This window comes from Bacillus nitratireducens (genome assembly GCF_036320425.1).
Taxonomy (GTDB): Bacteria; Bacillota; Bacilli; order Bacillales; family Bacillaceae_G; genus Bacillus_A; species Bacillus_A nitratireducens.
Map to the genome: position 1 here is coordinate 57672 of NZ_JAUMJO010000003.1, position 113057 is coordinate 170728.

General features: G+C 36.4%; 131 protein-coding genes, 4 pseudogenes, 2 riboswitches and 1 other annotated feature (1 of these 138 only partly in view). Of the genes and pseudogenes, 78 read left to right on the forward strand and 57 right to left on the reverse strand.

From position 1 onward, the window contains the following. Together Q3V31_RS12090 and Q3V31_RS12095 are read right to left on the reverse strand one after the other, a co-directional pair. Positions 1–39, reverse strand: partial view of a hypothetical protein gene (locus Q3V31_RS12090; RefSeq protein WP_088009709.1) — the start only. It extends 345 nt beyond the left edge of the window; only the first 39 of its 384 coding nucleotides appear in the window; its start codon is at positions 37–39; its stop codon lies beyond the left edge, outside the window. A gap of 73 nt (positions 40–112) precedes the next feature. Beyond that, entirely contained in the window at positions 113–571 is a 459-nt protein-coding gene (locus Q3V31_RS12095; RefSeq protein WP_329765210.1) for a helix-turn-helix transcriptional regulator, read from the reverse strand. 216 nt (positions 572–787) lie between these two features. Here Q3V31_RS12095 and Q3V31_RS12100 point away from each other — a divergent pair, with 216 nt between their 5' ends. From Q3V31_RS12100 to Q3V31_RS12125, 6 genes are all read left to right on the forward strand, one after another. After that, positions 788–1135, forward strand: a complete 348-nt coding sequence (locus Q3V31_RS12100) for a YxeA family protein (RefSeq protein WP_000819381.1) — start codon at positions 788–790, stop codon at positions 1133–1135. 75 nt (positions 1136–1210) lie between these two features. Then, on the forward strand, positions 1211–1390 hold the full coding sequence (locus Q3V31_RS12105; protein ID WP_329765211.1) for a hypothetical protein: 180 nt from the start codon (positions 1211–1213) through the stop codon (positions 1388–1390). A gap of 154 nt (positions 1391–1544) precedes the next feature. After that, entirely contained in the window at positions 1545–2315 is a 771-nt protein-coding gene (locus tag Q3V31_RS12110) for an ABC transporter ATP-binding protein (RefSeq protein ID WP_097881568.1), read from the forward strand. Continuing rightward, positions 2302–4224, forward strand: a complete 1923-nt coding sequence (locus Q3V31_RS12115; protein WP_329765212.1) for an ABC transporter permease — start codon at positions 2302–2304, stop codon at positions 4222–4224. The genes Q3V31_RS12110 and Q3V31_RS12115 overlap by 14 nt, the downstream gene beginning before the upstream one ends. A 95-nt stretch (positions 4225–4319) precedes the next feature. Then, a complete protein-coding gene (locus Q3V31_RS12120) occupies positions 4320–4574 on the forward strand; it encodes a hypothetical protein (protein ID WP_033656795.1) in 255 nt (84 codons plus the stop codon). Between the two features lie 52 nt (positions 4575–4626). Beyond that, entirely contained in the window at positions 4627–5391 is a 765-nt protein-coding gene (locus Q3V31_RS12125) for a hypothetical protein (protein WP_016130408.1), read from the forward strand. A gap of 39 nt (positions 5392–5430) precedes the next feature. On the opposite strand, the pseudogene Q3V31_RS12130 reads toward Q3V31_RS12125, so the two are convergent. Further along, a pseudogene (locus Q3V31_RS12130) lies at positions 5431–5787 on the reverse strand (Rpn family recombination-promoting nuclease/putative transposase); the annotation flags it as partial. A gap of 154 nt (positions 5788–5941) precedes the next feature. Between Q3V31_RS12130 and Q3V31_RS12135 the strand changes: the two are divergent. After that, entirely contained in the window at positions 5942–6637 is a 696-nt protein-coding gene (locus Q3V31_RS12135; protein ID WP_329765213.1) for a DUF7003 family protein, read from the forward strand. 34 nt (positions 6638–6671) lie between these two features. After that, positions 6672–7181 carry a DUF2199 domain-containing protein gene (locus Q3V31_RS12140; RefSeq protein ID WP_329765214.1) on the forward strand — a complete coding sequence of 170 codons (510 nt, stop codon included), beginning with the start codon at positions 6672–6674 and terminating at the stop codon, positions 7179–7181. 40 nt (positions 7182–7221) lie between these two features. On the opposite strand, the gene Q3V31_RS12145 is transcribed toward Q3V31_RS12140, so the two are convergent. Both Q3V31_RS12145 and hpt read right to left on the reverse strand, forming a co-directional pair. Next, positions 7222–8124: a diacylglycerol/lipid kinase family protein gene (locus tag Q3V31_RS12145; RefSeq protein WP_044737474.1), complete on the reverse strand. Its 903-nt coding sequence runs from the start codon at positions 8122–8124 to the stop codon at positions 7222–7224. Positions 8125–8360: 236 nt separating this feature from the next. Continuing rightward, positions 8361–8888: a hypoxanthine phosphoribosyltransferase gene (hpt, locus tag Q3V31_RS12150; RefSeq protein ID WP_000687586.1), complete on the reverse strand. Its 528-nt coding sequence runs from the start codon at positions 8886–8888 to the stop codon at positions 8361–8363. Positions 8889–9049: 161 nt separating this feature from the next. On the opposite strand from hpt, the gene Q3V31_RS12155 reads away from it, so the two are divergent. The 6 genes from Q3V31_RS12155 (at position 9050) to Q3V31_RS12180 (ending at position 13743) form a co-directional block, all read left to right on the forward strand. Next, on the forward strand, positions 9050–9265 hold the full coding sequence (locus tag Q3V31_RS12155; RefSeq protein WP_002129607.1) for a hypothetical protein: 216 nt from the start codon (positions 9050–9052) through the stop codon (positions 9263–9265). Positions 9266–9450: 185 nt separating this feature from the next. Continuing rightward, the gene (locus Q3V31_RS12160) at positions 9451–9783 is read left to right on the forward strand and encodes a hypothetical protein (RefSeq protein ID WP_090814128.1); all 333 of its coding nucleotides are present in this window, start codon (positions 9451–9453) and stop codon (positions 9781–9783) included. A 183-nt stretch (positions 9784–9966) separates the two neighbouring features. Continuing rightward, positions 9967–10455, forward strand: a complete 489-nt coding sequence (locus Q3V31_RS12165; protein ID WP_016130403.1) for an LPXTG cell wall anchor domain-containing protein — start codon at positions 9967–9969, stop codon at positions 10453–10455. Positions 10456–10544: 89 nt separating this feature from the next. Further along, a complete protein-coding gene (locus Q3V31_RS12170) occupies positions 10545–11165 on the forward strand; it encodes a class D sortase (RefSeq protein WP_090814129.1) in 621 nt (206 codons plus the stop codon). Positions 11166–11203: 38 nt separating this feature from the next. Further along, positions 11204–11893, forward strand: coding sequence for a response regulator transcription factor (locus tag Q3V31_RS12175; RefSeq protein ID WP_000041863.1), 690 nt, complete (start codon positions 11204–11206; stop codon positions 11891–11893). Next, the gene (locus tag Q3V31_RS12180) at positions 11890–13743 is read left to right on the forward strand and encodes a sensor histidine kinase (RefSeq protein WP_329765215.1); all 1854 of its coding nucleotides are present in this window, start codon (positions 11890–11892) and stop codon (positions 13741–13743) included. Before Q3V31_RS12175 ends, Q3V31_RS12180 begins: the two co-directional genes overlap by 4 nt. Before the next feature lie 209 nt (positions 13744–13952). Here Q3V31_RS12180 and thiT read toward each other — a convergent pair whose 3' ends face one another. Then, a complete protein-coding gene (thiT, locus tag Q3V31_RS12185) occupies positions 13953–14612 on the reverse strand; it encodes an energy-coupled thiamine transporter ThiT (RefSeq protein ID WP_001246564.1) in 660 nt (219 codons plus the stop codon). 86 nt (positions 14613–14698) lie between these two features. Continuing rightward, positions 14699–14800, reverse strand: a riboswitch (TPP riboswitch). 194 nt (positions 14801–14994) lie between these two features. Here thiT and Q3V31_RS12190 point away from each other — a divergent pair. The 3 genes from Q3V31_RS12190 to Q3V31_RS12200 are packed head-to-tail and all read left to right on the forward strand — an operon-like array spanning position 14995 to position 17391. Further along, entirely contained in the window at positions 14995–15222 is a 228-nt protein-coding gene (locus tag Q3V31_RS12190; protein WP_000060512.1) for a FeoA family protein, read from the forward strand. Further along, positions 15219–17207, forward strand: coding sequence for a ferrous iron transport protein B (gene feoB / locus Q3V31_RS12195; protein WP_090814131.1), 1989 nt, complete (start codon positions 15219–15221; stop codon positions 17205–17207). The genes Q3V31_RS12190 and feoB overlap by 4 nt, the downstream gene beginning before the upstream one ends. A 16-nt stretch (positions 17208–17223) precedes the next feature. Continuing rightward, positions 17224–17391 (forward strand): FeoB-associated Cys-rich membrane protein, encoded by a 168-nt coding sequence (locus tag Q3V31_RS12200; RefSeq protein WP_000989601.1) that lies wholly within the window; start codon positions 17224–17226, stop codon positions 17389–17391. 49 nt (positions 17392–17440) lie between these two features. Here the strand turns inward: Q3V31_RS12200 and Q3V31_RS12205 are convergent. From Q3V31_RS12205 to Q3V31_RS12225, 5 genes and pseudogenes are all read right to left on the reverse strand, one after another. Further along, positions 17441–17554, reverse strand: a pseudogene (locus Q3V31_RS12205) (IS3 family transposase); the annotation flags it as partial. A gap of 118 nt (positions 17555–17672) precedes the next feature. Further along, complete coding sequence (locus Q3V31_RS12210; protein WP_001109640.1) at positions 17673–18017, reverse strand: hypothetical protein; 345 nt, start codon at positions 18015–18017, stop codon at positions 17673–17675. 13 nt (positions 18018–18030) lie between these two features. Then, positions 18031–19443, reverse strand: coding sequence for a WXG100 family type VII secretion target (locus tag Q3V31_RS12215; protein WP_329765308.1), 1413 nt, complete (start codon positions 19441–19443; stop codon positions 18031–18033). Positions 19444–19613: 170 nt separating this feature from the next. Next, a pseudogene (locus tag Q3V31_RS12220) lies at positions 19614–19745 on the reverse strand (YolD-like family protein); the annotation flags it as partial. 136 nt (positions 19746–19881) lie between these two features. Then, on the reverse strand, positions 19882–20460 hold the full coding sequence (locus tag Q3V31_RS12225) for a lipoprotein BA_5634 family protein (protein ID WP_329765309.1): 579 nt from the start codon (positions 20458–20460) through the stop codon (positions 19882–19884). A gap of 404 nt (positions 20461–20864) precedes the next feature. Here Q3V31_RS12225 and Q3V31_RS12230 point away from each other — a divergent pair, with 404 nt between their 5' ends. The 5 genes from Q3V31_RS12230 (at position 20865) to Q3V31_RS12250 (ending at position 23691) form a co-directional block, all read left to right on the forward strand. Continuing rightward, positions 20865–21530, forward strand: coding sequence for a PspA/IM30 family protein (locus Q3V31_RS12230; RefSeq protein ID WP_088098127.1), 666 nt, complete (start codon positions 20865–20867; stop codon positions 21528–21530). Between the two features lie 79 nt (positions 21531–21609). Beyond that, the gene (locus tag Q3V31_RS12235) at positions 21610–22014 is read left to right on the forward strand and encodes a DUF350 domain-containing protein (protein WP_000220084.1); all 405 of its coding nucleotides are present in this window, start codon (positions 21610–21612) and stop codon (positions 22012–22014) included. A gap of 21 nt (positions 22015–22035) precedes the next feature. Then, the gene (locus Q3V31_RS12240; RefSeq protein WP_000051748.1) at positions 22036–22542 is read left to right on the forward strand and encodes a DUF4178 domain-containing protein; all 507 of its coding nucleotides are present in this window, start codon (positions 22036–22038) and stop codon (positions 22540–22542) included. Positions 22543–22555: 13 nt separating this feature from the next. Beyond that, positions 22556–23374: a DUF4247 domain-containing protein gene (locus Q3V31_RS12245; protein ID WP_329765310.1), complete on the forward strand. Its 819-nt coding sequence runs from the start codon at positions 22556–22558 to the stop codon at positions 23372–23374. A gap of 98 nt (positions 23375–23472) precedes the next feature. Continuing rightward, entirely contained in the window at positions 23473–23691 is a 219-nt protein-coding gene (locus Q3V31_RS12250) for a hypothetical protein (RefSeq protein ID WP_044737483.1), read from the forward strand. A 119-nt stretch (positions 23692–23810) separates the two neighbouring features. Here Q3V31_RS12250 and Q3V31_RS12255 read toward each other — a convergent pair whose 3' ends face one another. After that, the gene (locus Q3V31_RS12255) at positions 23811–24683 is read right to left on the reverse strand and encodes a YitT family protein (RefSeq protein ID WP_215574039.1); all 873 of its coding nucleotides are present in this window, start codon (positions 24681–24683) and stop codon (positions 23811–23813) included. A 256-nt stretch (positions 24684–24939) separates the two neighbouring features. On the opposite strand from Q3V31_RS12255, the gene Q3V31_RS12260 reads away from it, so the two are divergent. After that, the gene (locus Q3V31_RS12260) at positions 24940–25269 is read left to right on the forward strand and encodes a zinc-ribbon domain-containing protein (RefSeq protein WP_016130392.1); all 330 of its coding nucleotides are present in this window, start codon (positions 24940–24942) and stop codon (positions 25267–25269) included. 43 nt (positions 25270–25312) lie between these two features. On the opposite strand, the gene Q3V31_RS12265 is transcribed toward Q3V31_RS12260, so the two are convergent. After that, positions 25313–26347, reverse strand: a complete 1035-nt coding sequence (locus Q3V31_RS12265; protein WP_000273519.1) for a YdcF family protein — start codon at positions 26345–26347, stop codon at positions 25313–25315. Between the two features lie 730 nt (positions 26348–27077). On the opposite strand from Q3V31_RS12265, the gene Q3V31_RS12270 reads away from it, so the two are divergent. Then, a complete protein-coding gene (locus tag Q3V31_RS12270; RefSeq protein WP_001110987.1) occupies positions 27078–27293 on the forward strand; it encodes a spore germination protein in 216 nt (71 codons plus the stop codon). 169 nt (positions 27294–27462) lie between these two features. On the opposite strand, the gene cydB is transcribed toward Q3V31_RS12270, so the two are convergent. Then, a complete protein-coding gene (gene cydB / locus Q3V31_RS12275) occupies positions 27463–28491 on the reverse strand; it encodes a cytochrome d ubiquinol oxidase subunit II (RefSeq protein ID WP_000017644.1) in 1029 nt (342 codons plus the stop codon). Next, positions 28481–29830, reverse strand: coding sequence for a cytochrome ubiquinol oxidase subunit I (gene cydA, locus Q3V31_RS12280; RefSeq protein WP_001286170.1), 1350 nt, complete (start codon positions 29828–29830; stop codon positions 28481–28483). Before cydA ends, cydB begins: the two co-directional genes overlap by 11 nt. A 223-nt stretch (positions 29831–30053) precedes the next feature. Here cydA and Q3V31_RS12285 point away from each other — a divergent pair, with 223 nt between their 5' ends. Continuing rightward, a complete protein-coding gene (locus Q3V31_RS12285; protein WP_000838167.1) occupies positions 30054–30617 on the forward strand; it encodes a beta-class carbonic anhydrase in 564 nt (187 codons plus the stop codon). On the opposite strand, the gene yidD is transcribed toward Q3V31_RS12285, so the two are convergent. After that, on the reverse strand, positions 30614–30850 hold the full coding sequence (gene yidD / locus Q3V31_RS12290) for a membrane protein insertion efficiency factor YidD (RefSeq protein WP_000809328.1): 237 nt from the start codon (positions 30848–30850) through the stop codon (positions 30614–30616). The genes Q3V31_RS12285 and yidD overlap by 4 nt on opposite strands. A gap of 128 nt (positions 30851–30978) precedes the next feature. On the opposite strand from yidD, the gene luxS reads away from it, so the two are divergent. Then, positions 30979–31452, forward strand: coding sequence for an S-ribosylhomocysteine lyase LuxS (luxS, locus tag Q3V31_RS12295; RefSeq protein WP_001141371.1), 474 nt, complete (start codon positions 30979–30981; stop codon positions 31450–31452). A gap of 118 nt (positions 31453–31570) precedes the next feature. Here the strand turns inward: luxS and Q3V31_RS12300 are convergent, their stop codons facing one another. The 6 genes from Q3V31_RS12300 to ytzI form a co-directional block, all read right to left on the reverse strand. Continuing rightward, positions 31571–31801 (reverse strand): YczI family protein, encoded by a 231-nt coding sequence (locus Q3V31_RS12300; RefSeq protein WP_016130391.1) that lies wholly within the window; start codon positions 31799–31801, stop codon positions 31571–31573. 11 nt (positions 31802–31812) lie between these two features. Next, positions 31813–32052 (reverse strand): hypothetical protein, encoded by a 240-nt coding sequence (locus Q3V31_RS12305; protein ID WP_000548109.1) that lies wholly within the window; start codon positions 32050–32052, stop codon positions 31813–31815. A 28-nt stretch (positions 32053–32080) separates the two neighbouring features. Beyond that, entirely contained in the window at positions 32081–32314 is a 234-nt protein-coding gene (locus Q3V31_RS12310) for a DUF3953 domain-containing protein (protein WP_000920677.1), read from the reverse strand. Between the two features lie 376 nt (positions 32315–32690). Continuing rightward, positions 32691–32921 carry a YczI family protein gene (locus Q3V31_RS12315; protein ID WP_090814137.1) on the reverse strand — a complete coding sequence of 77 codons (231 nt, stop codon included), beginning with the start codon at positions 32919–32921 and terminating at the stop codon, positions 32691–32693. Positions 32922–32935: 14 nt separating this feature from the next. Then, positions 32936–33166, reverse strand: coding sequence for a DUF3953 domain-containing protein (locus Q3V31_RS12320; RefSeq protein WP_329765311.1), 231 nt, complete (start codon positions 33164–33166; stop codon positions 32936–32938). A gap of 1 nt (position 33167) precedes the next feature. After that, a complete protein-coding gene (ytzI, locus tag Q3V31_RS12325) occupies positions 33168–33317 on the reverse strand; it encodes a YtzI protein (protein ID WP_000912964.1) in 150 nt (49 codons plus the stop codon). A gap of 83 nt (positions 33318–33400) precedes the next feature. On the opposite strand from ytzI, the gene Q3V31_RS12330 reads away from it, so the two are divergent. The 3 genes from Q3V31_RS12330 to Q3V31_RS12340 all read left to right on the forward strand — a co-directional run bounded on the left by Q3V31_RS12330 (position 33401) and on the right by Q3V31_RS12340 (position 34931). Continuing rightward, the gene (locus tag Q3V31_RS12330) at positions 33401–33718 is read left to right on the forward strand and encodes a hypothetical protein (protein WP_000428379.1); all 318 of its coding nucleotides are present in this window, start codon (positions 33401–33403) and stop codon (positions 33716–33718) included. A gap of 84 nt (positions 33719–33802) precedes the next feature. Continuing rightward, a complete protein-coding gene (gene mutTA, locus Q3V31_RS12335; protein WP_000276383.1) occupies positions 33803–34282 on the forward strand; it encodes an antimutator 8-oxo-(dGTP/GTP)ase in 480 nt (159 codons plus the stop codon). Between the two features lie 112 nt (positions 34283–34394). Further along, positions 34395–34931 (forward strand): DUF3267 domain-containing protein, encoded by a 537-nt coding sequence (locus Q3V31_RS12340; protein WP_000357375.1) that lies wholly within the window; start codon positions 34395–34397, stop codon positions 34929–34931. Positions 34932–35175: 244 nt separating this feature from the next. Here Q3V31_RS12340 and Q3V31_RS12345 read toward each other — a convergent pair whose 3' ends face one another. Further along, complete coding sequence (locus Q3V31_RS12345; protein ID WP_071733377.1) at positions 35176–35841, reverse strand: HAD family hydrolase; 666 nt, start codon at positions 35839–35841, stop codon at positions 35176–35178. A 93-nt stretch (positions 35842–35934) separates the two neighbouring features. On the opposite strand from Q3V31_RS12345, the gene Q3V31_RS12350 reads away from it, so the two are divergent. Both Q3V31_RS12350 and Q3V31_RS12355 read left to right on the forward strand, forming a co-directional pair. Then, positions 35935–37062 (forward strand): recombinase family protein, encoded by a 1128-nt coding sequence (locus tag Q3V31_RS12350; RefSeq protein ID WP_000661684.1) that lies wholly within the window; start codon positions 35935–35937, stop codon positions 37060–37062. Positions 37063–37278: 216 nt separating this feature from the next. Next, complete coding sequence (locus Q3V31_RS12355) at positions 37279–37506, forward strand: hypothetical protein (protein ID WP_000849114.1); 228 nt, start codon at positions 37279–37281, stop codon at positions 37504–37506. Between the two features lie 34 nt (positions 37507–37540). On the opposite strand, the gene Q3V31_RS12360 is transcribed toward Q3V31_RS12355, so the two are convergent. The 3 genes from Q3V31_RS12360 to Q3V31_RS12370 are packed head-to-tail and all read right to left on the reverse strand — an operon-like array spanning position 37541 to position 40123. Beyond that, positions 37541–38347 carry an ABC transporter permease gene (locus Q3V31_RS12360; RefSeq protein WP_000368791.1) on the reverse strand — a complete coding sequence of 269 codons (807 nt, stop codon included), beginning with the start codon at positions 38345–38347 and terminating at the stop codon, positions 37541–37543. Next, on the reverse strand, positions 38340–39104 hold the full coding sequence (locus Q3V31_RS12365) for an ABC transporter ATP-binding protein (protein WP_000009040.1): 765 nt from the start codon (positions 39102–39104) through the stop codon (positions 38340–38342). Before Q3V31_RS12365 ends, Q3V31_RS12360 begins: the two co-directional genes overlap by 8 nt. 11 nt (positions 39105–39115) lie before the next feature. After that, positions 39116–40123, reverse strand: a complete 1008-nt coding sequence (locus tag Q3V31_RS12370; protein WP_097808237.1) for an ABC transporter substrate-binding protein — start codon at positions 40121–40123, stop codon at positions 39116–39118. Between the two features lie 120 nt (positions 40124–40243). Here Q3V31_RS12370 and Q3V31_RS12375 point away from each other — a divergent pair, with 120 nt between their 5' ends. Both Q3V31_RS12375 and Q3V31_RS12380 read left to right on the forward strand, forming a co-directional pair. After that, positions 40244–40540: a DUF3986 family protein gene (locus Q3V31_RS12375; protein ID WP_000455565.1), complete on the forward strand. Its 297-nt coding sequence runs from the start codon at positions 40244–40246 to the stop codon at positions 40538–40540. A gap of 10 nt (positions 40541–40550) precedes the next feature. Next, on the forward strand, positions 40551–40781 hold the full coding sequence (locus tag Q3V31_RS12380) for a hypothetical protein (RefSeq protein WP_000229116.1): 231 nt from the start codon (positions 40551–40553) through the stop codon (positions 40779–40781). Between the two features lie 65 nt (positions 40782–40846). On the opposite strand, the gene Q3V31_RS12385 is transcribed toward Q3V31_RS12380, so the two are convergent. Continuing rightward, on the reverse strand, positions 40847–41101 hold the full coding sequence (locus tag Q3V31_RS12385) for a hypothetical protein (RefSeq protein WP_001091719.1): 255 nt from the start codon (positions 41099–41101) through the stop codon (positions 40847–40849). Positions 41102–41245: 144 nt separating this feature from the next. Here Q3V31_RS12385 and Q3V31_RS12390 point away from each other — a divergent pair, with 144 nt between their 5' ends. The 4 genes from Q3V31_RS12390 to Q3V31_RS12405 all read left to right on the forward strand — a co-directional run bounded on the left by Q3V31_RS12390 (position 41246) and on the right by Q3V31_RS12405 (position 46387). Continuing rightward, positions 41246–41959: a YwbE family protein gene (locus Q3V31_RS12390; RefSeq protein ID WP_090814141.1), complete on the forward strand. Its 714-nt coding sequence runs from the start codon at positions 41246–41248 to the stop codon at positions 41957–41959. 184 nt (positions 41960–42143) lie between these two features. Beyond that, a complete protein-coding gene (locus Q3V31_RS12395) occupies positions 42144–44210 on the forward strand; it encodes an LTA synthase family protein (RefSeq protein WP_139265989.1) in 2067 nt (688 codons plus the stop codon). A gap of 301 nt (positions 44211–44511) precedes the next feature. Then, entirely contained in the window at positions 44512–45372 is an 861-nt protein-coding gene (locus tag Q3V31_RS12400; RefSeq protein WP_090814142.1) for an ABC transporter permease subunit, read from the forward strand. Beyond that, complete coding sequence (locus tag Q3V31_RS12405) at positions 45362–46387, forward strand: ABC transporter permease subunit (RefSeq protein ID WP_329765312.1); 1026 nt, start codon at positions 45362–45364, stop codon at positions 46385–46387. The genes Q3V31_RS12400 and Q3V31_RS12405 overlap by 11 nt, the downstream gene beginning before the upstream one ends. Before the next feature lie 49 nt (positions 46388–46436). Here the strand turns inward: Q3V31_RS12405 and Q3V31_RS12410 are convergent, their stop codons facing one another. Further along, on the reverse strand, positions 46437–47246 hold the full coding sequence (locus Q3V31_RS12410) for an alpha/beta fold hydrolase (RefSeq protein WP_090814144.1): 810 nt from the start codon (positions 47244–47246) through the stop codon (positions 46437–46439). Positions 47247–47267: 21 nt separating this feature from the next. Then, positions 47268–49295, reverse strand: a complete 2028-nt coding sequence (locus Q3V31_RS12415) for a catalase (protein WP_097872077.1) — start codon at positions 49293–49295, stop codon at positions 47268–47270. Between the two features lie 172 nt (positions 49296–49467). Between Q3V31_RS12415 and Q3V31_RS12420 the strand changes: the two genes are divergently transcribed. Then, positions 49468–50697 (forward strand): ATP-binding protein, encoded by a 1230-nt coding sequence (locus Q3V31_RS12420; RefSeq protein ID WP_090814146.1) that lies wholly within the window; start codon positions 49468–49470, stop codon positions 50695–50697. A 25-nt stretch (positions 50698–50722) separates the two neighbouring features. Then, positions 50723–51940, forward strand: coding sequence for an ATP-binding protein (locus Q3V31_RS12425; protein ID WP_090814147.1), 1218 nt, complete (start codon positions 50723–50725; stop codon positions 51938–51940). A 258-nt stretch (positions 51941–52198) separates the two neighbouring features. Here Q3V31_RS12425 and Q3V31_RS12430 read toward each other — a convergent pair whose 3' ends face one another. Both Q3V31_RS12430 and Q3V31_RS12435 read right to left on the reverse strand, forming a co-directional pair. Beyond that, complete coding sequence (locus Q3V31_RS12430; protein ID WP_329765313.1) at positions 52199–53341, reverse strand: collagen-like protein; 1143 nt, start codon at positions 53339–53341, stop codon at positions 52199–52201. A gap of 151 nt (positions 53342–53492) precedes the next feature. Further along, complete coding sequence (locus tag Q3V31_RS12435; protein WP_016130381.1) at positions 53493–54413, reverse strand: Nif3-like dinuclear metal center hexameric protein; 921 nt, start codon at positions 54411–54413, stop codon at positions 53493–53495. 332 nt (positions 54414–54745) lie between these two features. On the opposite strand from Q3V31_RS12435, the gene Q3V31_RS12440 reads away from it, so the two are divergent. Both Q3V31_RS12440 and Q3V31_RS12445 read left to right on the forward strand, forming a co-directional pair. Beyond that, on the forward strand, positions 54746–55069 hold the full coding sequence (locus Q3V31_RS12440) for an iron-sulfur cluster biosynthesis family protein (protein ID WP_000289574.1): 324 nt from the start codon (positions 54746–54748) through the stop codon (positions 55067–55069). Between the two features lie 208 nt (positions 55070–55277). Further along, positions 55278–56183, forward strand: a complete 906-nt coding sequence (locus tag Q3V31_RS12445; protein WP_001255395.1) for a DMT family transporter — start codon at positions 55278–55280, stop codon at positions 56181–56183. Between the two features lie 28 nt (positions 56184–56211). Here Q3V31_RS12445 and Q3V31_RS12450 read toward each other — a convergent pair whose 3' ends face one another. Then, on the reverse strand, positions 56212–56433 hold the full coding sequence (locus Q3V31_RS12450; protein ID WP_000639046.1) for a hypothetical protein: 222 nt from the start codon (positions 56431–56433) through the stop codon (positions 56212–56214). Positions 56434–56722: 289 nt separating this feature from the next. On the opposite strand from Q3V31_RS12450, the gene Q3V31_RS12455 reads away from it, so the two are divergent. Beyond that, positions 56723–57106 carry an ATP synthase subunit I gene (locus Q3V31_RS12455; protein WP_329765314.1) on the forward strand — a complete coding sequence of 128 codons (384 nt, stop codon included), beginning with the start codon at positions 56723–56725 and terminating at the stop codon, positions 57104–57106. Positions 57107–57588: 482 nt separating this feature from the next. Here the strand turns inward: Q3V31_RS12455 and pckA are convergent, their stop codons facing one another. Then, the gene (gene pckA, locus Q3V31_RS12460; RefSeq protein WP_000108818.1) at positions 57589–59175 is read right to left on the reverse strand and encodes a phosphoenolpyruvate carboxykinase (ATP); all 1587 of its coding nucleotides are present in this window, start codon (positions 59173–59175) and stop codon (positions 57589–57591) included. Between the two features lie 228 nt (positions 59176–59403). Beyond that, positions 59404–59525: riboswitch (SAM riboswitch) on the forward strand. A 169-nt stretch (positions 59526–59694) separates the two neighbouring features. On the opposite strand from pckA, the gene metK reads away from it, so the two are divergent. After that, complete coding sequence (gene metK / locus Q3V31_RS12465; RefSeq protein ID WP_000163119.1) at positions 59695–60894, forward strand: methionine adenosyltransferase; 1200 nt, start codon at positions 59695–59697, stop codon at positions 60892–60894. Between the two features lie 41 nt (positions 60895–60935). On the opposite strand, the gene Q3V31_RS12470 is transcribed toward metK, so the two are convergent. Together Q3V31_RS12470 and Q3V31_RS12475 are read right to left on the reverse strand one after the other, a co-directional pair. Next, positions 60936–61115 carry a hypothetical protein gene (locus Q3V31_RS12470; protein ID WP_000488703.1) on the reverse strand — a complete coding sequence of 60 codons (180 nt, stop codon included), beginning with the start codon at positions 61113–61115 and terminating at the stop codon, positions 60936–60938. Positions 61116–61121: 6 nt separating this feature from the next. Continuing rightward, on the reverse strand, positions 61122–61301 hold the full coding sequence (locus Q3V31_RS12475; RefSeq protein WP_000424802.1) for a hypothetical protein: 180 nt from the start codon (positions 61299–61301) through the stop codon (positions 61122–61124). Positions 61302–61568: 267 nt separating this feature from the next. Here Q3V31_RS12475 and Q3V31_RS12480 point away from each other — a divergent pair, with 267 nt between their 5' ends. Together Q3V31_RS12480 and Q3V31_RS12485 are read left to right on the forward strand one after the other, a co-directional pair. Further along, the gene (locus Q3V31_RS12480; RefSeq protein WP_090814149.1) at positions 61569–62078 is read left to right on the forward strand and encodes a MogA/MoaB family molybdenum cofactor biosynthesis protein; all 510 of its coding nucleotides are present in this window, start codon (positions 61569–61571) and stop codon (positions 62076–62078) included. Continuing rightward, positions 62075–62674, forward strand: coding sequence for a molybdenum cofactor guanylyltransferase (locus tag Q3V31_RS12485; protein ID WP_016130378.1), 600 nt, complete (start codon positions 62075–62077; stop codon positions 62672–62674). Before Q3V31_RS12480 ends, Q3V31_RS12485 begins: the two co-directional genes overlap by 4 nt. 286 nt (positions 62675–62960) lie before the next feature. Here the strand turns inward: Q3V31_RS12485 and Q3V31_RS12490 are convergent, their stop codons facing one another. The 3 genes from Q3V31_RS12490 to Q3V31_RS12500 all read right to left on the reverse strand — a co-directional run bounded on the left by Q3V31_RS12490 (position 62961) and on the right by Q3V31_RS12500 (position 65303). Continuing rightward, positions 62961–64103: a glycosyltransferase family 4 protein gene (locus Q3V31_RS12490; RefSeq protein WP_090814150.1), complete on the reverse strand. Its 1143-nt coding sequence runs from the start codon at positions 64101–64103 to the stop codon at positions 62961–62963. Between the two features lie 12 nt (positions 64104–64115). After that, the gene (locus tag Q3V31_RS12495) at positions 64116–64646 is read right to left on the reverse strand and encodes a phosphatase PAP2 family protein (RefSeq protein WP_000868588.1); all 531 of its coding nucleotides are present in this window, start codon (positions 64644–64646) and stop codon (positions 64116–64118) included. A 144-nt stretch (positions 64647–64790) separates the two neighbouring features. Then, positions 64791–65303, reverse strand: a complete 513-nt coding sequence (locus Q3V31_RS12500; RefSeq protein ID WP_329765315.1) for a gamma carbonic anhydrase — start codon at positions 65301–65303, stop codon at positions 64791–64793. 74 nt (positions 65304–65377) lie between these two features. Here Q3V31_RS12500 and Q3V31_RS12505 point away from each other — a divergent pair, with 74 nt between their 5' ends. Both Q3V31_RS12505 and Q3V31_RS12510 read left to right on the forward strand, forming a co-directional pair. Further along, positions 65378–66181, forward strand: a complete 804-nt coding sequence (locus tag Q3V31_RS12505; protein WP_000267407.1) for an alpha/beta hydrolase — start codon at positions 65378–65380, stop codon at positions 66179–66181. Between the two features lie 40 nt (positions 66182–66221). Next, the gene (locus tag Q3V31_RS12510) at positions 66222–67286 is read left to right on the forward strand and encodes a tetraprenyl-beta-curcumene synthase family protein (protein WP_001102478.1); all 1065 of its coding nucleotides are present in this window, start codon (positions 66222–66224) and stop codon (positions 67284–67286) included. Between the two features lie 131 nt (positions 67287–67417). On the opposite strand, the gene Q3V31_RS12515 is transcribed toward Q3V31_RS12510, so the two are convergent. The 6 genes from Q3V31_RS12515 to mnmL form a co-directional block, all read right to left on the reverse strand. Continuing rightward, the gene (locus Q3V31_RS12515; protein WP_329765316.1) at positions 67418–68719 is read right to left on the reverse strand and encodes a PepSY-associated TM helix domain-containing protein; all 1302 of its coding nucleotides are present in this window, start codon (positions 68717–68719) and stop codon (positions 67418–67420) included. A gap of 155 nt (positions 68720–68874) precedes the next feature. Next, positions 68875–69549 carry an aspartate/glutamate racemase family protein gene (locus Q3V31_RS12520; RefSeq protein WP_000579327.1) on the reverse strand — a complete coding sequence of 225 codons (675 nt, stop codon included), beginning with the start codon at positions 69547–69549 and terminating at the stop codon, positions 68875–68877. Between the two features lie 24 nt (positions 69550–69573). Beyond that, on the reverse strand, positions 69574–70254 hold the full coding sequence (locus Q3V31_RS12525; RefSeq protein ID WP_016130373.1) for a hypothetical protein: 681 nt from the start codon (positions 70252–70254) through the stop codon (positions 69574–69576). An 18-nt stretch (positions 70255–70272) separates the two neighbouring features. Beyond that, a complete protein-coding gene (locus Q3V31_RS12530) occupies positions 70273–71106 on the reverse strand; it encodes an ABC transporter ATP-binding protein (RefSeq protein ID WP_016130372.1) in 834 nt (277 codons plus the stop codon). A 137-nt stretch (positions 71107–71243) separates the two neighbouring features. Further along, on the reverse strand, positions 71244–71816 hold the full coding sequence (gene mnmM / locus Q3V31_RS12535) for a tRNA 5-(aminomethyl)-2-thiouridylate-methyltransferase MnmM (RefSeq protein ID WP_000764482.1): 573 nt from the start codon (positions 71814–71816) through the stop codon (positions 71244–71246). After that, on the reverse strand, positions 71813–72772 hold the full coding sequence (gene mnmL / locus Q3V31_RS12540; RefSeq protein ID WP_000868033.1) for a tRNA modification radical SAM protein MnmL/YtqA: 960 nt from the start codon (positions 72770–72772) through the stop codon (positions 71813–71815). The genes mnmM and mnmL overlap by 4 nt, the downstream gene beginning before the upstream one ends. A gap of 261 nt (positions 72773–73033) precedes the next feature. On the opposite strand from mnmL, the gene Q3V31_RS12545 reads away from it, so the two are divergent. The 10 genes from Q3V31_RS12545 to leuS all read left to right on the forward strand — a co-directional run bounded on the left by Q3V31_RS12545 (position 73034) and on the right by leuS (position 84542). After that, the gene (locus tag Q3V31_RS12545) at positions 73034–73297 is read left to right on the forward strand and encodes a YtzC family protein (protein ID WP_000840865.1); all 264 of its coding nucleotides are present in this window, start codon (positions 73034–73036) and stop codon (positions 73295–73297) included. 15 nt (positions 73298–73312) lie between these two features. Then, entirely contained in the window at positions 73313–73462 is a 150-nt protein-coding gene (locus Q3V31_RS12550) for a hypothetical protein (protein WP_001129345.1), read from the forward strand. Positions 73463–73660: 198 nt separating this feature from the next. Beyond that, on the forward strand, positions 73661–74683 hold the full coding sequence (locus Q3V31_RS12555) for a DUF418 domain-containing protein (protein ID WP_000527738.1): 1023 nt from the start codon (positions 73661–73663) through the stop codon (positions 74681–74683). Between the two features lie 286 nt (positions 74684–74969). After that, positions 74970–75731 carry an ABC transporter ATP-binding protein gene (locus Q3V31_RS12560; protein WP_000165842.1) on the forward strand — a complete coding sequence of 254 codons (762 nt, stop codon included), beginning with the start codon at positions 74970–74972 and terminating at the stop codon, positions 75729–75731. A gap of 17 nt (positions 75732–75748) precedes the next feature. Further along, complete coding sequence (locus Q3V31_RS12565; RefSeq protein ID WP_329765317.1) at positions 75749–77608, forward strand: ABC transporter permease; 1860 nt, start codon at positions 75749–75751, stop codon at positions 77606–77608. A 340-nt stretch (positions 77609–77948) separates the two neighbouring features. Then, complete coding sequence (locus Q3V31_RS12570; protein WP_000454227.1) at positions 77949–78515, forward strand: tyrosine-type recombinase/integrase; 567 nt, start codon at positions 77949–77951, stop codon at positions 78513–78515. Positions 78516–78556: 41 nt separating this feature from the next. Then, positions 78557–79054 carry a cation:proton antiporter regulatory subunit gene (locus tag Q3V31_RS12575; RefSeq protein WP_001026047.1) on the forward strand — a complete coding sequence of 166 codons (498 nt, stop codon included), beginning with the start codon at positions 78557–78559 and terminating at the stop codon, positions 79052–79054. A 3-nt stretch (positions 79055–79057) separates the two neighbouring features. Further along, entirely contained in the window at positions 79058–80281 is a 1224-nt protein-coding gene (locus Q3V31_RS12580) for a cation:proton antiporter (protein ID WP_000380169.1), read from the forward strand. 186 nt (positions 80282–80467) lie between these two features. Beyond that, the gene (locus tag Q3V31_RS12585; RefSeq protein WP_001137540.1) at positions 80468–81661 is read left to right on the forward strand and encodes an MDR family MFS transporter; all 1194 of its coding nucleotides are present in this window, start codon (positions 80468–80470) and stop codon (positions 81659–81661) included. Positions 81662–81849: 188 nt separating this feature from the next. Next, positions 81850–82068, forward strand: a binding site (T-box leader). A gap of 65 nt (positions 82069–82133) precedes the next feature. Then, positions 82134–84542, forward strand: a complete 2409-nt coding sequence (leuS, locus tag Q3V31_RS12590; RefSeq protein ID WP_016130370.1) for a leucine--tRNA ligase — start codon at positions 82134–82136, stop codon at positions 84540–84542. 27 nt (positions 84543–84569) lie between these two features. Here the strand turns inward: leuS and Q3V31_RS12595 are convergent. After that, positions 84570–84650: pseudogene (locus Q3V31_RS12595) on the reverse strand (GNAT family N-acetyltransferase); the annotation flags it as partial. A gap of 95 nt (positions 84651–84745) precedes the next feature. Here Q3V31_RS12595 and Q3V31_RS12600 point away from each other — a divergent pair. Next, positions 84746–85753: a VrrB protein gene (locus Q3V31_RS12600; protein WP_329765318.1), complete on the forward strand. Its 1008-nt coding sequence runs from the start codon at positions 84746–84748 to the stop codon at positions 85751–85753. 44 nt (positions 85754–85797) lie between these two features. On the opposite strand, the gene Q3V31_RS12605 is transcribed toward Q3V31_RS12600, so the two are convergent. The 5 genes from Q3V31_RS12605 to Q3V31_RS12625 form a co-directional block, all read right to left on the reverse strand. After that, positions 85798–86220, reverse strand: coding sequence for a pyrophosphohydrolase domain-containing protein (locus Q3V31_RS12605; protein WP_000180548.1), 423 nt, complete (start codon positions 86218–86220; stop codon positions 85798–85800). A gap of 97 nt (positions 86221–86317) precedes the next feature. After that, positions 86318–86503: a hypothetical protein gene (locus tag Q3V31_RS12610; protein WP_000038778.1), complete on the reverse strand. Its 186-nt coding sequence runs from the start codon at positions 86501–86503 to the stop codon at positions 86318–86320. Positions 86504–86595: 92 nt separating this feature from the next. Then, positions 86596–87675, reverse strand: a complete 1080-nt coding sequence (locus Q3V31_RS12615) for a Ger(x)C family spore germination protein (protein ID WP_000411383.1) — start codon at positions 87673–87675, stop codon at positions 86596–86598. Beyond that, the gene (locus Q3V31_RS12620; RefSeq protein WP_000034803.1) at positions 87651–88745 is read right to left on the reverse strand and encodes a spore germination protein; all 1095 of its coding nucleotides are present in this window, start codon (positions 88743–88745) and stop codon (positions 87651–87653) included. Before Q3V31_RS12620 ends, Q3V31_RS12615 begins: the two co-directional genes overlap by 25 nt. A gap of 16 nt (positions 88746–88761) precedes the next feature. After that, positions 88762–90888, reverse strand: coding sequence for a spore germination protein (locus Q3V31_RS12625; RefSeq protein WP_329765319.1), 2127 nt, complete (start codon positions 90886–90888; stop codon positions 88762–88764). A gap of 152 nt (positions 90889–91040) precedes the next feature. On the opposite strand from Q3V31_RS12625, the gene Q3V31_RS12630 reads away from it, so the two are divergent. Continuing rightward, the gene (locus Q3V31_RS12630) at positions 91041–92165 is read left to right on the forward strand and encodes a homoserine O-acetyltransferase family protein (RefSeq protein WP_071734243.1); all 1125 of its coding nucleotides are present in this window, start codon (positions 91041–91043) and stop codon (positions 92163–92165) included. A 48-nt stretch (positions 92166–92213) separates the two neighbouring features. Here the strand turns inward: Q3V31_RS12630 and Q3V31_RS12635 are convergent, their stop codons facing one another. Continuing rightward, positions 92214–92396, reverse strand: a complete 183-nt coding sequence (locus tag Q3V31_RS12635; protein ID WP_000171884.1) for a hypothetical protein — start codon at positions 92394–92396, stop codon at positions 92214–92216. 199 nt (positions 92397–92595) lie between these two features. Between Q3V31_RS12635 and Q3V31_RS12640 the strand changes: the two genes are divergently transcribed. From Q3V31_RS12640 to Q3V31_RS12665, 6 genes are all read left to right on the forward strand, one after another. After that, on the forward strand, positions 92596–92901 hold the full coding sequence (locus Q3V31_RS12640; protein WP_000141201.1) for a rhodanese-like domain-containing protein: 306 nt from the start codon (positions 92596–92598) through the stop codon (positions 92899–92901). A 204-nt stretch (positions 92902–93105) separates the two neighbouring features. Beyond that, the gene (locus Q3V31_RS12645; RefSeq protein WP_000512595.1) at positions 93106–93330 is read left to right on the forward strand and encodes a spore germination protein; all 225 of its coding nucleotides are present in this window, start codon (positions 93106–93108) and stop codon (positions 93328–93330) included. A gap of 20 nt (positions 93331–93350) precedes the next feature. Further along, a complete protein-coding gene (locus tag Q3V31_RS12650) occupies positions 93351–93674 on the forward strand; it encodes a hypothetical protein (protein ID WP_001111501.1) in 324 nt (107 codons plus the stop codon). Positions 93675–93794: 120 nt separating this feature from the next. Continuing rightward, on the forward strand, positions 93795–96650 hold the full coding sequence (locus tag Q3V31_RS12655; RefSeq protein WP_329765320.1) for a BclA-related collagen-like exosporium protein: 2856 nt from the start codon (positions 93795–93797) through the stop codon (positions 96648–96650). A 201-nt stretch (positions 96651–96851) separates the two neighbouring features. Beyond that, on the forward strand, positions 96852–97865 hold the full coding sequence (gene moaA, locus Q3V31_RS12660) for a GTP 3',8-cyclase MoaA (RefSeq protein ID WP_001156505.1): 1014 nt from the start codon (positions 96852–96854) through the stop codon (positions 97863–97865). Positions 97866–97881: 16 nt separating this feature from the next. After that, complete coding sequence (locus tag Q3V31_RS12665; RefSeq protein ID WP_001158114.1) at positions 97882–98895, forward strand: molybdopterin-synthase adenylyltransferase MoeB; 1014 nt, start codon at positions 97882–97884, stop codon at positions 98893–98895. A gap of 41 nt (positions 98896–98936) precedes the next feature. Here the strand turns inward: Q3V31_RS12665 and moaC are convergent, their stop codons facing one another. Further along, on the reverse strand, positions 98937–99422 hold the full coding sequence (gene moaC, locus Q3V31_RS12670; RefSeq protein WP_000094156.1) for a cyclic pyranopterin monophosphate synthase MoaC: 486 nt from the start codon (positions 99420–99422) through the stop codon (positions 98937–98939). Between the two features lie 83 nt (positions 99423–99505). On the opposite strand from moaC, the gene Q3V31_RS12675 reads away from it, so the two are divergent. The 7 genes from Q3V31_RS12675 (at position 99506) to Q3V31_RS12705 (ending at position 104182) form a co-directional block, all read left to right on the forward strand. Continuing rightward, complete coding sequence (locus Q3V31_RS12675; protein ID WP_000229708.1) at positions 99506–100795, forward strand: molybdopterin molybdotransferase MoeA; 1290 nt, start codon at positions 99506–99508, stop codon at positions 100793–100795. Continuing rightward, a complete protein-coding gene (gene mobB / locus Q3V31_RS12680) occupies positions 100759–101280 on the forward strand; it encodes a molybdopterin-guanine dinucleotide biosynthesis protein B (RefSeq protein ID WP_002094381.1) in 522 nt (173 codons plus the stop codon). The genes Q3V31_RS12675 and mobB overlap by 37 nt, the downstream gene beginning before the upstream one ends. Further along, positions 101277–101741 (forward strand): molybdopterin synthase catalytic subunit MoaE, encoded by a 465-nt coding sequence (gene moaE, locus Q3V31_RS12685; protein ID WP_000611219.1) that lies wholly within the window; start codon positions 101277–101279, stop codon positions 101739–101741. The genes mobB and moaE overlap by 4 nt, the downstream gene beginning before the upstream one ends. A 2-nt stretch (positions 101742–101743) precedes the next feature. Beyond that, a complete protein-coding gene (gene moaD, locus Q3V31_RS12690) occupies positions 101744–101977 on the forward strand; it encodes a molybdopterin converting factor subunit 1 (protein WP_000621795.1) in 234 nt (77 codons plus the stop codon). Positions 101978–102070: 93 nt separating this feature from the next. Next, the gene (locus Q3V31_RS12695; RefSeq protein ID WP_000717659.1) at positions 102071–102493 is read left to right on the forward strand and encodes a DUF3888 domain-containing protein; all 423 of its coding nucleotides are present in this window, start codon (positions 102071–102073) and stop codon (positions 102491–102493) included. A 33-nt stretch (positions 102494–102526) separates the two neighbouring features. Then, positions 102527–103384 carry a glucose uptake protein GlcU gene (gene glcU, locus Q3V31_RS12700; RefSeq protein ID WP_000353529.1) on the forward strand — a complete coding sequence of 286 codons (858 nt, stop codon included), beginning with the start codon at positions 102527–102529 and terminating at the stop codon, positions 103382–103384. Between the two features lie 12 nt (positions 103385–103396). Further along, complete coding sequence (locus Q3V31_RS12705; RefSeq protein WP_000286696.1) at positions 103397–104182, forward strand: glucose 1-dehydrogenase; 786 nt, start codon at positions 103397–103399, stop codon at positions 104180–104182. A 76-nt stretch (positions 104183–104258) separates the two neighbouring features. Here Q3V31_RS12705 and Q3V31_RS12710 read toward each other — a convergent pair whose 3' ends face one another. Then, a complete protein-coding gene (locus Q3V31_RS12710; RefSeq protein ID WP_002077588.1) occupies positions 104259–104753 on the reverse strand; it encodes a CarD family transcriptional regulator in 495 nt (164 codons plus the stop codon). A 266-nt stretch (positions 104754–105019) separates the two neighbouring features. On the opposite strand from Q3V31_RS12710, the gene Q3V31_RS12715 reads away from it, so the two are divergent. After that, the gene (locus Q3V31_RS12715) at positions 105020–105256 is read left to right on the forward strand and encodes a DUF2553 family protein (RefSeq protein ID WP_000533805.1); all 237 of its coding nucleotides are present in this window, start codon (positions 105020–105022) and stop codon (positions 105254–105256) included. A gap of 1 nt (position 105257) precedes the next feature. Further along, positions 105258–105440 (forward strand): sporulation protein Cse60, encoded by a 183-nt coding sequence (locus tag Q3V31_RS12720; RefSeq protein WP_000621746.1) that lies wholly within the window; start codon positions 105258–105260, stop codon positions 105438–105440. Between the two features lie 33 nt (positions 105441–105473). Here Q3V31_RS12720 and Q3V31_RS12725 read toward each other — a convergent pair whose 3' ends face one another. Then, positions 105474–105701, reverse strand: coding sequence for a DUF3973 domain-containing protein (locus Q3V31_RS12725; RefSeq protein WP_000498999.1), 228 nt, complete (start codon positions 105699–105701; stop codon positions 105474–105476). Positions 105702–106122: 421 nt separating this feature from the next. On the opposite strand from Q3V31_RS12725, the gene Q3V31_RS12730 reads away from it, so the two are divergent. Beyond that, on the forward strand, positions 106123–106554 hold the full coding sequence (locus Q3V31_RS12730; RefSeq protein WP_000437772.1) for an SRPBCC family protein: 432 nt from the start codon (positions 106123–106125) through the stop codon (positions 106552–106554). Next, the gene (locus tag Q3V31_RS12735; RefSeq protein WP_000098837.1) at positions 106555–106878 is read left to right on the forward strand and encodes an ArsR/SmtB family transcription factor; all 324 of its coding nucleotides are present in this window, start codon (positions 106555–106557) and stop codon (positions 106876–106878) included. It abuts the gene before it with no gap. Positions 106879–106909: 31 nt separating this feature from the next. Here Q3V31_RS12735 and Q3V31_RS12740 read toward each other — a convergent pair whose 3' ends face one another. Both Q3V31_RS12740 and Q3V31_RS12745 read right to left on the reverse strand, forming a co-directional pair. Next, positions 106910–108352 carry an MDR family MFS transporter gene (locus Q3V31_RS12740; protein ID WP_001228000.1) on the reverse strand — a complete coding sequence of 481 codons (1443 nt, stop codon included), beginning with the start codon at positions 108350–108352 and terminating at the stop codon, positions 106910–106912. 201 nt (positions 108353–108553) lie between these two features. Further along, entirely contained in the window at positions 108554–109825 is a 1272-nt protein-coding gene (locus Q3V31_RS12745; protein ID WP_000558877.1) for a BaiN/RdsA family NAD(P)/FAD-dependent oxidoreductase, read from the reverse strand. Positions 109826–110260: 435 nt separating this feature from the next. Here Q3V31_RS12745 and Q3V31_RS12750 point away from each other — a divergent pair, with 435 nt between their 5' ends. Together Q3V31_RS12750 and Q3V31_RS12755 are read left to right on the forward strand one after the other, a co-directional pair. Continuing rightward, on the forward strand, positions 110261–111913 hold the full coding sequence (locus tag Q3V31_RS12750; protein ID WP_001284035.1) for a putative polysaccharide biosynthesis protein: 1653 nt from the start codon (positions 110261–110263) through the stop codon (positions 111911–111913). A 42-nt stretch (positions 111914–111955) separates the two neighbouring features. Continuing rightward, complete coding sequence (locus Q3V31_RS12755) at positions 111956–112684, forward strand: pseudouridine synthase (protein WP_001234930.1); 729 nt, start codon at positions 111956–111958, stop codon at positions 112682–112684. Positions 112685–112767: 83 nt separating this feature from the next. Here Q3V31_RS12755 and Q3V31_RS12760 read toward each other — a convergent pair whose 3' ends face one another. Beyond that, positions 112768–112989, reverse strand: a complete 222-nt coding sequence (locus Q3V31_RS12760; RefSeq protein ID WP_000805512.1) for a DeoR family transcriptional regulator — start codon at positions 112987–112989, stop codon at positions 112768–112770. Positions 112990–113057: the final 68 nt, after the last annotated feature.

Below are 113057 nucleotides of genomic sequence, written 5' to 3' on the forward strand. Positions count from 1 at the left end.
TAGCGTATTTAAAATCGTGATATTTGTCTGTTTTTTCATTTGAATTATACTCCGAAATTTATTTTATCTCGTATTAAAGGGCAGTAAAGCCCCAACTGATTAAAGGTTTACTTTATTGAGATGCTTTTGCCATTTCCATAAAGCGCTTTTCAATTTCATCCAATTCGAATGAGTGGCATATTCTGCGGTCTTCTGTATCTAAAATTCTATAATGTTGAGATAAAATGTTTTGTTGTATTTGATAACCGTTTAATTCTTTTATTTGCCGCCACCACAATTTTCCTCCTAACGTCTTCGGGAATTTCGTGTTGTAATGTGTGAAAGCGATTGTTTTTATAATTTCATTCACATCATCCCCAAATGTCATTTGGACTGTATCGCTCTGTTCGAAGAGTGTTACGACACAAACTGCACCTGACCATGTTAGCCTACGTCTTCCTTTTTCAATTTCCACTAATGTTTTCTTCGATAAACCAATAATTTCTGACATTTTATCTTGTGATAAATCATTTTCAACACGGATGAGTTTTAATTTTGAATTAACGAGTTCAATAAATTCTTGTTTATCCATAATACGGCTCCTTTTTCGTTATAGTGTAAAATTACACTAAATGTGTAATTTTGTCAATGGTAGTGTAAAGGGTTACTTTTGTTTATTTTGGTATTGCTAATTAATATTTCACTTTTAGTTTAAGAAAATGTTAAGAAACCGTACAAGTTTTTATTAAGAAATACACTCTATACTTAGAAACATCTTAAAGAAAACATAATGAAAGGCGGAATATAGATGAAAAGATTTATCCTTGCATCATTACTTGTCATCATAGCAGGAGCGGTATATTTATTAAATGGGAGCGCTAAGTTAGATCAAATGAATCCCTTCCTTGATATAGAGCACCATTATGCAATAATTGATAACGCTGGTAAAGAGTTAGGTGGAAATAAAGGTCGTGAATATAAGGTGAAAGCTTATGATGAAAATGGTAAGGAAAAAGAAGTTACAATTGATGAAGTAGATGAATTACCAAAAGGCTCATACTGGCATGTGCTTACGAGAGGTAAGTTCTTACATGATAAAGTGCAAGTAACAACAGATAAAATTCCTGATGGAGCGAAGGCGAAATTAGGATTGTAAGTATAAAACCGATTCTCAATGTGGGAATCGGTTTTGTTATTTTATGGTAAAATGTAGTGAGAGGGGGCGAGAGTTGTGCTACTCATTGTTAGTCTTATTTTAATTGGATTTATGTGTAGTATGAGAATAGTATCCTTACAAATGATAGAACGAGAAAAGATAGAAGAGAGATATGTATATTGTCCAAAATGTAATGCGAAAATTAGAAGAGGAAATTCTGATCCTTTTTGCTCGAAATGTAATTTAATATTTTAACTATAGGAAATCCGTAATCATCTTGTATGGTTTTGGATTTTTCTTTTTAAGAAAATATTAAGAAACCCCGTGACTATTTGTTAAGAAAATCTATTTATACTGAACTCTGTTGCTTAAAGGGAACATCAAGAATCATAACAGGAGGTATAGATAGATGAAAACAATGCTAGAAGCGAAAGGGATTTCGAAAATATATAATACAGGTATTAATACATTTGAAGCGCTGAAAGATATTCATTTACAGGTGAAAGAAGGAGAATTTGTCGGTATTATGGGGCCATCTGGTTCTGGGAAAACGACGCTTTTAAATGTTCTTTCTACTATTGATACAACATCAAAAGGCGAGATTTTAATTGATGGAAAAGATATTGTGAAGATGAATGATGATGAATTGGCGTTATTCCGCCGTAATCATTTAGGATTCATTTTTCAAGATTATAACTTATTAGATACGTTAACAGTACGAGAAAATATTGCATTGCCCCTAGCTTTATCAAAAGTGAAGGCGAAAGAGGTAGAATCTCGCGTTGAGATGATTGCAAAGAAATTTGGAATAGATCATATTTTAAATCAATATCCATACGAAATATCAGGGGGACAAAAGCAGCGCTGCGCAGCGTCAAGAGCGATTGTAACAAATCCAAGTATGATTTTTGGGGATGAGCCAACTGGTGCGCTTGATTCTAAGTCAGCGACAGATTTATTAGAAAGTATGAAATCATTAAATGAAAAAGATCGTGCAACAATTTTAATGGTAACGCACGATGCATTCGCTGCGAGTTATTGCAAGCGAGTTGTATTCATTAAAGATGGAGAATTATATAAAGAGTTATATCGCGGGGAGCTTACACGTAAACAGTTCTTTCAAAAAATTGTAGATGTTATGTCTTCTATTTCTGGAGGTGCTATAAGTGAGCTTGTATAGCATTGCACTTCGTAATATAAAACGAAATTTTAAAGATTATTTTATTTACTTTGCTTCAATGATTTTTAGTATCGTTATTTATTTTACATTTAAATCATTGCAGTACAATTCACAAGTAGGAGAAGCTGGAGAGCGAGTGAACAATGGGTTTCAACTTGCGAGTGTCATGCTTATTATTTTTGTCGCGATATTTATTATATATTCAAATGGATTTTTTACACGGAAGCGTAAGAAAGAAATAGGTCTGTATTCTTTACTAGGTATTAGAAAAAAAGAAATTGGTAAAATGCTATTTTATGAAAATATGTTGATGGGCTTCCTGTCATTAGTAATTGGAATTGTAATTGGTAGTTTACTTTCAAAATCGTTCCTTCAGTTACTAGTAAGTATGATGGAATTGGGCGTAAATGTTCATTTTGAAGTACCAATTGGGGCGGTTATAGATACAGCAGTTATTTATTGTTTTATTATTTTATACACATCTTTTAAAGGATATCGTGTTATTTATCAATTTAAGTTAATCGAGTTATTCCGTGCAGATAATGAAGGCGAAGGAATGCCAAAGGGTTCTAAAATTATGGCTATCGTTTCTGTATTATTAATTGGTTCAGGGTATTTCTTATCAGTAACAGCTATTAAAAATGCTAACGATGATAACTTTATGCCACTTGCTCTTTACATTTTATTAGCAACAGTACTTGGAACGTATTTATTATTTATGTTCTTTACCATTTTTGCATTAAAAAGAGTGCGAAACAAAAAATCTTCATTCTATAACGGAATGCAAATTGTTACAACATCTCAATTACTATACCGCATTAAAGGAAATGCAAAATCGTTAGCAACAATTGCAGTATTAAGCGCAGTAACGTTAACAGCAGTTGGAACTTCAGTAACAATGTACTACAACGCATATATGCAGGCGAAAAAATATAAGCCAGTTAGTTATTCATATGAAAAGAAAGATGATCATGTAGATCATAAAGTGAAGGAGATTTTAAAAGAGGAAACAGAAAAGAATGAAGTTATTCATCAATATGAGTTAGAAACAGTAAAAGTAGTCGGTGAATTTGGTGACGATGTTTCAAATAAGGATGCCTTAAAATCAAGAACGACTGATCTTATGGCGCAATCATCATTTAATAAAATTGCAAAATATTTAAATGAAGAAACAGTGGATTTGAAAAAGACAGAAGCGTATGCATTTGATGTTATGCACGGTGAGGGAAGTAGAGATACAGGCGTTTATAAAAATAGAAAGGCTATATTCCCAATTGGAGAAGTAGCACCAGTACAAATAAAAGAAGTAAAAGGACGCAACATTACGAACTTATATGAACTAGTAATCGTCGTTCCAGATGAAGTGTACGAGCAGGCGAAGAAGACAGTCGGTTCTCACACTGTACAAAACATTGATGTAAAAGATGAAAGAAATAGTAAAGTGCTAACAGAGAAATTAAAACAAGTAATTTCAGAAGAAGATGCAGAAGGAAATAATCAATTTAGCGATTTTTACACTATTTTCCGAGATGGTATTGAAATGTCAGGATTAATTATGTTTAGTGGTATGTTCTTAGGACTTGTATTTTTACTTGCAACGGGTTCTATCATTTACTTCAAACAATTAACAGAAGCACATGCAGATCGTGAACGTTACATCGTTCTTCGAAAGCTTGGGGTAACGAAAAAGGAAATGAAAAAAGCAATCGCAAAACAAATGAGATTTATCTTCTTCATTCCGTTAGTAGTTGGAATTTCACACAGTTTATTTGCGATAAAAGGTTTATCGACAGTAATTCCGTATGAAATCGCAGTGCCATTATTAATAAGTATTGGTGTGTATAGTGTTATTTATATTGGATATTATTTCTTAACGGTTCGTTCTTATTTTCGGATTGTGAGTAAATAAAAAAGGCGAAAGAGAACATAGTGAAAATGATGTTCTCTTTCGCTTTTTTAGTTAAAATAGGGTATACATATCAAGGATTCAATGGAGTGTTATATTTGGGAATTCTTATCATAGTAGGGTGTCTATTAATAGGCATCATTTTTATTGGTTTAAGTATGTATAGGTTTGTAAAAGAAATAAAAGAAAAAAATTCAAAAAAAGATAAATGGACAGTAGTGGCACAAAACATTCTAGAGCTATTTTGTGATCCGCTGCACGGAGCACCGTTCTATTTTTTAGTTGGTGGGCTTTTTTTAGTAGTGGGAGTTTTATTTCTCTATATGGGAATGGGATGGGTTGAAATTGATTAGTTGGCGCTAGAGAATCAATTATATAGTCGTAGAATTAAGAAGGAGAGAGTAAATGCCAATTATAAGAGATATCCGATTAAGTTTTCTAAAAAGAAAAGAGAATATAAGTAGTCTAGAGGTATTACAATTAACATCCTCAAGTAACTACGAGGAAGAGATATCTTTTTTTAAAGAAACGAGCTGTATTACTTCTTTATACGAGCGACATATGCCAAAGTTAAGAACAGACTATGAAAAAGGTATCTGGGTTCACTGTGTGGATGATATTTCATTATTAAATCAGTGGGAGGAGAAATATCGGATTTTTCCTGAATATATGAATGTGTTTGTAGAGTACGGGAGTGTAAAGGATTTTCCATATTTATCAGATAGAGAGAAAAAAGAATTAGCCCTTCAAATCGTTCATACTGAAATGAAGAGTTTAGCTGTGAAATGTGATTGGGATATAGAGATGTTAGAAAAAGCATACAATAAGGTACTGGATTTGGATTATAAAAATGAACTTGTATATATAAAGAAGAGTAGTCCGAATAAAAAATATGTATGTAGTATAATTTGGCAGCATGAAGTGGCTTATGCTGATATGTACTTAGAAATAAGGGAGTATAGAACGAGACGATTAATCAAAAAGGAAAAGCTTATGAGAGAAGAAGATATGTATAAAATGTCTAATTATGTTAGTGACGTGGCTTGGAAGTTAAACCATAAAGTGATGTTGATGAACGACAAAGGAAAAACTATGTGGATGTTAACCTTTTTAGAGAAAAACAATCCAGATAATTTAGTTTGGAAGATGGAAAGAATTGAGGAAAGTTGATAGAAAAGAGCTTGAAACCATTCAAGCTCTTTTTTATTACTATTTATGTCCTAAAATATGCTCAACCTCATGCACACTTAATTTACTTGCCTTAGCAATCGTTTCAAGTGGTATACCAAGATCATACATATTTTTAATTATTTGAATTTTCCCCTGCTGAACCCCTTCTTTTCGACCCTTTTCAATGCCTTTTTCAATCCCTTTTTTTATTCCTTGTTCCATTCCTCTTTTTATTCCTTCTGTCTCTGCGTGGGCGAATTTTGCTGCTTCATCCATTAAAACTTTCTCCCTTGCGTCATAGGCTTGTCGGAAAGAAGAATCTTGACTCATACGTTCCCACTTGTTTATTGCTTTTTGTAAAATAGGATCTCGGTTCATAGCAATATCCTCCAATGTGTCAGGTTGCTTCTTTCCTTCATTGTATCTAAAAAGAACTAGGGCATGCAAACAGGCCAATTTGCTATTTTTTGAGCAATATTATTAGAATGTCGCAAACAAATATGTCTATGTTATACTCTAGTGAAATTGAAAAATTTATATAGAGGTGAAGATGATACAGATGCAAAAAGATATTTTAAAACTATTAGATAAAAAACAAAGTAACTATGAATTTCCTACCCTAGATAATGCGGAAATGAATATGTCACAAGTGAAATTCTCTCTTTTCTTTAAAAATAATGAGGATTGGTTAATGGTATTTCAATTTGTTGGAGTAGGATCATTAGGTGTATGTAATGATATTCAAGTATATGGTGATAGAGTGAATCATTTAATTGGTGATGATGCTATTTTGCAATTAAATGATGGAGATTATGAATTATTTGATGATGAAGGTGAATTTATACTTGATATTCATAACGGTAGTTTGAAAATCCGCGAGCATCATTTTGAATATGAATTTACAGAAGAAGATTATGTGAATCATGGAATAGAAGTACAAACGACAGAGTCTTATCCCACATATTTCATGCGTATGCTTGCTACTAATGACGAAGCTCGGAATTTAGTATGGTGGGATAAAGAAGAAATTTTAGAAGAGTGCGGTTTAGAAGGCGACTGGGAAGTAGTGTATGAAACGGAAGAATGGCAACATGTTGAAGATGAAAAAGTAAGTGAAAATGAATTCTTCCAATCAGTAGCGGCTGCTATAGAGAAGAAAGATCCAACCATTATTGTGAATGAGGAGTCTAATACGCACTGGAAAAATTGGGTGGAGTTTGATTTTGAAAATATTGATGAATACTGAGTGTGAATGAAAAGACTAGGAGAAAGAATAACAGATGAAAAGAAGAAGAAAATCTGGAGAAAAAGTACAAATGAATCGTTTTACACTTCCTTTATGTTACGGAAGTGAAGCACCATATTATTATTATGAGGTAGCGCCTCATAAAAGAGAGGAACGCCTCCATTTAACATCAGAACTTTGCGTAATGGACGATGAACATTACTTTATTAGAGGTTGTTTAGAGATTCCTATCATTGATTACCACGAAAAATTCATATGGACTGTGTGGGTATCACTTAGTAAAGAAAGTTATGATGAGGTATTAGAAAAGTGGGATGAGAGAGGCCGAGAAAATAGTGACCCTTATTTTGGTTGGTTATCTGTAGAAATACCAGTTTATCCAGAAACATTAAATTTAAAAACAAATATACATATAAGAGAAGTTGGAATGGCACCGTATGTTGAATTAGAACCAACCGAGCATCCTTTAGCGATCGAACAAAGAAATGGAATTACTTTAGAGAGAGTTAAAGAAATGCAAGAAATGATTCAACGATATAACTAGATTAGAAGAGAAAAAACGAGTGCTAGCACTCGTTTTTTTATTACACAACCGCAGGATTATAAATCATCGTAAAGTGCCCTTGTAATAGTTCAATATGACACGGTGTATGGAGCGAGCTTTCTCCATCAGTATCTACTTCTTTTTCTTCTTCTGTTTCAATCTGAATGGATTTCGCTTTTACGTGGAAGATATCATTTTCGTTTGAGTCTTCAAATAGTTTCTTTCCGATATAATCTTTAAACGCTTGAATGCCTGTTGATTTGACTACGAAAATATCAAGTGTTCCATCATCACATTTTACGTTCGGAATAAAGGATGGGATACCTCCGAGATATTCACCGTTTCCAACCATAACAAGGACAGCTTCGTCTTCATATACTTGTCCGTCGTAAGTTATTTTTACTGGGAATGTTTCAGCGTTTTTGACAGTTCGAATGGTGCTTAAGTAGTAACCAATTTTACCAAGCTTTGCTTTCTCTTCCGCATCGATATTGTTTGATACTTCAGATACGAGTCCAATGCCCCAAAAGTTTAAGAAGTGTTGCCCGTTTGCTTTTGCGACGTCAACTGGTTTTACATGTCCTTTTGTAATAAGTTTTGCTGCTTCTGCAATATTTTGCGGAACGCCGAGTGTGCGAGAGAAGTCGTTGCAAGTTCCGCCTGGAATGATTGCAAGTGTAGGTCTAGTTTCAAGAGGGGCTAAGCCATTAGTGCATTCAAATACAGTTCCATCACCACCAAAGACGATAATTAAATCTACTTTACTAGCAAACTCCTGGCAATATTTTGTTGCATCACCTTGCTTTTTCGTATGGAGGATATGTAGATCAGGAAAAGTTGCGGCAAGTGGTGGTACGATTTTCGTTAAGTTCGTGTGTAAATCGCCTTGTCCTGCTTTCGGATTTATGATGAGGAGTACTTTTTCAAATTTTGTCTTTGTCATTTTTATTCTCTCCCTTTGTCTTTTACGAATCGTGATAGAAAATAAACTTCCATCAGTAATTGATGGAAGTTTACCCCGCATTAACGGGCAGTAAGACCCCCCACCTAAAATTTCGACGAATACGAGGAAGTTAGGTGGGAGATCAACTGCCCGTAAAAGCCCGATTGGTTCAACTAATAATCAGTGGGAGATAGACAAAACCCCCACTGATTAAAGTTTCACTTTATTTTTTTATATTATTCCGTTACAACTGAAGCGATAAATGGTAAGTTACGATATTTTTCTGCGCAGTCGATACCGTAGCCAACGATAAATTCGTCTGGAATTTGGAAGCCAACATATTCAGCTTTTAAATCCACTTTACGGCGTTCAGGTTTATCAAGTAACGTACAGAATTTCAATGCTTTTGGTTTATGCATAAAGAAGTGATCTTTTAAGAAGTGAAGTGTTAAACCAGAATCGATAATGTCTTCTACGACAATTACGTTTTTTCCAGTAATGTTTACATCGATATCTTTTAATAGTTTTACTTTTCCAGTTGTTTCTGTTTGATTTCCGTAGCTAGATGCAGAGATAAAGTCGATAGTTACTTCGTTTTTAATATGACGAATTAAATCAGCAGCGAATACGAAAGATCCTTTTAATACAGCGATTACTACAATTTCTTCTCCTTCAAAATCACGTTCGATTTGAAGAGCTAGCTCTTTTACTTTTTCTTGTAATTGTTCTTCGGAAATTAAAGTGTCTTTTATTTCAATTTTCATTTGAATCCTCCTACAGTGTAAAACTTGTGAACATTTCGACTGTAAAGGATAGAAAGGAAAAAGTCAAAGAAGATATAAGGTTTTTACAGAAATCCCCACAAAATAGTCAGATGATATGATATACTAATTATATTAAGAAAACGCTTCCATAAAGGGTGGTCATGATGAAAAAGAAACAGTATACAAGTGTAACATTTATAAAAGCATTGCTTTTAACAATTGTTCTCGGTATGTTGGCGTACATAATTGATGTACCTGCAATTCGCATTTCACTAATTGGAATGACTTTAGTATTAGGCGCAATTTCCCACGGTATGATGTCACAGCTGCAAGAAGTTGGACTTGACGATATGAAAGATCATATAGATAAGAAATGAGAAACCTTCACGTATATAGAGTGAAGGTTTTTTCGTTTCTTACAAAAATGTAAGGTAGTTTGTAAGACAAATCGATAGTTGCATAGTAGTGTTTTGGATAAACTATAAGTGTAAGGTAAAAGGTAAGCATATTTTAGGTAAATTAAGTTTTAGGCACTCTATATGTGAAAAAGGAGTAGGAGGGCATGGAGAAACATTGGACGACCTTTTCTTTTTTAGCAACTAGTAACACCGTAATGCTAGCTGGGGAAATGGATTTTTTGCATACGTTTGATCGAGAAGACGATTATTCTTCTTCTAAATTTACAATGAAATGGAGTAAGTGGAGCGATAGTTGTAAATTGGAAGAAGAGGCCCCTAACGAAAGGCAAAAAATTATTTTAACAAATCCTATTAAAGCATGGGTCGTTCAATGTCGTAAGTGTAACGTCAAAAATCACTTCAAGAAAACTGAGCCGAGACAATTAGTTATCGCTCCAGCCCTTTCTACTTCTCAATCACGTGAAAGTAACATGTAAATATTGAGACACACACCCGAAAAAACATCGTATATATTGCGATGTTTTTTTATTTTTCTACAATGAAATCTTTAAATGAAATATATTTCATCTGCATCTTATATTTATATCTCTTGTTTATTCTAGTGATACATCCGATGCGAAGTGATGTGATGTGAATAAAGTATAAGGGGAGAATTGAAGATGAAAAAGAAACTATTACCAATCTGTGCAATGGCATTGTTAACAGTAGGATATTCTTCAGTAGCAAGCGCGGACACTGGAACAGTAACAAAGGAAGAAGCAGCGCAACTGCAGCAAGATAAAGAGAAAAAAGAAGCAGTGATTAAAGAACAGCAAAAAAGTGAAGAAGAGAAAAAGAGAATAGCACAAGAACAATTGAAAAATGATAAGGCAAAAAAAGAAGCATTGATTAAGGAACAGCAAAAGAGTGAAGAAGAGAAAAAGAGAATAGCACAAGAACAATTGAAAAATGATATGGCGAAAAAAGAAGCAGCACAAGTACAACAAAAAAATGGTGCAACTAAAAAAGAAGGAGCAAAGCCAGTTGTACAAGGTGAAAAATTACCAAACACAGCATCTAATAATGTAGCAATGATGGTACTAAGCGCATGTCTTGTAGGGATAGGGACATTATTTGGCTTGAAACGTCGCAATAAAGTTAAGGCGTAAATAAAATATTGTCCTATAAAGAATGGAATAATTTCATATATTAAAAATGGTAGGTTATTCCTACCATTTTTGGCATGGAGGGATGAAACATGAAGTTACTCAATTATATCGGTATCATATTGATGGCGATAGGACTATGTATGGGATCATATTACGCTATGGAATGGTATAGAGGAAAAAGCTCTGCTCAACAATTAACGAAAGAAGAACTAAAGAGCCTTGAAAATATACAACATAATCAACTTTCTTACGAAACACCTGTAACTTCCCAAGTACCTTCTTCTCAAACAGAACATAAAGAAGGAGAAAAGGTTGCACTATTAAATATACCGAAAATAAAGAAGAAGTTCTCTATATACTGGGGAGCGGATGAGACAACGCTGAAAAAAGGAGTTGGAATGTTCGTTAGTGATGTAACGACAACGCCATCTGGAGGGGGACATACTGTACTGAGTGGGCACCGGGACACTGTATTTACTGATTTAGGAGAGTTAAAAGAAAAAGACACTCTTGTTTTAGAGTATGATAATAAAACGTACACATACGAAATTCAAAAGATATGGATTACCCATGCGGATGATCGTACTGTTATTATAAAAAAAGAAGAACCGATATTAACGCTGACGACGTGCTATCCGTTTGATTATATAGGGGATGCACCAGATAGATATATTATCGAGGCGAAGTTAAAGGCTAGTTATTCAAAATAAAGTTGTAGTTTTGAAAGCGAGAGGGGGATATATGAGTTATGTCAAAAAACATTTTAATTGTGGAAGATGAAGATATTTTACGTGAAATATTAAAAGATTATTTTTTGAGTGAGCAATATGTAGTGTTTGAAGCAAGAGATGGGAAAGAAGCTTTAGTTGTATTTGAGGAAGAAGAGGTTGATTTAGTTATTTTAGATATTATGTTGCCGGAACTTGATGGATGGTCCGTTTGCCGAAGAATCCGTAAAACATCCGGGGTTCCAATTATTATGCTGACGGCACGTGTAGATGAAGATGATACGTTACTTGGATTTGAGCTTGGGGCAGATGATTATGTTGCGAAACCATATAGTCCACCTATTTTATTAGCGAGAGCGAAAAGGTTGTTAGAAAGTAGAAAAACAACAAATAAACCTTTAGAGAATGAGGATGATACATTATCCATCCACGGTATTCACGTCCACTTCCCGTCACGTACTGTTACTGTTGATGAGGCAGACATTACTTTAACACATACAGAATTTGAAATATTAGCTTATTTCATGAAAAATCAAGGGATTGTTTTAACACGAGAGCAACTCATTTCAAGAATTTGGGGATATGAATTTGCTGGTGATGATCGAACGGTTAATAGCCATATTCGTAATTTAAGAAATAAATTAGGGGAGAAAGCAAAGTACATTACAACTGTAGTACGAACCGGTTATAAATTTGAGGGGAATGTATGAGAAAAGGGATTGTACTAAAATTATTTACTCTCACCACAGCATTGTGCATGTTAATTTTAGCAACGATATTTATTGGACAAACGATATTTTTCAAACAATATTATGCGAACCGAAAAGTAGAAGATATTAAAGTGAACTTAAATTCCTTTGAGAAGAATTATTTGAACTATACAGGAAATGCAGAAGGAATTCAGAAGCTGGAGCAAGATTTTTTAAGAGAAAATAATACGTGGATTACGATATTAGATCAGAATGGGAATTTAAAACATGTGGATGATTTTTATTTTGAAGTAACGATAGACCGTAAGCAACAGAAGAGCTTTGGACAACAAATATTCAAGATTCCCTTAGGTAATCTCGTCAATATAGAGGAGATTGATAATAAATTATCAGAGAAGTTTTTAGGACAAGAAATTTATTTTTCTGGAGTGAGAAAAGAAGAAAGTTTTATTCCATTCTCTTTCTCGTTAGGTAAGCAAAATTTAAGTGGATCTAATAAACCGTTAGAAAAAGCATTTAATGAGAAAATGATTAAATTAGATCAGGAGAAAAAGAAAGCAGCTGAGGAACAAGTTGTTAAGGAAAAGAAGCCGGCCGTTCAGGAGCAAGCTGCTCAGGAATTAAATGCTCCCATAGTAGGACGTGTTACGAAAGTACAGTTCCCCGATGTAAAAGGTCCTGTGAATCCAATTTATAAAAATAGTTTATTCTTAGATAGCATAAAAGAATTTCAAACTGATTTATTATTAAAAGAGAATAATCATATACAGTATTCAACAAAAATAATGGACTATGAAAAAAATGATATAAAATATAAATTATTAATTAAACCAAAAAAAGAAAAAGACGGATCGGTAACATATATATATGCGATGGCTTCTTTACAGCCTGTAGATGAGGCTGTACAAATGGTGCAAGATTATTACATCTATATTGTTGCATTTGTAGTCATTCTAATTTTTCTAGCTTCGTTTTATTACTCAAAACAAATTGCAAAACCGCTACTAAAAATAAATGATACAACGAAGAAAATAGCTCATTTGGATTTCACAGAAAAAATTCCGATTACTTCAAAAGATGAAATTGGTGATTTATCGCAAAATATTAATACATTATCTAATAAACTACATTCACATATTGGACAGTTAGAACAAGATATTGAAAAAGAAAGAAAGTTAGAAAACACAAGGAAAGAATTTATTGCGGGTGTATCGCATGAACTAAAAACGCCGCTGAGTATTATGAAAAGCTGTATTTCTATTTTAAAAGATGGGGTAGCTGAACATAAGAAAGACTACTATTTTCAGGCGATGGAAAAAGAAGTAGACAAGATGGATATACTAATTTTGGATATGCTTGAATTAGCTAAATTTGAGTCTGGCACATATAACATGAAGATGGATTCTTTCTATATCGATGGAGTGATTGAAGAAATATGTGAACAGCTTTCAGCGGAGATAGAGAAAAAAGAACTGAGTGTGCACAAACATATATGTCCAGCAGAAGTGATTGGGAATCAAAATAGAATTGAACAAGTAATTGTGAATTTTATTACGAATGCAATACGTTATACACCAAAAAAAGAAGATATTATTATTTCCACAATAGACGGGAAGGATCATATAAAAGTATGTATTGAAAATAAAGGTGCTCACATTGAAGAAGAACAATTAGATAAAATTTGGGATCGTTTTTATCGCGTGGATGCGGCAAGGAAACGCTCACAAGGTGGAACAGGGCTTGGTCTTGCAATTTCAAAGAATATTTTAGAATTGCACGATGCTGAATATGGGGTGAAGAATACCGAAGGTGGTGTGTTATTTTACTTCTATTTACCGAAAAAAGCGTAGACAATACTATCTACGCTTTTTTAATTTATTTTCATATTATCTTTACCTAATCTTTATTTTGGAGCAGTATAATTTGAATAGAAAATGAGGTTATGTAAGGAGTCGATGAACCGTGCATAGCAATTGGCTAAGTATAATGGTATTTATTTTCTTTTGTGCATTTATTGTATTTTTAATTGATATTACGATATGAAAAAAAAGAGCGCTAATTAAGCGCCCTTTTTTTGTGTATTCATTTGATAAGCACCGATGCTTTTGAATAAGCGTGGTGAAGTTGTAAATAAAAGAATTAGTAATACAGTACATAGTATGAAAGAACCGATCATGGTACTGCCGTTTACAATTAATGAATATAGCACAGCTGATTGTCCTTTCGGTGCATATTGTCCCCAGAAAATAATACCAGCGATAAAATGACAGAAATAGCGTGCAAAGCTACCGACAAATGTTGCAATGATAATGTAAACGAGTGCTTTTTTTCCTTTGTTTTGTTTTGGTTTATCTTTTCGACTACCAAAACTTGAATGCTCTGCATTACTGTTGTCTGAGGCAAGTGCTTTTTGAATTGGACGATAGAATAAACCAGCAAAGCCGATAAAGGCAAAGGCAATGAAGTACTCAATGAATGCTTGAACTGGTGTTAGAATGTAAGCATCGCCTACGACAATTTGTAAAAGCCCCCAAATTAAGCCTCCTAAGAAAGCCCTTTTGAAGCCCCAGCGGTATGCGATAATAAAAATAGGAATCATAGCAAATGAGATGGAACCGCCTGTTGGAAGTTTAATTGATAATGGTAGAATGTCGATAATCAAGGCGAAGGCTGCAAGAATAGCAGATTCGATCATCGCTTGTAAATTGGTGTTACGCATGTTGTCTCCCCCTATATCCAAGTTGCACAAAAAAGAACATTATCATAGGAGGATACGAAATACGTAAATAAAAAAAGAGGTGTGTATTTCGGACGTTTGCACAATTCCTGCGTTAGCATTAACTAACAGGTTCAAAGGGTCGGAACGAATTGTTCCCTCTCAGCGGTAAGGCTCCCCCTGTGATAACGAGATTCTTTATTTGCTATTGTTCATTGTAAGCGAAATGGATGAGAATGGCAAATGAATACCGTATGACAATTATTGAAATAGAATTGTAGCGAAATGTTAATAAATATGAAGCAAAAGGGTATAGTCCAATTGAAATAGAGTATGATATAATTTTTTTGAAAATAATTATCATTCTCTTCTGAGGGGGAAGGTTATGAGCTTAGTAGATATTAAAATTGGTGAGAAAGTGTTAGTAAAAAGTATTCAGTCTTTAGATCAGTTATTAAAGCGTAGACTAGCTGCTTTCGGTCTTGCGGAAGGAAGCGAACTTCGCTTGAAACAGAAAGCGATGTTTAAAGGTCCTTGTACATTGGAGTGTCGTGGACAGTTAATTAGTATTCGTCATTGTGACGCGAAAATGATAAAGGTGGAATTAGCGTGAATAAGGTTGCTTTGCTAGGGAATCCGAATACAGGGAAAACATCATTATTTAATGCACTTACTGGTTCTTATGAGTATGTAGGGAACTGGAGCGGTGTAACAGTAGAAAAGAAGGTTGGTAAATTAAAAGATAAGCAAGGAACATTAATTGATTTACCAGGCGTGTATGATTTGAATCCAGTTTCACGCGATGAAGGTGTTGTTACGAATTTTCTACTCACAGACGAATTTCATCATATGTTAAATATAGTGGATTCTTCGCAATTCGAGCGAAATATGCATTTAACATTGCAATTACTTGAATTTGGTAAGCCCGTTTCAATTGGTTTAAATATGGTTGATGTGGCAAAGCAAAGAGGAATTGTGATTAATGTAAAACGGTTATCAGAAATATTAGGTGTAACAGTCGTTCCTGTCATCGCAAGAACCGGAAAAGGCTGTGAAGAATTACTTACTACTCTTCATGAAGAGAAACAAAAAGAGAAAAAGCCATTCATTATTTCATATGGTGTACAAATGGATGAAGGAATTGGAGAGGTAATCGCTCTTTTAGAGAAAGCGAATTATGAGCATCCAAGATGGTTAGCCCTACAATTTTTAAGCAACAACGAAGTAGTAGAAAAAGAAATGAAAGCATTACCAATTTATAAGGAACTTATAGCCATTCGATCTCGTTTAGATGGAAAACTTGATTGTACGTTAGAGGAGCACATTTACAAGACTCGTGAAGCGTATATTGAAAAGTTAAAAACAAATGTTATGCAACATGAGAAAGAAGGAAAAATTCCTTTTTCGGAAAAAATCGATAAGTTAATTACACATAAAATTTTAGGACTTCCAATCTTTTTAGCAGTTATGTTTTTTATTTTTCAGGTTACGTTTACGTGGATTGGTACACCTTTATCGGATATGCTGGATGGATTTTTTGGCGGACAACTTACTGATTGGGTTACAGCTGGGCTCACAAGTGTTGGCGCTTCTGACTTTATTCAAGCACTCGTTACAGAAGGTATCATTGCCGGCGTTGGTGCGGTATTAGTATTCGTTCCACAAATCTTTGCACTATTCTTTTTCATTTCATTATTAGAAGACTCGGGATATATGGCACGAATTGCAGTTGTTATGGATAGAATTATGGAGTTTTTCGGTTTAAATGGAAAAGCGTTCATTCCGATGATTATCGGCTTTGGATGTAACGTCCCAGGTATTATGGCAGCGAGAACGATTGAACAAGAAAAAGAAAGATTACTTACCGTTCTTGTAACACCATTTATGTCTTGTTCAGCACGTTTACCTGTATATGCATTATTTGCGGGAGTATTCTTCCCTAATAGTCAGGCAACTGTTGTGTTCTCTTTATACATTGCAGGTATTGTTCTTGCATTACTCGTTACAAAAATTATGTCACTTACCATTTTAAAAGCGGAAAAATCTATTTTTGTAATTGAACTACCGCCTTACCGTGTGCCACAAGCGAAAACGTTATGGCTCAGCACGTGGGAGAAAGGTAAAGGATTTGTTCGTAAAGCAGGTACATTCATCTTCGGTGGTTCTGTTGTCATTTGGTTATTAAACTATGCAGGTCCATCAGGATTTGGTGTTGATATGGGAGACAGTTTCTTAGCGATGATTGGTGGATTTATCGCACCACTATTTGCACCGCTCGGTTTTGGAACGTGGCAAGCTGCGGCATCCCTTTTAACAGGATTTTTAGCGAAAGAAGTTGTTGTTTCTACAATGGCAATTATTTATGCGGTTAAAGAAGATGTGCTAGGAAATGTAATGGGAGCACATTATACTGCGCTATCAGCGTATGCATTTATGTTCTTTATTTTATTATATGTTCCGTGCTTAGCGACAGTAGCTGTTATTAAACGTGAAACTGGATCGATGAAATGGACAATTTTCTCTGTCGTTTATCCGCTCGTTGTTGCTTATGTATTAACGCTCATTATATACCAAGTTGGATCCTTACTCGGATTCTAGAAGGAGATGTATTGCAATGATGGTCAATATTATAATTGGAGCTATCATTTTTGGTTATGCAGCATATACGTTAGTTAATTTTGTAAAGAGAAGTAAAAAAGGCAAATGCGCAGCATGCTCTTTAAGTAAGTCATGTCAGTCGCAAACTTGTAGTCCGGATATGGAGCAAATCGCTCATAAATAGAAAAAAGCTTTGTGAATTTGAATTGAACCCAAAAAGTTAGACAAATATATTAAGCAGCTACTAAGGATTGAACTCTGTATTGCACAGGGGACAATCCTTTTAGTTTTGTTTTAATTCTTTTGTGATTGTAGTAATGAATATAAGTTTCTAGTTCTTGCTTAAATTGTTCCATTTACTGCTTGTATTTTATCTTTTGAAGAAAATTTAGCCATAAAAAATGCACCTCCAATTGTTAATTATGTTTCTAACAATTGGGGTGCACTTCATTACAGGCAGTCTTTTTAATCTACTTCAATATCTCGTCCTTCTGTCATCACTTTATTTCTCCAAAGCAAAAGTAATCTCCTAAATTCTGAAGTTTCTAATTTACATTGATTATTTGGTGGGCTAATGTAATAATTAATCGCGCTTGTATATTTAGGTTCAATAAATACAGCAGCAGCATTGTATTCTAGTTCATAACTAGGGTACTTTCCCTCTACGACATGGTCTAAAACTTCTATGTATTCATCCGCTTCATCTTCATCTAGGTTTTCTATAAAGTCAGATACAATAGCAATTTCTTTTGGTAAACGAATTCTTAGTCCACCAAATGGGTCACGCCAAAATTCATGTGAATAATTCATTAATACAACCTCACTATCTTCTCGTATATTTTGGATAAGCAGTGGTAATTTCTCCGTTTTCAATAATCATCTCAACCTTAAATCCAGAAGAAGTTTGCCCTACGTATTTATTTGGAGCGATTTGAACACGATTGGTATATGCTTCTTTAATAGAATCAACTACCTGGACTCTATTCCAATCCTTAGGGAAAAATGAAGATTTAGCTTGTTTTACAATACCATCAACCTTTACTTCTGCAACATATACTCCTGCAGGATTTGGTGGCCTAGTAACGCGAATTATCTCTCCCCCCATCATATTCTCGTGATGATAACCAACAGCTTTTAATCCCCACCATTTTTGTCTTACTTCACCATGAAAAACATGCTCCATAAGTGATGAGTCAAATTTATATGGCGTGTTCCCACTGGAAGCTCCTTCACGACTAGCAAACTGAAGGGTCGATAGCTTTTCCTCAGCTGCCCTAAAATCAGGTGTATCAAATACAGAGCGTATATTATTTCCACCAGCTAAAGCAAACTCATTGCGATTACGATTGAATAAGGATGCAGCGTCTTGCAAGCTTTGATTAGCAGTTCGTGAAATCTCAGCTAATTTTGTGCCAGGGTTCAACATTGCAATTTTATCCACGCCTTTTGTTCCTACGAATAGTTGTCCAACAGCCAATATAGTATGACCAGCCGCGCTTCCATACCATTCTGCACTACTATACGAGTCACCATTGGTAACATCACGATTCCAAGAATCAGAAATTGTTTGTTTTATCGCATTGAACGTCTCAACTGGGTGAGAAACGGCTTCAATCGTGTTATTAAATGTGTCAATTGGATGGATAACTGCATCTGCAAGTCCTAATAATTCATCACCTATAGCGTCGCCCATTCCCTTTTTTAAGTGATAGGGGACACCTAATCCAGCTTTTTCAAAAGCAGATTCGATTTCATCATCTATAGTGTCTTTTATTTTATTCACATCTTTATACGCTGCATCAATACCATGTTTAAATTTATCATATAAAGACTCATCGGAATTTTTTACTTTACTAAGATCCTCATAAGTTTCCTTGAGACCATGCCAAACCTTGTCACGTAAAGATCCATCATTTTTCTCACTATTTAACTTACCACACATTGCTCCTTCTTCAAGATTTCCATCATATGAAGCATCTGCGGTACAGAATTTTTCGGCAATTCGTTTCAAATCCTCTTCCACTTTTATAATCGAATTGATAGATGTAAAAGCTTTTGGTCTTGCATCATTGAACATTTGAATGAACTGTTGGTTAGAGGCACCAATCCATTGAAAACACAAATGATCTATTTCATTACATAGATTATTATGTATAGTTTCTAATGCGATTCTGGTATTATTTGCACGATTAGCAACTTCTTCTAGCATTTCAGGTGTTACTTTGATTTGAACCATTTCTTTCCTCCCTTTCCCCCAATTAAAATTATGAGATAAAAGAAAAAAATGTAAATACGGAAACTTTAGATTAGTATAATAATATTTATGTGAAATAAAATCTGCTTAATTGTAAATAAAGCTTATGTGTATGTAAAGTAACAATAAGAGCCACGATTGTGAGCGTTTTTTTATTTTGCATCAATAATATCAATAAACTTCAAAGTCATATTATTATAAAATGCATCCGTACAAATTATAGATTTATTCAGCGGATCAATGTCAATGACAGTCATATAGCAAGTACGTAAAAAAACACCTTCAGTACCTTCTAGATATCGTTTTACTGCTTGTATTTTATCCTTTGAAGAAAATTTAGCCATAAAAAATGCACCTCCAATTGTTAATTATGTGTCTAACAATTGGGGTGCACTTCAATTTTGCAAAGCTTTTTTTGTTTTACTTTTTAATTTTTACAAGTTGAGAAGCTTCTACACCATTTGCTCCAGGTAGCTCTTTGCTTGGGTCTTTATCAAATTTCAAAATACCTACAGATTTTTCTTCACCTTTTACATTTACATATGTTGCATCATCAACGATAGCAAACATATCTGCATAAGAACGGCCATCACCGATAATTGTGTTGTCTTCATATTTTAATTTTGCTCCATCAAGCGTAGCATTTTCTACCTTCTCTTTTGCAAATAGCACGCCTTCTTCTGCTGTTACAGCTGGTAATTTATCGATTGCCTTTGTATCATCATTCTTATCGACTTTTTTAAGTAGTTCTTTCTTAACAAGTTCATCACCAGTTTTCTTATCCATTACAAGTACTTTTTTACCCTCTAATGTTGCCATTTTCATTTTATAGAAGTCTTTTTCTTTTACTTCTTTCTTATTTTGATCTGTAATTTTTTGAACTTGCTCTTCTGATCCGTATAATACTAAGCCGTTCGCTTTTTCTCCTAATAAAGAACAACCTGATAATGCTCCGAATGAAATTGCTGCTGCTAATCCGATTCCTACTAATTTTTTCATGATGATTTCTCCTTTTTATATGTTTTATAGTAAATACAGTTTTTGTATTAGTTCTGAAATGATGAGAAGCTTGTTCGTTGCTTCTGGTATTAGTGTATAAGAAATATCGGAATGCAACTATCGAGTTAGCTTACAGTAACATTACAATAATGTAATTTAGTGAAAGTACATAAAAATAAGTCAATTCTAAAGAGGATGAATGAGAATATATTAGGAATACAATGTTTTATATGGAATGTCATATTATATTGGCTGTATTTTGGAAATAACATGTAAGGACATCTTAGTTTTGTTATAATAAACACATAGGTTGTAAAAATGAATATTCTTTACTGTAAAGGGAGATTTTTCAGTTTTCCAAGTAGTGAATTTGAAATATGAGGTATATCATAGGAGGAATTTGGATGTCTGTATTTAAACGATTAAGAGATTTAACTATGTCGAATGTGTATTCATTAATTGAAAAAGCGGAAGATCCAGTTAAGATGACGGATCAATATTTACGCGATATGCAAGCAGATGTACAAGAAGCTGAGAAAAGTGTAGCAGCTCAAATCGCACTTGAGAAGAAATTTAAAATATTATTTGAAGAGCAAGAAGCACTTGTGAAAAAACGTGAAGAGCAAGCTCATATGGCTGTTCAAGCAAGCAATCTTGATCTTGCGCGTCGTGCTCTTGAAGAAAAACAAAACGCAGAGCAAAAGATGAATGAGTATAAAGCAAGCTATGAGCAAAACAAAGCTGCTGCCGATAATCTTCGCCTGAAGCTAGAAGAAATGCGTAAGCAATTAACAGAGCTGAAAAATAAACGTGAAACACTTGTAGCACGTGTAAATGCAGCGAAAGCACAAAAGAATATTAATCAGGCGATGTCTGGATTCGATTCAAATTCAGCAAAAGCTGGTTTAAGCCGTATGGAAGAGAAAGCTCTTCAATTAGAGGCTGAAGCAGAAGCAAGTGGTGAAGTGTACAAAAAAGAAAAGTCATTAGATGATGAATTCGCAAGCTTAAATAAAAATTCTGTTGTTGATGATGAATTAGCTCGTATTATGAAGCAGTACGAGAAATAATATAGAATAGACAAAGAAACCGACATGTCTGAAGAGAATTCATGTCGGTTTTCTATTATCTTTTAGAGGAGGTTTTGCAATGACGTGGATGAATGTTTTAGCCATGCTTGTATGGACTGGAGCGAGTGCGGTACTTTTATTTGCAATTATGTGGGTTGATTCGATTTTTACAAAATACAATGATTTAAAAGAGATAAAAAATGGAAACACAGCAGTGACAACACGTTTCGTTATGAAATTATTCGCTCAAGGATACATTTTGTCACAATCGATTACGAAAGCGAATGATTTATGGCAAGCGCTTCTTGCTTCAGCAGTTTCTTTCGTTATTTTATTAGTGGTAGAAATGTTCATTGAGTTTGTGTTAAAGAAAATGTCAGGTTTAGATTTAGAAGAAGGAACGAAAGAAGGCAGCGTAGCACATGCGATGTTAGCTGGTTCATTACATATCGTTGGGGCACTTATTTTAGGTGCTTGTTTATAAAGAGAAAAGGAGGGGTAGATTGTGAGCTTATTTAAACGTATTAAAAATATAATGAAAAGCCCGGAGCCGCCAAAGCCAGAAAAGAGTCTGTTAACGTTAGCTCCTGGCGATATGATTGAAGTTTCATTAGTCATGTACGAATTAACTGGGAAAACGAGTATGCATTCTCGCAAGGAGATCGTTTTAACACTGCAGGACGGGAAAGATATTCGTTATTTAAAAATTGAAGACCGTGAAAATACGTATTATAAATTGTATACACCGATTGACGGTCGTTTAGATTCAATTGATGAAATTCCGACGACGATTGAAATGGATGATATAGAGTATCATATGGAAGAACAATATAATGGACGTGTTGTTGTAATGGGAAAAACGCCATTCGCTGCTTCAGAAGAACAGTATGTATGGGAATTCCAGTCTGACAACCGCAAATTATTACGTGTTGAATGGCAAAATGGTCGCACAATGATGTATGAGGGAGAAGCAATTATTCCTGCTGATGTACAAATCATAAGAGCAACATAAGGGGGGCGTAATCATGTCAAACCGATTGTTTACCATGATTAAATCGTTCGTGATCCCTATACTTGCTATCGTTACATTACTTGTTATTGCCGGTTATGCTTTATCGGGCTGTCAAAGTGGTCAGGCGAAGTCAATTCAGGACCGTTATCCGCTAGAGTCTGTCGCAAAGGATGGTAAACAAGAATCTTACGTGTATAGGGCTGCCAATCGGTCAGTTCCTGAAGTTGCAAAGGAACTTATAGCCGAAAGGAAACCGAAGCAAGCATCTAAAGAAGACGAAAATCAAATGTTCCTCGTTTATTCCGATAAAATGTATAGTTTACAAAAGGATAAAGAGAAACCATCTGATACGTTAATTGAAATAAGTAATGAAGAATTTGTCCGTCAAAATTACCAACCATCCTTTTTACAAGGATATATTATGGGGAGTATATTAAACGATATATTCGGTTCTAGAAAATCATCATACGGTGATTATCGCGGATATAATGACAGACAAAATCATAAACCGGTTATCCCGGAAAGACCACCTACGAAAGAAGAAAAGAAAACCCCGCCTCCAATTACGAAGGAAGGGAAAGGATCTATCATTAAGCGAGGCGATAATGTAGATCCGAAATCATCTGTAGGTGATAAAGGAAGTATTACGGAAAAAGGAAGTAAAACGACGCCTCCGCCTTCTACCGGAAGCAAAGGGAAAATTACAAAAACACCAGGTGGCTTGAGCGGATCAGATGTGAAGCCGAAATCATCTATTAAAACGCCGCCAAAGAATACATCTCCCCCGAAAACGAGGGTTGGTGGTTCAGGAAAGATTACGAAGAGAAGATAGTTATAGAGGCCGAAAAGTGGAATTTGCTTTTCGGTCTTTTTATTATGGAAATTAATTCCTTTTAGCTGGTACAATTAATTTATAAGGAGGAGATTAGTATGACTCTATATAAAAGGTTTAGTTTGATTATGTTCCTCGTCTTATTCCTCAGTTTGTTTATTAGCACAACGATGAAATTTCACTTTGTAGTAGGTATTCTATGGATACTGTGTACATGTACTCTCTTTCTATATGTTCCGCTTCGCTTTCAACATGAAGTGCCCGCCTTTCAAAAATACGTAGCATGGATTAAGAGAGGAGGAAGATGGGGGAAGTGAAATTATATCGGCGATTATTGAAATATATCGACTTACCGACAAAAACTGACAACGACAGCAACTTAATAATAAAAGGAGGCTGCACCAAAATTTTGGCACAGCCTCCTTTTTCATAATGATTAATGAATATCACGTTTCTTAAAGTTACCGCCTTTTACTTCAGCTACGTCATAAACTGTAATAAAGGCATTAGGATCGATTTCATTAATCAGGTCCTTCATTTTACTTTCTTCTAAACGGTTAATTACACAAGAAATTTCTTTGAATTTCTCTCTTGAATAACCACCGTATACTTCGTTATACGTTGCGCTTCGGCCTAAACGATCGCGAATTGTTTCTACCATTAATTCAGGCTCTTTTGTGATGATTTTAAATGTTTTCGAACCACTTAAACCAACTTCAACGATATGAATCACTTTCGAAGCGATAAAGTAAGCAATTGCCGAAAGGATAGCCCCTTGAAGACCGAATACTGTTGATACGAAAATAAATACGAACATATTTAAGAATAAAATAAGGTCACTTGTTCCAAAAGGTAACTTACGAGAAAGTAATACAGCTAGCATATCGATTCCATCTAATGCGCCGCCGTTACGTAGTGCTAGTCCCATACCAAAACCGATAATAATACCACCAACCACTGTAACGAGTAATGTATCACCTTCAATAATAGTTGGTATTCCGTGCATGACAACAGTACCTATTGCTAACGAAGCAATCCCGATAATAGAATAAATTGCAAAACTTTTACCAATTTGTTTATATCCTAACCAAACGAAGGGAATGTTAATAACTGCGATTAGAGCTCCTAATGGCAATCCAAATAATCTTGAACTAACGATACTTAAACCAGTCACACCACCGTCTGATACGTTATTTGGAATTAATACCGCTTCTAATCCGTATGCTGTGATAAATGCCCCAATAATAATCATCAAAGCTTTTGAAGCGATTTTTAGCTTATTGGGCTTGTTTCTGATAATTTTCTCCATGTAATTTCCTCGTTTCAAACTAGTTTCTTTTTCTTGCATGCTTGCTAATCAGTTCGACTCATGCCTAACAACCATTTTAACATTATATTTGAAAAAATTCTCCTTTACTGGATGGATGCAGGGAATATTATCACCATAGCAGTATGTTAAATACACTCGTATATGATTGATGCGCATAAAAAATAGGAATGTTTCCAATTGAAATATAATAGTATGATATGTATGTTTTGGCCACTGATCTTAAGGGGGAGATTCTTTGAGATATTGTACGAAATGTGGGAATGAAACGAATGAGGGGAACAAGTTTTGTGGACAGTGCGGTGAGAGTCTTAGTTATAAAACGGTAGAGGAAAGTTTTGTGAATAGCAATTCTAATAGTAGTATAGAAGTTTTTTCTTTAGTTGGTTTTATCACCGGATTAATATCTTGGTTTATTAACTTATGGGGGCTTATTGGCACTATAGCTATCGTGTTTTCTATATTAGGCTTAAATAAAAAAGTGACGGGAACGAGTAAAACATTTGCTATTGTTGGAATGGTTTCTGGAATTATTAATGTGTTGTACGCTGTTATGTTACTTGTTTGAATTAAAAAAGTCCCCTATTCATAGAAGGGGACTTTAATAGTTGTTACGAAAATATAATACTGATTACCGCTAGGAATAACGAGAATCCTAAAATAGCTCCGCAAACTTTCATATGACGTTTACGTCCCATCACAACAATTGCAACATATTCACGAATCATTGCGTTAGGCCAGTAATAAAATGCAGTTTTTGATCCGATTCCTTGGCTATTAAGACCCGCTTGTCTTGCATATATACCAGCGCGGAAAAGGTGGAAATTGTTCGTTGTAAAAATACTTCTATACTTACCTTCAGGCTTTAAAGAATCCATAATTTTTTTAGAGAACGACATATTTTGATACGTGTTTACAGAGCGATTTTCTTGCACTGTATGTTCAAGCGGAATTCCTTTTTCAACAGCGTATTTTTGCATTGCTTCTGCTTCTGGAAGGCCTTCATCTGGACCTTGCCCACCAGAGAAAATAATTGTTGGTGGTGTATTCACAGCAGCTTGTTTCCAGTAAAAGTCGATTGCTTTATTAATACGACTTGCAAGTAACGGTGGTACTTTATCATTAATTAAGCCGCTACCAAGAACGATGATGAAATCTTGATTACGCCTTGGTCTGTTGAATTGATATAAAAAATAAGCGGTTAAGAAGTTAGATAGGTGTATAAAGAAATATACACTTATAAGAAAAATACCAGCAAAAATAGGCTGAAAATGTGATGAGAATAAACTTGCTGGATTTATAATAGGGAGTAACATCAAGAATAAAATCCCTAAAGCTGCAATAAGTGTTAAACAGTTAGTAAAACGTCTACCTTCTCGTTTCATTAAAATTCTCGCATTAAGAAATAACCCAAACATTAAAGCAACAATACCGAAAGGAATCATAATGATAAGTGCTAAAATAGGTAAAAATATAGTGTAGCGTAGAGTGTCACTACCTGAGTCATAGGATGTAATCATGCAAAAAAGAAGGAAAAAACAGAAAAAGGCATTAAATAAAAAACCGTTTATTATTTTCCGTGGGTCTTTTAAGTAAGAGATAAGAAAAATAATAAACAATATAAGAGGAATAATTCCGAAATACATAAATATAGTACACCTCAATTTGTATAATAATTTGACATACATTCTATATTACATGATTTTATAATTGGAAATGAAAGAAAAAGGATTTTGAATTTTCTTAATAATATATATGGATACATATGTTAAAATGTATTCAAGGCGATATATTAAAAGTAAAATGGTTGAAGAGGCACTCTGTGGAGTGTCTTTTTCTTTTTGGTATGTAATTCTGCATATTATGTTTATTTTCAAGGGAAGAGGATTAAAATATAAGTTGTGGATACACGCTATAAAGCAGAATTTTATATTAATAGTTACCTCTACTCTTTTTGTACCTAACAATCTTGTAACAATTCATGATTCTGTTTTCTAGTGTGTGTTTACAAAAAGCGGGATGAGGTATATATAAACAGGGGAAAGGACGTCTTCTTGAAAGGCGTCTTTTTGTTTCTTAGTATAGATAATTTCCACTATTAATGTAGTGCAAACTATCTATACTAAACATTAGCAATCTTCCATATAAATATTATCAATTTACTATATATTCCAGCGTTGTTAAGCTACATATGAAAGGCTTTCTTTTTCAAAATATTACCCCTAATAAAATTTTGAAGAAGTCAACTGTCTCCAAACTTGCCATTAATGCTTAGAGAAAAAGCACTCAATTTGAGTGCTTTTTCTTATTGAAACATGCTATTTTTGTAGGCGATGTTCATAAAATAAAAGTAACGAAACGAAAGTAGGTGACAAAATGCCAGCTATTGTTGAAGGTGTTATTATTGAGAACTGTAACGGGACAATTAACTTAGGTGATAAATATAACGTACATCCGATTGAAAAAACGAAAGCTTATAACGGATCGGGATCTTCAAATACCGGATTAAATGTGAGGACATTCAGTGGTATTAGTACGGCAGATGTAATGGATAGCGATGTGTATGACCAAGTAATTCAATCTACGTTATAATTTTTATATGTAAAATTGCATAAATTGATGTGTTTGCCCTGTGATACAATTGAGCTGTGAGCTGTTAGTGATTCTTCTTTATCATAGTTGTTAGATTAGAAATGTAACACCTTATCGAAAATCATACGTATAAGAAAAAAGACACTTCGCTCGAAGTGTCTTTTTCATTTTAGTGATAGCCTTTAGCAGAGTCTTTATGAATCTTATCTTTAAATATGCTGTAGCTCCAAAGTTGATATCCAATAACGATTGGTACCATGACCATTGCAACGAAGAACATAATTTTTAAGTTTAATTCACTACCTGCTGCGTTGTATAACGTTGTGCTGTATGCGTCGTTAATACGTGATGGTAACATTCTTGGGAACATACCTGCAAAGCCAGTTGTCATAAACATTGCGATTGTTAAGCAAACGAATGTAAATGCAAGGCCGATTTTATGTTTGTACACCATAATAAGTGCGAGTACACTCATTAACATTGCAAGTACTGGAAGAATGAATAGTACAGGATATTCCGTAAAGTTTTGGAATAAGTTTGTGCGATTTGCAGTTGCCACATAGAAGATAGCTAAAATGATAGCAGCTGCCATTGAAAATGGCCTTGCGATTTTATAAGCGCGATCAGATACTTCACCAGTCGTTTTAATCATAACCCAAAGGGCACCAGATACGACGAATATAGCAGTGAAGAATAGACCACCTAAAATACCATAATGGTTTAGTAAGCTAAGTAAATTTCCTTCATAGCCATTTTTTCCAATTTGTAGTCCGTAATATAGGTTAGCGAATGTAACACCGAATAAGAAGGCGATTAGGAAACTACCAATTGTAAATGCCCATTTACAAGTTTTTTGCCAAATTGGCGAATCGTCTTTGTGCATAAATTCAAGTCCAGCAGCACGAGCAAATAGTGCAAGTAATACTAAAAATAGTGGTGTATATAGGTAACTAAACATATTTGCATATGTGATTGGGAAGGCAGCAAATGTTGCGCCACCAGCTGTAATTAACCATACTTCATTACCACCCCAGAACGGGCCGATAGCTTCTTGTAATTGATTTCGTTCTTGTCGGTCTTTCGCAACGAATGGGAAAATCATCCCGTTACCGAGTGCGTAGCCATCAAGAATGAAGTAAACTGTCCAAATTACGCCCCATAAACCGAACCAGATGATTGCAAGCATATCATGAGACATGAGCCGCACCTCCTTCAGTAGCAGGCTCTTCTAATGCAGCTGGTCCTTTTTTTGCGAACTTTAGCATTAAATATACGTCTGCAATTAAGAGTAGAGTGTAGAACAATATTAAACTAATTAATGAGAACCAAATTTGTGGAACTGATATAGGTGATACAGATTCTGCTGTACGCATTAGTTTATAAACTGTCCACGGTTGACGACCTACTTCAGCGACAATCCAACCAGCGTTAATTGCAATGTACGGAAGTAAGACAGACCACATTGTAATTTTTAAATAACGTTTTGAGTTTTCTAGTTTTCCTTTACGGTTTAAATAGAAACCGTACCAAGTTAATGCCATAAAGAACATGCCAAGTGCAACCATTAAGCGGAAGCTATAGTACACAAGGTTAACGTTTGGACGATCTTCTTTCGGAATATCTTTTAAACCAACAATTTCTCCATCAAATGAGTTTGTATAGAAGAAACTTCCGAGTTTTGGAATTGTAAGTAGTTCAAAGTTCTTTTCATTTTTCACATCAGGAATTTGAATGATTGAGAAACCTTGTCCTTTTCCAGTTTCCCAAACTGCTTCCATAGCAGCTCCTTTTGCTGGTTGATACTTAGCTGCTGATACACCGGATTGATGTCCCATAAAAGGCGTAACAGTTGCGGCGAATAAGCCTAACATTAAACCAAACTTAAATGACTTTTTGAAGAATTCCACTTCATTTTTACGTAGTAAATGATAGGCACTAATTGCCATAACGAAGAAAGCACCGACAATATAACAACCAATTACAGTATGGAAGAACATATTCCAAGCGTATGGGTTTGTAACAAGTGCCCAGAAATCATTTAATTCAGCGCGGCCGTTACGTACGACGTAGCCAACAGGATTTTGCATAAATCCATTTGCTGTAATAATCCAAAGAGCAGAAATGTTTGTTCCAAGTGCAACCATCCACATACAGAAGGCACGGAACTTTGGTGAAATTTTGTCTTTACCGAATAACCATATTCCCATGAAAGTAGATTCTAAGAAGAAGGCAACGAGTGCTTCAATTGCGAGAGGTGATCCGAAAATATCTCCCATATATTTGGAGTACTCAGACCAGTTTGTGCCAAACTGGAATTCCATCGTAATCCCGGTTATAATCCCCATTACGAAGTTAATTGTAAATAATTTCCCCCAGAAATTTGCCATTTTGCGATATGTTGGATTCAATGTGCGGGCGTATTGAGTTTCCATACATGCCACTAAAATAACAAGTCCGATTGTCAAAGGTACAAATAAAAAGTGATAAAAAATAGTAATTGCAAATTGAAAACGACTCAGTAACAGAACGTCGGACATAATAAATATTCACTCCTTTTTACATTATCTACAGTTAGTTTATAGTGAGAATAGAAGTAAAGTATGTGTGACTTGTTACAAAGCTGTGTGTATATTTTGAAAGAATTATGGCGGTTATCTGAAAATATATTGCTTTTACAATAAAACAATATCCTTTTTGAGTTTTTCATATTTTGGTACACTATATATGTAGTGTAAATGAGAGAAAAGAGGGTTTTTAACTATGAAGTCATTAGAAGAGATTTTACAATACAATGAAAAGTTCGTTGAAGAGAAAAAATACGAAGAGTATGAAACAGGAAAATTTCCAAATAAAAAAATGGTAATTATCTCTTGTATGGATACACGTCTTGTTGAACTATTACCGAAAGCAATGAATATGCGTAACGGTGATGTGAAAATTATTAAAGTAGCAGGTGCTGTTATTTCACATCCATTCGGAAGTATTATGCGTAGTATTTTAGTTGCTGTATACGAACTTGGTGCTGATGAAGTTTGTGTAGTTGGCCACCATGATTGCGGTATGGCTAAAATTCAAGCGAGCAGTACAATCGAGAAGATGAAAGAGCGCGGTATTACAGAAGAGAAATTAGATACACTTCGTTATTCTGGAATCGATTTAGAAAGATTCCTACAAGGATTCTCTAGTGTAGAAGAAAGTGTAGAACATAGCGTATCAATACTTCGCAACCATCCGTTACTTCCTGAAGAAGTACCTGTTCACGGTCTTGTTATAGATCCTGACACAGGAAAATTAGATTTAGTTGTGAATGGTTACGACAATTAAGAATTTACTTTGTCATCCTTTTTATCTGGGACAGGATCAAATCCTCCTGGATGGAAAGGGTGGCATTTTAATATACGCTTACATGTAAGCCAAAATCCTTTGAGTGCACCATGTTTTTGAAACGCTTCTAATCCATAATGAGAACAAGTTGGATGAAAGCGGCATGTTGGTGGTGTCATTGGAGAAATGAACTTTTGATAAAAGCGTATAATACCGATAAAAATCTGTTTCATAATGGTCTCCTTTTCAGCATAGTCTTAAAGTATTATAGCACGACCGTACATAATTCTTTACTAATGTTGATTTCCGTTATATCATATTGGATATAACGGAATTAAATTAAAAGCGGGAGAGATGTTATATGCCATCAGTAGAAAGCTTTGAATTAGATCATACAATTGTAAAAGCGCCTTATGTAAGACATTGCGGAGTCCATAATGTAGGTAGTGACGGTATTGTAAATAAATTTGATATTCGTTTTTGCCAACCGAATAAACAAGCAATGAAACCAGATGTTATTCATACGTTAGAGCATTTATTAGCATTTAATTTACGTAAATATATTGATCGTTATCCGCATTTTGATATTATCGATATTTCACCGATGGGCTGCCAAACAGGGTATTATCTTGTAGTAAGCGGGACACCGACAGTTCGTGAAATCATTGATTTATTAGAACTAACATTAAAAGATGCGGTTCAAATTACAGAAATTCCAGCTGCAAATGAAACACAGTGTGGCCAAGCGAAGCTTCACGATTTAGAAGGAGCACAACGCTTAATGAACTTCTGGTTAAGCCAAGATAAAGATGAACTTGAGAAAGTGTTTGGATAAAATGATACTTTAATCAGTGGGTGAGAGTCTTATTGCCTACAAATAGAGGGATAAAAAGGAAAACTGCCTGTGAAAGGGCAGTTTTTTTATTTTACTAAGAGAAAACTTGCTCTTCTTTTTATGGAAGTATACTAGACACCCCAACATATAAAATAAAGGCAGAACTGAGAAAATAAACAAATGCTTTAGCTTTTTGCTGTTGTTTTACTTCATCAATTCCAAAAAGGATAAACATAATACTTAAAAGGATAAATACGAATGGTAAAAGCATAGAGAAGTTTGCAAAGAGGTTAAGTAGGGCGAGAATGAGGGCAATCGTTGCTAGTATAATTCGAATGTTTTTTAACATATAATCCTCCTTTAGAAGAACAGCATAAATGGACTAACAAAAACAATCGTAAAAAGACTTAAACCGATGCTAATAGTTCCAATTTGTTTTTGCTGTTTTTGAATCGTCTCAATTCCTACTAAAATGCCATATAAACTAAAGAGGAACAAAATGATAGGTGAAAAGATTTGAAAGTTCATTGTAAATGCGCTGTATAAACATAGAAGTAAAGTAATAAAAACGATGATGAGTTGTATTTGTCTAATGTGCATTTTAGCCCTCCTTAGTAGAAAGAGATAGTTATCGAGAGAAAATAATAATAACAGCAACGATTAAAGTGAATATGCCGGAAAAGAAGGAGAGTGTACTATGTACTTTCTTTTGTTTCTGTTTTTCTTCTGCGCTCATGATGAAAGCCATAATAGATAAGGCGATGAGCATATAAGGCATTGTAATAAGCGCGTTTGTAAACATTCCGGATAGAGCGAGAGCGATGACGATAAGAGCGGATATAATGCGAAAGGTTTTTAGCATACTATTCTCCACCTTTTTCGTTTTTTTATTGTCCTCGAATGTATTACCTGTCCGAAAAAGAAAAATTGGTGAAAATAATCGTCAATAGGTGATTAAAAGTACATGTTACCTTTAGCGAAAGTAGATTGATATTAAAACGAAGAACATAAGACTAGAAACGAAAAAATACGGGATACTCATTGATTTCCGTCCGGATTTCAGTTCATTAATTCCCATAAGAATAAAGAAACAACTGAAAGTAAATTGTATGTATGGGAGAATTGTGAAATTATCGGTAATAAGAGAATAAGTGCAAAGGGAGAGTATGAGGAGCATGAAAAGCATGAGAAAAATCCGTAATCTAGTTAGCATTGTATACCTCCTTTCAATAGACTATTTAACGAAATAGTTCTGAGAATCCAATTAATAAAGCACCAGCTCCAGCCATGAAAGCAAGTATGCTGCTAGATTGTCTATGTTTTTTTATTTCTTCTACACCTATAGTGAAAGCCATAGCCCCTAAGAAAATGAACATGTAAGGCATAATGTCTCTGTTACCACTAATAAAACTATAGATTGCGATAGATAAAGCGATAAGTGAAAAAGTAATTTGAACTCCTTTTAACATAAAGGCCCCTCCTTCTATTTGATATAGGTAATGATGAGGACAATCCAAGAGAGAGCTCCAGCAGCAATACAAATAAATTCGGTTCCTGAATCCTTTTTCTTTATTTGTTCAATTGCGATGAGAAACATTAAAGCTCCTAATAGAAATTGTGAAAGTGGTAAAAAGCTATTTTGACCTGTATAGAGCCCAATTGCCGACATAATTATCACAGTGAGTGCGATTACGATGCGAAGTATACGAAGCATACTATGAGTCCTCCTTATTATTTTTCGAGTAAGGGTTATCTTCGGGATTATCAACAGAATGTTTATATGCATAGCCTTTATTAATCGTCATGACGGAGAGTACTAATACGATCAGTACGATTATAATGCCGATAACTAATATTTTGAGCATAAAATCCCTCCTTTTCTTTATTTTACATAATTTTGTAATTGATGAAAACAATAGAAAATAAAAGGATGAAAGAAGGGTGTTACATGGAGAATAAAAAAACATATTATATATCAGTTGGAAATGGTCAAATTTCACAAGTGAAGACGGCGGACACGTATAACTTTGAAATTTATGCAAGTGACGAGGAAATTACAAAGTTAAGAGAGTATTTTGATCAAGCATATGAAGAAGATCTAGGTTCGTTTGTACGCTCCCACGTTCCATTCGTTGAGTATCATCATGATTCAAATAATGATCGATATGATGAACAACTACAAGAAGCATATAAAATGATTTATGATTTAGGAAATCATGAAACGAAAGAATTAGTCGCGCAAATGGGAATAATCAATGGATTATAATTGGATAATATTATGCAGAAAAGCGAGAATATGCTACAATTTGTGGTAGGGAAAGCTTGTAACCATCAATAGGGGAGTAATGGCATGTACAAATTTAAAGATTATTACCACAATACTGTACAATTATCGTTTGAACGTTACCCATTTTCTCCTGAGCCAAAGCATGTTTGGGTTGTATGCCGGTACGGGGATCAATGGTTATTAACACATCATTTACGCCGCGGTCTTGAATTTCCAGGTGGTAAAGTAGAACTCGGGGAAACACCGGAAGAAGCGGCAGTTCGAGAAGTTCATGAGGAAACCGGCGGCATAGTTTCTGATTTAACTTACTTAGGACAATATAAAGTATCCGGAAAAGACAAAATAATCATTAAAAACATTTATTTTGCAACAATTAGTGCGGTAGAAGCACATACGCATTACGAAGAAACGAAAGGATCTGTTTTATTAACAGACATTCCTGATAACATTAAAACGGATAGAAAATTTAGCTTTATTATGCGCGATGATGTATTAGCGCGTACGATGAAACATATAGAAGAAATCGGCTGTTTTACGAAGTAAAATGGCCGATTTCTTTTTTTGTGTTTAAGAATAAATGTAAATATATCTTTATATATTTTTGGGTATATTATACAATTTTGTAAATATATATTTACATTTTAGGAGGGGAAAGATGGATAAAGGAAAAGAAACGACTGTTGCTGTTTCGATGGTTAAATTAAATTTATATGCATTTCTTATAATATTTGTTTTGGCATTTGGAATTAGTTTTTTGCATGCACTTCTTTCAGGCGGGATTCAAGTTGAAATTACGTTACCAACTGTGTTTCTTTTTATTAGCGCAATGATTGTTCTCGTTTGTATTCATGAAGCGATACATTTAATAGGGTTTCGCTATATCGGAGGTGTTCCGTGGAGTGAACTAAAATGGGGCGTCAATTGGAAATTAGGTGTTGCATATGCTCATTCTAAACAGGTGATTACAGTAAAGCAAATGAAGAAAGTGTTAATGCTTCCGTTTTTACCAACTGGAATTTTACCAATTGTATTGGGATTAGCTATGAATTTTCAAGCACTCTCATTTTTAGGGATTCTACTAACAGCAGGTTGTATTGGTGACATTGCCCTATATCAAAAGGTCTCAAAATTTCCAGACGATGCACTTGTTAAAGATCATCCGAGTAAACCGCAGTTTACAGTATATGAATAATAAAGGAAGAGGAGGCGTCTTGAAAAATGGCCTCTTTTTTGTTTGTCAGCTTTTGTCGGTAAGTCGACACGCCTTGTCGAATCGCCGATAAATTCGAAAAATCGCTCATAAAATTTCATTTACTATTGCCTTGTTTTTATCCCACTATTTGCGGGCAGTAAAACTCCCACCTCAAAATTCGGCTAGAGCCAAAAAGTTAGGTGGGAAGCCCTGCTGCCCGTAAACTCCCACTGATTATTAGCCTTCACGTTATCTCCGCCTCTAAAAACGAAAGAACCTCTAATAAATTATCTACCACACGTGAATGTTCAAAGTCACCCCAAAATAAATCTCTCTTCCAAACGCCAAGAATCCCTACTTGTTCAGAACCAAGCACATCGTTTTCTGGGTGATCTCCAACGTAAAGACATTCTTCTGCTTTAACATTTAGCTTTTGCAAAGCACGTTCGAAAATTTCTCGGTGTGGTTTCTTAATTCCTTCCGCTTCTGAAACAAGAATTATGTTTGTATACGTATGTATGTTTAGTGCTCGAAGGTTGTTCATTTGGAAATCAGTAAAGCCGTTTGTAATAATGCCGATTTTTATATTTTGCTGCGTTAGTCGTTGAAGTAATTCATGCATGTTTGGGAAAGGAGTGCAGTGATGTTGAAAGTTTGTAATGTAGTCATACAGCAGTTGCTCTGGTGTTAAAGTAGTAATGTTGTATTCGCAAAGGAGAGTAGCATATACTTTATCTTTCCACGTATATCCATTATTATCGAGTTCAAGAAAACGAGAGCAATACTCGGCTTGTTCAATGTTCGTAAAGTGAAGGGAAAAGCGATTGTATTGGTCATGAATAAATCGCTCTAAAGATTGATGCCGATCTAATAGTGTCCCATCCAAATCGAATAGCACCGCACGAATCATATGTAACCTCCTCAAAGTTTTTATAAATAATTATCGCATATTCGTTGGAAAATGATTATCATATTTTTGTAGGCTGTAATGACGGAGGGGCAAATGAAAGAACTATATGGGAAATTAGTTTGTTTTATCATTTCAATTGGTTTAGTGGCTGGATGTGATATGGCGGAGCAAACTTCGAAAAGAGAGAAAAAAGATGTATGCGAAACGACAGAAGAATGCACACAAATAGGCGATAATAAGCTTCAGAAAGTATATAAAAAGATAGATGGACTTTCAGAACTTGAAGTACTAGAGGATTATGATTTAGAAGGAAGTTCAAGTAATGATATGAAAGAAGCGGAAATGAAAAAAGAGGATGATGAAAATTATTTCTTTTTAGCTTCTTATTATATTGATGGTGATGAAATTGTAGACCCTTATTTCGATAAACTAGATCGCAAACAATTGAATAAGGCTTTCGCTGAAGATAAAGAAGCGAAAGAAGAGGTGCTGATACAACGTCAAGATAGAGGGTATCATCAGTCGTTATGGGATATGTACAGTACTCTTATTCCAGCTAAGTATCGTACTGACATAAAAGAGTTTGATATGGTAACGGATGGATACGATGGAATTGTGGCTCATGTTATGCCAAGTATGGAGTATCCGAAAGAGTGGGTTCTTAGTTTAGATACGCTTGATTCTGCAGTAAATATTGATCAAGTGATGAAAACATTAATTCATGAGACGGCTCACGTATTGACGCTGGGGCATAAACAAATACCAGTAAATGAAAAGTACTTAAAGGCTTTTGAAGAAGATAAAGATATTTCATCATACCAAAATAAATGTAAATCGCTTTTCTTACAAGAAGGATGTGCGAAGGAGAGCTCTTATATAAATCAATTCCATAATTTGTTCTGGAAACCAATTGAGCAGGAGTGGACAGAGAAGAAAGTGGAAGAAAGCGAAGAAGCTCAAATTGAATTCTTTAAGGAAAAGCATGATGAGTTTGTTTCACTGTATGGAACGACAAATGTAGCAGAGGATATTGCGGATACATTTACAGCGTTTATATTACAAGATTCAAAAAAGGTAAAAGAAGGATCAGAATTAAAATATAAAAAAATTGCTTTCTTCTATCAATTCCCTGAACTTGTGAAAATGAGAGCGGAAGTGTTAGCAGGATTATATGATGTTTCGAAAACGATAGAACAACAAAGTGGACACGAAGGCGATTGATGTGTTCGATATATGTTAGCCAAGGGAAAACGTGAAGAATTTTACTTCTTTGCGTTTCTTTATGTTTATAAAATTGAAAATTCTGTCTTTTTAAAAAAAGAAGAAGGAACTGAAGCTTTAAAATAGAATTAGTATAAAAATGTCACAAATTAGACACAATTATAATGCGCATATTATAGGGGCTATAAGTTTACTCTCGAGGAGGTAATGAAGCGTATGAAAACGATTCTTGCGGTTGCTGGTCTCATTTGGGTAATGTCTCACGGTTTTCCGATTTTTGAAGGAGAGCAAATTCGTAGTGCATTAAATAAGGAGTTTAATGATTATCATATTATTGATCGAAAAGATAATGTCGTTACAGTACGTGTGAAAGATTGTTTCCATACAGTTACGGTTGCGAATGGAAACGTTACAAATGAATCAAAAATGTGCGATAAAAGATAAAAGAAAGAAGCTGACTCTGGCGTATCGCTCTAAGTCAGCTTTTTTTTCGTTTTCCGATAAGGAGTTTTTCAAACGCCTCGACAAATACATACATAAGAGTTGCGAGGACGCAAGTGAGCAATACACTGAGCAAGACGAGTGTGAAGTTAAAGACTTGGAATCCATAGCTAATTAAATAGCCAAGTCCTTGTTTAGAAACGAGGAGTTCCCCAAAAATAACACCGACCCATGATAAGCCAACATTCACTTTTAATGTTGAAATAATTGCAGGGAAAGATGAAGGGAGAATAACGTGCGTATAGCATTGCCATTTATTTGCGCCAAATGTGTCCATGACCTTTATATAGTTGGAATCGACTTCTTGGAATGCGCTGTAAATAACGAGAATGGTAATGATGATGGAGATGATTACTCCCATTGCGATAGAAGATGAAATGTTTGGACCAAAAATAACAATGATAATTGGGCCGAGTGCAACTTTTGGCATTGCATTTAGGACAACGAGATAAGGATCAAGTACGCGGGCTAAAAGTGGCATCCACCAAAGGAAGGTAGCAATAATAGCTCCGAGTACAGTTCCGAGAATAAAACCTACTCCGGTTTCCAGTAATGTCGTCCATATGTGAATCCAAAGTGAACCGTCAATCCATTTCGTTAAGAAGAGATCCCAAATGCTCGAAGGGGAGCTAAAGAGTAAAGGATCAATCCACTCCTTTTTACTAGCTATTTCCCATAGTGCAAAAAAGAGGATTAGCAGTAAAAGCTGTAAAGAACGTGCTAACCATGCGCGCCTGCGTTCTTTTTTCCGAAACTGTTCATGTAGTTGTTTTATATTATCCAAGTCGTTCCAACTCCTTCCATATTTCTTGGAAGAGGGATGGGAAGTCATGGTGTTGGCGTGCTTCTAACGGTGATAAGGAACGAATACTTTCTGGGACAATGAACGTTTTTGCAATTTTTCCAGGGTTCGCCTGCAGTAAATAAATACGATCACTCATCGCGATTGCTTCTTCAATATCGTGTGTCACGAGTAGAGATGTTTTTTTATAGTTACGTAATAATGTGAAGACGAGATCTTCTAGTTTTAACTTTGTTTGATAATCGAGTGCGGAAAATGGTTCATCCAGCAATAAAATTTTTGGATCGGTCGCTAACGTTCGAACGAGTGCTGCACGTTGGCGCATACCGCCGGATAGTTCGCGAGGATATTGCTGTTCTATATCATGCAAACCGACTTGTTGCAAAAGTTTTAATGTATGTTCTTTCGTATATTCGTCATAAATCTTCCGAATATGAAGTCCGAGCATAATGTTTTCTTCAATTGTTTTCCATGGAAACAAGTAATCTTGCTGGAGCATATAGCCCATTGATGGGGTCTTAGTTGTAATCGGTTCACCATCTAAAAATACGATACCTTCAATTGGATCAAGTAGCCCTGCGATGATGGAGAGGAGTGTTGTTTTTCCGCAACCACTCGGACCAAGAATAGAAATAAACTCTCCTTCTTCTACTTGTAAACTCATATCTTCAAGAATAAGTTTGGCATTTTCTTTTGCAAAAAAGCAGTGAGAAACGTTACGTATTTGTAAAAAGCTCATACACTTCGCCTCTATTTCTTAATAACGCTTTCGGCAATTTTTGTATTGACGAGCGTTTCATGTGGAACTTCTTTTTGTAATTCACCAGCTTCTTTCATAATCGTTTGGAGCTGTTTCCATTCAGAAGCATCTAATAATGGATTTGTCGCATAAGAATGTTGTTTTTTGTAGCGCTCAATTACTTTCACTGAAATGTCTTTTGAAGTGTCTTTAAATAGTGGTGAAACAGCATTGGCAATCTCTTCTGGACTATGAGTATCAACCCATTGCTGCGCTTTATATAGTGCGCGCGTGAATTTTTCAGCAGCAGCTTTATCTTTCTTTAAGAAACTTTCTTTTGCCATAAACGTTGTATACGGAACAGTGCCAGATTCAGCTCCAAAAGACGCGACGATATAACCTTTTCCCTCTTTTTCCAGTATACTTGCAGTCGGTTCAAAGAGCTGTACAAATTCTCCCGTACCAGATGAAAAGGCATTTGCAATATTAGCAAACTCAATATTTTGAATTAAGTTTGTATCTTTGTGTGGATCAATGCCATTTTTCTTCAAAACGTATTCTCCAACCATTTGTGGCATGCCGCCTTTACGCTGTCCTAAAAATGTAACGCCTTTTACGTCATTCCAATTAAAAGAATCTAATTTTTTACGAGAAACTAAAAATGTGCCATCTGTTTGTGTAAGTTGGGCAAAATTAATGACAGGATCTTTTGCTCCTTGTTGATGAACATAAATGGACGTTTCTGAACCAACAAGCGCAATATCAATTCCGCCGGATAAAAGGGTGGTCATCGTTTTATCTCCGCCAGCTGTTGTTTGTAAGTCAATATTTAAACCTTCATCTTTAAAAAATCCTTTTTCAATTCCAACATATAATGGTGCGTAGAAAAGAGAGTGGGTAACTTCGCCAACGCGAATTTTTTGATCTTGTTCTTTCGTACTATCCTTTGTACTACTACAAGCAACGAATGTGAAAACAGCTAGTAACATGATGCAAAAAACGGTAATTAATTTTTTCACTATATGACACCTCCTAGAAGTCAATCTACAAGCATAATATGTAGGTAAGTGCCCATATGTGAGTAGAGATAGCAGGAATTTTTTGGATAGTAAAGAAGTACAAATATAAGGGGTGATAAAATGGAGTATGAATACGACGATAGCGTTCATTTGCATCTTGATTATTTCGGAGCTGAAGGTGATATGGAATCGATTGCTTATAAGAGGAAGCATGAAGACGTATGGGATGTATATTTTAATTTCGGAGTATACGGTATCCAGAAAGATGATGTAGAGGCAGGGATGTTTATGGACGAATATGCTGGTTATTACGTTTTTTCTGTACATGCTCGTGATTTGAGCTGGGAATTTGGAAGTGCTCAGTTTGAGGAATGGGTTTTGAAGAACCATATAGTAGAAAAAGCGCTTCAAAAATAGGAGGAATTTCGTGGTTGAATTTCTCATCTTATTGTTTATTTGCGTAACTGGAATTTATATCATGCAAGTGCTCATTTACCGATTCGCAAAGAAAAATATTCATAAATACAAAAGGTTGAAATTGGTTCATATGTGGCTAGATATGACTATGAAAAAGGGTCCGAGATTAGATTTGTTTGATTTTGTACTTATAGTAATTGTAAGTATCATTTGGAAAATATGGATGCTTCCTCTTGTATAGTAAACATACTAATCATCTTATCTTAATAAATAACGAAAAGAACCTGTCATATGACAGGTTCTTTTCTATAATAATAATAGTTTTCCGAAACTTGTGCCGACAAGTAAAACCGCACTTGCAAAAATTATAGTAAAGATTATTTGCTTCTTTTTATAATTAAAAATGGTAATTGCTAAAAAAGAAAAGAGGATAAGGGTATGAGAAAACAATCCAAGTTCTAACGGCTTGTGAGAAATAATTTGAATGAAGAATGGAACATATAGTATGAAATAAATAATGAGGAACATGATTTTTGGAAACGAGATTATATGTGTATTCATATTGTCCCCCTTTTTTCCAATTGTAGCATGTAGTGTTACATGGGAAATCCAATGTATACGACAAATTACGACAAATGGGTTCATACATATTTGTTATTCTATTAAAGGTCATTAGTTGTAATGTATATATAGGAGGATTTTTTAATGTTAAAGAAATTATTATTATTTTTACTTACGGGCTTATGTGTAGTTGTTTTAGCAGCTTGTAAAGATGAAGAGGACAAGCTGAAGGCAACGGAAGAACAGAAAATAGATGAGAAGAAAGTTGAAGAAGATAAGAAGGTAGAAGAGGAAAGTAAACAAGAAGAGCAACAAAAGGCAGCGGAAGAAAAGCGTAAGCAAGAAGAACAAAGAGTAGAAGAAGAGAAACGTAAGCAAGAAGAACAACAAAGAGTAGAAGAAGAGAAACGTAAGCAAGAAGAACAACAAAGAGTAGAAGAAGAAAAACGTAAGCAAGAAGAACAACAAAGGGTAGAAGAAGAGAAACGTAAGCAAGAAGAACAACAAAGGGTAGAAGAAGAGAAACGTAAGCAAGAAGAGCAACAAAGAGTAGAAGAAGAGAAACGTAAGCAAGAAGAGCAAAGACGTGTACAAGAGCAGCAGAAGATTCAGCAACAACAGTCTGCACAACAAGAGAGAACACAGAAACAAGAAAAAACACCACAAGCAACAGGTGGGAAGCCGACAAGATCACAAATTTCGGTCGGTTCCCATGTAGTTATCCAATTAGATAAAGATTATAGTAAAACAGTGAGCGGTGTTGTGAAAGATATTTTAACAAATACTGAAACACATACGTACGGAATTAAAGTTCGATTACAAGATGGACAAATTGGCCGTGTTCAAAGTGTTGGGTAATGCAAAAGAGATTTCCTTTCTTAGGAAATCTCTTTTTTCTATTCGGTATGTACAAGAGGTAACAGATGACATTATACGGAGGGTGTACATGAGAAGACGTTGTGTACATAATATGTTATGTTTATATAAGTAATATTTTATTACGGTGCGGGGTGAAATTAAGAAACAGAAAAGAGGGAATGAATTGAGGTGTAATTTTTCATTTCATCAGCCAAGAAGAAGTATATTAATTTCAGCGATGTTAAGTGGCCTAGTAACCCTATATGTAGTACCCACACTTTTCTTGATTTTAAAATATTTTAGTTTAGATACGATGAAAGATATGTTAAATCAAAAAATTGTCTTAAGTATAATGATAATTTTGATGTGGATTGTACTATTGTATGTTGCGTATTTGAATAAAGATATAGTTAACAAATTTAAACCGATTATTAGGATTTATATTAGAATGTTTTTAGTAGCGCATGTGGTTACTCTGCTTTTTATTTTCACGCAAAATAATATGAATCTCGTAAATACACTGAATTGGATTTACAATTATAACGCACAGTTTATATTTAGTTTAATTGTAATTTATGCGATATATGTTTTGGTGTATAACGTGCTTGGGAAAGTTTTTTTGAGTACTATTTTGACAAGCATTTTGCTAATTATTTTGGCTATTGTAAATCACTTCAAAATTGTTTTTAGGGGAGATCCACTATATCCTTCTGATTTTACACAGATTGGACATATGCAATCTGTTATACCAATGGTAATGGATTACTTTAGTTGGGGTTATATTCTTCTCGTTATTGTAAGTATTGTTGTCTGTATTTTGGCGGGTATGTATGTGAGGAAGTATATTCAAAATGTAAAAGTTCATGCAGGCGTACGAGTTCTATTTATAATAGGATCCGTTTTTATTTTATATGTGTATTGTAATTTTACGAATACGTTTATGAATAAATGGTTTCAAAAGTCAGGTATAGAGTTCGTTTTGTGGGATCAAAATGAAAATTATGCTTCGAATGGTTTTGTGTTAGGCTTTATAAGTAATCTAGATACAACAGTTATTGAAAAGCCAAAAGAGTATTCAAAAGAAAATATGCTTCAAATAGCAAATGACATAAAGAAACAATATGGTAGCAACATAGGGGCGCAGAAACAAAAAGAGAAACCAAATATTATTTTTGTAATGAGTGAATCGTTTTGGGATCCAACGAAATTAACGAATCTTTCCTTTAGTGAAGATCCTTTACCGAATTTACATCAGTATATAGAAAGTTTTCCGGGTGGACAAGCTATTTCGCCGGCATTTGGAGGAAATACTGCGAACGTTGAATTTGAGGCGTTAACAAGTTATTCAATGAGTTTGTTAAAACCTGGATCTATACCATATCAGCAAGTCGTTACAAATAAGATAGAAATTCCATCTATTCCTCGAGCGTTGAAAAAAGAAGGGTATTACACAAGCGCAATTCATTCGTTCGGTCGCTCATTCTTTAAACGTGATGATGTATATAAAGTGTTAGGATTTGATAAGTTTAATGCACAAGATACGATGGAAAATGTAGAAGTTGATGGAGACTATATTAGCGATTTATCTATGAGTAAAGAGATAATAGCTGAATTAGAGAAGCAAAAGAAACCTACTTTTATTCATGCGGTTACAATGCAAAATCATTTTCCATTTACAGAAGGAAGATTTGGCGAAAATCAAATAGAGATTAGTGGTTTAGAAAATGAAGAATCGAAGGCTGAATTGGAGACTTATACAGAAGGCTTAAGACGTTCAGATGAAGCTCTTCAATATTTAATAGAGGAGCTAGATAATTTAGATAGACCTACATTATTAGTATTCTTTGGAGACCATCTCCCATCACTAGGAACAAATAAATCTCTTTATAAAGAGACGGGTTATATAACGAATGAAAAAACGCCAAGTGAACGATTAGCGATGGCGCAAACGCCGTTATTAATGTATGCAAATTTTAATATATCAAATGACAATTTAGGTTTAGTAAGTCCAATTTATTTTTCAAATCTTGTCCTTGATTATGCTGGATTAAATAAGGTACCGTTCTATCAATTTTTATCGAAGTTATATGAAGAAATTCCCGTACTTCGTGACGAATTGAAGATAGGAAAAGACGGAGAAGTAATAAAAAGTTTAACAGCGAAACAAAAAGAAATGTTAAAGCAATATGAGCTTATTCAATATGACTTACTCGTCGGAAAGCAATATAGTAAGGAGATATTATTTAAATAGGCGACAAAAAAGAACTTGTATACGATACAAGTTCTTTTTTCATAGTATTTAACGGGGTAACCAGACAAGCTGGGTTTAGGGAGTATTACTTGTACATTTAGTATAAATTAAAATAGAATTGTTTTATTGATTGATTTGTGAGAAGTGTGTGAATTTTTTATTTAGTTTACGATTGAATAATTTGTTTAACGCGTAAACTCTTTAAGATTTCTAAGAGTTTTTTATTTAGATATATATTAAAATTTCAGAAAAATCAGTTATAATTAAACTGTATGGTAATTTTAAAAAAAGAGGTGGGATATTGAAAAGTTTTTGGGGCGAGAAAATAACAGAATTTATCATTAGTATCGCAGTTATTCTTACTGTGAGCTACGTACCATTCTATTTGTTTCTAGGAAATAAGCTTGATTTTATTACATATTTACAGAGGTTAGCTTCGCCAAAGGATATTGCACATATTGATACAAACACTATGCAGTCAATTCCTTTTTTTGAACGAATTATGGAACCGTATACGTATTCTATGACCATTCTTTTAATTGCTACTTGTTTAACAATTATACTTTCAATTGGTCTTTCATCCGTATACTTATTAGTTTCTTCTAAAATTAAAAAGGGGATTGAGAGTTGTTTAATTTTAATAGAATCAGTTCCAGATTTATTATTAATTTTTAGTTTACAATTATTTGCTGTATGGCTGTATAAACAGACAGGGTATCGCTTCGTTACTATTTATGCGTTTAATGATGAACGTGCCTATTTCTTACCTATTCTTTGTATGACTATCGTTCCAACTCTGCATTTTTTCCGTATTATTGTTTTATTTTTAATGGAAGAGAAGAATAAGCCTTATGTGGAATTTGCTCGTGCAAAAGGGTTTAGTAATAAATATATACTGTATGTGCATTTATTACGTAATATAATGTATCATCTGTTAAATCACTTACAGCCACTGTTCTTGTTCATGATTTCAAGCCTCTTAATGGTAGAAGGTGCCTTTAATATTACAGGGTATATGTCTTTCTTAGTAAGGGCAGGTACTTTAAATCCTTTAACGATGGCATGGTGGATTCTATTATTATTTGTTCCATTCTATATTCTATTTGCTATTATCCATTACCGAGTAAATCGTATTACAGGAGGGGCTTCTCATGATATATAGAAACTTTCGCTCCAAACGTTTTTTGTTTGGTGTCCTGTATTTTGTAGGGATTGTTGTAATTAGTTATCTTATTACGTGGTTTGGTAAGGATTTATATACGAGTAAGACGATATGGATAAGAGATGAGAGTGGGAATGTTGTTGGGGCAGCTCCGTTCAATCCACTTACAGTACCACCGCTCGGTACAGATCGTAACGGTTTGAATTTATTTTTTCAATTATTAGTAGGGGCAAAGTTTACCATTTTATTCGTATTTGGCATATGTGTTGTACAAGTGTTTCTCGGTACGGTATTAGGTGTAATATTAGCTCATACACCATCCATCGTACAAAATTTATTTCAAAAAATATGTAAAGTGTATTTCTTCATTCCGACAGTGCTATGGGCGATTTTGTGGATGTTTCCAATCATGTTGCACAGTGAATTAACTGGATTTAATATGGAGATTATTATAAAGCAATTTACTGTTCTTTATTTTGCGCTACTGCCAGCTGTTATTCTTTATGTGAATCAAGAAATCAATTTATTTATGAAAAATGAGTTTGTTACTACTTCGAAAATATTAGGTGCTTCAAGGTTTCTGATTATTAGAAAGCATATATGGTTGTATTTAAAAGAAATTCTTGTCGTTCTTTTTTTACAGCAGTTTGTTCAATTATTTACGTTATTAATTCATTTAGCGTTTTTTGGGATTTTAATAGGGGGACGAGGTATAGATTATGATACGAGGAAACCATATTCACTTACGAATGAATGGGCGGGGTTAATTGGTCTATACAAAAATGAATTTTTAGCGGCACCATGGATTGTCATTGCACCACTACTATTCTTTACGGTTTCAATATTCGTTTTACATTTAATGATTAAAGGAATAAAGAAAGAGCAAGGTAGAGGCTTATATTCTATAGATAAAAAGACAAAGAATGAGCCATATGAACAAGGAAAGGAAAAGAAAGAAATAGATAAAGCTTTGTTCATTCCGGTATCGTCTAAATCGATAGAAAAAGGTAGTTAAGAAAAAAGAATTTGCTGTAAGGGCAAATTCTTTTTTTATTGTAGCGGGACTATGAATTTAAAAATTTTATAAGTTCCGTATTTAATTCATCTGCTTGATCGATTGGGGAACCGTGGCCACTATTTGTCAGAGCATGTAGTTGCGCATTTTTAATCCGCTTTTGCGTAAGCTCAGCGCTTTTATACGGGATAAGTTGGTCGTGAACACCGTGGAATATTTTTGTTGGGACGTTAATTTTACTTAAGTCCTTCGTTACGTCTTCGTTTGCAGCAGCTTGCAAAATTTTGATGAGAGCATATGAAGCAGACTGCATACCGAGATAAGAAAACCATTCTAACGTAGCGGCTCCTAAGTTTCTATTAAAAAATGATAAAGATACATCATTTAGAAATTTAGGCAAATTTACATGCATTTGATTAATAAGGGTATCTGCTTGTTCTTTCGGTACGCCGTAAGGGGATTGTTGATTTTTTACGAAAGAGGGGGAGACGGCATCGATTAATGCAAGTTTAGAAATATGACGACCGTTATATCGTGACATGTATCGAATAGAAAGAGCACCGCCGACTGAGAAACCAACTAACGTAGCATTTTCTATTTGAAGTGCTTCTAATACAATTGCGATATCGTCAGCTAAACGATCATATGTGTAACCAGTCCATGGTTTATCAGATTGTCCGTTTCCTCGAATGTCCATGGCGACGCAGCGAAACCCATGCTGTGGTAAAACATTGAATTGATATTGAAACATTTGGTGATTCAAAGGCCATCCGTGTACGAAGAAAACAGTTTTACTGTCAGGACCTGGATTCATATCTTGCACAAAAATATGTACATCTTTTTCCACTGTAACGAACATGATATATCCTCCTCATGCGTTTTAATAGGCTCTTTCCCAAAAGCGCTGTTTTGTCATTGCCTGAATAAATTCATTCGCAAGTAGAGTAGGGCTTTGTTCTGTTATCACGCCAGGTTTTTCTTCGATATTTAAAGATTGAATAATGGTAGTTCCATTTTGGAAAGCGCCAATGGGCTTAAAGTGATTATATGATTCTACGACAAATGAACTTGCTTTATTAAGAAAATGTTCATCAAAGTTTCCGCCAATAAGAAGTAGCCCGTCATAAAGAAGCGGTGATCCTGTTAAGAAAGTATCATTCACTTCCCACTGTACATTTTGTGTTCCTTGAACTATACCTAGTCGTTCGGAAATAATTACTGGCTGAAGACCGACTCGTTTGAATTGCTGAAGCATAGATTGTGCGTTTTGCCCGTCATACCCGTTTGCAACAATGACACCTACTCGTAATGTACTGGGACTAAATGTTGTATTCGCCATACTGAGTGCTGGAGATGATTTTGTGACATTTGATTCTTGAACATTCGGTACTGTTGCTCCGACCGCTTCTGCGACTAAAGTAGCCAATTCGGTACTAATATGACCAATCATACTTACGACTTGTTGGCGAACGGATTTACTTTTTACTTTTCCTAATTCAAAGGAGAAGGCTTGCATAATATGGATTTTTTCGATGGGACTCATACTATTCCAAAATAAGCGGGCTTGTGAGAAGTGGTCTTTAAAACTTGCAGCTGTTTCTCTCGTTTTATGTCCGGATATAGTAGAAGGGTATGTAACAAATCCACCCTTTGTTCCGGGGACAGTGTAAGGTGAATTATTAGCTAAGGAGTTATTATGGTAAGCGACTTTCCCTTTATCAATTATATATTTAGAAGCACCATCTCTTTGGTTGTTATGAAATGGGCATATCGGACGATTAATCGGTAATTCTTGATAGTTTGTACCGACGCGCGCCAATTGTGTATCCGTATAGGAAAAGAGCCTACCTTGTAAGAGAGGATCATTTGTAAAATCGATACCACGGACAATGCTTCCAGGATGCAGTGCGACTTGCTCTGTTTCAGCAAATACGTTATCAACGTTCCGATTTAATGTCATTTTTCCGATGATTTTAACAGGGAAGTCTTCTTCCGGCCAAATTTTTGTTGCATCTAATATATCGAAATCGTATTTAAATTCATCCTCTTCTTCTAAAATTTGAATGCCAAGTTCATACTCAGGGTAGTTTCCAGCATTAATATTTTCCCATAAATCACGGCGATGATAATCTGGATCAGCACCGCCTAGTTTTTGAGCTTCATCCCAAATTAACGAGTGAACGCCAAGCTTAGGCTTCCAGTGGAATTTTACGAATCGGGACTTTCCGTGCGTATTAACTAAACGAAATGTATGAACGCCGAATCCTTGCATCATTCGAAAACTTCTCGGAATTGAGCGATCCGACATAATCCACATCATCATCGCAGCTGATTCTTGATTATTGGCGATAAAGTCCCAAAAAGTATCATGTGCTGTTTGCCCCTGAGGAATCTCATTATGTGGCTCGGGTTTAAGAGCATGAATAAGATCCGGAAATTTAATACCATCTTGAATGAAGAAAATGGGAATGTTGTTTCCTACTAAATCGAAATTTCCTTCTTCTGTATAAAACTTAACAGCGAACCCTCGTACATCTCGGTTCGTTTCATTTGCACCTTTTGATCCAGCAACTTCGGAAAAACGAATAAAAATAGGTGTCTTTTTAGATGGGTCTTGTAAAAAATGAGCCATTGTTAAGTCTTCTAAAGATTCATATAGCTCAAAAACACCATGTGCTCCGTAACCACGGGCATGAACGACTCTTTCAGGAATTCGTTCACGGTCAAAATGAGCGAGTTTTTCTCGCATAAGGAAATCTTCTAAAAGTGTAGGACCACGATCGCCGGCGGTTAAAGAGTTTTCATCATTTGAAATTTTGACACCCGTATTCGTTGTCATCTCTTTTCCTTCATTGTTTTTCGTAAAGGATTGTAACTGTTCTATCTTCTTATTTTCCCGACTATCCATATAAAGCACCTCCCATACTATACGTATTATTGTTCATGGTTTTTATGCTTACATATGGTCTGGAGAAGTATATTATCTATGGATTGATTTTCCTCATTTGTTCAATTTATCTTTGTTTGTCTATGAAAATCATTTATTATAATAAATGGTATTCTTTTGAAGGGGTGTTGAAGTGGAAGAGAGTTTTCTATCAGCTAAAGAAGAAAAAACAAACGCTAAGATTTTCTTATGGGTAATACATATTATTTTAATTGCATATGAGGTTACATACACGATTATAATAGAAGATACAATGCCTTTAGGAAATTGGCATAAAGTGATATGGAAGCTTGCATATATTATGGTTATATTAGGTATTAGTGTTTACTTATTTGAGAGAGGAAAAGCGTATTTAGTTAAATATACATATTTATTTGCATACATAATCGCAGAGATTTTTAATATTGGATGGTATGTTTTTCATAATACAATAGCATTTGATGAAGGGAATGTAATTGAATTTATTTTCATTTTCTTCGTACCGATATTTTTGAGTAAAAGATATTTATTTATCTTAGCGCCATTTCTTATAGGGAAATATATGATATACCTATTTGTATTTGGAGAACTTAACTTGTTTATGTCTCTTGTTATCAATATGTTGTTGCTTTTCGTGTCATTTATTATTTTAAATCGATTTTTACAATATCTTTCAGCAGTAAAGGGACGTATTGCAGAAGCAAGTCAGTCACAAAAATTGGCAGTTATCGGAAAAATGGCAGCGACAGTTGGGCATGAAATTAAAAATCCACTTGCTTCATTAAAAGGGTTTACGCAATTACAAAAAGAGAAACACGAAAAAGATGCAACATATGGACAAATGATTCTTGAAATAGAAAATATGAATAATATGATTAGTGAATTAATGGAGATTGCTACATGTAAACCTTCTGTTTATGAAAAACATATTGTAAGTGATGTTTTAGTACAATCAGTAGAAAATATGCGCGGAAAAATGGACGAGTTAAATATAAATTGCACCTTTAATGAAGAGAAAAATAGAAGTGAAATTGAATGTGATAAACGCAAATTAAAAGGAGTATTTTTGTATGTTATTAAAAATGCTTTAGAGGCAATGGAACATGGTGGAACATTAAAAATACAAGTTGAAACTAAAAAAAGAGATTACGTAATAGTAAGTATAGTAGATAGTGGCTTTGGGATAAAAAAGGATAATTTAGGACGAGTTAAGAATGCCTTTTATACAACAAAGCAAGAAAGAATTGGATTAGGTCTTACGGTAGCAGAGCGAATTATTACAGAGCATCTTGGAGAATTACATATTTCTAGTGAAGTAAAAAAGGGAACGAGAGTAGAAATATTGCTCCCGAAAAAGCGTAAGCGCAATGTGACACAAGATTAAGAGGGCTTGTTAAAGGAGTTATCATATGGAAAAAGGCAATATATTTGAAAAAGAAGAGATAAAGGCGTTAAAAATATTTTTAAGCTTATTCTTCTTTATATTTTTTGCGTATGATTTTTCTGAAAAGGCTATTGTTCTTTTATCAGATGAAAATCAAAAACTAGCAGATATTTTGGGAGAAGGATTAGGTCTATGGCTATATAGTTTGATGATTGGATTATTCCTTGTCGGACTTTATATTATAAAATGGGGAAATCCGTATATTGTGAAGTATATTATTTTAATTGGCTATAATATATTGGATTTTATTAATAACTTCATTATTTATTACGGAAGTGATGCGGAATTTGATGGCGGGAATATAGTAGAAGGATTCTTTATTTTATTTGCACCGATATTTGTGAATAAGAGGTACTTTTGGCTAGTTGCCGGAACTATTGTTGGAAAATATGTACTTATGGGATTCGTTGTTCAATCCTTTATCGTTCTTATCCCAATGGCATTATACAGCGCGTTTGTTATTGTATGTTGGATTATATTCTTAAGATTCCAATCTTACGTTCGTACACTTGAAATGATGGATAAAGAAATACAAAAGGTAGAAAAATTAGCAATGGTTGGAAAAATGGCAACAGTAATTGGCGATAAGATTAGAAGACCATTAGAAAAATTGAAAAAACTTGTGAAGAAGCAAGAAAAAAAACATCCAGAAGATAAGATTTATAGTGAAATTATGAGACAGGAAATAGAGCGAATTCATACAATAGCTACAGAACTCAGTGGGTTTGAGAAGTCTAAATCGGTAGAGTCAGAAACTCATAATATTAAAGAAATTATCTCTTATGTTATCAGGGTTATGGAAAAGCCAGCTTTAGAACAAGGGATAAAAATGCATGTTATTTATAGTAAAGATATCCCTTCAATTACATGCGATGAAAAACGATTGAAACAAGTATTTTTTAATTTAATAAAAAATGCGATTGAAGCAATGTCAGTTGGCGGAACTATTACTGTGAAAGTTATAGTGAAAGATGTAATCATTGTGCAAATTATAGATGAGGGATGCGGCATTCCAAAAGATAAAATTCCGAAGCTAAATGAAGCTTTCTACACAACGAAAGAAACTGGAACAGGCTTAGGGTTAGTAGTTACGGAAAATATTATTAAAGATCACCACGGTAAATTGAACTTTGAAAGTGAAGTTGGAGTTGGAACGACTGTTGAGATTATGTTGCCGATTTAACGGTGGGATATTTTAAAAAGGGGAAATCACTTTCTTTAGAGTGATTTCCCTTTTCAGTGTGGATGGAAGTACGGAATTTTAATAAACGGGATGTTTACTACATTAACAGGGGGGATAAATTCAGACATCTAAAATATGGGTATTTTTAAAGGGGGGGTATAGAATAAATTTGTCTGTTATTTGTTTTAATTTAGTTGTAATCTTTTTGGCCTCGGCAGCGAGGTCCTTTTTTGTAAATGAATGATTTGTAAGTGGGGACTATATATCAGTGATTAGAAAAATAGAGTATACAGCACTTGCAGTAATCCCAGGGGTAATATAAAGAGATATCGCATCCCCCCTCGAGACCGGGTTTCCAGTTGTAATACTAGTCCAAGTTACAGTGGCGGGTCCAGGTGCTGGAGTAGGGTTATACACTTGAGGTTGTCTAGAACCAATATCCATGGGTTTAATTGAAAATGTCATAGTCCCCGTAATTTTATCTGTAGTAGTTAAAGTAATAGTAGATAGGATGTAACCAGAGGTAGGAGCAGAGAGGTTTGTTGGGACATTCTTGCAAATATCAATCGTATAAACAGCAGCGGGTAAGTTATTAATATTTATAGATGCAGCAAAACCAACTATATTTCCAGCTCCAGCAGTTACATACGGAATAACGTTAGAATCAATTCCTGGAGAACCTGCTATACGTTGAAACCCAGCATTCGTTCCTTGAAAAATCATACTTTTCGCTGATGAACTACCAGCAGTTCCGGTAGGTCCGGTTGTGCCGGTAGAACCAGTGACTCCAGTAGGCCCGGTTGTGCCGGTAGGACCAGTGACTCCAGTAGGTCCGGTTGTGCCGGTAGAACCAGTGACTCCAGTAGGTCCGGTTATCCCGATAGAACCAGTGGCGCCGATAGGTCCAGTGATGCCGATAGAACCAGTAGCACCAGTAGGTCCAGTTGTGCCGGTAGAACCAGTGACTCCAGTAGGTCCAGTGATGCCGATAGAACCAGTGATGCCGATAGAACCAGTAGCACCAGTAGGTCCAGTTGTGCCGGTAGAACCAGTGACTCCAGTAGGTCCAGTGATGCCGATAGAACCAGTGGCACCAGTAGAACCAGTAGGACCAGCCTCTACTAATACGATATAATCCGGAGATACATTCGGAAAACCTTGAGGTGCATCTTTTTTTACAACATAGCCACTACTCGTGTAAGTCACAACTTGTCCCGTTTTATAGTTAGGAGCGGCCGCTAGACTAAAAGTGGTAGTGCTTTGTAAACCGGCCCCAGCAGTTCCAGTAGGTCCGGTGGCGCCAGTAGCACCAGTAGCACCAGTAGCACCAGTAGGTCCAGTGATGCCGATAGAACCACCGTTACGTCTACCGTCACAACTAAAACAATTGCGTTGATACATGTACTTTCTCCTTTCTATATTTTTGAAAATCTATTATACAAGTAGAACTACTATATATATATTGTAGATTCTATATTTTTGTGTGGCCGATTGTATTGTGTATATAGATTTCAAAAGTAGAGGAGGTTTTATTAGTTTGATAACTAAGGTTTTATAACCACCATTTTTCCTGTGGAAGCAAAGTAACATCCGCACCAACATTCTCTTTAAACCAATCATACATCAATGTCTCTTTCACTAAATATTCAGAGGCAGAGTGCGACACACCGATGAGCGACATATTTGTTTCTTTTACGTAATCCATAATGAGCGAGTATTTATGCCTGCCGTAATCATTGTCGATATGACAATGGATTTCTCCTGTAATATATGCTTCAGCTCCTTTTTCTTCTGCTTCTTTCATTAAAGAAACGACATCGCCACATCCAGCGATAACTGCAATTTTTTTGATGGAATCATGTTGTTTACCTTCGAAGTCTGTATACGGAATGTTAAAGAGTTTCTTTAGATGTTTTTGGAGTTTTTCTGTTGTTGTTTCGTCTATTTCACAAATGAGGCCGACTGGTTCGTTTTCTGGACCACCGTAAGCAAACCCTTCAATTACATTGGCTTGTAGTGCTTTAGCGATTGAAATGCTAGTTCCAAATGTTTGATGAAAATCCATTGGAACGTGACATGTATATATAGAAAGTTGTTTTTCTTTAATTGCCTGCAAATATTTTGATGAAATTGGAGTAAATCCTCGCCCTGACTTTCCGAGTGGATCACCGCACTCCATCACAATTGGATGGTGCATGAAGAGTAAATCACCTGGCATGGATTGTGAAATGAATTTTTCGAGAACATCATCCGTTGGGAACACAGCTAAAAAGATTGTGTTTACATTTTCAGCACCTCTTATCATAAGACCGTTAAATAACTCAACAAAAGTCGCTTCGAAAAATTGTTGCCATGGAAACTGGATTTGATCATATGTAGCTGGAAGGAAACGACTAAAGGAACTGTCTTTTCCGTATTTTTCAATTTGGAATAAATGATTAAGTGATTGTTCTATTTCTTTTAAAGCTGGCATGTTGTGTTATCCTCCTTAAAATAATCCTTACCCTGTTAGTTGTTTTTGTTTTTCGTGGCAAAATAAGAAGCGGATAGGAAGCACAAAAAACCTAGAATCCAACCGATAGAAGGAGAATAGGGAAGTATATGTTGTAATACCATTCCGCTAGAAATAAAAAAGCTACCGAGTAGACCTAAGAAGATGGGGTATCGCAGTAATTTGAACATACGTGATACAACCTCCTTTATTACATATATTGTATAGTAGTCTCAATTTTCTGTATATAAGATTTAAGAAAAATGGTGGTACAATATATAAATGATAAGAGAAGAGAGGATGTAGGTTCACACATGTACGTTACTGTAACAGAGGCAGCATATAAAAAGATTATGGATACGATTCCAAGTGAAACGAAATATATAAAGTTATTTTATGATAATGAAGGTTGCGGTTGTGTCATGAGTGGGATTATTGATTTAGTAGCCGTTTCAGAAAAAGATGAGCGCGATGTAGATATCGAATCAAGCGTACTAAACTTTATTGCAGATCGCACAAAGCTTGTATTTATGGATGATAAGTTAACAGTTGATTGGCATGAAGGTGGAGGAACTTTTCAGCTGAAGAGCCCGAGCCAATTTTATAATCCAAATATGAAGTTACACGTTCGAGTGTAAGAAAGAAAAGGTGGTTCCAAAATATTTTTGGACCGCCTTTTTATTATATAAGGTGCTAGCAGTGTCGGGTAAGTCGATATTCTTTTTTGAATCACGGATATAAGTTTATGGATTAAGGTGCTTCATACAATACAAAGATTTTTTCACATAATGAAATGTACATGTGATTGAATTTTCTGTATAATTTTACTTGTGGGGGGGGATACGCATGAGAAGATGGGGGATTGAGTTGTTAATTTTAGCAGTCGTTATTATTTGGGGGATTAATTTTACGATTGCGAAATATGGACTTTTAGAATTTACAGCAATTGAGTTTACTGCACTTCGGATGATATCGGCGGCACCGCTTATGTTACTCCTTACATTTTTTATTGAAAAGTCGGTTTATATGGAGCGAAAGGATATACCTAGATTAATCATCGTTAGCGTTGTAGGTATTGTACTGTATCAAACATTATTTATGGAAACTGTCAAATATACATCCGCTACAAATGCCTCTTTACTCATTTCTATTTCACCTATTTTTACAACTGTATTTGCGATTTTTTTGAAACAAGAAAAGTTTTCTTCTCGAAAGTTAATCGGTTCAATGATTGCCTTTTTTGGTGTAGCGTTAGTTTTAGTAGCAGGGCATTCGCTTATTAGTTCTTTTTATGGAAATGGAATTGGGCTAATTACATCGATATGCTGGGGGCTTTATCCTGTTTTAGCAGGGCCATTAATTAAAAAATATTCAGCACTACGTGTTACCGCATGGTCTGCACTAGTTGGCGCGATTCCGCTCTTATTGTTAAGTGGTCCACATGTATTTGTAATGCCATTTCACATTACGCACGGAATGACACTATTTGCTTTACTATATTCTATTTTCTTTGTAACAGTATTTGGTTTAGTGATGTGGTATGTTGGTGTTCAAAAAATTGGGGCGTCACATACGATGGTATATATGTATATAACGCCACTTGTAGCTGTTTTATTTGCAGCTATATGGGCAAATGAATATGTATCGTTCCAACAAATAATCGGTGGAATTATTATTTTCTTCGGTCTATGGTTTGTGAAATCGGAGAAAGTAAAAGTGCATGCTACCGTACAGGAACCTATATCAAAATAGGAAAACAGATCACCTATGATCTGCTTTCCTATTTTTTTATTTTTGGTAAGAAGACGAGAAATACGATAGCAGTAATAAGTGGAATTAAGTTTAAAAATGGAATGCGGAAGAGTGTAATAAGAATAATACCTGGAAGAAGAACACCGAGGACAGCATAGAAAATACTATGTTTTTTCGTGTACCAATATAAGGAAAGTCCAATAAGTGCAGGGACAATGAGGTGAATGAGAGCCATTAAAAAATAAATCATTAGACGCCCCCTTTATTTATGTGCTTATTACATCATATCCGTATGTTCATAGATTGATATCACTTTTTTCATAATTGGACGAAAAATGTTTTGAAAAACGTCACATTTGCGAGGGATTCTATATTAATAATCTTGTATAATATTATTTCCTAAAAACATTTTAAAAACATAAACATGCTGTTTATGTTTTTAAATTTGAGTGAAATGGATTTTAAGTAGTATGGACTCGAAAGAAATGAGTTATACAGCTTTTGTTGGATAGATAAAAACTACTGAAGAGGGGTACAGCATGATTAGTATGTCATTAAGATCGTTTAAAATTCAATCGTATTATCTACTAGGTATTCTGTTATTAGGCTGGATGTTAACACCGTTTTCAGCACATTTTCTAGGTGCTGGAATTGGACTTATTGTAAGTATGTACTGTGTTTGGCTTTTAGGGAGACGGATTGAAAAGCTTGGAGATAGTCTCGTAAAGAAGACGAAAGCGCCGACGCTCGGTATGTTTAATCGTTTTGCAGCTGCTATTTTGGGTGCTATTATTATGTACGAAATTGAGCACCACATGGTTATGTGGGCATTTGCAGTAGGGATTCTGGGTGGTTATTTCTTAATCGTTGTGAATTTAGGCTACTATAGTATGAAAAATGAGGAAGAATTAACAAAGAGTTAAAAGAGCTTCTTTTTTAGATGGAACAGAGGATCCGGCGATGGATAGAAGCGGTCAGGGCCTTTTTTGTTCCAGTGCGGTGTGAAACCAGAATGGAAAAGAGTTTATGTATTCGAAGCTGTGGTTTGTATGTATGAAAATCTGAGTATATAAATTGAAAATTAGGTTTGGAACTTTTTTAGATAGAAAAGAGGATCTAGCTGTTGGTAGAAGCGGTTAGGGCTTTTTTTGCTCCCATACGATGTGAAACCAGAGCGATGTAGTAAGTGGAAAAAGAGTTTATGTGTTTGAAGCCGTGATTTGTACGTGGATAAATTAAATAATATATAGAAAGAAGCTTACGTTTTTCACGTAAGCTTCTTTTTTATGTAAGTGTGTGTAACCGTTAAGCCGCATTGGGTTTTGTCGGTGAGTACGCGGAACTTTACGGTTACACGACACTTATTCATATGAGTAAAAGGGTTATTCCAACAGAAAGTTTATACTTAAGCGATTGGGCCGCCTAAGTTAATAATATCTTCAGAAACGCTATCAAACTTTTTGAAGTTTGCTTTGAATTCGTTTGCAAGCTCAATTGCTTTCACTTTGTAAGCATCTTTATCAGCCCAAGTTTGTTCAGGCATCAATACTTCGTCAGGTACACCTGGTACGTGAAGTGGAACTTCAAGACCGAAGATGTCGTGTTTCGCAGTTTCAGCTTTTGCAAGTTCGCCGCTTAATGCTGCTTGAATCATTGCGCGAGTATAACCTAAGTTCATACGTTTACCAACGCCGTATTCGCCACCAGTCCAGCCAGTGTTTACTAAGAATACTTTCGCATCATGTTTCTCGATTTTTTCACCAAGCATTTCAGCATAGCGAGATGCATCAAGTGGTAAGAACGGTGAACCAAAGCAAGTTGAGAATGTAGCTTGCGGAGATGTAACGCCGCGCTCTGTTCCTGCTAGTTTGCTAGTGTAACCGCTTAAGAAATGGTACATAGCTTGCTCTTTTGATAACTTACTGATTGGAGGCAATACGCCAGATGCATCAGCAGTTAAGAAAATAATTGTATTTGGATGTCCTGCAACACTTGGTAGTACGATATTGTCAATCGCATGCATAGGGTATGCAGCACGTGTATTTTCTGTTAAAGTAGTATCGTTATAGTCAGCGATGCGTGTTTGACCATCAATGACAACGTTTTCTAAAACTGAACCGAATTTGATTGCATCGAAGATTTGTGGTTCTTTCTCATGAGAAAGGTTTACACATTTCGCGTAGCAACCGCCTTCAATATTGAATACGCCGTTATCAGACCAACCGTGCTCATCATCACCGATTAATTTACGGTTTGGATCAGCGGATAATGTTGTTTTACCTGTTCCAGATAAACCGAAGAATAGTGCTACGTCGCCTTCTTCACCTACGTTTGCAGAGCAATGCATAGAAAGAATGTCTTGTTCTGGTAGTAAGAAGTTCATAATAGAGAAGATTGATTTTTTCATTTCTCCAGCGTATTCTGTACCACCAATTAGTACGATACGTTTTTCGAATGAAACCATAATGAATGCTTCAGAGTTTGTACCGTCAATTACTGGATCTGCTTTAAAGTTCGGTGCAGAAACAATTGTAAACTCTGATTCATGAGTTGTTAATTCTTCTTCAGTTGGACGAATAAATAATTGATGTACGAACAAATTATGCCATGCGTATTCGTTAACAACTTGAATTGGTAGGCGATAGTTGCGGTCAGCGCCAGCAAATCCTTTGAAGACGAATAACTCTTCTTTTTCTTTTAAGTATTCTAAAACTTTTGTATATAATTTATTAAAATGTTCTTCAGAAATCGGTTGGTTCACAGCTCCCCAAGCAATTTTGTCGGCAACCGATGCTTCCTTCACAATAAATTTATCTTTAGGAGAACGTCCTGTGTATTTTCCTGTTGAAGCAGAAACGGCACCAGTAGAAGTTAATTTCCCTTCATTTCGCATTAATACTTTTTCCACTAATTGCGGAACACTTAGTTGAATCTGTGCATTGCTTCCGTTCAATAATTCATGTAAACCAATTTGGACATTCACAGTACTCATATTTATATACCATCCTTTTCATTTAATGAAATATTTCTCGTAATCCCCATCAAGAGTATAACACAATTATATAAATAATGTATACTATTTATTTATTTTTGTTTGTGTGAATGTATTAGTTCCTTATTAATATTTCATTCTATACGTATTGAGAAAAACTTTCAGGAAAATGTGAATATTAATTGACAAATGAATATCATTTCTTTAGTATAGGTTGGGACGGATACTCTCTTATCCCGAGCTGGCGGAGGGACAGGCCCGATGAAGCCCAGCAACCTCACTTGTAGTGGTAAATACAGGTGAATAGGTGCTAAAACCTGTGCGAGGCTAATGGTCTCGAACGATAAGAGCAAAGGGCAAAAAGCAGTATGCAAGTAGCAAATTAAACCTTTCCTCTATATTAAGTAGGAAAGGTTTTTCTGTATGCTTGTGTGGGAGAATAAATGTATGTCGCAGTTTGTGGCAAATTAAGGATGAGTTCCGTACAATATATACAATTACTGTAGGGAGGTTTACCACATGACAAAAAAACGTCATCTGTTCACATCTGAGTCTGTAACTGAAGGACATCCAGATAAAATTTGTGACCAAATTTCTGATTCAATTTTAGATGCGATCTTATCAAAAGACGCAAATGCACGTGTAGCTTGTGAAACAACTGTAACAACTGGTTTAGTATTGGTAGCGGGGGAAATTACGACTTCTACTTACGTAGACATTCCGAAAATCGTTCGTGAAACAATTCAAGGCATTGGTTACACACGTGCAAAATACGGATTCGATGCAGAAACTTGTGCAGTTTTAACATCTATCGATGAGCAATCTGCTGACATCGCTATGGGTGTTGACCAAGCGCTAGAAGCACGCGAAGGTCAAATGACTGACGCTGAGATTGAGGCAATTGGTGCAGGAGACCAAGGTTTAATGTTTGGTTTTGCATGTAATGAAACACAAGAATTAATGCCACTTCCAATCTCGCTTGCTCACAAATTAGCTCGTCGTTTAACTGAAGTACGTAAAGATGACACATTATCATACTTACGTCCGGATGGAAAAACGCAAGTTACAGTTGAGTATGATGAAAATGGTAAACCTGTACGTGTAGATACAATTGTAATTTCTACACAGCATCATCCAGATGTTACATGGGAAGAAATCGATCGCGATTTAAAAGAGCATGTAATTAAAGCTGTAGTTCCAGCAGAATTAATGGATGGAGAAACGAAATTCTTCATTAACCCAACTGGCCGCTTCGTAATCGGTGGACCACAAGGTGATGCTGGTTTAACAGGACGTAAAATCATCGTTGATACTTACGGTGGATACGCTCGCCACGGTGGCGGTGCATTCTCTGGTAAAGATGCAACGAAAGTTGACCGTTCAGCAGCATATGCAGCTCGTTATGTTGCGAAAAATATCGTAGCAGCTGGTCTTGCTGACAAAGCAGAAGTACAACTTGCATACGCAATCGGCGTAGCGCAACCAGTATCAATTTCAGTTGATACATTTGGCACTGGTAAAGTATCTGAAGACGTACTAGTAGAACTAGTTCGTAACAACTTCGATCTTCGCCCAGCTGGTATTATTAAAATGCTAGACTTACGTCGCCCAATTTACAAACAAACAGCAGCTTACGGCCACTTCGGACGTACTGATGTAGATCTTACATGGGAACGTACAGACAAAGCAGCTACTTTAAAAGAGCAAGCTGGTCTATAATATATGAAAAAAAGCTTTGCGCTGTGTGCGCAAAGCTTTTTTTATTTGGTTTTATTTGCTATTTGGATGCAGGAACTGCAATAAACTTCGCCGTCTAGCTCAATATATTTTCTCATGTTTGTCATACCACTTGCCGGAAATGGCATATGAATCCATGCTTTTTCATACGTTTGTATTTCCTTTTCGCATGATTTGCAAAGGGGAGGTTTCTTACGGAACATAGACGGTCACCCTTTCAGTTGATGCGCTTTTCCTGCGCAAAAAGCACTGCTCAGTAAAAATAGCGTTGCGAATATAATACTCACTAATGTAGCGTATGGAATCGCGCCTTTTAAGGAAAATCCGACAGTGATGGAAGCAACAAATAAGAGGATGAATGTTGTTGTTAATTTTTTATAAAGTTCCATAGTATGTGAACCTCCGAATTGTTTTGTATTGTAAATTTTAAAACTAAGCTTAAACCTATTATGTAGAGAACATAAGAAGAGATAAATAGTAGCTAATGATGTGAAAGCTAGGAGTATAAGAAATGGAAATAGTATGCCTATTTAAATTCCTTTTTGTGGGTGTTCATACTTATATTGTATCATGACGTATCGGTGGCTTCATACAGAATTGTGTAAAGGTATGTATGATAAAATGAAGAAAAGCTTTTAAGAAAGGAAAGATGAAAAATGAGTGTAACTGAACATAAAAAACAAGCGCCAAAAGAAGTGCGCTGCAAGATCGTGACGATTTCTGATACACGTACAGAAGAGACGGATAAGAGCGGACAACTATTACATGAATTATTAAAAGAAGCGGGTCATACAGTGACCTCTTATGAAATTGTAAAAGATGATAAAGAGAGTATTCAGCAAGCAGTGTTAGCTGGTTATCATAGGGAAGATGTTGATGTCGTGCTAACAAATGGCGGAACTGGTATTACGAAACGTGATGTAACGATTGAAGCAGTGTCAGTGTTATTAGATAAAGAAATTGTTGGGTTTGGTGAGTTATTCCGTATGATAAGTTACTTAGAAGATATCGGAAGCAGCGCAATGTTAAGTAGAGCGATCGGCGGTACAATTGGGCGCAAAGTTGTCTTTTCGGTGCCAGGGTCTAGCGGAGCGGTTCGTCTTGCGATGAACAAGTTAATTTTACCGGAATTAGGTCATATTACATTTGAGCTGCATCGTCAATGAAAATTGCAGGAATTGTATTAGCGGGCGGTATGTCGAGTAGATTTGGTGAGCCGAAAGCGTTAGCGATTTGGAAGGGGACTACTTTCGTTGAGCATATTGTGAAAGTGATGACAACTGCGTTGCAAGAAGTTGTAGTCATTAGTCACTCCGATATAAAAGAGCGAGTAGAGCAATTCGTACAAGTTCCTGTTATAGAAGATATTCCGCATTATAAAGGAAATGGACCACTTGCTGGAATTGTATCAGGAATGGAATATATAGAAGCAGATTGGTATGCTATTATGCCTTGCGATGTGCCAAATGTTTCGCATGAATGGTTTACCATTTTACTAGAGCAAACGAGCGATGAATATGATGCGGTTGTCCCTATTATTAATGGAAGAAAACAACCGTTACTTGCAGCGTATCATAACCGTGTGAAAGAAAAAATTTATGCTTTGCTTCAAGACGAAAAAAGAAGTATGGGCCAGCTTTTATCACAATGTAATGTGAAATATATTGCTGGTGAAGATGTACAAGCGAATGCAGATTGGTTTATAAACGTGAATACGAAAGAAGAATATGTGCAGGCTCAAAAAGACCTTTCAAATGAATGAAAGGTTTTTTTGATATACAGAAATTGGGGAACAATTGCTGTATACAGGTATGTGAGTAAGTAGATTTTAAGGGGAATCTCTTAAAATCGTTATACAGTAAAAATACTGTATAACCATATATTAATTTTTATGGGTTTTTATTACAAGTCTGTTTAGTTATGTATGATTCTGTTATAATTAATATAGAAATAAGGTTATGCTTCACCTTGTGTACCATTTATTAGACTAAAATTTATAATTGTGTAATAAACTCCCTGTCTTTCATTGCAGGGAGTTTATTTAAGTGTTAAGCCAATAGTTCTGCTTCGTTTTGGTGAAGAACTTCTTCATACTGGTTAAATAAACTATGAAAGATTTCATCCCAACTTTGTGATTTCGCATAAGAAGAGGCGGCAACTCCCATTTGTTTTAATTTTTCTTCATTATTTAATAAAGAATAAATAGATGATAAAAATGAATCCTCATTTTTTGGTTCACATAGAAATCCGTTTTTTTCATCTATAATAATATTTTTAACCCCGCCACTATTTGCACCAATAACAGGTGTACCACATGCGAGTGACTCCAGTACGACGTTCCCAAATGTTTCAGTAGCAGATGGAAATACCATTAGATCGGAGGAAGCATAGGCCTCAGCTAAATTCGCGCCTTGTAAATATCCAGTAAAAGTTATATTTGTTTTTGAGACATTTTCATGTAGGCCCTTTGCGAGAGGACCATCTCCAGCGATGAGCCAATGAATATCGTCACGTTCTTTGTTCGTCGTTTGAATAAGTGTTTGAAGAGTGTCGATATCTTTTTCAGGAGCAAGGCGCCCGACGTAGGAAAGAATATATTTCGCTGTAATATTATATTTTTTTCGGAATAGGTCTTTATTGTAAGTTGGATGAAAGAGAGTACAATCTACACCACGTCCCCAAATATAGAGCTGTTGAAATCCTTTCTTCTTTAATTGATGTAATGTTTCAGGAGAAGGCACAAAGTTTTTTTGCATATGACTATGAAACCACTTTAAATAGTTCCATAGCATATTGGAGAGAAATTCGATTTTGTAATAGCGTAAATAAGCATCGAAATCAGTATGATAAGAACCGACAACCGGGATATTTAACTTTTTTGCATAATATAACCCACAAAGTCCCATATTGAAAGGCGTAGCAATATGAATGATATCGGGTTTAAAGGCAAGAAGTTCCCGTTTAATGCGCGGAGTAGGAAAGGCAAGGCGACATTCTGGATATAATATTGTTAACGGGATACTTCTCATTTTATTTACATTCGCTACGAAATTATCTTCAGCCGTATGCTGAGGGGCGAAAACAGAATAGGCGATATTTTCTTTTTGAAAATATTTAGTTAAACGTTCCAAAGTTTTCGCCACACCGTTGACTTGTGGTGTAAATGTATCGGTAAATATGGCGACTCTCATCATATCGCTCCTTTACATGAGTGGAATGAGTTGATAAAAAGAGATGATGCCAGAGCAAGTGCCGAGGCACATGCCTACAAATACATCTGACGGATAATGAAGCCCTAAATAAATACGGGAAATACCGACGCATAGCGCTAACGGTAATAGAAAAGCAAGCAAGTTTGGATTATAGCAAATAAATGGAATGAGGACAGAGAAAACAGCCGTTGTATGTCCGGATGGAAAAGAATGATCTTTTAATGGATGAACTGGATATTTTGCATCCTGAATTGTCAAATAAGGACGTTTTCGTGGATACCATCTTTTTAATATTTGCACTGGAATATGGCTAATTGTTAAAGAAATAGCAGTTGCAATTGCAGCTTGATGCAAATTCCCTGTTGCGAAAATTAAAAAGAAAAGTGTGAGTGCAATGGAGAATGTAGCACCACCGATATGGGTAATATTGCTGAAAAAGATGTTTAATGTTTTTTGATCAAAGTAGCGATTAATTCCTTTGAAAATGTAACATTCTATTTTATATAGTCCACTGACCTTCATGAGATTTTTCCTCCCTCATTTACATATATATGGAGTTATTAACTTCTATTTTAATAAGATTTTATTGAGGGGATAATAAGGTTTTGTAAAGAAAAAGTTAGATTTTTTCATAAAAAAGCTGCCAATCTTATGGCAGCAGTAAAATTATTTTTGTAATGATTTATAGTACTGACCTTTTTCAACATATTGTGTGCGAATTCGTTCCATGTCTTTACGGTCTTCCTCTGTTAATTCACGAACGACTTTCGCTGGACGGCCGAAAGCTAACGTATTCGGTGGAATTTTCTTTCCTTGTGAAACGAGGCTTCCAGCACCGATAAAGGCTCCTTCACCAATTTCAGCACCATCTAATATAATAGAACCCATTCCAATTAAAGCATCTTTTTTAATATGACAGCTATGTAAAATAACTTGATGCCCAATTGTAACATCGTCTTCTAAAATAAGAGGGTACTGAGGGCTTTGGTGAAGTGTACATTGGTCTTGTACATTTACCCGATCTCCAATTATTGTTGGTGATACATCGCCGCGTATGACTGTATTAAACCAAATACTTGATTCTTCGCCAATGGAAACATCGCCTGTAATGGTAACATAATCAGCGATAAAAACACTACTCGCAATTTTCGGATTTTTTTCTTTGTAAGGATATATCATGTAAAGCCTTCCTTTCCTAGAGACTAGTTTTAGTGTATCAAATTATAAGAAAGAGTGAAATGGAGGAGTTTCGTATGTGGAACTATGAAGCGGAAGAAGCGAAAGCCGTCATTATTATCGTACATGGTGCCATGGAATATCACGGGCGTTATGAAGCAGTTGCAGAAATGTGGAATCATAGCGGTTATCACGTTGTTATGGGGGATCTTCCAGCACACGGAACAACTTCAAGAAATAGAGGACATATCGATTCATTTGATGAATACATAGAGGAAATAAAGTTATGGGTGAAAGAAGCAAGAAAATATAGATTGCCTATTTTTTTATTTGGTCATAGTATGGGAGGACTTGTTGTTATTCGTATGATGCAAGAAACGAAAAGAGAGGACATAGATGGGATTGTATTAAGTTCGCCTTGTCTAGGCGTATTAGCTGCACCTTCTGCTCCGCTTCGTGCTGCTTCAAAAATATTAAATGTCGTTGCTCCAAAATTGCAATTTGCAACAAATCTTACTGTAGAAATGTCAACTCGTAATCATGAAGTGAGAGATGCGATGGAGAATGATTCATTGTTCTTGCGCAAAGTATCAGTACGTTGGTATAGTGAATTGATTAAGTCTATCGAAATTGCTCATGAGAAAATAGATGATTTTCCAGATGTTCCACTCTTGCTAATGCAGGCGTGTGAGGATAAACTTGTAGATAAAATACGTGTCCGCAAGTGGTTTGATAATGTTAAAATGAGTGATAAGGCTTTTAAAGAATGGCCGAATTGCTATCATGAGTTATTAAATGAGTATGAGCGGGATGAAATTTTGAATTATATTCAGTCATTTACTGAAATGCGTGTCAATAATATAGTAAAAACAAACAAATAAATCATTATTTGTACATTTAATAGAGGAGATGAAGGAAGAAGTGAACGTACCGAGTAATCCCATAACGCTCATGGCGAAAGTATACCGTGATGTGTTTCCGGTTGTACACCATGAGCTAGCGATGTGGAAAGAGCGTGCCTACCATATTCCGAATGATGAGCTTCATAGTCAGGCAATCGCAAGTATTGAGAATAAAACGTTTCATTGCGAGGGCGGTGGTATTTTAGCACTGTTAGCAAATGAGCACCGAGAGGAATGCATTCGTTTTATCGTAGCGTATCAAACAATCAGCGATTATTTAGATAATTTATGTGACCGCAGTACATCACTTGACCCAAATGATTTTGCCGCACTGCATGAATCTATGTTAATGGCATTATCACCTGAAGTAGAAGGTGGCGGTAATTATTATCGCTATCGTGATGATCAAGATGATGGTGGTTATTTAGATGAACTTGTTGAAACATGCCAAGATGTTTTAAAGAAAACGAAGCATTATGATAAAATTGCTCCTGTTCTTCATGAACTTGCTTGTTATTATTGTGATTTGCAAATTCATAAACATGTGAAGCTAGAAGAAAGAGAACCACGCTTACAAACATGGTTTGAAGCACATAAAGAAAACTTACCTGAGATGAGTTGGTTTGAATTTTCAGCATGTGCCGGTTCTACGCTTGGAATCTTTTGTCTTGTAGCATATGCATTCCATGATGAATTACATGATGAAGATATTGCGAAAATTAGACAAGGATATTTTCCTTACGTACAAGGACTTCACATTTTACTTGATTATTTCATCGATCAAGAAGAAGACCGTATAGGCGGAGATTTGAATTTCTGTAGTTATTATGAAAACGAGCAAGCTATATTAGATCGGATGAAACACTTTGTAGAAGAAGCAGAGAAGAGCATTGGTGATTTGCCTCATGCGAAGTTTCATCGTCTCATAAGCCGAGGGTTACTTGGTATTTATTTATCAGACCAAAAAGTATCAGCACAAAAGAATATGCACAAAATGGCACGGCGCATTGTAAAATACGGAGGGCTTACTTCACGATTCTTCTATTGGAACGGGAAGATGTACCGAAAGAAAATGGCGCAGTGATGAAAAAAACCACTCATGTAGAGTGGTTTTTTTTATCCCGCATTAACGGGCAGTAAGACTCCAACCTCAAAATTCGGCGAATGCGAATGAGTTAGGTGGGAGATCAACTGCCCGTAAAAGCCTTCACTTTATTATGATCGTATTTTTGAAAATACGTATATGAGAAGTTCAATCGCGAAAATAACTAAAACAGATAGTCCGAATAAAGGCATGACAGCGCCTAGTATAACCATCATGATAAAGAAAACGAATGTGCTTTTCTTATCTCTTTGCTTAGGAGGTGCTGCTAATTTTCCTTTCGGTTTTCTCGCTAGCCACATTTTTACTCCGTAATAAATGAGAAGTAATAAGGATAATGTCGTTAGTAAGCATAATATTTTATTTGGCCATCCGAATAAATGTCCTTCGTGAAGCGGGATACCGTAAGTAAACCATTGTGCAAATAAGCCATAATCACGGTAGTCCGTTTTTGAAATGAGTTCCCCACTATATTGATCAAAGTAAGCTGTTATTTCTTCATTTGGTGCGACATGCATCCCCGTAATACCAGAACCGCTCGATTTCGAAACGGTGAATACACCTTTCGAATCAGCTGGTAGTGAGATAACATATGGCTTCTTTATTTCAATTTCCTTTTGTAATTTATCGACAGAAATTGCTTTTGGTTCATTTGAATTCGATTCAGGAGGAGCTTCTTTTCTTGTTGCCCACGGTAATTCTTTTACCTTTGATTCAGGCGGTGCCATATACAATTTCGGATACCCGAGCGATTCATTCGACGATGCGATTTTATAAATTTGGTTCCCCATAAATCCTGACCAAGGCAATCCAGATGCGACTAACAAAACGAGAGGAATTGTAAATATAATACCGATAATAGAATGACGTCGTTTTGCTTTTTCTCGCTTATTAGATGCCGGTGTGTTTTTGAATTGGCGTATACTCATATACAAACCAGTCACAATTAAAAAGATTGTCCAGCATGCCGCAAGTTCTACAATATAGTTGACGACAGTACCACCAACTAAAAGAGAACTATGTAATTCCCGCATTATATTGGCAAGCGTTTCACTTGCGTTTTGATCTCCGACAATTTGATTATTGCTATCTAAATACACATATTTTTGCATTCCTGTATATTCATTTGCAATTGTAAGCCTAGTATTATAATCCCCATTAAACTCACTGATTTTCGCCACACTATAATGTGGATATTTTTTCTCTGTTAAGAAAAGCGAATCAGCCATCGAAATAGATTCTGTTTGGGCGCTCTTTCCGAAATATAAATCTTTATAGATGAAATCTTCAACTTCTTCCCGAAATAAATACCCAATTCCGCTCAGTGACAAAGTAATAAGAAGCGGCGTAATAAAAAGCCCAGCATAAAAATGCCAACGCCAAAAAATATAATGAAGCGAACGATTTTGTTTCATACTTCAGTTCCCCTAACCTTCCCTATATGAATAAGCTACTTATTTAATATAGCGAGATTAAGTGTGATTACTTTGAAAGAATTGTGAAAAAAGTTAAAAGTTTTGGGGATTTTTATTAAACACAAAGCACATTTCAAAAGGGATGTGTTCTATGTTTATGAAGACCTTTTTATATTTGATACATACATTCTAACAACCGCTTTCGCAAGACATTGAGAGGAATCAACAAAGTCCTCACTCAACACCACATTCAAATCGGTACATGCGATAATAGCGGTATCTACTTCGTCTTTTAACTGTAAAACGAGCACACTCCATAATTTGCGAGCTTTCTCAATTTCTCCGCCCTTAATACAAGTAATAATTTGATTAATCATTTCTTGCCATTGTTCATTATGAATGTACTCTATATTACGTTTTGTAATCCCGTCTTGGTAAATACCTGCTTGAACAGTCGCTTCTGTTGCGAGAAGAGCGACTTTTTTTGTATTTTCAGGAATTGCTTTTAACGTCTCATCGACTATATTCAAGATAGGAATGGTAATAGAACGCTGTAATTCCTCGAAATAAAGATGCGCTGTATTACATGGCATTGCGATGAAATCTACACCAGTACTTTCAAGTTTTTGCGCTCCTTCAATAATCGCTTTTTTCATCGCAGCATGATCAATAGGGCGATCCATATAAAACGGTGTTGGGCACGAATAAATCATCATATGAGGAAAGTCCATATCATGCGTTGCTCCATATATTGTTTGGCACCCTGCTACAACTGTATCGACGAATGGCCCAGTTGATTTTGGTCCCATTCCTGCTAGTATTCCGATCATTGTTTAGTCCCCTTTAATATGTAATCAAAAACGTTTTCTGCGAATGAGAAAAAGAAATAAAGTAAGTAATAAAAATGAATATACGATAGTCCAAGCTGTAAGCCATAGAGTGTGAGTAAGAATATTATATTTGTATTGTCCAAGCATTATAAAGCTTTCGACAGGTGGTAAAAACCATAGTAACTCTTTTTTTAACCGGATTGAGGCGATCGTCATAAGTAATATAAATGTAAGACTAAGACAAGCGGTGCTTGCTTTTTGAATAATATTTCTAGTAAATAATGTTGCGATTGAAATTCCTAGTATAGATAAAGACATGTGAGCGAGAAATCCGACTAGAAATAAAGAAGCTGTCATTTTTTCATTAAACATTTGCAAAATAATTGGATAGATTACGGATATAAAAGATAAAACAGTACAAATAAGAAGAGCCGTAATATATTTACCAACGTATAATGCCGAAATATTATTTGTATGTGAAATAGTGATTTGTTCTTGTACAGGATCTTCAGTATGAAAAATTGTGACTGTAATCCAGGCAGATAATAAATAAAGTGCGAGTGCTGTTTCTAAGTATGTCGGCACAATGGGAGTTGGTTTGTATGTATATACAAAAAGTAAGCTTATGCAGTACATCGCAATAGGAGGAATGTATTTATACGATTTTGTGTAGTCGAGAAAATGGTAACGAATAAGCGCAAACATAATAAACCTTCTTTCGATTTAAAAATTAGGCTGTAGCAGTGTGATAGATGCTTTTTTATGTAATAAAAACTGAAGCATTTCGTTTGTATATTCCTTTTCGATTTGTAATTGAATGAGATTTTGATTTGAATTGTGTGTAACTTGTATAAATCCTGATTGCTTTTGTAGTTCTATAGCTGAAAATGTTTCGTGAACAATTGCCTCAATATAGACCTGTTCTGTTGATTTTTGCACAGAGGTATCTTCCGCAATTGTATGATTTGCTAACGTCACAATTCTATCGGCGAAGTTTTCTAGTAGTTGTTTTTCGTGACATGTGAAGAGTATAGATATGCCGTGTTGTTTTAATGAGAGTAAAATATGTTCTAGTTCTTGCTGAGAGTTAGGATCGAGCCCAGAAAGAGGTTCATCCAAAATTAATAAATGTACATCTGTAAGCAATGCTTGCATAATGCCTGTTTTTTGTTTCATGCCTTTTGAAAAGTTTCGTACAACGGAATGCCTTGCATGATGTAAGTGAAAAGATTCAAGAAGCATCGGAATTTTATCTTTTAAATATTTTGTTGATAAACCGTGAATATGGCCGAGATGATATAGATAATCCTCTAATGTAAAACGAATCCCTTCAGGAAAATGTTCAGGTACATAGCCGATTTGTATATGTTCTTTTCTTTGAAGTGTCCCTGTCGTAGGTGAAATAAATCCTGCAATTATTTTGAGTAGAGTACTTTTTCCAGTCCCATTCCCGCCAATAATAGCGAGTGCCTCTCCTTCTGGAATGGATAAATCAATGTTGTCTAGTATAAGTGATTTGCCATACTTCTTTTGAATTCCTCTTAGTTCTACTAGCAAAGTTCTATCCTTCTTTCTTCAAATATTGTATACATCCATTATATAGGAGAATAAGAAAAAGACGTGCAATGAGCGCACGTCTTTTTTTGATATGTTTTGTCGAATCGTCGATATATCGAAAAAATCGTTGATATATTTTATCGCTTCTCAATCGCCACAATAAATGGCGGGTTATTTTGCTGGTTAATGAAGCCGTATCGTAAAACGTGAGCTTGTTTTTGATCTAGTTCTTCTGTAAATTTGAGAACAGCGTCGCGTTCTACTTGTCCTTCTGGATGACCGTGATAAATAACAAGGACGATGATTCCTTCAGGTGCCATTACTTCTAGTAATTGTTCAATTGCCGAGAGTGTTGAGTTCGGTTTTGTAACGATATGTTTGTCACCACCAGGAAGGTAACCTAAGTTGAAGATAGCGCCTGTTACTTTTCCTTTTGCATCTTCTGGTAGTACGGATAGAAGCGTATCGTGACTATCGTGAACTAAAACAGTACGTTCAAAAAGCTCTTTTTCTTTTAGACGGATAGTAGAGCTTTCAATTGCTTCTTTTTGAATATCAAATCCAAATACTTTTCCGTTATCTCCAACGATTTCAGCTAGGAAGCAAGTGTCATGTCCATTGCCGAGGGTTGCATCTATAGCGTAATCGCCTTCTTTAACAGCCGTTTGCAAGAGTGTGCGAGCAAACGGTAATACACGTTCTAATTTCATTTTTGTTTCTCCTCATTTGCATATTTTCCTTGCCAGCTTCCGCGGCGTACAAATTCTGCATCGATGGAATTTAATACTTCCCATTTATTTAAGCTCCACATTGGACCGATCATTAAATCAGGTGGACCGTCACCTGTGATGCGGTGCACAATTACGTCTTCTGGAATGATTTCAAGTTGGTCAACAACGAGACTGACGTAATCCTCAAGAGAAAGGAATTCTAGTTGTCCTTTTTCGTATTGCTTCACCATTGGTGTTCCTTTTAATAAATGAAGTAAATGAATTTTAATTCCTTGTACGTCAAGCTTGGCTACTTCACGAGCTGTTTCCATCATCATGTCATAATCTTCAAGGGGAAGACCGTTAATAATGTGGGAGCAAACTCTAATGCCATGCTTACGTAATTTATTTACGCCTTCCACGTAAGATGGATAGTCATGAGCGCGATTAATAAGGTTTGCAGTACGTTCATGAACAGTTTGTAGTCCGAGTTCAACCCAAAGGTATGTGCGTTTATTTAAGTCCGCTAAATATTCAACGACATCGTCTGGTAAACAATCCGGACGAGTGGCAATAGAAAGACCGACAACGTCTTTTTCTGCTAGAAGCGGTTCGAATTTTTCTTTTAATACTTCAAGTGGCGCATGTGTATTTGTGTATGCCTGGAAATAAGCGATACATTTTCCGTCTTTCCACTTTGAGCGCATTTTTTCTTTCATTTCATGATATTGTGTTATAACATCATCGCGGCGATCGCCAGCGAAGTCACCAGATCCAGCAGCACTACAAAACGTGCAGCCACCGTAAGCAACTGTACCGTCACGGTTCGGGCAATCAAAGCCAGCATCTAATGAAACTTTAAAGATTTTTTCACCAAATTCATTTCGTAAGTGATAATTCCATGTATGATAACGTTTATTGTCGTTTGTATATGGAAAAGGGTTTTGAACCTTCATTACTTTCCCTCCTAAGACGAGTCAAAATAAAGTTCAACTAATACTCAGTGGGGAGTGTCTATCCCCACTGAGTATTAGTTGAACCAATCGGGTATTTACGTGTAGCCCGACTCCTGTTTATCTTCTTCGTTCCAGCCGAATTTTGAGGTTGGGTCTTACTGCCCACAAATAGCGAGATGAAACAAAATCCATTATAACATACTCATAAGGTTGAGATGGAAGGGACACACTAAAGGGGAATTGAAGCAAGGAGGGACAATTATGGCAGAGCGTCAATCACTTGAATCGTATATTACACAAGCGGAACAAGCGGTGGAATATGCGAAAGAACAATTAGACCTTGGCATGAGACAAGAGCATTACAATACGATGGAGTATTCGGATGCGCAGTTACAATTAGAACAAGCATATAACGATTTACAAACGATGCAACAACATGCGAATGATGAGCAACGCGAACAGTTAAATAGAGCACGTATGGCAATTCGCCAACTGCAACATCAAATGATTATTACACCGCACTAATAAGGAGTGAATGTAATGGCGAAACGTTCAGATCAAAATAATCCAGAGCAAAAAACACAAAATGGACATAACGCTGAATTTTCGAATGAGCTAGATCCGGTTGTTCAAGTGAAACAGCGTAATAGTAAAAAGGGACAACCGCAAAGATCAAAGCAATCAGAGTAAACCAGGTCGCAATATGACCTGGTTTTATTTTGCATCGAAAATGGCTGAGTAGTGCGGGATGAACAACTCACATACCGATTAAAGTTTTATTTTACTATATGACAATAATGTAAGATTTCTGTAAGGTTTGTCGATAGTTACGAGAGGCCTTTTCCAGTAGAGTAAGGGAGGATTTAATTTTGGACAAGGAGTTGCTTTATGGGGAACAATATTACAAACAAACGAATTGATGAGTTAGATTACATTCGTGGCTTCGCATTACTGGGGATTATTTTAGTAAATATTCTTGCACTACTGAATATTAAAGTTCCAGATCCTAATACAGTGGATGCAAGTTATCAAAGGTTTCTATACTTATTTGTAGAAGGGCGTTTCTTCTCAATCTTTTCATTCTTATTTGGAGTAGGATTCTATATCTTCATTACAAGAGCGATTGCGAAAGGGAAGAATGGATATGTTCTATTTCTACGCCGCTTAGTTGCACTATTTATTTTTGGTTTGATTCATCAAATGTTTCAGCCTGGGGAAGCACTAGCGTTATACGCAATTTGTGGATTAGTAACTTTACCATTTTATAAAGTGAAGAAGCAAATAAATTTGGTAGTAGGTCTTATTCTTACGATAGCTTTTAGTATTATGGCAGCTAAGGAATTATTACCATTAGGTTTAATTTTATTAGGTCTTGCTGCAGGACAGTACAAAGTATTTGAAAACCTTTCAGCGAAAATAAAGCAAGTCGCTATTTTTACAGGCGTTATGTTTGTTTTAAGTGTGATAGCTTTATGGTATCAATATGGGCATGTTCCTGCTGAACCATTTGTAAATATGATAATTATGAATGAGGATGGAACAATGGATGCTGCAGGTCAATTTTTAAAAATTGGAGTGACAGTTGGACCAATTATTTCAGCTTTCTATGTCGGAGCATTAATTTTGCTACTTCAATTAAAACCAGTTCAAACATTGTTAGCACCACTGAAATATTACGGTCGTATGGCTTTAACAAATTATATCGGACAAACTGTAATGATTTTAATTGCGGGCAGTGTATTTAACTTTGCAGGAAACTTAACGTACATGCAGACGCTATATGTGTGTATCGCAATTTATGCAATTCAAATTATTTTCAGTGTGATTTGGATGAAAATCTTTAAAATGGGTCCATTAGAATGGATTTGGCGTGTTATTACGTATTGGACGGTAACACCTTTAAAGAAATAAAGATAGAAATGGGCTGTTCCATAAACGGAACAACCCATTTTTTATTGTCACCTTTTGTCGGTAAGTTGATATTCCTTATCACATAGCTGATAAAAGTGAAATTATCGCCGATAAAATTTCATTTATCAATGAAGGAAGTGAATGTATTTAAAATGAAAAAGCTTACCTTACAAGCGCACCTTTTTTATATTACAAAAGTGTAAGGTAATTGTAATGTTAACAAATAGCAGTTCCTCTCCAAAAGGCGCAAAATAGGTAATGGAAAAACAAGCGTAGGAGGATATATATGACGAAACCAGTTGTAGACGTGAAAAACGTTCAAAAAGTGTACGGTAAAAAAGGTGAGAACCAATCACATGCGTTAAAAGGTGTTTCATTCTCAATTCAAGAGGGTGAGTTTGTCGGAATTATGGGACCATCAGGTTCTGGTAAAACGACATTGTTAAATGTAATTTCAACGCTTGATAAAGCAACGGGCGGCGTTGTTGAAATTGCGGGTACGGACATTACGAAAATGAAGCAAGGTGAGCTTTCTGATTTCCGTTCGCAAAAGTTAGGATTCATCTTCCAAGACTTTAACTTATTAGAGAATTTATCTATTTATGAGAACATTGCACTTCCACTTTCCCTTCAAGGTGTTCCATCACGTAATATTGGACCGAAAGTAGAGAAAGTAGCGGATATGTTAGGGATTACAGAAATTCTTCAAAAGTATCCATCTGAAGTATCTGGTGGACAGAAGCAGCGTTCAGCAGCAGCACGCGCTTTAGTGCATGAACCGGCAATTATTTTAGGGGACGAGCCAACAGGAGCTCTTGATTCTAAAAATGCAGCGAGTTTACTTGATGCGATGACAAACTTAAATGAAGAACAAGGCGTATCTATTATGATGGTTACGCACGATCCATATAGTGCAAGTTACTGTCAGCGTATTTTATTCATTCAAGATGGTGAGCTATATAAAGAAATTCATCGCGGTGGTACGCGTGAAGAGTTTTATAAAGAAATTTTAGATGTACTTGCAGATTTAGGTACACAAAAAGCGTAAGAAGGGAGGTCTAGGCTATGTTATTTAAACTTTCCATGTCAGGGCTAAAAAGTAAGCTGAAAGATTATATCGTCTTACTTGTTGGTCTTGTCATGTCGATTTCAATTTTTTATATGTTCCAAACGTTAGCGCTGAATAAAGCGTTTATCGAATCTAATTCGGTTATTCAATCAATTGGATTCGTATTCCAAGCAGGTTCATTTTTACTAGCCATTATAACGTTCTTCTATATTTTATATGCGAACTCTTTCTTATTATCTCTTCGTCAAAAAGAGTTTGGTATGTATATGATGTTAGGAGCAAAAAAACATAAAGTTACATTGCTTATGTTTATTGAAACGATTGTATTAGGTGCTGCTTCTCTTGCGATTGGTATTACAGTTGGTGTAGGACTTGCAGAAGGTATCGGACAGTTATTAATGAAACAATTAGAATTTGCTGGTGAAGGTTATAAAGCATTTTATCTACCATCTATGACTGTTACTTGCATCTTCTTCTTTGCACTATTTGTATTATCGGCAATTATGAATAGTATTAAGTTATCACGTATTTCTGTACTGCAACTTGTACATGCAGATGCACAAACAGAGCGTGTTGCAGTAAAAGGTAAAATGACAGGTGTCATTGCAATCCTTGCTGTTATTTTATTAGGAATTGGCTATGCATCAATGATTTACATGGAAAAACTAAGAGAAATGGGAATCCTTATTGCATTAATTACAACAACAACTGGTACTTACATGCTATTTGGATCATTTCTCCCAGTTATCATTAGAAAGTTAAAGAGTAATAAAAAGCGTAGTGAAAAAGGACTTAATGCCTTTACGTTTGCACAATTAAACTTCCGTATTAATAGCTTAACGAAAGTACTTGCAACGGTAGCGATGTTAGTTGCTCTTGGAGCGGGTGCAATTTCAGGTGGTATGGCGTTTAAAAATAACGTGATAAAAATGGTTGATGGTTTAGTAATATATGATTCAGTTATTCATAACCCAACAACAGAAGAAAAGAAAATTTTAGATGGTATTACATTTAAAGAGAAAAATGAATATCGTTACAAAGTTGATAATAAATACGTTTATTATGTAAAAGAAGATTTAGAGAAAAATCCTCCTTTCGTACAAGATACAAAACAGATGGAAAGTATGAAGGATTTAGGAAAAACAAAGAAAGTTTCAGAGGAACTGCCAGTAGGTGCAGTTTCTAGAGAAATGAATGAAAAAGATGCGAGCGCTAAAGAACTTCCAGAAGAATGGAACGAGGCTTTCAGAACAATTCAGCCATTTTATCTATACGAAGACCATGCAATTAAAATTGTAGATCAGAAAATGTACGATAATGTAAATGGTAAAGAAGGAATCGCAGTTACTGGAAAAACAGACGATTTTGTAGCATACACAAAAGAATGGAAAAAACTTGACGAGTTGCAGCTAGTTAAATATAAAAATATAAAAGCTGAAAGATTAGATAGTAAATATCAATCTTACAATGGGTTCTACGGCGTTGCGAGTGGAACAGTATTTATGGGATTCTTCCTTGGAATTGCGTTTTTAGCAATGATGGCAAGTTGTTTAATGTTTAAAATTCTTTCTGGTGCATCAAAAGATATTACGCGTTATCAAATGCTTCGTAAAATCGGTGTGCGCCGTGAGTTATTAACGAAATCAATTTATAAAGAATTATTCCTAGTATTCTTATTCCCGGCAATTGTGGGTATCGCTCACGTATTAGTTGGTATGAATATTTTCGGATTTATTTTAATGGATCCGTACTTCCGTATTTGGGTACCAATTGTAATTTTTGTAGTTATTTATGCGATTTATTACTTCATTACAGTTCAATTGTATAAAGGAATTGTTCTTCCGAAAGAAGATTAATAAAAACCGAGCGAAACTGCTCGGTTTTTATTATTTTCAGAAAAAACACTTTAATGTTACTGAAATATATAATATAATGTAAATAAGTAACATAATATGAAAGTATCAGCAACCGAAAAATGAAAGGAGGAATCCGATCTGTAGAAAGAAGCTGAACTTGTACTCCCCCTATTTTTTCTACCCACACCGTATTTGTACAATCATAAATTTCCAAATGAAAAATTGTCGTAAGAGTATATTGTGAAAATAATGGATAATACATGGAAATCTCATAGCATGATAAGGTAAAATGGACAGGATAATGAGAAAATTACCGTTCATAAGATGAGGAGATACATGTATGGAAGTTGTAGAGGCATTAAAAGATATAAGCCAAATTGAGGCTATGAAAAGGTATTTAAAAGAGCACTCGCAGCGAGATTATCTTTTATTTGTTATTGGAATTAACACTGGATTAAAGATTACTGAGCTACTTAGTATGAAATTTGAAGAGGTATTAAATGAAGATAAGACTGTTAAAGAGTTTTATTCTCTTCCTGTGAAAGATGAAAAATTTAAACAAGATATTTATTTAAATACAAAAGTAAAAGAAGCCCTTTTAGATTACGTACAATCTATTGATGCTCAAAGAGAAAACTACGTATTTCAATCTAATAAAACGACAAATTCAATCTCGCGCCAACAAGCGTATCGTGTTATCCATAGCGCAGCTGAAGCGGTTGGGATTGTTGGAAAGATTGGAACGAATTCAATGCGAAAAACATTTGGATTTCATGCGTACAAAAGAGGAATAGCGATTGCGCTATTGCAAAAGCATTTTCATCACGCAACTCCATCAGAGACGCTCAAGTATTTAGGAATCTCAAAAGATGAGAAGTTTAAAACAGAGATTGATGTAGATTTGTAAAAGGAAAGAGCCGTAACTAAAAAATTTTAGGAGGCGGGAATATGAATATTAGAGAAAGTGAACTACCTGGAATTGGATGTAAATTTGAAGTTATAACAAAGGGTAATGAAAAAATGGTTATTGTTATTCATGATGATGGAAGAAGGGAAATGTATCATTTTGATGCTGATCATGATGAGAGTATTTCAAGCATTTCTCTTCGTGATTCTGAAGCGAGACAAATTGCGGCCATATTAGGCGGAATGGTATATAGACCACAAGCTTTAGACACAATTGAGATGGCTTTTGAAGGGTTATCAATTGAATGGTTTAAAGTAGAAAATAACGCACCAGTGGTACAAAAAACAATTGGTAGCTTACATGTCAGAAAAACATATAACGTAACGATTATTGCTATTTTGAAAAAGAATATGAAGAAGTTCTTCAATCCAGGTCCAGACTCTATTATTGAAGCTGGCGATATGCTCGTATTATCGGGTGAAAGGCATGAAGTGAAAAGAATTATTAATGAATTGCTTTCAGCAGGAGGTGATTCATAATCGATGGATACTTTAATCTTTGAAGTTGGAACTGCGTTAGTATTAGTAGCTTTTGCAGCTATCCTCGCTGCAAAGTTAAAGTTTTCGATTATTCCGTTTCTCATTATACTCGGTATGTTAGTGGGGCCTCATGCCCCAGATTTAGGGCTTATCGATTTAAGGTTTATTGAAAGCGGAGAAGTTATTTCCTTCCTCGGCCGTGTTGGCGTCATATTCCTCCTATTCTACTTAGGCTTAGAATTCTCAATAAAAAAATTAATTAAATCAGGAAAGTCGATTGCTTTCGGGGGGACTGTCCACATATCGCTTAATTTTATATTAGGTTTGCTTTATGGATATATTATGGGCTTCCCCTTATTAGAAACATTAATTATTGCAGGAATTATTACAATTTCATCAAGTGCAATTGTAGCGAAAGTAATTGTTGATTTAAGGAGATCTGGTAATAAAGAGACAGAACTCATTTTAGGGATCATTATGTTTGATGATATCTTTTTAGCTGTATATTTATCAGTCGTTTCAGGGTTAGTACTCGGAGGTGCAACGTCATTTATAGGTGCTCTTACATCGGTGTTAATCGCAGTAGGGTATATGCTCCTATTCTTTATAATCGCTAGAAAAGCTACCCCGTTTCTAAATAAAATATTAGATATTTCGTCAAATGAAATTTTTATTATCGTAATATTCGCTATTTTATTTTTCGTAGCAGGATTTTCAGAAACGATTCATGTTGCGGAGGCGATTGGGGCGTTATTATTGGGACTCGTCTTTTCTGAAACAGAGCATAGTGACCGGATCGAGCATCTCGTCGTCCCGTTTCGTGATTTCTTTGGAGCTATATTCTTTTTCAGCTTCGGTTTAAGTATAGATCCATTTTCGCTTGGAGGAGCAGTGTGGTTGGCATTAGGAGCAGTTTTCATTACTCTTATCGGTAATTTTACAGCTGGAATGATTGCAGGACGTAAAGCCGGGTTATCGCATAAGGCTTCTACGAATATTGGTTTAACACTTGTATCACGCGGAGAGTTCTCCATTATTGTCGCGAATATTGGCATCGCTGGTGGCTTAATGGCAACGATTAAACCGTTCTCTGCTTTGTATGTTTTAATATTGGCATCTTTAGGACCTTTATTAACGAAGGAGTCTGGGAGAATATATTCCTTACTAGATAAAATGTTTAAATGGAGTGCTAAAGAAAGTGCAAAACGTAAAAAAGAAGTTGGGTAATTATACAAGGGAACGATTTCATTATAGATAGATTAAAATGACACAAAGGCGATTAGAAATTTTTCTAATCGCCTTTATGCCATTATCTGAATTTCATCAACTATTAATCAGTTGCCTTCCTATTTAAAAACGACTACAATTTTACTGTTATAGATGAACGAAAAAAATAGAATAGGAGGGGAGACTATGCCAAGGAAAGTATGGCTATTAGTAGCTGGGATGATTATTAATGTCACGGGTGCTTCTTTTTTATGGCCTTTTAATACAATTTATTTGCATGATCACCTAGGAAAATCTTTATCAGTGGCTGGAATGGTATTAATGATCAACTCGCTTACTGGTGTAATCGGGAACTTGCTCGGCGGTGTTTTATTTGATAAATGGGGCGGTTATAAATCAATTTTAGTAGGGATTGTCATTACACTCGTATCGATTTTAGGTCTTGTGTTTTTCCATGGTTGGCCGTTATATGTTGTGTGGCTAGCATTAATTGGCTTTGGTTCTGGAATGGTCTTTCCATCGATGTATGCGATGGTTGGTACGGTTTGGCCAGAGGGCGGAAGACGAGCATTTAATGCGATGTATGTTGGACAAAACGTTGGGATTGCGATTGGAACAGCATGCGGTGGTTTAGTTGCGTCTTATCGTTTTGATTATATTTTCTTAGCGAACTTTATTTTATACTTTGTTTTCTTCCTAATTGCTTTTATTGGATTCCGAGGTATGGAAGACAAAAAAGAGCAAGGAGTACAAAAAGAAATCGAAACGAAAAAAGGGTGGTCACTTACACCTGGATTCAAAGCACTTCTTATCGTATGTGTAGCATATGCTTTATGCTGGGTTACATATGTACAGTGGCAAGGGGCAATTGCAACGTATATGCAAGAGTTAAATATTAGTCTTCGTCACTACAGCTTATTATGGACGATAAACGGGGCGATGATTGTTTGTGCCCAGCCGCTTGTTAGTATGCTAATTCGCTGGATGAAGCGTTCTTTAAAACAACAAATTATGATTGGAATTATCATTTTTGCGGCGTCATTCATTGTGTTAAGTCAAGCGCAGCAGTTTACGATGTTCCTCGTTGCGATGGTGACATTAACAATTGGTGAGTTATTCGTATGGCCAGCTGTTCCAACCATTGCAAATATACTTGCGCCGAAAGATAAATTAGGCTTTTATCAAGGTGTTGTAAATAGCGCAGCGACTGTAGGGAAAATGTTCGGACCGGTCGTTGGCGGAGCGATTGTTGATATATACAATATGGAAGTATTGTTTATAGCGATCATGGTAATGCTTGTAGTAGCGATTATAGCAACGAGTATTTATGATAAACGAGTAAAAGTAGAAGAAACAGTTGAAGAAAAAATTGCAGTTTAGTTTGACGGAACATGTAACATGTTTTAGAATATATTTAAATAAAACAACCTTTGGAACAAGGGAGATAGCTCGGCTGTCCTAAGACGAATTCGTTAGTTATTAAGAGTAACGATTAACCGAGAAGCCTTAGCTTCAAGTAAGCTCTTTAGAGATACGAAGTAGTGGGTAGTTCACATTAACTTATATTTGTAATAACAGTGAGAAGGAGTAGTAGTAATAGAAGCTGGTTTAGAGAGTTGACGGTCGGTGCAAGTCAATCCACGTTTCGTTATGAACTCGCCTTTGAGTTGCAGTTGTGAAATCATTAGTAGCAATTGCCGTTAATCCACGTTACGGATCTAAGCGAATGTATATATTACATTAATTTAGGGTGGTACCGCGGGAATCTATAACCTCTCGTCCCTTTCTAGGGATGAGAGGTTTTTTGTATTTTGGGCGGTGAAAATAAATAGAATTTCAAGGAGGGTATCTCATGAGCTTTAATCATCAAGAAATTGAGAAGAAGTGGCAAGGGCATTGGGAAGAGAATAAAACATTCCGTACGCCAGATGAGACAGAAAAACCAAAATTTTATGCACTAGATATGTTCCCATATCCATCAGGTGCAGGCTTACACGTAGGTCATCCAGAAGGTTATACAGCGACAGATATTTTATCTCGTATGAAGCGTATGCAAGGATATAATGTTCTTCATCCAATGGGATGGGATGCATTCGGTCTTCCAGCAGAGCAATATGCACTTGATACTGGGAACAGCCCGGCTGAATTTACAGAACTTAATATTAATACGTTCCGTAATCAAATTAAAGCATTAGGCTTCTCTTACGATTGGGATCGTGAAGTAAATACAACAGATCCAAACTACTACAAGTGGACACAATGGATCTTCCTAAAACTATTTGAAAAAGGTTTAGCTTACGTTGATGAAGTACCTGTAAACTGGTGCCCAGCACTTGGTACGGTACTTGCAAACGAAGAAATCATTGACGGTAAGAGTGAGCGCGGTGGACATCCAGTTGAGCGTCGTCCGATGAGACAGTGGATGTTAAAAATTACAGCTTATGGAGATCGTCTATTAGAAGATCTAGATGAGCTTGATTGGCCAGAAAGCTTAAAAGACATGCAACGTAACTGGATTGGTCGTTCTGAAGGTGCAGAAGTACACTTCAACATCGACGGTACAGACGAGAAATTCACAGTTTTCACAACGCGTCCTGATACATTATTTGGTGCAACATACTGTGTACTTGCTCCGGAACATGCGCTTGTTGCAGAAATTACAACAGCGGAACAAAAAGAAGCGGTAGAAGCTTACATTAACTCTGTTAAAATGAAGAGTGATTTAGAGCGTACAGAACTTGCGAAAGAGAAAACTGGTGTATTCACTGGTGCTTACGCAGTTAACCCGGTAAACGGTGAGAAATTACCAATCTGGATCGCTGATTATGTTCTTGCAACTTACGGAACAGGTGCTGTAATGGCAGTTCCAGCTCACGATGAGCGTGACTATGAATTCGCATCAGTATTCAATCTTCCAATGAAGGAAGTTGTAAAAGGCGGAGATATTACGAAAGAAGTGTACACAGGTGATGGTGCACACGTAAACTCAGCATTCCTTGATGGTTTAAATAAAGAAGAAGCAATCGCAAAAATGATCGAGTGGCTTGAGGTAACAAGCGCAGGAAATCAAAAAGTAACGTACCGTCTACGTGACTGGTTATTTAGCCGTCAACGTTACTGGGGTGAGCCGATTCCAGTAATCCATTGGGAAGATGGCACAATGACAGCTGTGAAAGAAGAAGAATTACCATTAGTTCTTCCGAAGACAGAAAACATCCGTCCTTCAGGTACAGGTGAATCACCACTAGCTAATATTGAAGAGTGGGTAAATGTTGTTGATCCTGAAACTGGTAAAAAAGGTCGTCGTGAAACGAACACAATGCCACAATGGGCTGGTAGCTGCTGGTACTACCTACGCTACATCGATCCAAACAACAGCGAAGCACTTGTAGACCCTGAAAAAGTAAAACAATGGCTTCCAGTTGATATTTATATCGGCGGAGCAGAGCACGCTGTTCTTCACTTACTATATGCTCGTTTCTGGCATAAAGTATTATATGATATCGGTGTAGTTCCAACGAAAGAACCGTTCCAACAATTATTCAACCAAGGTATGATCTTAGGTGAAAACAACGAGAAAATGAGTAAATCAAAAGGTAACGTTGTAAACCCGGATGATATCGTAGCAAGCCATGGTGCAGATACACTTCGTCTATACGAAATGTTCATGGGACCATTAGATGCTTCAATTGCTTGGTCTGAAAATGGTCTTGACGGAGCTCGTCGCTTCCTAGATCGCGTATGGCGACTATTCATTCAAGAGAACGGTGAATTAAGTGAGAAAATTACTGATGCACCAAACAAAAATCTTGAAAAAGCTTACCACCAAACAGTGAAGAAAGTAACAGAAGACTATGCAGAGCTTCGCTTCAACACAGCGATTTCTCAAATGATGGTATTCATCAACGATGCATACAAAGCTGAAACACTTCCGAAAGAATATGTAGAAGGTTTCGTAAAAATGATTGCACCAGTTGCACCTCACATCGGGGAAGAGCTATGGAGCAAACTTGGATACAGTGAAACAATCACATATGCAAGCTGGCCAACATTTGATGAGTCTAAACTTGTAGAAGATGAAGTTGAAATTGTTGTTCAAATTATGGGCAAAGTTCGCGCAAAACTAACAATGAGTAAAGACGCATCAAAAGAAGAAATGGAACAACTTGCACTTGAGGAAATCAAAGAACAAATTGAAGGAAAAACAGTTCGTAAAGTAATTGTTGTTCCTGGAAAACTTGTTAACGTTGTTGCAAACTAATTCATTCTAAATAAAAGCTCAGAGTATTTATACTCTGAGCTTTTTTGTGTAGAAAATAATCTCAGGATCACCTTCATCTAAGTTTTCAATCATTCCACTGCGTACAAATAAAAGAGCGGAATTCCAATACAGACAAACACCTATTTTTTTATAGGAAATATGATAAAAAAGGTAGGCTAAATTGAGTAGAAGAGGTGAAAGGAATGAAAGGGATGGACAATAATGCACCACATGGCTTCTTCGGAGGTGGATCGGATAGTTATGGACAAATGATGTTTATGGGAGGAGATGGTCAACACGGATATGGCGGAATCCCAAGTTGGATGGGAGGAGCAGCTGGAGGATTTCCGACGTCAGTTGCGGGTGTACAAACAGGATTCCCAACATCAGTAGCTGGAGCGCAAACAGGATTTCCTGCACAAGGAGGAGTGCCTGTAGGTATGCCAACTACATTCCCATCTTTCGTTGGCGGTGTACAAACAGGATTTCCTGTACCTGGCGTTGGTGTTGTAGCTGGTGGAATCGGCGGATTCCCTCAAGGTGTTCACGGTCATCATGTGCACCATGTGCACCATGAGCATCACGGCCATCACGGCCATCACGGCCATCATCAACACCACGGTCAGCATCATGGCCATCATCAGCACCAAGGTCATCATCAACAACAAGTACATCATCATGGTCATCATCAAATTCATCCGCAGGCTGTCCTTTATCAAACACACCAAGGTCATCATCAGCACCACGGCCATCATCAGCACCACGGTCATCATCAGCACCAAGGTCATCATCAGCACCAAGGTCATCATCAGCACCAAGGTCATCATCAACAACACGGCCACCATCAGCAACAAGTACATCACCAAGGCCACCACCAAATTCATCCGCAAGCTGTTCTTTTCCAAACACACCAAGGTCAACACCATCACCAAGGCCAACATCATCACCAAGGCCAACACCATCACCAAGGCCAACACCATCACCAAGGTCAACACCATCACCAAGGCCAACACCATCACCAAGGCCAACACCACCATCAAGGTCAACAACATCATCAAGGTCAACAGCATCATCAAGGTCAACAACAATACCAACAGTATCAGCAACAACAACAACAGCCTTGGGCAGGTGGAATTGGAGCAGGGACGGCAGCAGGAGCAGCGGCTGGTACTGCAGGAGCAGCAGGACACGCGGGACACGTGGGTCATTAATAGGCCAAAGGAAAAAAGACATAATAAAAAACTGCTAGGAGATCCTAGCAGTTTTTTTCTGCCTCTTGACGTTGGCGTTCGATTTCAGCACGAAGTTGTGGTTCCGGTGCTTGCCATCCTTCAGGTTTCATAATTTTGCCGTCGCCCTCGCGGAATCGAGGCTTTCCATCAGGGAATAGTTTTGCCATGTTAGCATTGTTTACAATTTCGAATCCTTTATCTGGACGTACGCCCATTTCTGCAAACGTTCCGAATGCAAAGTAAATAAGGTCAATAAGTGCATCATATTGATCTTCAACAGTTGTTGCTTCTAGAAATTCTTCTAGCTCTTCTTGCATAAAGCTAGCACGAATTTTTGCACGCTCTTCTGTTAGTTTTGTTGGAGTATTTGTCACAGGATGTCCGAACTCTTCATGCATTTTTGCAACAAGTTCGTATCCTTTATCTAAACCTTTTTCGTTTGTCATGTTGTTTCATCCTTTCTTACGCTATGCCGAAGTTTATTGTAACATAAGGTGGTTATTTAATAAAAAAACATCTTATGAGAAATAAGATGTTTGCTCGTCATTCTTCTTTCTTAATTAAAATAGATAAAATAAGATCAATACCAAACATTCCGATGAGTAGCATTGGTATAACGACAAGTAAATAACGTGTGAAAGAAACATTTTTTAAGTATGTATGAGCAAATAAAAAGACGCCGAGAAATAAAATACCATTTAAAATAGGTTTTACTAATTTTTTAGACATAAGCTCCCCCGTAAATATCCCTTTTCTCTATTTAAAAATAAAAACTTCCCTCTCCGTTGTACCATGCCAGAGAGGGGAGTTCAATCGTTAACTTATTCAATTACACCAGAATTTGTAATATTTACGGTATATTTTACGTTAACAGGGACATCTTTGTACATTTTTTTCCACTCTTCTAATTTAAATGGACGATAATGTTGCTTATATTTAGCTCCTAGTCCGAGAGGATCGACGCCTAAAGATTTGAACTGTTTAATTAATTTGGCAGCTTGTATATCTAATTGTTTTTGGATGGCTTTTTCAATTTTTTTTGTGTTCTTAACATTTTCTAAGTTAATTGGTTTCGATAGTTCTTGGATACGGGCATCAAGCTTAACGTGAATGGAAAAAGAAGGTTTTCCATTTTTTATTTTTATATCGTAAGTTGGAACGGAACGGATATTATTAATCATTACGTATGCGGAATCCGTTTTAAATTCATGTGAATCTAATCTGTGTTTCTCTAATAGTCCTTTAAATATGAACATATCTTTTTCTGTAATTTTACCGATATATTTATCCTTTTTAAAAAGACCAATTCCAGTAATTTTTATTTTATCCTCATGTTTCTTTAAAATCGGAATATAGTAGTCTTGTCCTTCTCGATAATAACGGAATGCTCCTATATGCAGGTTATCCTGTGGTAAAGGACCGGTTTCCATGTTATGTTCTAGCAGTTTCTTCATATAAATTGCAACGTTGGATGCAGTCGTATATTTTCCTTTTAAAAGATCAGTACCATTCCCCTCTAATAAAGCAACATATAAAGCGTTCCCTATATTCACATCTCGAATTAATGTGTCAAATGAAGTAGACATTCCTTTTTTGGCAAGTCTGATAGTATAGAGAGCAACACGCATTTGTCCGCTAGCGAATGGTTGAGAAGACTCCAAAGATGTGTCTGCTTTTACTTGTTTTACGGCATTTGCGCTGCCTTCAAAAACTTGAACTTTATTTCCTTTTTGTTGAATCGGACAAACGAAAGTCACTTTTACTTTATTATCTTTTGCTAAATCAAATACGGTTCCTTGAATAAGTTGTACATCATCGATAATATTTTTTTGTAAACATCCAGTTAGACTGAAGATTGTCATACAAGAAAGAAGTATTAATTTGCTTTTGATTTTTTCCATTTTCTTTTCACCCACACAATAATAAATAGGATAGGAATGTATACATAAATGAGCCAAAAACTAACTTTTGATGCGTTGCTAATAAAATTATTAATATCCTGTCTGTTTGTTAAAAGTTGTGAAACAATGAGGGTAATAAGGATAAAAGCGATTAGAATTCCTCTTTGTTTTACGCGAAATATTTCGTGAGTTCCTCTCGTTGCCGCCCATAAAGGAAGGATAAAACTTGTGACAATAACGAGTGCATAAGCTGAAATTGCAATATATTCTAGCCTTTCTATGAATGGTAATTGAATGACTTGGGTCATAGAAAGTTGAGACCATATCGTTTTTAATAATTGTTTTTCACTAAAAAAGGAAAAGGCTAAAAGGGTACTAAATAAATATAGAAGATTTGAAAATAGTGCCCCATATTGAGCGAATTTATGAGATTGTTTAGGGTTTTTCACAAATGGATAAACCATGAGGTAAACCTCAAAACCGGTCATACTGTAGATTGACAGTTGAGCGGCTTTTAAAATATCTGAAAAAGAATGTGTGAATATAGGGAGTAAATTAGGCCAGTGAGAGTATTTCAAAACGAATAGGCTAAGAAATAAATATCCCAATGTACCACCAACTGAGATGACACAAATGCCGGTAATTACACGAAATCCAGAAGAGATAATGTAATAGCTAACTAAGCATAAAAATAGTGTTAACATCCAAGTGGAAGCGGTAGGGAACATCCATACTTGAATAATCTCAACATATGTTCGAATGACGGAAATACTGACGATTAAAAAATAAGCCGAAAAGATGATATTAATGCCGTTTCCTAGCCATTTTCCAAATGTTTGCCGATGTAAATCAATTAAATTCCCGTTTGTTTCTTTTAATAAAAAATACATCATCCATATAAGAATATGGATACAGATTCCTGTGATTAAAACTCCCATCCAGCCGTCGTATCCAGCCGCCTTTGCAATGATTCGAGCGAATCCGAGAACACCAGCACCAAATTGTGCACCGTGAATTAAAAAGAAAACGAAGACGGGTGATATTTGGTGTTCTGCTTTAATTTTACTCATCGATGCACCTCATTTCTTAATCATCAAAATCTGACGTATGTTTCGTAGAAATTCCATTAGTAGCTTTCTTTACGTGTTGCGGTCTTGCTTGAACATCTCGAGTATCAATCATTGTTAATGGAAAACGAATCCAAGAATCTTTAAAGGATTGTTGTCTCGTTGGATAAAAGAGAGCGTACGGCTTACGTAAAGAAGTAAGTCTAAACAAATGGGTAAATAAAAAGATAAATCCAAGAGATATACCGAAGAGCCCGCCTATTTCTGCAAATGCGAGAAATGGGAAACGAAGTAAACGAACGGCGTTACCCATTTTATAAATGGGCGTAATAAAGGAAGCTAACGCTGATAAGGCAACGATAATTAATAAAATATTACTCGTTAAACCAGCTTGTACAGATGCTTGTCCGATTACGATACCGCCTACAATACCGAGTGTTTGACCAACCTTCATTGGTAATCTCGCACCAGCTTCTCTTAATAAATCAATGGCAAGTTCCAAGAAGAGTGCTTCAATTAAAGGTGGAAATGGCACTTGCGCCCTTGATAAAATTAACGTTTCCAATAAATCACTAGGAACTAATTCATAGTGATAGTTTAAAGTCGCAACATATAATGGTGTCGCGCAAATTGAAAATAAAACAGCGATTAGCCGTAAAATTCTTGAGAATGTAGCGTATAACCAAGAAACGTTATAGTCTTCTGGTGAAATGAAAAAATCGAAATATGATACAGGAGTTAAGAGGACACTTGGTGAACCATCAACAAAAATAGCGATTTTGCCATCAATAAGTGCCTTTGTAACTCTGTCAGTACGCTCAGTATTTATATAGAGCGGGAAAATGGACTTTTCGCCCATTAATTCTTGTATATATGCACTATCGTTAATTTGATCATATTCAAGAGACCGTAATGATTCCTCTAGAAAATCTACATTATCTTTTTCAGCGAGGTTGTCTAAATACATAATGATAACTTTTGTTTTTGAAAATTCACCGATGATCATCTCTTTTGTTTGTAAATCTAAAACTGGAAGACGTTTTCGAACTAAATTAATATTTGTATCAATATCCTCTACGAAACCTTCTTGAGGACCGATAACAGTCGATTCATTTAAAGGCGGAGTTGGTGCACGATAATTATCAATTGCAATGTTTGCAAGCATGCACTTTTGATCTTTTTGGTTCAATTGAATAATCGCATGTCCCTTCAAAACCATATCCTCAATTTTTTGTAAATCGTTTGTAATCGTAATACCACTCATCGGAATATGTTCTTTTAGTTCTTCTAATGAAGCACAAGGTTGTTCTAACAGAGTAGGCATTAAATATTTCTGTAATTTCTCTCCATCAAGTGAAGGACGATAGTAAGAAATCCAATAAGGCATCGTTTCATCATCAGATGTATGATAATTAATAAAATCACTAGACTTTTTAAGCTTCTCTATTAAATCTTGTAGAGAATGAATACGGTCTTTTTCTGGCTTCGAAAAATCATAAATACTATTACTTCCAGATTTTTGCTGTTTCGTTTGAGAAGAATCATCCTGTTTAGAATCTTGCTGTTTCGTTTGAGAAGAATCGTCCTGTTTAGAATCTTGCTGTTTCGTTTGAGAAGAATCGTCCTGTTTAGAATCTTGCTGTTTCGTTTGAGAAGAATCGTCCTGTTTAGAATCTTGCTGTTTCTCCTGAGAAGAATCGCCTTGTTTAGAATCTTGCTGTTTCGTTTGAGAAGAATCGTCCTGTTTAGATTTTTGCTGTTTCGTTTGAGAAGAATCGTCCTGTTTAGAATCTTGCTGTTTTTCCTGAGAAGAATCGTCTTGTTTAGAATCTTGTTGTTTCTCCTGAGAAGAATCGTCTTGTTTAGAATCTTGTTGTTTCTCCTGAGAAGAATCACCTTTCTTAGAGTTTTGTTGTTTCGCTTGAGAAGAATTACCTTGCTTAGAGTTTTGCTGTTTCTCTTGGGAAGAATCATCTTGCTCAGATTTTTTTTGTTCACTATTTTTACCTGTATTGTGTTTCATACTTCTAGTCTGTTCTTTGTCTTCATCCTCTTGATTACTAGATTGCTGTTTCGGAGTATTATCTGCTTCTTTTGTTTCTGTTGAATTTGATTTTTTCTTTTTACGTAACCAATTCCAAATCATATGTATGCCCTCTTTGATTGTGTAATATAGTGCTATTTTGTGGCTAATTTTGTATATTATTCATTTATTTATGAAAAGAAGGAGGAGATTGGTTTGCATAGAAAAAATCCTTTAGTAAGCAGTTCATAATATGACGGGAAGAAGGCGAGTCTGTGCAAATTGTAAAAAAGGAGAAGTTTGTTTTAAAAGAGTTTGTGTTTGAAAATGGTAGGGAGATTCCTGTTCAAATGGGGTATGAGACGTATGGTACTTTAAATAGAGAAAGATCAAATACGATTTTGGTTTGTCACTATTTTAGTGCAACAAGTCATGCTGCAGGAAAATATACAGAGCATGATGAGGGGGCTGGTTGGTGGGATGGATTAATTGGACCTGGCAAAGCAATTGATACAAATAAATATTTCGTCATATGCACTGATAACCTTTGTAATGTACAAGTGAAGAACCCATATGTGATTACAACGGGGCCAAAATCGATAAATCCGATGACTGGTTTTGAGTATGCGATGGATTTTCCAGTTTTCACATTTTTAGATGTAGCACGGATGCAATATGAGTTAATAAAAAATATGGGGATTGCTAGGTTACATGCTGTAATGGGGCCATCGGCAGGTGGGATGATTGCACAGCAATGGGCTGTCCACTATCCTCATATGGTGCAGCGAATGATTGGAGTTATTACGAATCCGCAAAATCCAATTATAACGTCGGGAAATGTAGCGCAAAATGCAATCGAAGCAATTCAGCTTGATCCAGATTGGAAAGGCGGAAAGTACGGAGAGGAGCAACCAATGAAGGGGCTTCATTTAGCGAATAAAATGATGTTTATGAATGCATTTGATGAAAATTTTTATGAAACAACATTCCCGCGGAACAGTATAGAAATGGCACCTTATCAACAATTTTCTGCATTAACATCATTTGAGAAAGAGATAAATAAAGTGACATGTAAAAGTATAGATTTAGTAGATGCAAATTCATGGATGTATACTGCGAAGGCAGTCTTATTACATGATATTGCACATGGTTTTTCTTCCTTAGAAGAGGCTCTTTCTAAGATTGAAGCGAATGTACTCATGATTCCATGCAAACAAGATTTACTTCAACCATCTCGTTACAATTATAGAATGGTAGATGTTTTGCAAAAGCAGGGGAAGTACGCAGAAGTATATGAAATAGAAAGTATAAATGGGCATATGGCAGGAGCGTTAGATGTTCATTTATTTGAAAAGAAAGTGTATGAGTTTTTAAATCAGAAAGTATCTAGTTTTGTGTAGAAAATAATTAATGTGGAAAAGGTGCATTGTTTATAATAGGCACCTTTTTTACATAATTTGCAGACGGAAAATATATGAAGCGATTGATAAACCAAAGAAAGCTATACTAAGTAATAGAAATAAGAATGACATTTCTTGAGGGGATTTTATCTTTTTATTATTTTTCATGCTAAGAGCAATGACCGCAAAAATTAAGAAAATGATACCCATAATGAAAAGAAAAAGTGTCATTTTAACTGGCTCCTTTCATAAAACAAGTATATTGAGGATACAATGCACGAGTTATGTTTGTAAAGAATAAGTTTTGTGAGGAAATTGAGAAATAAATTCTCGGTTCTTTGCGTTCTTTCTTTCGCATGCTAAAATTGATTAGAAATGGTTGTTTAAAGAAAAAACTAAAGGTTTTATTGTATATAAGGAGGAACGACATATGACAGAAGTTAAAACAATTACTACAGAAGAAGTGCAAGAGCGTTTAGACAATGGAGAAACGTTATTTTTAGTAGACGTAAGGGAAGATGAAGAAGTAGCGGCAGGGAAAATTCCAGAAGCTGTACATATTAAAATGGGTGATATTCCAAATAAAGTAGATTTCTTTGAGAAAGAGAATGAATATATCTTTATTTGTCGTTCGGGAATGCGCAGTGAAAATGTATGCCATTATTTAAATGAACAAGGATTTAAAACAGTGAACATGGTTGGCGGTATGCTTCAATATGAAGGGGAAACTAAATAAGTAGCTCAAAAAAACTTGAAACGTGTTTGTTTCAAGTTTTTTTCTTTTGCATACAGTGTATAAAGTGAAATTTTAATCAGTGGGGGTTTTGTTCATCCCCCGCTAATTATTAGTCCGACTCTCACCTAACTTCTTTGCTCCAGCCAAATTTTGAGGTGGGAGTCTTACTGCCTGCAAATAGCGGGATAAAAGGGGGATAGGTAAATGGGGATTAATATGCGTAAAGTAAAAATTATAAATAATACAGGAGCAGTTAATGTCGGTGACTGTTATGATATCTCACCTTTAGCTGTGGCAAAAATATATGCTGGTGCTGGAGGATCGAGTGCGGCTGTTTTTTTAAATGGGAAACGACAGCCAGAAGCTGTGATTAGAACATCAGTGTTTCTTCCGCCATTAGCGACGAGTACACGTACATTAGGTGCATAAAGGAAAGGTAGAGTGTAAGTATGCCTGCACGTATTAAAGAATTTATTATCGTTAATAATACTGGGAATATATTTACAGGGGATAATTTGAGTGATACTTCATTTACTGCTTCGAAATCGTATAGTGGTTCAATGGGGTGCACTTGGATTGACGTTGTTACAGTAATAGGGACGGAGACGAAGCTTTGTTTACAACCGGGAGATTCTGTGACGACAACATATACACGAGGAACTCCTGCTGGTACTGTAACAGGAACGAATATGGGGCAAAATGTAAATACATCGGGTATAGCACAAGCTGTCCCTAATACAGATAATATGGATTCAATTGCGGGACTCCCTTAAGGAATTAAGGGGGTTTTTATTATTTAAAATAAAAATAGTCTTGGAGATTATTTTTGTAAATAGATTAAGAAGAAGAGGTCTATCTAGTGTGAAAAAGATGGTTTGTAGGTGGTGAAAAGTGTGAAAGAGCGTGATGATAAAAGAAAATTACATTCGTTAAACTCTAATTTTAGAATTTCACCAGAACTTATTGGGCCTACTTTCCCTCCAGCTCCAACTGGATTTACAGGTATAGGGATTACAGGCCCAACAGGTCCACAAGGTCCAACAGGCCCACAAGGACCAAGAGGATTACAAGGACCAATGGGAGAGATCGGACCGACAGGACCACAAGGAGTGCAAGGAATTCAAGGGCCAGCTGGACAAATGGGTGCAACAGGACCTGAAGGACAGCAGGGACCACAAGGATTAAGGGGACCACAGGGAGAAACTGGAGCGACAGGACCACAAGGAGTGCAAGGGTTACAAGGTCCAATTGGTCCAACAGGAGCGACTGGGGCACAAGGTATACAGGGGATACAGGGATTACAGGGGCCGATTGGGGCTACCGGGCCAGAGGGACCTCAAGGAATTCAAGGTGTGCAAGGGGTACCGGGTGCAACTGGTTCACAAGGGATACAAGGAGCTCAAGGGTTTCAAGGACCACAAGGACCGAGTGGAAGTACGGGTCCGACTGGAGCAACAGGTCAGGGGGTAACCGGATCGACAGGAATAACAGGTCCAACAGGGGTAACTGGCCCATCAGGGGGACCGCCTGGTCCAACGGGGGCTACTGGTGCGACAGGGCCTGGAGGTGGACCGAGTGGAAGTACAGGCGCGACTGGAGCAACTGGAAATACTGGAGTAACTGGAAGTGCGGGAGAGACTGGAAATACTGGGCCGACGGGAAGTATAGGAGAAACCGGTGCACAGGGCCCGCAAGGAATACAAGGAATACAAGGAATTCAAGGGCCAATTGGTCCAACCGGTCCAGAAGGTCCACAGGGCATTCAAGGTATTCCTGGTCCGACAGGATTGACGGGTGAACAAGGAATACAAGGAATACAGGGGATTCAGGGGATAACGGGAGCAATGGGAGATCAAGGTCCTCAGGGTATACAGGGAGCTATAGGACCTCAAGGTGTAACAGGAGCAACAGGAGATCAAGGTCCACAAGGAATACAAGGAGTACCGGGTCCAACAGGAGAAACGGGCCCACAAGGAGTTCAAGGAATTCAAGGCCCGATGGGAGATATAGGGCCAACAGGACCAGAAGGCCCAGAAGGACTTCAGGGTCCGCAAGGAATACAAGGAGTGCCAGGGCCAGCTGGAGCAACAGGCCCAGAGGGCCCACAAGGAATCCAAGGAATTCAAGGGCCAATAGGAGTAACAGGTCCAGAAGGCCCGCAAGGAATCCAAGGGATACAAGGCATTCAAGGAGTAACAGGAGCAACTGGAGCACAGGGTCCGCAAGGTGTTCAAGGAATCCAGGGAGACATAGGTGCAACAGGTCCAGAGGGTCCGCAAGGAGTGCAAGGTGCTCAAGGGGATATAGGTCCAACAGGTCCGATGGGTCCACAGGGAGTTCAAGGAATCCAAGGAATTCAAGGACCGACGGGTGCGCAAGGAGTGCAAGGCCCACAAGGAATTCAAGGAATCCAAGGGCCGACAGGAGTAACTGGAGATACGGGTACAACAGGGGCGACAGGGGAAGGGACTACAGGAGCAACTGGAGTAACTGGTCCAACAGGTGTAACAGGTCCATCAGGAGGACCAGCCGGACCGACTGGCCCAACAGGTCCATCAGGTCCGACGGGAGTGACAGGTCCATCCGGTGGACCACCTGGTCCGACAGGAGCGACAGGTGTAACGGGAGGACTAGGAGATACGGGAGTAACAGGAGCGACAGGTGTGACCGGGGCCACGGGAGAAACTGGTGCAACCGGAGCAACGGGGCTGCAGGGTCCACAAGGAATACAAGGAGTACAAGGAGACATAGGCCCAACCGGTCCGCAAGGTGTTCAAGGTCCACAAGGTATACAAGGAGTAACTGGGTCCACAGGAAATCAAGGTCCGCAAGGAAATCAAGGTCCTCAAGGAATTCAAGGTCCAACCGGCCCTCAAGGAATCCAAGGAGATCAAGGCCCGCAAGGAATCCAAGGTGCAACCGGAGCCACAGGAGCACAAGGTCCACAGGGAATTCAAGGGATACAAGGGGTACAGGGCCCGACCGGTCCCCAAGGTCCAACTGGAATTCAAGGTGTTCAAGGTGACATAGGTCCAACAGGTCCGCAAGGTGTGCAAGGTTTACAAGGTCCCCAAGGCCCAACTGGGGACACGGGTCCAACAGGAGCGCAAGGCCCACAAGGAATTCAAGGTCCAACGGGTCCAACAGGAGCGCAAGGCCCACAAGGAATTCAAGGTCCAACGGGAGTAACAGGAGCGACAGGTTCACAAGGAATTCAAGGTCCAACGGGGGCAACAGGTTCACAAGGTCCAACCGGTTCGCAAGGAATCCAAGGTCCAACAGGCCCAACCGGAGCTGGAGCAACAGGATCAACTGGAGCGACCGGGGTGACTGGAGTTAGTACAACTGCAACGTATGCATTTGCGAATAATACATCAGGAACCGCTATTTCTGTTTTATTAGGCGGTACGAATATCCCATTACCGAACAATCAAAATATTGGACCAGGAATAACCGTTAGTGGTGGAAATACTGTATTTACAGTTGCGAATGCAGGGAATTATTATATAGCCTATACAATTAATTTAACGGCAGGATTACTTGTAAGTTCTCGTATAACTGTAAATGGCAGTCCGCTTGCGGGAACGATAAACTCCCCGGCAGTGGCTACTGGTTCATTTAGTGCACCAATAATTGCTAACTTGCCTGCTGGAGCTGCTGTTAGTTTGCAATTATTTGGATTAGTTGCAATAGCTACATTATCCACAACAACGCCAGGAGCTACTCTAACTATTATTAGATTAAGTTAATAAGTAGAAAACCTTGGGACTTTTATGTTTCAAGGTTTTTTTATCCCAGTATTTGAGAGTCATCCTCGCTAATCAGAGGAGAATTGATAACCCCCTATTGTTTAAAGTTTCACTTTATTCACCTTAGCAAAAACATCGCAGTTCGAAAATATATTATAATAGAATGAAAAGAGAGAAATTTGGCAGAAAGGGAGGGTGGCGATGCAGGAGAAGATTAAAGACTTTTTTGGACGCCCACTTCAAGATTTACGCATATCTGTCATTGATCGTTGCAATTTTAGATGTACATATTGTATGCCAGCGGAAGTATTTGGGCCTGATTATGCTTTTTTGAAAGATGAGTTTTTACTAACGTTTGATGAAATTGAGCGTTTGGCAAAAGTGTTTGTTAGCATCGGTGTACGAAAAATTAGAATTACTGGTGGCGAACCACTGCTTCGTAAAGATTTAACAAAACTTATTGCACGTCTTGTGAAAATTGATGGGTTAGTAGATATAGGATTAACGACAAATGCTATTCATTTAACGAAACAAGCAAAGGCATTAAAAGAAGCTGGATTACATAGAGTAAATGTTAGTTTAGATGCAATAGATGATGATATATTTAGGAACATTAATGGTCGAAATATTAATACGAAACCTGTGATTAAAGGAATTAAAGCAGCGAAAGAGGCGGGGCTGGAAGTAAAGGTAAATATGGTTGTGAAAAAAGGGATGAACGATCATCAAGTACTTCCAATGGCTGCGTATTTTAAAGAGCAAGGAATCACGCTTAGGTTTATTGAGTTTATGGATGTTGGTAGTACGAATGGATGGAATTTCGATCAAGTGGTTACAAAGCGAGAATTGATCGAGATGATTCATAGAGTGTATCCGCTTGAGCCAGCTGAAGCGCATTATTTCGGTGAAGTTGCGAAGCGATATCGGTACGTTGGAACAAATGTTGAAGTCGGTTTTATTACTTCTGTTTCTGAGTCATTTTGTTCCTCTTGTACGAGAGCGAGAATTTCAGCAGATGGAAAGTTTTATACTTGCTTATTTGCGACAGAAGGATTGGATGTAAGGAAACTTCTGAGAGGAAATCTTTCGGATGATGAGTTATTAAGCGTTATACAGGATGTGTGGGTAAATAGAAAAGATAGGTATTCGGATGAACGGACAGAAGAAAGTGCAAAGAATCGTCCGAAAATTGAAATGTCTTATATAGGAGGATAAGAAAGGGGGCTATCGTATGCAGGAGCGATATTCAAGACAAATATTATTTTCTGGTGTTGGAGAAAAAGGACAGCGAAAAATAAGAGAGAAGCATGTGCTTATTATCGGCGCTGGTGCTCTTGGTGCAGCAAATGCAGAAGCGATTGTTAGAGCAGGTGTTGGAAAAATAACGATTGCGGATCGTGATTATGTAGAATGGAGCAATTTACAAAGGCAACAATTATATACAGAAGAAGATGCAAAGCAGTATAAACCGAAGGCGGTAGCAGCAGCAGAACATTTAAAAGCGATTAATTCTGAAGTGGAAATTATCCCGGTTGTGACCGATGTAACGGTTCAAGAAATGGAAGAGTTAATTAAAGGTGTAGATTTAATATTAGATGCGACAGATAATTTTGAAACGCGCCTTCTTATTAATGATATATCTCAAATGTATAACGTTCCGTGGATATATGGAGGATGCGTTGGAAGCTACGGAGTAACTTACACAATTTTGCCAGGAAAAACGCCATGCTTTCGATGTTTAATGGAGCATCCAGCGAGCGGGGCAACATGTGATACGGCCGGTATTATACAGCCAGCAGTGCAATTAGTAGTTGCGCATCAAATAACGGAAGCTTTAAAAATATTAGTAGAAGATTTTGAGGCACTTCGTGAAACGATGCTATCATTTGATCTTTGGAATAATCAACAGATGGCATTTAAAGTGAATAGACAGAAAAAGGATACATGTTTATCTTGTGGAAAGCTACGTACATATCCGAGTTTAACATTTGAAGCACAAACGAAAACAGAAGTATTATGTGGACGAAATACAGTTCAAATCCGTCCAGGTGTGCGACAAGGGTTTAATTTAGAAGAAATTAAAAAGCGCTTACAAAAAAGTGTGGATGTAAAGGAAACGCCTTATTTATTATCATTTCCGGTGGAAAAATATCGTTTTGTTTTATTTACAGATGGTAGAGCGTTTATTCATGGGACGAATGATATGAATGTGGCGAAACGCTTATACGCAAGATATATAGGGTGAACCTAAAGGCAATCCTTTAGGTTCACAAGGAAAAGATAGTATTAAGAATTTCTAATATAATCTCCATTTTTTCCGCCTGTTTTTTCAAGTAAGTACGTTTCGCCAATAATCATGCCTTTATCAACAGCTTTACACATATCGTACACGGTAAGAGCGGTAGCGGAAGCAGCTGTTAAAGCTTCCATTTCAACGCCGGTACTACCTTCTGTTTTAACTTTTACTTCAATAAGTAGTCGATATTGTTCTTCTGACTGTTTCCAATCGAAAGAAACATCAACACCTTTTAACAATAAAGGATGGCACATTGGGATAATATCAGAAGTACGTTTTGCAGCCATAATGCCTGCGATTTGTGCAACAGCCAATACATCACCTTTACCAATTTCATTGTGAGAGATTTTGTCAAAAATTTCTTTCGTAACGAGAATGCTAGAGCATGCAATTGCTGTTCGAACGGTTACTTTTTTGTCGCTTATATCAACCATTTTAGCGCGCCCTTGGTCATTGAAATGTGTGAATGAAGACATGGAATTCCTCCTTGAAGTAATTGCGATTTAATATATAAAGTGTAATCGAGATTAGATATTTTGCAAATATGAGGTGAGAAACAATGGTAGAAAAACGAATCCCGATTCAAGTTGCTGAGGCAGTAGAGCGGGTTATGAAATACGCTAAGCATGGTGAAGTAGAAGAAGTTTTTATTACAGAAAGTTATGGGAGGATTCTTGGGGAGGATGTTGTCTCAGATCACGACGTTCCTCACTTTGATCGTTCTCCTTACGACGGTTTCGCAATTCGAGCAGAAGATACGAAGGAAGCGAGTCAAGAGCATCCGGTTGAATTTGAAGTAATAGGAGAAATTGGAGCAGGTTCTGTTTTTTTAGAAGAAGTAGGAGCTTTTCAGGCGGTTCGTATTATGACAGGAGCAGCTATTCCAGAAGATTGCAATGCAGTCGTAATGCTAGAGTTGACGGAAGGATTCGAGAAGAACGAAAGTACATATATGAAGTTGAAACGCCCTTTCCAAAATGGTGACAATGTGTCATTTAAAGGAGAAGATATAAAACAAAATCAAGTCCTTGTTAACAAAGGTGTTGTAATCAATCCAGGTGTTGCCGCACTGTTAGCGACGTTTGGATATAGCACTGTGAAAGTTGTAAAACAGCCTGTTGTCGGTATTGTAACGACAGGAAGTGAATTACTAGAAGTGCATGAGCCGCTAGAGCCAGGCAAAATTAGAAATAGTAACTCTTATATGATTGCAGCTCAAATTATGAAAGCTGGCGGGAAAGTGCGTTACTATGGACAACTTGCCGATGAGTTAGATGCATGCTTTACAGCTGTTAAATCAGCGATGGATGAGGTTGATATTTTAATTACAACGGGCGGTGTTTCAGTAGGAGATTACGACTACTTACCGGCTATTTATGAAAAGTTACAGGCAAATGTGCTTTTTAATAAAATAGCGATGAGACCCGGAAGTGTAACGACAGTAGCTGAAGTTGATGGAAAGTTACTTTTCGGTTTATCAGGTAATCCATCAGCTTGTTATGTAGGTTTCGAATTGTTTGTGCATCCGGTTATAAAAACGTATTTGTATGCGAAGGAGCCTCACATATATAGGGCAGACGCTATTTTGCAAAAAGATTTTCCGAAACCAAATCCGTTTACTCGTTTTGTAAGAGCGAAAGCGAGCATTGTTAATGGGGCACTACAAGTGATGCCGGTCGGTTTAGATAAATCGAGTGCGGTATCTTCACTCGCGGATGCGAATGCTTTTATCGTGTTGCCCGGAGGAACGAGAGGATTTGAAGCAGGGATGAAAGTATCTGTATTATTGTTAGAGCACTCCGAGGGATGTGATTGGCCATGGGTAACGCCCCTTCAATCTTACAAATAGTAGGGTATCAAAATAGCGGGAAAACAACACTTGTAGAGAAAATTGTGCATGCATTAGCCGAAAGCGAAATGAAAGTTGCTACAATTAAGCATCATGGTCATGGTGGTTTTCCTGAAGTAGCGCAAAAAGATAGTGAAAGGCACCGGAAAGCTGGTGCGGTCGTAAGTAGTGTAGAAGGCGCTGGGTTACTATCTCTGTCTTCATTACGAGATGAATGGTCCTTGCAAGAAATTATCCGCTTGTACGAATTTTTTGAAGTGGATACGATTTTAATAGAGGGCTATAAAGCTGAGAAATATCCAAAAGTAGTGTTACTTCGCTCTGCGGAAGACATTGAACTTTTACATAAGGTAGAAAACGTAGTAGCAATTATTACGTGGGATAATGTCCTGTCAAACTTAAGAGAGGACTATAAAGTATTTCATATAACAGAAGAAAAATTGTATGTAGACTGGTTTTTACAAACGGTTAGGAGTGCAAAATGATAAATACGTATTATGAAGTAATTGATACAGAAATCTCGATTGAAGAGGTGGCAAAGAAAGTAATTCGACGTGAATGCGGTGCTGTTACAACATTTATTGGAACGGTTAGGGAGTTTACGAAAGGGCGTCGTACATTATACTTAGAGTATGTTGCTTATAAGTCGATGGCAGAAAAGATGCTACAGAAAGTCGGCTCAGAAGTGAAGGAGAAATGGCCTGGTACACACGTTGCGATTACACATCGCATTGGCACGTTGCAAATTTCTGATATCGCGGTTGTTGTTGCGGTATCAACGCCGCATCGTAAAGAGGCCTATGAAGCAAATGAATATATTATGGAGCGTATTAAGCAAATTGTTCCGATTTGGAAAAAGGAGTTTTGGGAAGATGGTGACTCATGGATTGGTGATCAATTAGAAAAAACACCATATCCAGCAGGAGAGCCTGGGAAGGAGTTATAAATATGATTCGAGTATTGTTATTTGCGAACTTGCAAGAAGAAGCAGGAACAAGTGAATTACAAATAGAGAAAGAAAATATTACGGTTGCAGAGTTAAAAGATATTGTCGCGAAGGAATATAATGTACCAGTATCAGCACCAATTATGGTTGCGATTAATGAAGAATATGCAAATGAAGATGATACGATACAATCTGGTGATGTAGTTGCACTTATACCACCAGTGAGCGGTGGTTAATATTGGATTTATTAAAACGACTTTCCTGAATAGGGGAAGTCGTTTTTTTATGGCAGTTTTGAGAACACTAACTTATAGAACAAGGAGGGAATTATGAAAAAGATATGTGTAATGATTACAATGATATGTTCCATTTTTTTCTCTTCTCCAAGCCATTCTTGGGCGAAAGAATCGAAGGAACAACTTTTAGAGAGTGCACTACTTAATCGATATTACTCAGTTATAAGGCAAGCGACAGAAGATCAGTATGAATGTGACTCCGTTACAAATATAAAGCGTCTAGGCAAGAAAGATGAATTTGTTCCTAGATTTGAAGTGACGCTACAATTTCTTACCTTTCAAGGGGCACATAATCCGCCTAATGACAAAGTTACACTTACTTTGGAAGATAATTTAGATCACATAAAGATCAAGAAAGCGGAGAGAGAAAAAAATGTATCTAGTGCGATCGCAGAAAAGGTTTGCGCACGAGCGAAGGAAAAAATGAAAGCACACTCTAATGGTGTAGAGCGGTAACAGATGACATTTAGTAAAGAAAGGTAATGAGCCATGGATATACTTTTAGCGATTTTACCAGCTATATTTTGGGGAAGTATTGTGCTATTTAACGTGAAACTGGGCGGTGGACCGTATAGTCAAACGCTTGGAACAACGCTTGGTGCACTTATTTTCTCGATTGTTGTTTATATTTTTGTAAAGCCAGTATTAACTCCTACTGTTATTGGAGTTGGAATTGTGTCAGGTTTATTTTGGGCACTTGGTCAGGCGAATCAATTGAAAAGTATTGATTTAATGGGTGTTTCGAGGACGATGCCCATTTCAACAGGGCTGCAATTAGTTGCGACGACTTTATTTGGCGTTATCGTATTTCATGAATGGTCTACGACAATATCAGTCGTACTTGGAATTTTAGCACTCGTTTGTATTATTATCGGTGTTATTTTAACATCACTTCAAAGCGAAGAAGAAAAAAATGCAGAGCAAGCAGCAAATTTTAAAAGGGGTATCATAATTTTATTAATTTCAACAGTCGGTTATTTAGTTTACGTAGTAGTTATTAGGTTATTTAACGTAGATGGTTGGTCGGCTTTATTACCACAAGCAGTTGGTATGGTGTTAGGAGGGATTTTACTTACGTTTAAACATCATCCATTTAATAAGTATGCGATACGAAATATTATTCCAGGATTAATTTGGGCAGCAGGAAATATGTTTTTATTCATTTCGCAGCCGCGTGTCGGAGTCGCAACAAGCTTTTCACTATCACAAATGGGAATTGTTATTTCGACGCTTGGCGGGATTCTTATATTAGGTGAAAGAAAAACGAAACGCCAATTAACGGGGATTGTTGTTGGTATCGTTTTTATTATCGCAGCTGGAATTATGTTAGGAATTGCAAAAGGTTAAGGAGGTATTGAAATGTATAGTGATTTAGAAGGAAAAGTTGTCGTTATTACAGGATCAGCGACTGGTCTCGGAAGAGCGATGGGAGTAAGGTTTGCTAAGGAAAAGGCGAAAGTCGTTATTAACTATCGCTCACGAGAGTCGGAAGCGAATGATGTGTTAGAAGAAATTAAAAAGGTAGGCGGAGAAGCGATTGCTGTAAAAGGTGATGTGACCGCAGAGGGAGATGTTGTGAATCTCATTCAATCTGCTGTGAAAGAGTTTGGTACGCTCGACGTTATGATTAATAATGCAGGAATAGAAAACGCGGTACCGTCGCATGAAATGCCATTAGAGGATTGGAATAAAGTAATCAATACGAATTTAACAGGCGCTTTTTTAGGAAGCCGTGAAGCGATTAAATATTTTGTGGAACACAATATTAAAGGATCTGTAATTAATATGTCTAGTGTTCATGAGAAAATTCCATGGCCACTATTCGTGCACTATGCCGCAAGTAAAGGCGGTATTAAACTTATGACAGAAACGTTAGCGTTAGAATATGCACCAAAAGGTATTCGAGTAAATAATATTGGACCAGGTGCAATTAATACGCCAATCAATGCTGAAAAGTTCGCTGATCCTAAAAAGCGTGCTGACGTAGAAAGTATGATACCGATGGGCTACATTGGAAAACCTGAAGAAATCGCAGCAGTAGCAACGTGGCTCGCTTCAGCAGAGGCTAGTTACGTAACTGGAATTACGTTATTTGCAGATGGTGGAATGACTTTATACCCATCGTTCCAAGCTGGGCGTGGATAATATGAAAAGGCCAAAGCGATTTATCTCTTTGGCCTTTTTTAAGCAAAAAAAAAATAGCGGTCAGCTATTTTTAAAATTAATGATTGATTGTATCTTGAAGAAATTCTGTTGCTTGATGTTCTGAAACATTCTGTACGAGCGCAACTTCGCTAATAACCATTTTGCGCGCATTATCTAGCATTTGTTTTTCGCTCGCATTTAATGCTCTTTCTTTATTGCGACGAAGTAAATCACGAACAACTTCTGCACTATCTTGAAGATTGCCGTTCTTCATTTTTTCCATATTCATTGTATATCTTTGTTTCCAGGAAAGTGAGGGGTCTGATTCCCCATGATGAAATTCAAGAAGTATACCATCTAACGTACCTTTATCAACGATATAACGTATACCTGATTTTTGTAATTGATCCATCGGAAGCATTACTTGCATATCTTTATTAATGATGCGTATAACACAATATTGACGTGTAGTACCTAATATTTCTTTCTCTTCAATTGCTTCGATGATTCCTGCACCGTGCATTGGATAAACGATTTTATCACCAATTTGAAACAAATCATCCACCTCCATATGTGGTAACCATCTTTAATGATAACACATTTAGATAAAAATGTCAAATTTTATATAATATCATATCTGATATACTGTAGTCAATATATAAAAGTCGTTTTTTTTAGATGTTTTTTTGCCCTTATATGTGAAAAGAAAAGGGGAGATTTTTTTAGAAAAATAGTACAGGCGAAGAAAAAGGGCATATCCACTTATTTTTAAGCATAAAATGTAAAATCGCTAATACAATATACCTAAATCCGTTCTTTGCAAAGGAGGGAGAGAAGGTGGGGCGCACAATAAAAATTGATATTACAAATAAAGTTGTAGCTAAATTTAGACCAAATTATTTGGAATTATATACGAGTAAATTTATGATAGGTAAGTTTTATGTCTATACTGAAGGTAAACAATATGTGTTAGAAGACGGATATATATACGAAGAAGGAAAGTTTTATCGCATCATAGATACGCACCGTGGCAATAATCAAGCGGCGGAGGGCTGCGATCTAGGATGGTGTTAACATGATTCGTGTGAAAGTATTTGATGAAAGTCATGAAAAAGACTTAGAAGATGCAGTAAATGTATTTTTGAAAAAAATTGATGATGGAAATTTTGTAGATATAAAGTATCAAGTTGGTGTTTCGATTAATGATGATGAAAATCAAATTTATTGTTTTTCAGCGATGATTGTTTATAAAGCATAAAAAAGAGCTGGGGAGCCAGCTCTTTTTTATGCTTTATGTTGGGACAACATGTGTCGGTAAAATATTCATAATAGATTGTGTTGCGCCTGTTTTTTTTGCTGTTAAAAGAATTTCTCCTGTTTCATGCTCCTGAGCATCAGTGCACATACCGAGGTGATAACGATCACCTAAAAATGGATCAATATAAAAACCGTTTTTGAATACTTTATCATTCGGATGTTTTTCATGGTGAATTTCAGAACAATTAATGCAATAGAACATAGCTTACATCCCCTTTTTATTTTTGTTTAAAAAAGTGAGTCGGTAGTCATTTCGCTCCTAAGGAAATGTTGAGGAGAAGAGAAATAACTACCTACTCAAATGGTGGGCATATTCCTTCTGATTTTTCATATCTCACGTATTGTCCCTGAGGGAAGGAGGAGAGACACAGTACGCATGATATAAGTAAGGCGCTTCTTTCAATATGAATGATGGAGTTTCATGTTGAGAGAAGTTTTTATTTTTTATTGCCTTTGTGAGTATATTATGAGGGAATGCTGAGAGGGTGTTTGTCCTGTTGAAAAAATGTTGAGAATTTCTCAACAGTGAACATAGCCTTCCTTGACATATAACCAAATGGTGTTATATTATCAAAAATGAAACTAAAAGGTGTTATTTTTACGCTGAATAAAGGAGAATTAAAATGGAACAACAAAATACATTAACTGATATTAAACAAACAATCGTTTTTAACGCGTCTATTCAAAAAGTATGGAATGTAGTATCAACTGCAGAAGGAATTGCGTCATGGTTTATGCCAAATGATTTTGAGTTAGAGGTAGGACATGAGTTTCATGTACAATCGCCATTTGGGCCATCACCATGTAAAGTGTTAGAAATTGATGAACCGAACCATTTATCTTTCTCATGGGACACAGATGGCTGGGTTGTTTCATTTAATTTGAAAGACCTAGGAGATAATAAAACAGAATTTACGTTAATTCACGGCGGCTGGAAACATCCTGATGAAATTCTTCCGAAAGCGAATGCGAAGAGCTCTATTATTCGCGATAGAATGAATGGCGGATGGGTAGCGATTGTAAATGAAAAACTGAAAAAGGTTGTTGAAGGTTAAATGTCTTCATCAGCAGCGAAATATGATGTATTTCAAGCTATTGCTGATCCAACCCGCCGAGAAGTAATACGGTTATTAAGTGATAAAGAGTTACCGATTTCCAAAATAACGGATCATTTTCCGATGAGTCGTACTGCGGTTGTAAAGCACCTTCATATTCTTTCAGAAGCAAATTTAGTGAGTGGAAGAAAGAGTGGAAGAGAGAAGATATATCGTTTGCACCCAGAACCATTAGAGGAATTACAGCAGTGGCTCTCGTATTATGAACGTTTTTGGGATAATAAGTTGTCCATGCTTAAACATATTGTGGAGAATGAAGAATAAAAGAGGATGACCGAAATGGCCATCCTCTTTATTATTGTTCACTTGTTTGTTTAGCTGGCTTTAATAAGAGCCAAGCGATAATTAATGTGAGTACCGCTAATACGAAAGTGCTCATATAAATGACGTGTACACTTGATGCCAGTGCCTCTTGAGACTCGGTTGCTACGTTTGCTGTAGCTCCGCCGTGTCCGCCAGAAGATACGAGATCAAGATTTTTAATACCACGCGCGTGAATCATCGTATTGAAGATTGTGCCGAAGATTGCAGCGCCTAGTGTTTGACTAAATGTATTAATAAATGTGTTTAAACCAACTGCCGTTCCGCGCGTATGAGCCGGTACAGCTGCTTGAATTGTGACCATGTAAATTGGTGTAACAAGCCCCATTCCTAAGCCGAATAATCCGACTGCAACATAGATAAGGAACGATGGTGAATCTGTTGATAATGTAAATAATAAGAAGGTAGCAACGGATAAAATGCTAGCTCCAAGTAAAATGATTTGTTTCGTTTGTAACTTGCCAACTAAGTTACCGGAGAACATAGCACCGAATGTCCACATAACAGGAATCGGCATTAAAATGAGTCCAGCTTCTGTCGCATTTTTTCCTAAAACACCTTGGCTCCAAATTGGAAGATACATTGTAATACTAATAATCATTGCGCCAGCAATAAGTGTTAGTATGTTTATAGTAGATAATGTACGGTTAGAGAAAAGTGCTAGCGGAATTAATGGTTCCGGAGATTTTTTCTCGATGTATAAGAAAATAATGAATGAAATAGCGGCAAAGATTAATAGGCCAATAATTGTTATGTCTCCCCAGTTTTGCTTACTGCTACCTGTTAATAATGCGTATAGCAGAGCGATTGTACTTAATGAGAAGACTGTTGCACCAAGGTAGTCGATATGTTGCTTGGCGGCGGACTTAACAGATTCCTTATAGGAAGTGGCAAACATTAAGCAAGCGATAATTCCAAAAGGAACGTTTAAGAAGAAAATATAGCGCCAAGAAAGAGAATCAACTAAAAATCCACCTACTAACGGCCCAATAACACCAGATACACCCCAAACGGCACTCATCCAGCCCTGTGCCTTCGCGCGGTCTCTCGCTTCGCTATATAAGTCTCCAATAATCGTCATTGTGATTGGCATAACAGCACCAGCCCCTATACCTTGAAGAGCACGGAAGAAGATTAATTGTTCCATTGATGTAACGACTCCGCAAAGTGCAGAACCGATTAAGAAGATTGTTGCTCCGATGAGCAGAACTTTTTTACGGCCGAATAAATCAGCTAGTTTTCCGTATATTGGAGTCGAAACAGCTGTTGCAAGCATATAGATTGCATATACCCAACTAACAAGTTCGACGCCTGACAAATCACTCGTTATACGAGGGATCGCTGTACTAACAATCGTTCCTTCTACCGCAGAAAGAAACGTCATTAGCATTAAAGACATCATGACTTTTTTTCTCATATTTTTTCCCCTTACCCTTTTTCAAATATTCAACAATATAAAATATAAAGGTACTAAGGTATATAAAGCAACAAAAAAGAACGAGAGGTAGGAGGAGGGCATATGTGGCGTTCCTTGTTGGTAAGTTGATATCTCTTGTCAAACCGCCGATATAATTTCATGTACATATAAAAAAAGAAACAGGAATACCTGTTTCTTTTTTTAATACTGCATTTTTGCGTTTTCTCCAGCTGTTGTTCCGGCAATTCTACCAGTAACGAGAGCAGATGTAATGTTATAGCCACCAGTATAACCGTGAATATCAAGAACTTCTCCGCAGAAATATAAGCCATTCGTGAATTTAGAAGACATTTCTTTCGGGTTAATTTCTTTAACGGATACTCCCCCGCCAGTAACGAATGCTTTTTCAATTGACTGCGTACCGTTTACATGGACGGTAAATTCTTTAAAGTCTTTCACAAGTGCACGAATCTTCTCGTGAGAAACTTGTCCAGCTTGTTCGCTACCGTCAATTTCATTTTTTTCTAATAAGAATAAGAAGTAACGTTCAGGCACATAACCTTTTAAAACGTTTTTAATTCCTTTTTTCGGATCTTCTTTCATTTGTTTCAGCATGCGCTGGAACAGTTGCTCACTATTTTCTTCTGGCAATGCATCGATACTCATGTGCACTGTGTTCGTTTTAAACTTTTTCAACGCTTTGACAACGAATTGGCTACAGCGAAGAGCAGCAGGACCAGATAGGCCGAAGTGAGTGAAAAGCATGTCCATTTTATGAGAAATGATAACTTTTCCTTTCGGGTTTAATACACTTAAGTTTACATCTCGTAAAGCAAGACCTTGTAATGTGCGGTCACGAATAAACGGTTCATTTGAAAGGATTGGTACTTCTGTTGGGAATAATTCTGTAATTGTATGCCCAGCTTTTTTAGCCCAAGCATATCCATCTCCAGTAGAACCAGTTTGAGGAACAGATTTTCCGCCAACAGCGATAACGACGTGATTCGTTTCTAACACTTCACCTGTTTGCAGTACGACAGCCTTCGTTTGCCCGTTTTCATATTCAATCGTTTCAACAGGCGTATTCGTACGTATTTTCACACCTAAGTCTTTTAATCGTGTTAACAGTGCATCTACAACAGATTGCGCTTTATTTGATACTGGGAACATGCGGCCATGATCCTCTTCTTTTAGCTCTACACCGAGATTTTCGAAGAATGTAATAATATCTTCATTATTAAAAATAGAAAAAGCACTGTATAAGAAGCGACCATTTCCTGGTATATGTTTAACAATTTCATCAAGTGGTAGACGGTTCGTCACGTTACAACGACCACCACCAGAAATCGCAAGTTTACGTCCAAGTTTATTTCCTTTATCAAGAAGTAAGACGCTTGCGCCTTCTTCAGCAGCACCAATTGCAGCCATTAGTCCTGAAGGACCGCCACCGATGACAATAACATCATAATGCATAATATATCGACCTCATTTTCTACATTTCCTGCCTAAAAGAATAGCATGTTTTCCCTTAAAAGAAAAATAGAGTGAAGTACTGCTTCAGGAGAGAATTGTGGTACAATACAAAAGTTAGAGTTCAGCACTATCCTGCTATTTATGGGCAATAAGACTACCATCTTAAGATTTATGAGAAGTAAAGAGGGAGTTAAAAAGGTCCGTAAATGCTCGAATGATTAGTAGGAGGGGAGTCTCCCGCTAATTATAGTTTCATTTTATCCCGCTATTTGTGGGCAGTAAAACTCCACCTCGAAATTCGGCTAGAGCCAGGAAGTAAGGTGGAAGATAAACTGCCCGTAAACGCCCAATTGGTGCGGGCTAATAATCAGTGGGGATGAACAAAATCCCCACTGATTAAAGTTTCACTTTATCTAGATGTAGGAGGATTTTCGTATGTCCGATTCAAAATTTCTGCGCGGAACGCTTATTGTGACGTTAGGGACATTTTTAGTAAAGTTCTTAGGCATGATTTACGTCTTTCCGTTTCATGCATTAGTAGGCACAGAAGGCGGAACGCTCTATACATATGGATACATTCCATATACGATATTTTTAAGTATTGCAACGGCAGGGGTGCCGCTTGCTGTTTCGAAGTTTGTTTCCAAATATAATGCACTTGGCGATTATAAAACGAGCCGGAGAATGTTCCGCTCAGGAATGGTTATGATGATAGTAACCGGAGTTCTTTCGTTCCTAGTTCTATACATGACCGCACCATTATTTGCAGAAGCAATGCTTGGTAAACAAAGTTTACAAAATAAGATAGAAGAAGTTACGACGATTATTCGTCTCGTAAGTTTTGCGCTTATTGTTGTGCCGGCAGCAAGTTTGATCCGTGGTTATTTCCAAGGTCACCAATCGATGGGACCGACTACGGTGTCACAAATTATTGAGCAAATTATTCGTATCGTCTTTTTATTAGCGGGTAGTTTCATCGTTATTAAAGTACTTGGTGGTACAGTAGCAACGGCAGTTGGGGTTGCGACATTTGCTGCATTCGTTTCAGCAGTTGGAGCACTTGGCGTATTAATTTGGTACTGGTTAAAACGTAAAAAATATTTGGATCAATATTTAATTGAGCAAACTGTACCAGAATCGACGGTAAGTACCGCTCAATTGTTTAAAGAGTTGTTTGCGTATGCAATTCCTTACGTTGTAATTGGGTTAACAATTCCTTTATATCAACAAATTGATACATTGACATTTAACTCTATTATGCAGGCGATTGGTCAAGGAGATATCGCAGAGCGAGCACTTGGTATTTTCACGATGTGGACGCATAAATTAATTATGATTCCAGTATCACTTGCAACAGCGTTTAGTTTAACGCTTGTGCCAGCGATTACAAAGTCGTTTACTGAAAAGCAATACCGTTATTTAAAATTACAAATTACACAAACGTTCCAGGCGAATATGTTTTTAACATTGCCAGCAGTTATCGGTATTTCTACACTTGCATATCCAATTTACACTGCTTTCTACGATTCAGATCCACTAGGTGGACAAGTATTAATGTGGTATGCGCCGGTTGCATTGTTATTCGCTTTATTCACAGTAACAGCAGCAATTCTGCAAGGGATTAACCAGCAGAAACATGCGATTGTTGCGCTTGTGATGGGTGTTATATTGAAATTTGTATGTAACGTAATCTTTATTCGCTATTTCGGTACAGTTGGGGCGATTTTGGCTACTGCAGTCGGCTTCTTAGCTTCTGTATGGTATACGAATAGACAAATCAAAAAACATGCAAACTATTCATTTGGTGTTGTATATAAGAGAACATTCCAAATTGCAATATTAACACTTGTAATGGTTATTGCTGTAAAACTATCACAATGGCTTCTATCCTTCATGATTTCGCCTGATGGCCGTATTGGCGCTCTTATTACAGTTGCGATTTGTGCAGGTATTGGTGGACTTGTTTACGGATTGTTAGCGATTCGCACAGGAGTACTAGAAAGAGTATTTGGCGGAGAAGCTTTAGAGAAAATCCAGCGTAAACTTGGTAGTAGATTCAAAATAAAGTTGAAATCAAAAGGGGCGTAAATACGTCCCCTTTTCTTATGATAAATAAAGAAGGTGAAGAACATGAGATTAGATAAATTATTAGCGAACATGGGACACGGAAGTAGAAAAGAAGTAAAGAAATTATTGAAAGACGGCGTTGTGAAAATTGATGGGACGCCAGTGAAAGATCCGAAATTTCATGTGAATGTAGAAGAACAAGAGGTTATGATTCACGGTGAAGTTGTGGAATATAAAGAGTTTGTTTATTTAATGATGCATAAACCACAAGGTGTTATTTCAGCGACAGAAGACGATAACCATGAAACGGTAATAGATTTATTAGAATTAGAAGATGCGATTTTTGATCCATTCCCTGTTGGGAGACTTGATATTGATACAGAAGGTTTCTTATTGATTACAAATGATGGGAAGTTAACGCATCAACTATTATCTCCGAAAAAGCATGTGCCGAAAAAATACTATGCACACGTTTCAGGAGTTGTAACGGAAGAGGATGTAAAAGAATTCGCTAAAGGTGTTATTTTAGAAGATGGCTATGAAACGAAGCCAGGCGAACTTACAATTTTAAAGAGTGATGATATTTCTGAAATTGAGCTCGTGATTACAGAAGGAAAATTCCATCAAGTGAAGCGTATGTTTGAAGCGGTAGGGAAAAAAGTAGTGTACTTAAAGAGAACAGAGATGGGACCTTTAGTGCTAGATGAAGAGTTAGAACTTGGGCAATATCGTGAATTAACAGATGAAGAAGTAGAAATGTTAAAAACATATCAAGTAGATAACGAAAAGTAACGTCAATTTCAAAGCATAGAAAAGACCCCTTTCTAATGAGTTAGAAAGGGGTATGTATTTATTTACATACAATTATTTTTTTGTTATGAGGTCATTCTCACTTTCTTTCCTGTCGTTGTCCACTTGCCGCGGCAAGGGCTATACACGAGTTCATTAAACTGCAACACATTTAGATCACGTTGTATCGTTCGCGGTGTGATCCCGAACTCATCTACAAGGTCTTTCGTTGTTACCGTACCGTTTTCATTGATGTACATATAAATCGATTTAATGCGTGTTAGCATACGAGTAGTTGTAGGTTTCAAGAGAAAACCACTCCTCTACTAGTTTTTTTGACCCCATTCAGGAAAGAAGGTCGTTACTACCATTGTAC

Coding starts and splice junctions, on each gene's coding strand:
- Q3V31_RS12355 (WP_000849114.1), top strand. CDS start 37,279: ATGAAAACGATTCTTGCGGTTGCTGGTCTCATTTGGGTAATGTCTCAC.
- Q3V31_RS12310 (WP_000920677.1), bottom strand. CDS start 32,314: ATGCTAAAAACCTTTCGCATTATATCCGCTCTTATCGTCATCGCTCTC.
- Q3V31_RS12250 (WP_044737483.1), top strand. CDS start 23,473: ATGACTCTATATAAAAGGTTTAGTTTGATTATGTTCCTCGTCTTATTC.
- Q3V31_RS12245 (WP_329765310.1), top strand. CDS start 22,556: ATGTCAAACCGATTGTTTACCATGATTAAATCGTTCGTGATCCCTATA.
- Q3V31_RS12665 (WP_001158114.1), top strand. CDS start 97,882: ATGCAGGAGCGATATTCAAGACAAATATTATTTTCTGGTGTTGGAGAA.
- Q3V31_RS12745 (WP_000558877.1), bottom strand. CDS start 109,825: ATGCATTATGATGTTATTGTCATCGGTGGCGGTCCTTCAGGACTAATG.
- Q3V31_RS12560 (WP_000165842.1), top strand. CDS start 74,970: ATGACGAAACCAGTTGTAGACGTGAAAAACGTTCAAAAAGTGTACGGT.
- Q3V31_RS12555 (WP_000527738.1), top strand. CDS start 73,661: ATGGGGAACAATATTACAAACAAACGAATTGATGAGTTAGATTACATT.
- moaD (WP_000621795.1), top strand. CDS start 101,744: ATGATTCGAGTATTGTTATTTGCGAACTTGCAAGAAGAAGCAGGAACA.
- luxS (WP_001141371.1), top strand. CDS start 30,979: ATGCCATCAGTAGAAAGCTTTGAATTAGATCATACAATTGTAAAAGCG.
- Q3V31_RS12145 (WP_044737474.1), bottom strand. CDS start 8,124: ATGACAAAGACAAAATTTGAAAAAGTACTCCTCATCATAAATCCGAAA.
- glcU (WP_000353529.1), top strand. CDS start 102,527: ATGGATATACTTTTAGCGATTTTACCAGCTATATTTTGGGGAAGTATT.
- Q3V31_RS12495 (WP_000868588.1), bottom strand. CDS start 64,646: ATGAAGGTCAGTGGACTATATAAAATAGAATGTTACATTTTCAAAGGA.
- Q3V31_RS12710 (WP_002077588.1), bottom strand. CDS start 104,753: ATGGAGGTGGATGATTTGTTTCAAATTGGTGATAAAATCGTTTATCCA.
- Q3V31_RS12565 (WP_329765317.1), top strand. CDS start 75,749: ATGTTATTTAAACTTTCCATGTCAGGGCTAAAAAGTAAGCTGAAAGAT.
- moaC (WP_000094156.1), bottom strand. CDS start 99,422: ATGTCTTCATTCACACATTTCAATGACCAAGGGCGCGCTAAAATGGTT.
- Q3V31_RS12635 (WP_000171884.1), bottom strand. CDS start 92,396: ATGACACTTTTTCTTTTCATTATGGGTATCATTTTCTTAATTTTTGCG.
- Q3V31_RS12515 (WP_329765316.1), bottom strand. CDS start 68,719: ATGAAACAAAATCGTTCGCTTCATTATATTTTTTGGCGTTGGCATTTT.
- Q3V31_RS12720 (WP_000621746.1), top strand. CDS start 105,258: ATGATTCGTGTGAAAGTATTTGATGAAAGTCATGAAAAAGACTTAGAA.
- Q3V31_RS12175 (WP_000041863.1), top strand. CDS start 11,204: ATGTCAAAAAACATTTTAATTGTGGAAGATGAAGATATTTTACGTGAA.
- Q3V31_RS12755 (WP_001234930.1), top strand. CDS start 111,956: ATGAGATTAGATAAATTATTAGCGAACATGGGACACGGAAGTAGAAAA.
- Q3V31_RS12110 (WP_097881568.1), top strand. CDS start 1,545: ATGAAAACAATGCTAGAAGCGAAAGGGATTTCGAAAATATATAATACA.
- Q3V31_RS12445 (WP_001255395.1), top strand. CDS start 55,278: ATGAGAAGATGGGGGATTGAGTTGTTAATTTTAGCAGTCGTTATTATT.
- Q3V31_RS12735 (WP_000098837.1), top strand. CDS start 106,555: ATGTCTTCATCAGCAGCGAAATATGATGTATTTCAAGCTATTGCTGAT.
- Q3V31_RS12180 (WP_329765215.1), top strand. CDS start 11,890: ATGAGAAAAGGGATTGTACTAAAATTATTTACTCTCACCACAGCATTG.
- Q3V31_RS12525 (WP_016130373.1), bottom strand. CDS start 70,254: ATGTTTGCGCTTATTCGTTACCATTTTCTCGACTACACAAAATCGTAT.
- Q3V31_RS12640 (WP_000141201.1), top strand. CDS start 92,596: ATGACAGAAGTTAAAACAATTACTACAGAAGAAGTGCAAGAGCGTTTA.
- moaA (WP_001156505.1), top strand. CDS start 96,852: ATGCAGGAGAAGATTAAAGACTTTTTTGGACGCCCACTTCAAGATTTA.
- Q3V31_RS12305 (WP_000548109.1), bottom strand. CDS start 32,052: ATGCACATTAGACAAATACAACTCATCATCGTTTTTATTACTTTACTT.
- Q3V31_RS12480 (WP_090814149.1), top strand. CDS start 61,569: ATGAGTGTAACTGAACATAAAAAACAAGCGCCAAAAGAAGTGCGCTGC.
- metK (WP_000163119.1), top strand. CDS start 59,695: ATGACAAAAAAACGTCATCTGTTCACATCTGAGTCTGTAACTGAAGGA.
- Q3V31_RS12390 (WP_090814141.1), top strand. CDS start 41,246: ATGTTAAAGAAATTATTATTATTTTTACTTACGGGCTTATGTGTAGTT.
- leuS (WP_016130370.1), top strand. CDS start 82,134: ATGAGCTTTAATCATCAAGAAATTGAGAAGAAGTGGCAAGGGCATTGG.
- cydB (WP_000017644.1), bottom strand. CDS start 28,491: ATGTCTCATGATATGCTTGCAATCATCTGGTTCGGTTTATGGGGCGTA.
- Q3V31_RS12160 (WP_090814128.1), top strand. CDS start 9,451: ATGGAGAAACATTGGACGACCTTTTCTTTTTTAGCAACTAGTAACACC.
- Q3V31_RS12375 (WP_000455565.1), top strand. CDS start 40,244: ATGGAGTATGAATACGACGATAGCGTTCATTTGCATCTTGATTATTTC.
- mnmM (WP_000764482.1), bottom strand. CDS start 71,816: ATGAAATTAGAACGTGTATTACCGTTTGCTCGCACACTCTTGCAAACG.
- Q3V31_RS12585 (WP_001137540.1), top strand. CDS start 80,468: ATGCCAAGGAAAGTATGGCTATTAGTAGCTGGGATGATTATTAATGTC.
- Q3V31_RS12210 (WP_001109640.1), bottom strand. CDS start 18,017: ATGAATTATTCACATGAATTTTGGCGTGACCCATTTGGTGGACTAAGA.
- Q3V31_RS12350 (WP_000661684.1), top strand. CDS start 35,935: ATGAAAGAACTATATGGGAAATTAGTTTGTTTTATCATTTCAATTGGT.
- Q3V31_RS12625 (WP_329765319.1), bottom strand. CDS start 90,888: ATGATTTGGAATTGGTTACGTAAAAAGAAAAAATCAAATTCAACAGAA.
- hpt (WP_000687586.1), bottom strand. CDS start 8,888: ATGAAAATTGAAATAAAAGACACTTTAATTTCCGAAGAACAATTACAA.
- Q3V31_RS12440 (WP_000289574.1), top strand. CDS start 54,746: ATGTACGTTACTGTAACAGAGGCAGCATATAAAAAGATTATGGATACG.
- Q3V31_RS12580 (WP_000380169.1), top strand. CDS start 79,058: ATGGATACTTTAATCTTTGAAGTTGGAACTGCGTTAGTATTAGTAGCT.
- Q3V31_RS12425 (WP_090814147.1), top strand. CDS start 50,723: ATGGAAAAAGGCAATATATTTGAAAAAGAAGAGATAAAGGCGTTAAAA.
- Q3V31_RS12725 (WP_000498999.1), bottom strand. CDS start 105,701: ATGTTCTATTGCATTAATTGTTCTGAAATTCACCATGAAAAACATCCG.
- Q3V31_RS12570 (WP_000454227.1), top strand. CDS start 77,949: ATGGAAGTTGTAGAGGCATTAAAAGATATAAGCCAAATTGAGGCTATG.
- Q3V31_RS12190 (WP_000060512.1), top strand. CDS start 14,995: ATGAGCTTAGTAGATATTAAAATTGGTGAGAAAGTGTTAGTAAAAAGT.
- Q3V31_RS12255 (WP_215574039.1), bottom strand. CDS start 24,683: ATGGAGAAAATTATCAGAAACAAGCCCAATAAGCTAAAAATCGCTTCA.
- Q3V31_RS12315 (WP_090814137.1), bottom strand. CDS start 32,921: ATGTTAAAAGGAGTTCAAATTACTTTTTCACTTATCGCTTTATCTATC.
- Q3V31_RS12620 (WP_000034803.1), bottom strand. CDS start 88,745: ATGAGTAAAATTAAAGCAGAACACCAAATATCACCCGTCTTCGTTTTC.
- Q3V31_RS12365 (WP_000009040.1), bottom strand. CDS start 39,104: ATGAGCTTTTTACAAATACGTAACGTTTCTCACTGCTTTTTTGCAAAA.
- Q3V31_RS12135 (WP_329765213.1), top strand. CDS start 5,942: ATGATACAGATGCAAAAAGATATTTTAAAACTATTAGATAAAAAACAA.
- Q3V31_RS12455 (WP_329765314.1), top strand. CDS start 56,723: ATGATTAGTATGTCATTAAGATCGTTTAAAATTCAATCGTATTATCTA.
- mutTA (WP_000276383.1), top strand. CDS start 33,803: ATGTACAAATTTAAAGATTATTACCACAATACTGTACAATTATCGTTT.
- Q3V31_RS12235 (WP_000220084.1), top strand. CDS start 21,610: ATGACGTGGATGAATGTTTTAGCCATGCTTGTATGGACTGGAGCGAGT.
- Q3V31_RS12230 (WP_088098127.1), top strand. CDS start 20,865: ATGTCTGTATTTAAACGATTAAGAGATTTAACTATGTCGAATGTGTAT.
- Q3V31_RS12300 (WP_016130391.1), bottom strand. CDS start 31,801: ATGTTAAAAAACATTCGAATTATACTAGCAACGATTGCCCTCATTCTC.
- Q3V31_RS12740 (WP_001228000.1), bottom strand. CDS start 108,352: ATGAGAAAAAAAGTCATGATGTCTTTAATGCTAATGACGTTTCTTTCT.
- Q3V31_RS12225 (WP_329765309.1), bottom strand. CDS start 20,460: ATGAAAAAATTAGTAGGAATCGGATTAGCAGCAGCAATTTCATTCGGA.
- Q3V31_RS12405 (WP_329765312.1), top strand. CDS start 45,362: ATGATATATAGAAACTTTCGCTCCAAACGTTTTTTGTTTGGTGTCCTG.
- Q3V31_RS12470 (WP_000488703.1), bottom strand. CDS start 61,115: ATGTTCCGTAAGAAACCTCCCCTTTGCAAATCATGCGAAAAGGAAATA.
- Q3V31_RS12675 (WP_000229708.1), top strand. CDS start 99,506: ATGGTAGAAAAACGAATCCCGATTCAAGTTGCTGAGGCAGTAGAGCGG.
- thiT (WP_001246564.1), bottom strand. CDS start 14,612: ATGCGTAACACCAATTTACAAGCGATGATCGAATCTGCTATTCTTGCA.
- Q3V31_RS12600 (WP_329765318.1), top strand. CDS start 84,746: ATGAAAGGGATGGACAATAATGCACCACATGGCTTCTTCGGAGGTGGA.
- Q3V31_RS12485 (WP_016130378.1), top strand. CDS start 62,075: ATGAAAATTGCAGGAATTGTATTAGCGGGCGGTATGTCGAGTAGATTT.
- Q3V31_RS12430 (WP_329765313.1), bottom strand. CDS start 53,341: ATGTATCAACGCAATTGTTTTAGTTGTGACGGTAGACGTAACGGTGGT.
- Q3V31_RS12575 (WP_001026047.1), top strand. CDS start 78,557: ATGAATATTAGAGAAAGTGAACTACCTGGAATTGGATGTAAATTTGAA.
- Q3V31_RS12265 (WP_000273519.1), bottom strand. CDS start 26,347: ATGTATTTCGGAATTATTCCTCTTATATTGTTTATTATTTTTCTTATC.
- Q3V31_RS12645 (WP_000512595.1), top strand. CDS start 93,106: ATGGGGATTAATATGCGTAAAGTAAAAATTATAAATAATACAGGAGCA.
- Q3V31_RS12520 (WP_000579327.1), bottom strand. CDS start 69,549: ATGATCGGAATACTAGCAGGAATGGGACCAAAATCAACTGGGCCATTC.
- Q3V31_RS12500 (WP_329765315.1), bottom strand. CDS start 65,303: ATGATATATCCTTACAAAGAAAAAAATCCGAAAATTGCGAGTAGTGTT.
- Q3V31_RS12200 (WP_000989601.1), top strand. CDS start 17,224: ATGATGGTCAATATTATAATTGGAGCTATCATTTTTGGTTATGCAGCA.
- Q3V31_RS12450 (WP_000639046.1), bottom strand. CDS start 56,433: ATGATTTATTTTTTAATGGCTCTCATTCACCTCATTGTCCCTGCACTT.
- Q3V31_RS12750 (WP_001284035.1), top strand. CDS start 110,261: ATGTCCGATTCAAAATTTCTGCGCGGAACGCTTATTGTGACGTTAGGG.
- Q3V31_RS12270 (WP_001110987.1), top strand. CDS start 27,078: ATGCCAGCTATTGTTGAAGGTGTTATTATTGAGAACTGTAACGGGACA.
- Q3V31_RS12505 (WP_000267407.1), top strand. CDS start 65,378: ATGTGGAACTATGAAGCGGAAGAAGCGAAAGCCGTCATTATTATCGTA.
- Q3V31_RS12285 (WP_000838167.1), top strand. CDS start 30,054: ATGAAGTCATTAGAAGAGATTTTACAATACAATGAAAAGTTCGTTGAA.
- Q3V31_RS12100 (WP_000819381.1), top strand. CDS start 788: ATGAAAAGATTTATCCTTGCATCATTACTTGTCATCATAGCAGGAGCG.
- pckA (WP_000108818.1), bottom strand. CDS start 59,175: ATGAGTACTGTGAATGTCCAAATTGGTTTACATGAATTATTGAACGGA.
- Q3V31_RS12705 (WP_000286696.1), top strand. CDS start 103,397: ATGTATAGTGATTTAGAAGGAAAAGTTGTCGTTATTACAGGATCAGCG.
- Q3V31_RS12330 (WP_000428379.1), top strand. CDS start 33,401: ATGGAGAATAAAAAAACATATTATATATCAGTTGGAAATGGTCAAATT.
- Q3V31_RS12125 (WP_016130408.1), top strand. CDS start 4,627: ATGCCAATTATAAGAGATATCCGATTAAGTTTTCTAAAAAGAAAAGAG.
- Q3V31_RS12095 (WP_329765210.1), bottom strand. CDS start 571: ATGGATAAACAAGAATTTATTGAACTCGTTAATTCAAAATTAAAACTC.
- Q3V31_RS12610 (WP_000038778.1), bottom strand. CDS start 86,503: ATGTCTAAAAAATTAGTAAAACCTATTTTAAATGGTATTTTATTTCTC.
- moaE (WP_000611219.1), top strand. CDS start 101,277: ATGATAAATACGTATTATGAAGTAATTGATACAGAAATCTCGATTGAA.
- Q3V31_RS12170 (WP_090814129.1), top strand. CDS start 10,545: ATGAAGTTACTCAATTATATCGGTATCATATTGATGGCGATAGGACTA.
- Q3V31_RS12435 (WP_016130381.1), bottom strand. CDS start 54,413: ATGCCAGCTTTAAAAGAAATAGAACAATCACTTAATCATTTATTCCAA.
- Q3V31_RS12385 (WP_001091719.1), bottom strand. CDS start 41,101: ATGAATACACATATAATCTCGTTTCCAAAAATCATGTTCCTCATTATT.
- Q3V31_RS12140 (WP_329765214.1), top strand. CDS start 6,672: ATGAAAAGAAGAAGAAAATCTGGAGAAAAAGTACAAATGAATCGTTTT.
- Q3V31_RS12165 (WP_016130403.1), top strand. CDS start 9,967: ATGAAAAAGAAACTATTACCAATCTGTGCAATGGCATTGTTAACAGTA.
- Q3V31_RS12155 (WP_002129607.1), top strand. CDS start 9,050: ATGATGAAAAAGAAACAGTATACAAGTGTAACATTTATAAAAGCATTG.
- Q3V31_RS12490 (WP_090814150.1), bottom strand. CDS start 64,103: ATGAGAGTCGCCATATTTACCGATACATTTACACCACAAGTCAACGGT.
- yidD (WP_000809328.1), bottom strand. CDS start 30,850: ATGAAACAGATTTTTATCGGTATTATACGCTTTTATCAAAAGTTCATT.
- Q3V31_RS12215 (WP_329765308.1), bottom strand. CDS start 19,443: ATGGTTCAAATCAAAGTAACACCTGAAATGCTAGAAGAAGTTGCTAAT.
- Q3V31_RS12545 (WP_000840865.1), top strand. CDS start 73,034: ATGGCAGAGCGTCAATCACTTGAATCGTATATTACACAAGCGGAACAA.
- Q3V31_RS12695 (WP_000717659.1), top strand. CDS start 102,071: ATGAAAAAGATATGTGTAATGATTACAATGATATGTTCCATTTTTTTC.
- Q3V31_RS12320 (WP_329765311.1), bottom strand. CDS start 33,166: ATGCTTCGTATACTTCGCATCGTAATCGCACTCACTGTGATAATTATG.
- Q3V31_RS12730 (WP_000437772.1), top strand. CDS start 106,123: ATGGAACAACAAAATACATTAACTGATATTAAACAAACAATCGTTTTT.
- ytzI (WP_000912964.1), bottom strand. CDS start 33,317: ATGCTCAAAATATTAGTTATCGGCATTATAATCGTACTGATCGTATTA.
- Q3V31_RS12605 (WP_000180548.1), bottom strand. CDS start 86,220: ATGACAAACGAAAAAGGTTTAGATAAAGGATACGAACTTGTTGCAAAA.
- Q3V31_RS12615 (WP_000411383.1), bottom strand. CDS start 87,675: ATGGAAAAAATCAAAAGCAAATTAATACTTCTTTCTTGTATGACAATC.
- mnmL (WP_000868033.1), bottom strand. CDS start 72,772: ATGAAGGTTCAAAACCCTTTTCCATATACAAACGACAATAAACGTTAT.
- Q3V31_RS12345 (WP_071733377.1), bottom strand. CDS start 35,841: ATGATTCGTGCGGTGCTATTCGATTTGGATGGGACACTATTAGATCGG.
- Q3V31_RS12410 (WP_090814144.1), bottom strand. CDS start 47,246: ATGTTCGTTACAGTGGAAAAAGATGTACATATTTTTGTGCAAGATATG.
- cydA (WP_001286170.1), bottom strand. CDS start 29,830: ATGTCCGACGTTCTGTTACTGAGTCGTTTTCAATTTGCAATTACTATT.
- Q3V31_RS12475 (WP_000424802.1), bottom strand. CDS start 61,301: ATGGAACTTTATAAAAAATTAACAACAACATTCATCCTCTTATTTGTT.
- Q3V31_RS12340 (WP_000357375.1), top strand. CDS start 34,395: ATGGATAAAGGAAAAGAAACGACTGTTGCTGTTTCGATGGTTAAATTA.
- Q3V31_RS12650 (WP_001111501.1), top strand. CDS start 93,351: ATGCCTGCACGTATTAAAGAATTTATTATCGTTAATAATACTGGGAAT.
- Q3V31_RS12550 (WP_001129345.1), top strand. CDS start 73,313: ATGGCGAAACGTTCAGATCAAAATAATCCAGAGCAAAAAACACAAAAT.
- Q3V31_RS12415 (WP_097872077.1), bottom strand. CDS start 49,295: ATGGATAGTCGGGAAAATAAGAAGATAGAACAGTTACAATCCTTTACG.